This window comes from Mesorhizobium escarrei (assembly GCF_935825525.1).
GTDB lineage: Bacteria > Pseudomonadota > Alphaproteobacteria > Rhizobiales > Rhizobiaceae > Mesorhizobium > Mesorhizobium escarrei.
Window position 1 is genome coordinate 44,198 of record NZ_CAKXZT010000131.1, and the last position, 115,343, is coordinate 159,540.

The following is a 115,343-nucleotide window of genomic DNA, read 5'->3' on the forward strand; positions in this document are numbered from 1 at the left end:
AGCCGCTGCCTTCGCGGAAGCGGACTTGCCCTACAAACGAGCCTCGAACCAAGCCGCCGATGAAGAGCAGAACCGCAAAAGCCAGAATGTAATCCTCAAACTTGCCTTTCGCCGACAAGCAACCCACCGCGATCAGAAGCGGCGGTGTTATGAAGCTGGTCGCTGCCGCGGCATATGAACTGCCGTATGTAACCGCACCAGCTGAAATGCCGGCCAGAATAATCAGATGCAGCGGCGCTTGCGGTGTTGTGTAGCCAACAGTAAGGACGGCAAGAAAGGACCAGGCAAACCCTGCCAGAAGAGCAAGGATGCCAAACCAGCGAAGCCGCTGCGAAATCCCTGTTAAATCGTCCTGATGCCCGGTCTCCTTTAGCTGATAACGGGCGAGTCCGAGGCGGGCGGCATTTATCGCATTGACAACCAGGAACCAGATTGCGGCGGCGAAGCCTCCGCCAGAAAGGGCCTGCACCGTCAAAATCAGGGCTGACAGGATAGTGCTTATCGGCATTGACACGGAGAGACCGGCCTTCAGATCAGCAAGCTGATCTCCGAGGATTCTGGCCTCCAGCGCGTGTTGTTTCTTGGGGGCCATAGACCAGTCGGTTCGCTTCCATGCCGCTTCGCAACGTAAGCTTATGCAAGCCCACTGAAGGACGGGTTAACTACTCAGCTTGTATCAGCCTCTGCGAGGCCTTTGTATGGATCCTCCTCATTTGTGGGATGATCGAGAACATGGATCGGCAGCATGCTGGCCCTCAGGAGCTCGGCGCCGGCTTGTTTCATGCACGTCGCGCAAAAGCATACCCTCGGGCAGTTTTGCGATAACGACATGCATCAAACAAGAACGTAAAGCGTCGCATGAATCCGTTCGAACGCGACGCGCTTTAGTGCCGCGCTGCCTATGTGTCAGCCGCAATCATCGCCCGCAGCCACTGTGCGATGGCGTCGAAAGCGATCGGTTTGGTCGTGTCGACGTCAAACAGCGGTCCGCGCCGCAGCGGCTCGGCGCGCTTGGCCAGTTCGGTCAGTTCGGGAATGTAGGCCGCGCCGGGATGGCCGGCGGGACGCTGGTCGAGCCGTGCGCGATAGCGCTCGGCCAGAACCTCGCCGGGAGCATGGCACCAGATCTCGGCGGTCTGCTCGACGCCGGCCCTGCGCAGGTGATCCTCGAGCACCTGGCGCGGCTGGAAGCCGAACCAGGCGTCGACGACAAATATGGTGCCCGCCGGGGCCTCGCCGACGACTGACCAGATGGACTGGTAACTGGCGCGGCCGAGCATGCGGTTGAATTCGCGATCGCCGCCGCCGAGCACTTCGAGGAACGGGTTCTTGATCGTATCGAGCGCGAGCAATGGCCAACCCATGCGCTCGGCGATGCCGCGCGAGACGGTGCTTTTGCCGCTGGCGGGGATGCCGTTGACGAGCACGGCACGCCGGCCGGGCACGGCGCGCCTGGCGCGATCGAGCCGGACGGTCGGCAAGGACACTGGCGAGGCTTGTGCAACTGGCGCCTGTGCAACTGCAGGTTGCTCGGCGAGCGCTTGCAGACCGGCGCCGATAACGCCGGCGTCGTCGCCCAGTTGCGCCGGTTCCACCGGGCATTGGTACCACGGGGCCAGGGCAGGCGCCCTGGCAAGCGCCCGATGGGCCGCCAGGCCAAGTCCGCCGCCGAGCAGCACCAGGTCAGGGGCGAACATGGCCACGGTCGTATCGATTGCCGCACGCAGCGGCCCGGCCCAGGCTTCCAGCACGCCGCGCGCCAAGGGATCGCCACCTACATCTCGGGCAAAAAGCTGATCGACCGAAACGTCCGGACCGAGGCCTGCCCGCGCGATGTGCCGGCCGAGTGCAGTGCCTGAGCTGGTGGTTTCAACGCAGCCGCGCCGGCCGCAGACGCACGCTTCGCCTGACATGTCGACGGTGATGTGGCCGAGCTGCCCCGCCGTCCCCCTGCCGCGGACGATCCGCCGGTCCTCGACCACGGCACCGCCAATGCCGGTTCCGATCGTGAACATGACGATGCTTTCATGGCCTCTGGCGGCGCCGAGAGCCATTTCCGTGACCAGTGCCATGTTGCAATCATTGTCGATCACCACCGGCTTGCCCGCCAGGCTTTCCAGTCGTTGCGCCAGGGAGACCGAGGCGAGGTTGACATAGCCTCCGGACAAGACCGCGCCAGACGGCGCATCGACGCGTCCGGGGACGCCGATGCCGATGGCGGCGACTGCGGGAGAATCAAGCCGGCGCACCATTTCGGCGATCCGGGACAGCACGAGTTCGGGGTCCGGCGCGCTTTTCTCGGAAATTCGGTCGAGGATTTCGCCGGTGCCGGAAATACGGGCGGCGCGCAGATTGGTGCCGCCGATATCGATTCCTATGGCCATCGAACTAGAGCCTGTTCCATTTCGACTAATTCGAAATGGGGCTCTATCTTGCTGTTTGACCATGATCTTCTCCGAAAACCGGTCCCCACTTTTCGGGATCATGGTCAGAGGCATGACGTCCTGTCATGTGCTAAGCGGCTTTCTGCCGGTAATTTCCGATCACCGCCTGAAGCTCGCGCAATCTCGACACCGCGATGGTCTTAAGCCTTTCACGCTGAATGTCACGGTCAAGCGAGATGCAGTCCTTCCACAGCGACCGGCCGGCGATGACGCCTGACGCGCCGTTCCTCATCGCGATCTCGACCTGGCCCAGGAATGTTGCGTGGTTGACGCCGGCGGAGAGGACCGCCCATGGCACCTCGCCAGCCATGCTGCTGATCCTGGCGCAGGCTTCCGGCGTTCCGGGATAAGGAAGCTTGAGCACCTTTGCCCCGCATTCCAGCGAAATCCGGGTGCCCTCTTCGACGAGCCAGGGGATCTTGGCCGTATAGTCTTCAAGGCTTTCCCCTTCGAGCTGATAGGTCAGGAACTCGACGACGAGCAGGAGGTCCTCTTGCGCGAAATCGGCAATGCATTGGCGCAGAATGGCGACATTGTGCTCATTCGCCTCAGGCCTGTCGGCCCTGAGATAGACCATGATCTTGCCGCCGGTACCGCCGAGCTCGCGGACGCGGCGCGCGCCGATGCCGGGAACGAGGCGCGACAGGCGGTAACCGGCGGGCGAGACGTCGAAGCCCGAAGCGTCGAGGCCGATGAGCAGCGCCGTATCGCGGCTCAGCACCCCTTCATCGACGACCCGCGGCACCGCGCAGAGCGGATCGAGCAGCACGCAGGATGCCTGGCTGGCGAGGTATCGCGTGATGTCCGACTTGGTATCGCCCAGCATGTCGTTGGTGATCTTGGCCTGTTCTTCAGGGTCCGACGCAAGCAAGCTTCGCATGCCGCCGCGCTGGTCACAGGCGATGGCCATCATGGCCCCGTCCTTGCCGCATATCTGCTGGTAGCCGCGCAACTCTGCGGTCGTCATCTTTGTCATGGGTCTTCTGTCCGATGTTGGCGCCCATTCACCAGGCGCAGATCCGTGGAAACAAGAAAGGTTCAGTTTTTACCTGCCTCTCGGCAGGAGGTTTGCCGCTTGGCTGCGCTGTCGAACCGAGAAATTGGCCTTGGCCCGCAATCTGTCGTGGAACGAGCCCACGTTGCGAGTCAGCCGGATTTGCGCGATAACTCCCATCGGTCGATGGGTCTGTAACACATTGCTGAAAGGAATTGCAAGCTGCCTGCCCCTCCCGCACAAGATGCAGCAGCATCGCGGACGATGCTGCACACGGTCGCCAAACTGCACTATGAGGCTGATATGTCGCAGGTCGATATCGCGCGGCGGCTTGGCGTCTCCACCGCGACCATATCGCGCCTCCTGCAGCGGGCGAGAGCAGAGGGCATCGTGCGGATCGAAGTTCTCGATCTTGCAGCCCCCGAAGGCATCACCACGCAACTGGTCGAGGTACTCGGGCTTCGTGACGCCGCGGTCATCGAAACGCCGGCAGCCGGTGCGCTAACGGCACTCGCTGCGCCGCTCGGCGCCTTGCTCAAGCAAGCCGGACTGACGGCCGGCTCGGTCGTCGCCATTGGCTGGGGGCGAGCCATTCGCGAGGTGATCCAGGCAGGCCTGCCGCGCATTCCCGGCGTTCTTACCGTCGCCGCCACCGGCGGCATGCAGCAGCAGGCGGCCCATTTTCAGATCAACGAGTTTGTGCGGCTCGCCGCCGAACAGTTGGGCGGGACGCCGCATTTCATACATGCGCCCTATCTGCCGTCCTCCGAATTGCGTGAGGTCTTCCTCGGTGATGCGGCCATCCGCGACAGCGTCGCGCTTTGGGACCGGACCGACGTTGCAATCGTCGGCATCGGCCTGCCCCATGCCATCAATCCGCCCGAAGCGAGCGCGGCGACGCTGAGCGAACAGGCCCTGTTTCATGCGGCGGGAGACGTCATCCGCCATTACTTTGACGCCGAAGGCACGCTCATCCCGTGGGAGGGGGAGGGCCGGATGATCGCTATGTCGCCGGCCCAGCTTCGAGCCGTCCCCCTGGTGATCGGCGTTGCCGCCTCGCCGGAGAAGGTGATGGCAATCATCGGTGCCGTCCGCGCCAGGCTTATCAACGCTCTGGTGACGGACACGAAGACGGCCCAGGCCATCCTCGAGGCTCTCTTGCCGCGTTAATGGTTGGCCCCGATAATTGTGGGCACGCCGATGCGTGACATCGGGCACGGCTGATCGATCCAAGACCGATGGACACCAAACCCGGCTCGCGAGCCCGCCGCCGCACGAAATCATCAGTTGTGTCGGCAAAGTGTTGGGGCAATAGTCTGCGTGAGGGCTCTGCGGAGCAGGGAGATGTTGTCCGATTGAAGGCGTTTCGATCCCGGAAATACAAGGTTGCAATTTCTTTCAGCAAAGTGTTACAACCTTGCGGCTAGGAGTGCATACGCGCCGAGCGGCGCTGTTGCTTGAACCTTGCCGAGGCTAGTTACAGGACTGCGCATCAGGCTGGTCGGTTTCGACGGCCGATCTAACGAATGATCTAACGAATTGGGGGGAGCTCGGGAGGAGGCTGCCCATGACAGCAAGCAGGCGAAACCCGCTTCTCGCCGCCAGCACTTCACATAGCCGGGACGAATCGCAACGGCAAAATCTGCCAACATTATGAGGAGGATGTTATGAAGAAGATTGTTGCCGCCCTGGCGGCTCTCGCCATCTGCGCAGCGGCGCTGGTCACGCCCGCTCTGGCGCAGGACAAAAAATTCACCATTGCGCTTATTCCGGGTCTTACCACCGACGGCTTTTACATCACCATGCGCAAGGGAGCCCAGGCGGCAGCCGATGCCCTTGGCGTGACCCTGGTTTTCCAGGGCGCCCCGGATTTCAATCCGGTAACGCAAGTCCCGGTGCTTGACGCGGTCATCGCCAAGAAGCCGGACGCCATCCTGATCGCGCCGACCGACAAGGTTCAATTGGTCGAGCCCCTGCGCAAGGCCCATGACGCCGGCATTCCGGTGATCACCGTCGACACCTTCATAGGCAGCGGCGTCTACCAGACCGGCGCCGGCGAGGCGGATTTCCCACTGTCCTATATCGCCTCGGACAACGTTCTCGGCGGCGAGATCGCCGCGCGGGCATTGGCCAAGGCCATAGGCGACAAGGGCAAGGTTTACGTTTCGAACGTCAAGCCTGGCATTTCGACCACCGACCAGCGTGAAGAGGGTTTTAAGAAGGAGATGGCGGCCAACCATCCCGGCATCACCGTTCTCGAAACCCAGTTCAACGACAACGACGCCAACAAGGCCGCCTCGCAACTGCAGGCTGTGTTCGCGCGCAATCCCGATCTCGTTGGGGTGTTCGGCGCAAACCTGTTCTCGGCGCTTGGCGCGGCGAATGGCGTCCAGCAGGCCGGGCAGACCGGCACCGTCAAGGTCGTGGCGTTCGACGCGCCGACCAGCATTGTCGATAACATCAACACTGGCCTTGTCGACGTGGCGATTGCCCAGCATCCCGCGGAAATCGGCTATTTCGGCGTGGTGTCGGCCTATGCCCATCTGACCGGCCAGTCGATCCCGGTTGCGATCGGCACCGGCTTTACGATCATGGACAAGGCCAACATCGCCGACCCGAACATCTCGAAGTATCTCTATTCCGAATAAGTCCAGCCAGGCTCCTTCCGGCCTGCCGGAAGGAGCCCTGCGCCGGGTCTCTTCGACCCTGTTTGACGGAGGCCGCTCTGCGGATCGGAACCATTCATGACTTCAACATCGCCGACCGAAACGCATGTCGCTCCTCAGGCGGATCACGGTGATCCGGCCAGGAGCTGGCTCGCACGCGTCGCCGAAGGACGCGCCTGGCTGTTCCTCGCGGGCCTGATCATCTGTTTCGAGGTCTGGTCGAGGCTCTCCTTCGGCGCGACCTTCGTGCTCAACCCGTTCAACGTGCAGTCCATTGCGATATTTGCCGTGGCGCCGTTGCTGCTGGCGACCGGGCAGACCTTCGTCATCATTTCTGGAGGCATCGACCTCTCGCTGGGTTTCATCATGGGTCTCGCCGCCGTCGTCGCCGCCCACGCCACAAATATGGCTGGCGCCGCCATGCCGGTGCCTCTGGCCATGATGCTGGGCATTCTGGCGGCCGTGATCGTCGCCGGCGTGCCTGGCGTCATCAATGGCTTGCTGATCTCGCGCCTCAGAATTCCACCCTTCATCGGCACGCTTGGCATGTTTGGCGTGGCACGCGGCGCTGCCTTCCTGCTGGCCGGCGGCACGACAGTGCCGGTCCAGAATTCCTGGTTCGCGCTGCTTGGCAACGGCAGGTTCTACGGCGTGCCTTATCTCGTCATCATTGCCGCCGTCTTTGTCGTGGTGATGCACTACATCCTGAGCCAGACCCGGTTCGGCCAGCACAACTACGCCATCGGCGCCAATGTGCAGGCGGCGCGCCGCGCCGGCATCGACATCAGAGGCCACATCCTGCGGCTCTACGTGCTTTCGGCGATGTGCGCCGGCCTCGGTGGCGCGCTCTATGCAGCGCGCTTCACCGCCGGCGCCGCCCAGGCCGGCGAACCCTTGCTGCTCGACAGCGTCGCAGCCGTGGTGATCGGTGGCGCCAGCCTGTTCGGTGGCTCCGGCACCATCTTCGGGACGGTCGCCGGCGCCTTGGTCATCGCGGTCATTCAATACGGGCTGGTTTTCGTCAATGTCGAGCCGTTCTGGCAGTTCATCGCCGTCGGCCTCGTCATCATCATCTCCGTCCTTATCGACCAGGCGCAGCGCCGGTTCAGTGGAGCTCGCCAGGATGAATAGTTCCGAACAAACCGCCCCGCTTCTCGAAGTCCGGCACCTTTCGAAGCATTTCGGCGCGGTGCAGGCGCTGAACGATTTCTCCATGGCCGTGCGGCCGGGCGAAGTGGTGGCGCTGGCCGGCGACAACGGCGCCGGCAAGACGACGCTGATCAAGGCGATATCGGGCGTCTTCCAGCCGACCGGCGGTGAAATTCTGCTGAGAGGGCAGCCGGTGACGTTCGCGACGCCGCAGGAGGCGCGCGAAAAAGGCATCGAGACCATCTATCAGGATCTCGCTCTCGCCGACAATCTGTCCATCGGCGCCAATATCTTTCTCGGCCGTGAACCCATGCGCAAGGCCTTCGGATTCTTGCCGGTGCTCGACCGCAAGGCGATGGCCGTCGCCGCCAAGCAGACCATGGGGCGGCTGGATTTCCATGTCAGCCGGCTCGACGCCCCGGTCAGCAATTTCTCCGGCGGTCAACGGCAGGCCGTTGCCATCGGCCGGGCCGTCTATTGGGACGCGCAGATCCTGATCATGGACGAACCGACCGCGGCCCTCGGCGTGCCGGAGCAGCGCAAGGTCATCTCGCTCATCCACCAGCTCAAGGCACAAGGCCGGGGCGTGATCTTCATCTCGCACAATCTGCAGGACATTTTCGCCGTTTCCGACCGCATCGTCGTGCTGCGTCGCGGCATCCAGGCCGGCGAGCGCAAGATCTCAGAAACCAACCATGACGAAGTCGTCAAGCTCATGGTTGGCGGCTAATGCATTAGCCGCCCAGCATCTCAATGCGCCCGCCCGATCTCCGGCGAAATATGCTCGCCCCCGACGATGACAAAATGCCATCCAGATGCGCCGGCGCGGCGGAAAGAAGCAGGATGGCGAGCAGAGTCGACATTGCCTGAGGATGTCACTATATAGCGGCGGCTTTGGCCACGTAGCCTAGGGTCGCGCAGCGAATGGCGCCGCAGACGTGCCACGTATGTGACACTTTTTGTCATACAAATTGACTGGAATACCGGAAAATAACAAGTAGAAACAACGGCGCGATCCGGGACATGATCCCAGCCAACGGTGCCAGTCTCCTCAGGAAAATAGAATCTCCTCAAGAATTAGAATGTACTCCTTGAACCTTCGATGCCCGTCAGCCCTGTGGAGCTTGGGCAAGATCGGCTTGCCGGGTGACGACGACTCGGTTGGAATAGGAGCGTGCATCTTTTCGGGGATGCCGGCGTTTATGATTACCAACCGGCGCAGCCGCCAGGGAACAAAAGCATGAGCGAACACGCGATCGAGTTCTTGCAGGAGTGGATCGGCGAAAAGGTCCACTGCCAGTCCTCGCCGGACAGGATCGAGAAGCAGGCCGAAACCCTCGCCAGAGAATGCGCCGCCAAGGCGGCTGAGGCCGGCATACCGCTGGAGGATATCCAGGAAGAGGTCGGCGATATCAAGGAGCTTATCGCAACGAAGCTGGAAGAGGCGGCTGAGGAAGGAACGAATTCGTCTGCCGAGTGAAATGCCGAACACGGCCGGGAGGCAACTATTTGCAATCTCAGCCAATCCTAAGCCCTATGCGATGCGTGTGACGCGCCACGCAGCCTTATGGCTCCTGCCTCGCGCCGAATTTGTCGTTGAGCCATGCCTTCGGCATGGCCGGCACGAAATTGCCGTCGCGCCCGGTCATGTCGTCATTGGCGACCAGCGCATTGAGGATCGCTTCCTCCACACTCCCGATCACGGCGTCGAAGAACGGGTCGATGTCGGTATCCGGGATAAAATCGACGCTGGCGATGAGGCCTGGCGGCGCCAGCGCCGCCTCGCGGTTGGCGGTCGAAAAGGCCAGGAAAATGTCGCCCGAGCTATGATAGCCGAAGCCGCCGGTCATGGCGACGCCGAGCGGCGCCCGGCGAGCCAGGCGCTTCATCTGATGCGGCAGCAGCGGCGCATCGGTGGCGACGATCCCGATGATTGAGCCCTTTTCGGCGCGCGGCGTGCTTTCGCGGATCGCCGGTTCGATGAGATCGGGCCCGGCGCGCAACCCGCGAATGGTGAAATTGCTCCGCTTGCCGAAATTCGCCTGCACGAACGCGCCGACCGTGTAGCGCCGGCCGTGCCATTCGACGATGCGCGATGCCGTGCCGGAGCCTGCCTTGAAACCGAAGGCGATCATGCCGGTGCCGCCGCCGACGCTGCCTTCCTCGATCGATCCGCTGGTCGCGCCATCGAGGGCCGCGGCGACATGCTCAAACCTGAGATGGTGGCCGTTGATGTCGTTCAGGAACCCGTCATAGGTTTCCGCCGCCACCGGCAGCGCCCAGCCGCTGTCGAGCGCGGCCGGCAGCACGCGCTGCATCCAGCGCAGCGTCCCGTCGCGTGAAACGCCGCAGGAATGCGTGTTGGTGATGGTGATCGGCAAATTGAAGGCGCCGGTCTCCTCGATGATGTGCGAGCCGGTCAATTCGCCATTGCCGTTCTGGCCGAAAATGCCGGCAAACACCGGTGTGGCCAGTTCGGCGCGCGGTCTGGGCAGGATTGCGGTCACACCGGTGCGCACCGGGCCCTTGCCGACCACCAGCGCACCATCGCCCGAAATCAGCGTCGAATAACCGACCGCAACGCCAGCCACATCGGTGATGGCGTTGAACGGTCCGGGCGTGCCGTCAAAGCTAATGCCGAAGGCTCGCGCGCGCGGCCTGCCGGAAGGCGTCGTCTGGTGATGTGGATTGCCGGAAATCATGGCCCTCAAAACAGCGAGCCTTGACTGCCAGGCTCCTTGGCTTTGGCGGCCGGCTTTGCAATAGTTCTCGGTCTTGCCGCACCGCTGGTCGCAACCGCATCGGCGGTCCCGTCGGCGAACTCCAGCGAAAGTGCCAGCCCCGGCACCACTTCCGCCGCTTGCTTGATCACCGCGCCGTCGGCGTCTTTCACCAGGGCGAAGCCGCGCGCCAGCACCGCCTTGTGCGACAGCGTCGCCAGCAGCCGGTCGGCCTGGGTCAGTTTGCCGCGCAAGCGTTCGAGCCGCACCGAAATCACCCGGTCCTGCCGCCGCGACAGCGCAGCCAGGGCATCTGCCTTCAATTTCTGCCGCCTTGCGAGCGGAGCCGGCGACAGCCGCGCCGCGGTGCGCGAAAACCGCGTTCGCCGCTCGCGCACGATGGCGAAGAACGCCGCTTGCGCGCGGCCAAGGTCGCGGCCGGCCAGCGTGCGGGCCTCGTTCATGCGTCGCGACAGAGTGGCCGGCGTCAGCCGCTGCGCCTGAAGCCTGGCTCGCTTGCGCTGGACGCTGACGGACAGCGCCCGGCCAAGCCGGCTCGTCGCTTCGTCGAAACGCCGGCGTGGCAATGCCAGCAACTGGTCAGGCGAGGGCAGCGCCCGGGCGGCGGCACGCACCGCCTGGCGCTTGCGCTCGAAATTGCGCGACACCGCGGCCTTGAGCCGCGCGCCAAGACTGGCAAGCGTTACTTCGAGGTCGGCGCGCACGGGCACGGCGATTTCGGCGGCACCCGTCGGTGTCGGCGCCCGCACATCCGCCGCCAGGTCGATCAGCGTCCAGTCCGTTTCATGGCCGACGGCGGAGATCACCGGAATGCGCGAGGCGGCGACGGCGCGGGCCAGCGCCTCGTCATTGAACCCCCAAAGGTCCTCGAGGCTGCCGCCGCCGCGCGCCACAATCAGCAGGTCGGGGCGCGCGATGGCGCCATCCAGCGCCAGCGCGTTGAAGCCGTTGACGGCGGCAGTCACTTCGGCGCCTGCCGTTTCGCCCTGCACCCGCACCGGCCAGACCAGCACATGCAGCGGAAACCGGTCCTTGATCCGGTGGATGATGTCGCGGATGACAGAGCCTGTCGGCGAGGTGACGACGCCAATGACGCGCGGCATGAACGGCAGCAAGCGCTTGCGGCCGGCATCGAACAGGCCTTCGGCCTGCAGCCGGCGCTTGCGCTCCTCCAGCAGCGCCATCAGCGCCCCGGCGCCGGCCGGCTCCAGATTGTCGATGACGATCTGGTAGGTGGACTTTCCGGGATAGGTGGTGAGCCGGCCGGTGGCGATCACCTCCATGCCTTCTTCGGGGCGGAATTTCAACCGGTTCATCGTGGTCTTCCAGACCACGGCGTCGAGCCGTGCGCGGTCGTCCTTGAGGCAGAAATAGGCATGGCCGGAGGAATGCGGTCCGCGATAGCCTGATATTTCGCCGCGCACCCGCACATTGCCGAAAACGTCCTCGACCGTGCGCTTCAGCGCGCCGGAAATCTCGCTGACCGTGTATTCGGTGGCGTTGGTACGTGATTCGGATGCTGCGTCGCTCATTGGCCGATTGGGGGGCGGTTGTTGGCCGGCGTCAAGGCCGTCGCTCATAGCTGGCGTCATAACCCGATCTTAACCCGATCTGATGACTGTGCGGAAAAGAGAGTGGCAGGACGCATGAGCCGTCGCCTTCAACACAGCCCATTAACGTTCCAGGTCACGCTGACGGTGATGGCGCTTGCCATTTTCGCGCTGGCTATGGTCGTCGGCTTTGGCTTTTACGCCGCTGTGCAGGCGGATAGCGTCTCGCTTGAGCGGCAGAAAATCCTTTTCGCCAACGGCATGCGGGACCGGATCGCGGCGGTGGATCGCGAGCAGGAAAGCATCGCCATCTGGGACGATTCCGTCATCAATGCCAAGGCCGGCAACGAGCTCTGGATGGTCGATAACATCAGTGTCTGGATGTATTCCTACTATGGGCATGATCGGGTCTATGTACTGGATGCCGCCGATCGGCCGATCCATGCGATGCGTGAAGGAAACGTGCTGGCGCCGGCGAGTTACAGCGAGGATGAACCGGTTCTGTTGCCCACCGTCGAAAGGGTGCGCCGGTTGATCCGTGATCCGGCGAAAGAAAGCCTGGCCGGCGATCCGGTCAAATTGGCCGCAGGGGATCTGGTGGAGCTTGACGGAAAACCTGCCATCCTCAGCATCATGCCGCTGCTCCCAAGTTCCGACCGCGTCATCCAGGCGCCTGGCAGCGAATACCTGCATATCTCGGTGGATTTCATCACCGACGCGCTGCTGGCCAAGATCGCCGGGCAATATCTGTTGGCGGGCGCCCGCCTGCTGCCGTTGTCGCAGGCGGTCGGCGAGGCTGCCATTCCGCTGGTCGACTCACGCGGCGTCATCCTGGCTTATGCCGGCTGGGATCAGGAGCGGCCCGGCAGCGCGCTGGTGCGCAAGGCAGGCCCGGCCCTGATCGGTGGCGCGCTGCTCGCGGCAGGTGTCCTGGCATTCCTGCTGCGCCGCCTCCGCCGTCCATCGTCGGCGCTACAGACCAGTCAGGCCGAGGCGCAGTATCTCGCCTTCCACGACACGCTCACCGGCCTTCCCAACCGGGCGCTGTTCGAGGACCGGCTCCGGCGCGCTTTGCTCACGGCCAGTCACGAAACAGCCAAAGTGGCACTGCTTTATCTCGACCTCGACCGTTTCAAGCACGTCAACGACACGCTTGGCCATCCTGCCGGCGACGAGCTTGTCCGCCAGACCGCCGCAAGGCTCCAGCAGGCAATCCGCGAGGTCGACACGGTGGCACGGCTCGGCGGCGATGAGTTCGCCATGATCCTCATCGATGTTAACGACATCCGAGGCGCCGAAGATGTTTCGGAGGGTCTGCTTCAAAAGCTGCAGGAGCCGTTCAAGCTGGCCGACGACCAGGTTTTTGTCAGCGCCAGCATCGGCATAGCATTGTCGACCGGTCCTGATGCCGATGCGGACGACTTGCTGCGCAAGGCCGATATCGCGCTTTACGAAGCCAAGAAGAACGGCCGCGGCCGCTATCAGGTTTTCGCCGGCGACATGGACGACCTCCTGTTGCGCAAGCGCCAGGTTGAGAGCGAGCTCCGCCTTGCCCTGAATGGCGGAACCGGGATCAAGCTTGCGTATCAGCCGATCTTTGCGGCGGACGGCAGCACGATCCTCGGTGCCGAGGCGCTGATCCGCTGGGGACATGAGGTCCATGGTGGCTTGCCGCCAGCACAATTCATCGCCATCGCCGAAGAACGTGGCATGATCGGCCAGCTTGGCAAATGGGTGCTGCAAGAGGCTTGCCGCTTCGCTGTCGGCACCGAATTGCCTTGGGTGGCCGTCAACGTGTCGCCGCTGCAACTGCGCGACGCCGGTTTCGCCGAGCAACTTGCGGCGGTCCTCGCCGAGACCGGATTGGCGCCAGGGCGCCTTCAGCTCGAGATCACCGAGGGCGTGCTGTTGGACAACAACGATACGACCAGGGCGGCTCTGGCCGCCTTGCGCCAGTCGGGGATCGCCATAGTGCTCGACGATTTCGGCACCGGCTATTCGTCGCTGAACTATTTGCGCCGCCACGCCATCGACAAGCTCAAGATCGACCGCTCCTTCGTGAACCTCCTCGGCCGCGACGAGAGTTCGGAGGCGATCGTCAGGGCGCTGGTCGATCTTGCCGACGCTCTTAACGTCGGCGTCACTGCGGAAGGCCTGGAGACCGAGGAGCAAAAGGCGCTGCTCGTCGCCATGGGCTGCCGAGAGTTTCAAGGCCATCTGCTGTCGCTGCCGCTGGAGCCGGCGCAATTGCTGCGCCTGGCCGGCCTTTTGCCTGGCAAGGACAACACGCCGGCAGCAGTTTCCGCCTGATCCTTACCAGCCCGGCACGATCTGGTTCGGCTTGGTCCGCTTCATCTTCGAAAAGGCTGCGAAGTCGAAGCTTCCCGTCTCTTCGCCGAGCGGCACGGAAATATTGTCGAGGCTTTCCGAAATGTGACGGGCCAGCGCGTCGACGATTTCCGGCCGCGACGTCTGGCCGCGCATGATGCCGATCCGGCAATCGGGCAGGACGCCGAACCCGTCGGCATCGCCCAGCACCCGCATGCCGGGGCGCAGCGCGCATTCCGGCAGCACCGAGATTGCCAGGCCGGAAAGCACCGCGGCGGTGATGACGGTTGCCGAGAAGCTGGTGAACAGGATGCGGTAGTCGCGGTTCTGCCGGTCGAGCACGTCGACCGCGGCCCGCCGCCAGATGCAGTTCGGCCGGCCGAAGGCCATTGGCAGAACTTCCTGTTCATGCGTCGCATGGTTGGCTGAAGTCACCCACAGCAGCGGTTCGCGCCGCACCACTTCCGACTGGCCGTGCGCGTCACTATGCGTCACCAGCGCCAGATCGAGATTGCCGCGCTTGATATGCTCGACCAGCCCCGGCGTCGGCTCGCAGATGACGGTCAGTTCGACACGTGGGTTGGAGCGGGCGAAGCGGGCCATGATCTCGGGCAGGAAGCGATCGGCATAGTCGTCCGGGGTGCCGATGCGGATCGTGCCTTCGAGCCGCCGGTCATCGAAGGCGGCCAGCGTTTCCCGATTGAGGAACAGCAGCCGTCTTGCGTAGGAGAGCAGCCTGTCGCCTTCCTCGGTCAACCTGTTGGTGCGCCCGTCCTTTTCGAACAGCGGCTTGCCGATCCGTTCCTCCAGCCGGCGCATCTGCATGGACACCGCCGACTGTGTCCGATGCACCGCTTCCGCCGCGCGGGTGAAGCTGCCGGTGTCGACGATCGAGACGAAGGTCTGCAACTGATCGAGATCGAGTGGCGCTTTCATCGGTCTTATCCATCACTGATGTTGATGCTAAAGATTAAAAACATTCGTTGGATAAATCAATCGGGCGATGGCAAATTCTCCATTGTCCACATGAAGGCAATGCATGTCGCCTAAAAGCTTGCCCTCGGGATCGCCGAGGTGGTCATCGATTTTAGGGCAACGACATGCACCTTCTAAGTGGATCGGGACTGGAACGGCCGCTGTTGCCAGCGCCGATCACCCGTCTTCGCCCGTTTGAATGAAGGAGACTGACATGGCTACGTTTGATTTCGCCACCGAGACTTCGCGCATCACGTCGCGTCCGGCTATTGCGACGCGCGTGGTCAACACCATCTCTAACGTATATCGCGCCTGGAAAAACCGCCGCGCCTTCTATCGCCTTGGCGAGATGTCGGACGCCGAACTCGCCGACATCGGCTTGACGCGCGCCGATCTCCACGTCGCCATCGACGTGCCGTTTGGCCGCGATCCAACCGAGAGGCTTCGCGTTATTGCGGCCGATCGCACAGACACGATCGAGGATATTGCCCGCAAGGTGACCTGATCGGGCTGGTGGCGCGCCCTTGGGGCGCACGGCGCTATAGGATTTCGCAGGCTCCCACTCCCTGCCGGTTCCCCGCCGGCCCGCCTGCACGCTGCCCGGTCCTCCCAAGGATCGGGCATTTTTTTGGGTGGCGCTCAAGATCAGGTTGCGGCCGCCTGATCGGTTTAGCGCCGTTCCATGCCTCGCTTGAACTGATCGAAGATAGATTCCATGCCCTTCTGGTAATCGTCACGCTGCTGCGCGCCCGCCTCGAACATCTTGCCGAACAAATCGTCGAACGGATTGCGTGGCCTGCCGCTCGGATTGGTCTGCGGCTGCGGCGCCTGGCGCTGCGGCTGTTGCGCGCCGCCGCCGAACATATCCTGCAGCACCTTGCCGAGCGGATTGTCGCCATAGGGGCTTGATGTCTGCTGCGGCTGCTGCGTGCCGCCGAACATGTCCTGCAGCACCTTGCCGAACGGATTGTCCATCGGGCCGGGCTGCGGCGCCTGGCGCTGTTGCGGTGCCGGCGCCTGCGCGCCGCCGGCTTGCCGCATCATCTGCTCGATGATCTCGCCGAGCGGATTGCTGCCGCCGCCGAATCCGCCTGCTGCCTGCATCTGATTTGTGGTCTGCTTGAACAGGCCGCCCATCATCATCGAAGCCACGACCGGCAGCATCTGCTGCAAGATCTGCTGGCTGACGCCGCTCGCCTGCGCAGCCTGGCTGGCAACGGCGCGGGACAGGTCCTTCGAGCCGAACAGATGGCCAAGAATGCCGTTGCCTTCATCGACGCCCTGCGGCGAGAAGGCACGGCCTGCGTCTTCGAAATATTTCGCGTGCTGGCCGCTGGCCATCGCCGTCATGAAGGCGCCGAGCCCATAGGGGTCGGAGGTGCTGCGCTTCAGCCCCTGTGAAAAGGCCGGCAGCAGCGCCTCGACCGCCGATTGCGCTTGCTGCTGCGAAAGCCCGAACTGTTGGGCCAGGGCCTGCATGCCGCTGCCGTTCTGCGCCTGCGCCAGAATATCGAACAAGGAAGGCATTGGTTTTCTCCTCCGGGAAATCCTCGTAGGAGAGCCTACCGCATCGGCCCGAAAATCGGAATCGATTTTCGGAAAGCGCGTTTTTCCAGAGCTGTCGGCCAAGCCGATAGCAAACGGCTAATACGCATACTCCATGAACACCGGCTCGATCGAGCCACCCCAGCGCGTATGATAGGCGGAGAGCAGCTCCTCGGCGCTGGTGGTGCCGCGCGCGACGACTTCGTCCAGCGTGCTGAGGAACGAAGTTTCGTCGTAGCCGTCGCGGTTCTTCCGGCCGCGGTTCTTCAGCCCCATGCGCGAGATGACGAGCACGTCGCGGGCGATCTCACGCAGCGTCGTGTTGCGGAACGGCGCCGAAATGCCCTGTTCCGGCACGGCGTTGCGCATCGCCAGCACTTCTTCATAGCTCCAGCTCGAGGTCAGCGCTTCGGCCGCGTCGAGCGCCGCCGCGTCATAGAGCAGCCCGACCCAGAAGGCCGGCAGCGCGCAGATGCGCCGCCACGGCCCGCCATCGGCGCCGCGCATTTCAAGGAAACGCTTCAGTCGCACGTCGGGGAACAGCGTCGACAGATGGTTCGCCCAATCGCCCATCGTCGGCAGCCCGTCAGAAATCTCGTTGCGGGCCGCACCCGCCATGAACTGGCGGAAGGTAACGTGCGTCATGTCGTGGTAGTGGCCGTCGCGGATGACGAAGTACATCGGCACGTCGAGCGCCCATTCGACATAATCGGCGAAGCCGAAATCGGGCGAGAAACAGAAGTCGAGCAGGCCCGAGCGCTGGTTGTCGGTGTCGCGCCAGATGTCGCCGCGCCAGCTCTGAAATCCGTTGGGCCGGCCCTCGGTGAACGGCGAGTTGGCGAACAGCGCCGTCGACAGCGGCTGCAGCTTCAGCGACACCTGCATCTTGCGGCGCATGTCGGCCTCGCTCTCGAAGTCGAGATTCACCTGGATGGTGCAGGTGCGGTACATCATGTCGAGGCCCTTGGTGCCGACCTTGGGCATATAGCGCGTCATGATCTCGTAGCGCGACTTTGGCATTTTCGGCGTCTCGGCCAATGACCATTTCGGGCTGCCGCCGAGGCCGAGGAAACGGATGCCCATCGGCTCGGCGATCTCGCGTACCTGCGCCAGATGCGCATTGCCCTCGCGGCAAGTCTGGTGAATCGTCTCCAGCGGCGCGCCGGACAGTTCGAACTGGCCGCCTGGTTCCAGCGAAATCGCGCCCCGGCCGGTCGGCTCGACCAGGCCGATGATGCGGCCAGCATCCATGATCGGATCCCAGCCGAGTTTTTCCTGCATGCCTTCGAGAATGGCGCGGATGCCGTGCTCGCCGCCATAGGGGACCGGCGCATTGCCGTCGACATAGAACGGGAATTTCTCGTGTTCGGTGCCGATGCGCCATTTGTCGCGCGGCTTGTTGCCTTCGGCCAGGTGCTCGACAAGCTCGTCGACGCCTTCGATCGGCCGGAAATCGGTTGTGTCGCGCGCCATAACAAGTCCTCTGCAGCGGTCGGGCGACCGCCGGCGCTAGATGGACGAAATGTCAGTAGGCGATCAAGCGAAAAATCCTGAGCCACAGGGTAACTGGAATTGATTGACGCTGCATCTTCCTTCTCCCACAAGGGGAGAAGGAAAGAGCCTCACCAATCCCCGATTGTGGCCTGTATCACCGCCAGTGCCGCCACCGCAGCCGTGTCGGCGCGCAGGATGCGCGGACCGAGCGGAATGGCGGTGACGAAAGGCAGCGTCCTCAGCACCCTTCGTTCCTCGTCGGAAAACCCGCCCTCGGGCCCGACCAGCAGACCGAGCCTCTTCTCCCGCACCGCCTGCAGCGCCGGCAGCGGATTGTTCGTGGAAGCATCCTCGTCGCAGAAGATCAACCGCCGCTCCTTGTCCCAGCCGGCCAGCAGGCGGTCGAATTTTTCCGCTTCGCGCACCTCCGGCACCGCCAGGATGCCGCATTGTTCGGCGGCCTCGACGACATTGGCGCGCAGGCGTTCGATGCCGGGCTTTGCCACTTGCGTGTGCTGGGTAACGACCGGCTGTAGGACGCCGGCGCCCATCTCGACCGCCTTCTGCACCAGATAATCGAGCCGCCCCTGCTTTATCGGCGCAAAGCAGTAGACGAGATCGGGCAGCGGCGGCTGCGGCCGCTGCAAGGCCAGCACCTTCAGCCGCACCGCCTTTTTGGACTTGGCGGCGATTGCCGCCGACCATTCGCCGTCGCGACCGTTGAACAGCAGGATTTCGGCGCCTTCGCCGAGCCGCAGCACATGCAAGAGGTAATGGCCCTGCTGCGGGCTCGCCTCAACTTCGATATCCGGCCTGAGGTCGTCCGGCACGAATATCCGTTGTATCTTGTAATTGGCGCGCATCGCCGAGGAATGGGCGAGCCAAACCTTGGCGTCAAGTCTCGGCCGAGGGATGCCAAACCGGTTCGTAGCCTTGCCTCAGCACGGAAACGGTGGTTGTCGGCGTAAGCAGGCGGATTCGACGGCCGGCAAAACCGCCGAACCCGACCGGATCGACCCCCACACCACCGCCGTAACCTGCGAACGACCAGCGCAGTGCCTTGCCGCCACGCATCGCATAGGCGTTGCCGCCGTCCGCAACCATGGCGCCGTCCGGCAACCCGGCAAGCTCTTCTGCGACTACCACCGGTGCCTGCCCACCCGACGCCAGCCGCTCCCTATGCAGCCGCTTGTCGACCTGCGGAGCGCGCGGCTCGGCAATGCCGAAGGCAATGCCGAAGCGCCGGACGAAATCCTTGGCCCGCTCGCGCCGGCAGAAGAAGCAGGGCCGATGCCCGGCCGAGAGCGCGGTCACCTCGTCCAGGAAAAACAATTCGGTCCAGCCGGCTTTGCCACCGTTCCTGTTGCGGCCCATCGGCTCGCGCCGCACATCGCGGAATTCGCAGACGCAGATGATCCAGGCCTGCAGCGCCCAGCGCTTTTTCAGCAGCGTCTTCGTTTCGAGGTCATGGATGATGCCGCGATTGCCCATGAACAGGCCGCGCTCCGGCACGGCGTGGATGACGCCGAACGGGTCGACCCGATTCTGCAGTGGCATAGTTTTCTCCCCGAATACATGTCTTGGCCGGAATGACGGCGGCATGATATCGCTCGTCACATCTTTTTCATGTCAGCAGGTTTTTCGATGCGGGTGCTGGTGGTCCAGAATTTCGACAGTGAGGGCCTTGGCCAGATCGGCGCGGCGCTTGTCGAGGCAGGCGCCGATATCGATCTGCGCCGGCCCTATTGTGGCGAGATGCTGCCGCACGACAGCGATGCGCACGACGCCATGATCGTGCTCGGCGGCGCCCAGAATGCGCTGGACGACGAGATTTGTCCGTATTTTCCTGAGTTGCTCGACCTGACGCGCGATTTCGCCGGCAAGGATCGCGCCGTGCTCGGTATCTGCCTTGGCAGCCAGTTGGTCGCGCGCGCCTTCGGCGGCGAGAACCGGATCGGCGGCGCCTCGGAATTCGGCTGGCACAAGGTCTCGCTCACGCCGGCGGCGACGGCCGATCCGGTGCTCGCTGCGCTGCCCGAAAACTTTCCGATCTTCGAGTGGCACGACGACACTTTTGTCTTGCCCGAAAACGCCGTGCGGCTCGCCGGCAACGAGATCGCCGAGAACCAGGCGTTTCGCATCGGCCGCGCCGTCTATGGCTTTCAGTTCCATTTCGAGGCGGACCGGCCGATGGTCCGCGACTGGAGCACATCCTTCGCATCGCTCATCGCCGAACGGCACCCGGACTGGGGCGACCGGCTCGACGACGAAATGGCCCGCCACGGAGCGGATGCCGATGCCGCCGGGCTGGCCATCGCCCGCGCCTGGGTGGCGACGATCTGACGGCAGTCAGTACCGACGTTGCATATTTGGCACGCCGGTAAAAATCCGCTGTGGACAGCATGTTTCGTCCTTGGCTTGTGGCCGCCCGCCACTCTAGAAGGCACCCGCTCTGCATCGTCCGTGCAACGCGATGAACCTTTTGGGTCACTCGCGCGACACATCGCCGATACAGAAACCGCCTAGAAGCGCGAAATCGTCGAAACCTTGAGACGCATTTTCCGTTTCAACCCATTCGTAACCCGCCCCGTGCACAGATGCAGAAAGCTCAACAAGAGATGACGTCCGTGAAAGCAGCGCTTCTGTCCTTTGTCATGTTGTCGGCCATCGTCTTGTGCGGCCTCGGCACCTATGCCGGCGACGCAGCCAACAACCACAACGCTGTCGACGGCTACGGCGTCACCGCCGCGCTTCGCTAAGGCAATGACTTGAAGCGCGACGCCTTTAGGCCCTCTCGCCTGACACCACCAGGATACGCTTGTCGGCACCGTCGACGACGAGCGCGCTGAGGTTTCCCGTCTGGTAGGCGAGCGTGTCGATATTGACGCGGTTGACCATCACTTCCGCCTCCGGCACCGGCGTGTGGCCATGCACCACGATTTTTGGATGCAGGCCGGAATGGTTGTGGAAGACATCGCGGATCCAGATCAGGTCCTGGCTGCTCTGACTTTCCAGCGCAATGCCTGGCCGGATGCCGGCATGACAGAAGAAGAAGTCGCCGAACGTCAGTGAAAACGGCAGCGACTGCAGGAACTCGATATGGCTTTTCGGCACGGCCTCGACAAGTGCTGCATGGCCTTGCCGCAGTGCCGCCTCGGACCTGCCAAACCACGCGCCGCCGCCTTCATTGAGCGCCACGCCATAGGATTGCGCGGTCTGGATGCCGCCATAGCGCATGAAAAGCCCGTCCGCATCGGGCGTGTCGAGGAAGTCGAGGAAGCCGATGTCGTGGTTGCCGGCGAGCATCAGGTGGCGCGGGTCGCGTTTTCGCACTTCGATCAGGAAATCGATGACGCCCCTAGAGTCCGGGCCGCGATCGACATAGTCGCCGAGATGGATGACACGCCAGTCGGCCGGCCGCGCCTGGCGGATCTCGGCCGCGATCCGGCGGTACATGGCGGCGAGCAGGTCGAGCCGGCCATGCACGTCGCCGACCGCATAGATGCGCATGCCTTCCGGTCCGCGCGCGTCGAGGAAGTGGATGCCGGGGGCAGTCAATGCGTCCATCTCCGTGATCATGCCGTCACTAACGCCGAAGCTGATCCTTGCCCATCTCGGTTACCAGACGCTTTCCGCACAGTGCCAGCGTTATGTCCATCTCTTTGCGGATGATTTCCAAGGCTTTGGTAACCCCATCCTTGCCGAGCGCGCCGAGGCCGTAGAGGAAAGGCCGGCCGATATAGGTGCCCTTGGCGCCGAGACACAGCGCCTTCAGCACGTCCTGGCCAGAGCGGATGCCGCCATCCATATGCACTTCGATCGTGTCGCCGACCGCATCGGCGATCTCTTCCAGCACTGAGATTGACGACGGCGCGCCGTCGAGCTGGCGTCCGCCATGATTGGAGACGATGATCGCGTCGGCGCCGGTCTTGGCCGCCATCAGCGCGTCTTGCTTGTCGAGGATGCCTTTCAAGATCAGCTTGCCGCCCCAGCGTTCCTTGATCCAGGCAACGTCCTTCCACGACAGATGCGGATCGAACTGCTCCGTGGTCCACGATGAAAGCGAGGTGAGATCGCCGACGCCCTTGGCGTGGCCGACGATGTTGCGGAAGGTCCGGCGCTTGGTGCCGGCCATGCCAACGCACCAGCCCGGCCTGCTCGCCACCTGCCAGATGTGCTTCGGCGTGAAGCGCGGCGGCGCCGACAGCCCGTTGCGGATATCCTTGTGGCGCTGGCCGAGGATCTGCAGGTCGAGCGTCAGCACCAGCGCCGAGCATTTCGCCGCCTTCGCCCTGTCGATGAGACTGAGGACGAAATCCTTGTCGCGCAGCACATAGAGCTGGAACCAGAACGGCTTCTTGGTCACTGATGCGACATCCTCGATCGAGCAAATGCTCATCGTCGACAGCGTGAACGGCACGCCGAATTCCTCCGCCGCCTGCGCCGCCAGCATCTCGCCGTTGGGGTGCTGCATGCCGGTCATGCCGGTCGGCGCCAGCGCCACCGGCATCGCCACCTTCTCGCCGATCATTGTCGATTCTAGCGAGCGGTTGCTCATGTCGACCAGTACGCGCTGGCGGAACTTGATCTTTTGGAAATCCTCCTCGTTGGCCCGGTAGGTGCTTTCGGTCCATCCACCGGAATCGGCATAGTCGAAGAACATCTTCGGCACGCGGCGGCGCGCCAGGTCCTTGAGATCGGCGATGGTGAGGATCATGCTCATGGGCTTCCCGCTGGTTATCAGCTAATTCGTCGTCGTTGATTGTGTTGGCCGGCGCTCAAAAGCGTTTTCTTGCAGGCTCGCTGTCGCCGGCTTCGGAGCGCTGCATCAGCCGCAGCCGCGACACGCGTTGCCAGTCGCCGCTGCGCTCGGCCTCTGCCATGGTGCGTTCGACATGGGTGATGTGATCCATCGCCGCCTGCCGCGCGGCCGCCGGATCGCCGGCCTTGACTGCTGCGTAGATCGCCCGGTGCTGCGAAAGCAGCGCTTCGCGCGCGCCCGGCACGTTGAACACCAGGAGCCGGTTCTGGAAGACGCCCTCCGACAGCAGCCGGTAGCACGAGCGCAGCGTGTGCAACAGGATGATGTTGTGCGCGCATTCGCAGATCGCGTGGTGGAACTCGACGTCGATTTCCGCCTCGTCGTCGAAGTTGCCGGTCCGGTGCGCCTCGTTCATGCGCGCCATGATGCGGTCGAGCAACGCCAGGTCGTCGGATGTGGCGCGCCGCGCCGCGTACTCGGCCGCCACCGCTTCGATCTCGCGGCGGTATTCCAGATAGTCGGTCGCCGCCTTGCGGTGCATGGAGATCAGGTCCGTCACCGGCTTGGTGAACAGCTGGCCGATGACGTCGGCGACATGGGTGCCGCCGCCGGGCCGCGTCGTCAGCAGCCCGCGTCCTTCCAGCGCCTTCAGCGCGTCGCGCAGGATAGGCCGCGACACCTCGAACCGGCGTGCCAGCTCGCGCTCGCCCGGCAGCCTGTCGCCGGTGCGCAGAACGCCTTCGAGGATCAGGCTCTCGATCTGCTGCACCACCTCGTCGGCGGTGCGGGAATGCTCGATCCTGGAGAAAATGTCGCTCAACGGGGATGCCTGGGGATTGAACCGGTGTCGCGCAGGATAAAGCCAGTGTCGGCAACTGGTCAAATTATTTATCCAGTTCGCCCGCTTGGCCGGGTCCGACGTCGTCCCGGCATATCGCTTTCGGCTAATTTGTCGTTTGCGTGCCCCGGCAATTGGCTCTAGAGGGACGCGAGTGCACCAGGCCCGGGGGACCAGCCGTGGCAGATGACCCGTCCAACCTCGAATTCCAGCCGCGCGTCGAGGGCAGCGTCATGGGCTTTCCCGCGCATGAGGGACGGCCTGGCGCGCTCGGCGAGGTTCACGCCCGTCCGCATCCGCTGGTCGAGAAACCGCGCGTGCTGGTGCAGCTTTCGTTCATGACCGAAGCTGGGTCCGGCGTCGACCAGGCGGTGCTTTCCGAATTGTCGTGGCGCCTCGGCATCGCCGCGCCTGACCCTCATGCCCGCCACCACGCGATGAAGTGGGGCAATGGCTCGCTGCGCTGGGAACGGCATACGGAATTCTCCACCTATCTGTGGGAAGGACCGCTCTCTGAGAGCGGCCAGCGCCAGGAAGGTTCGCCTTTCGGCAACGGCTTTTCGCCGCCGGGAACGGTGATTTCCGGCATCAGGCTCGAAATCCGCAAATGGACGCAGGCGAGCGAAAGGCTGATCGCCGGCTTCGACCCGACCAGCCTGTGCTATTCGCTGGTCGAGCGCGGCAACGCCGCCATCGTCACCGATTTTCGCCAGGACGGTGACGGCATGACCCGCATGTTGGTGCTCGACCGCGGCCTGACGCCGGCACGCACCGGCGCGCTGGCGCAACGGCTGATCGATATCGAAACCTACCGCACGCTGGCCATGCTTGGCCTGCCGCTGGCGCTGATGCTGTCCGGTCGCGCCCGCCGCATCGAAGACCGGCTGGCGCAGACCACGCTGGAAATGAAGGTCGCCGAAACCCGCGACAACCAGACGCTGCTTGCCGATCTGACCGAGCTTGCCGCCGAGTTGGAGGCCGATGCAGCCTCCAGCCTCTATCGCTTCGGCGCCAGCCGCGCCTATGACGGCATCGTCCGCGAACGGCTGGAGGCGCTGGAGGAAGAGGCGGTGCCCGGCTACGACACCTGGGGCGGCTTCCTGCAGCGCCGCGTTGCCCCCGCCATGCGCACCTGCCGTTCGGTCGAGGAGCGTCAGGCCAATCTGTCGACCAAGCTCACCCGCGCCACCACGCTGCTGCGCACCTGGGTTGACGTCGAGGTCGAGAAGCAGAACCGCGATCTGCTGGCGTCGATGAACAACCGCGCCCGCCTGCAATTGCGGCTGCAGCAGACAGTGGAGGGTCTCTCGGTCGCGGCCGTCTCCTACTACGTCGTCGGCCTCGTCGGCTACGTCGCCAAGGGCGCCTCGATCTTCGGCCGTGCCTTCGCGCCCGAGGTCGTCACCGCCGCCTCGGTGCCGCTCGCCATCCTGCTGGTCTGGTGGGGCGTGCGCCGAGTGCGCCGCCTGCACTCCGAACCCGCCAAGCCGGCGGGCGAACAGGCAGGTAATCTCCCCCCTTGAGGGGGAGATGTCGCCGAAGGCGACAGAGGGGGCGTCTCGCATGGAGCGCCAACCTCGTTTCGTGGCCAAAGCAGGATTTGCAACAAGCGCCTGCCGCTGGTAAAAGATTTTTACCAGTCGATCAAAGGAGACTGTTTGATGTCCGGCCTGCTAATGCCGAAGCCAGACGACGCCACGATGCGGCGGCGCGACGAGATCGTCGCCGATATGCGCATCATCGTGCCGGGCGAGGGCGTCGTCGACGCTGCCAACGCAATGCGCGCCTTCGAGAGCGACGGCCTCACCGCCTATCGGCAGTTGCCGCTGGTCGTGGTGCTGCCAGAAACGGTGGCGCAGGTCTCGCGCGTGCTGAAATATTGCAACGACCGCAACATTCGCGTCGTGCCGCGCGGCTCCGGCACCTCGCTGTCCGGCGGCGCGCTGCCGCTCAAAGACGCCGTCCTGCTGGTGATGAGCAGGTTCAACCGCATTCTCGAGATCGATTTTCCCAACCGCATCGCCGTCGCCCAGCCGGGCGTCACCAATCTCGGCATCACCACCGCCGTCGAGCAGGAGGGCTTTTATTACGCCCCCGATCCATCCTCCCAGATCGCCTGCTCGATCGGCGGCAACGTCGCGGAGAATTCCGGCGGCGTGCATTGCCTGAAATACGGTCTTACCGCCAACAATGTGCTCGGTATCGAGATGGTGCTGATGAACGGCGAGGTGGTGCGGCTCGGCGGCAAGCATCTCGACGCCGAAGGCTACGACCTGCTCGGGGTGATGACCGGTTCCGAAGGGCTGCTCGGCGTCGTCACCGAGGTCACCGTGCGCATCCTGAAGAAGCCGGAGACGGCGCGCGCGCTGCTGATCGGGTTCCCGACCAGCGAGCAGGGCGGCCAATGCGTCGCCGACATCATCGGCGCCGGCATCATCCCGGGCGGCATGGAGATGATGGACCGCCCGGCGATCCATGCGGCCGAGGATTTCGTCCATGCCGGCTATCCCTTGGATGTCGAGGCGCTGCTGATCGTCGAGCTCGACGGGCCGGGCGTCGAGGTCGATCATTTGATCGGCCTGGTTGAGGCAATCGCCTATAGGAACGGCTCGACCACATGCCGCACCTCGCAGTCGGAACAGGAGCGGCTGAGCTTCTGGGCCGGCCGCAAAGCTGCCTTTCCGGCAGTCGGCCGCATCTCGCCCGACTATTACTGCATGGACGGCACCATCCCGCGCAAGGAACTGCCGCGCGTCCTGCATGGCATGCGCGAACTCTCCGAAAAATACGGGCTCGGCGTCGCCAATGTTTTCCATGCCGGCGACGGCAACCTGCATCCGCTGATCCTCTATGACGCCAACGTGCCGGGCGAGCTCGACAAGGCGGAAAGTTTCGGCGCTGACATCCTGCGGCTTTGCGTCAAGGTCGGCGGCGTGCTGACCGGCGAGCACGGCGTCGGCGTCGAGAAGCGCGACCTGATGCCGGAAATGTTCAACCAGATCGACCTCGACCAGCAGATGCGGGTCAAATGCGCTTTCGACCCCAACCATCTGCTCAACCCGGGCAAGGTGTTTCCGCAGCTGCGCCGCTGCGCCGAGCTCGGACGCATGCACGTGCATCGCGGGCAGACGGCGTTTCCGGAAATTCCGAGGTTTTGAGGTGATGGGGTCTCGCCTCACTAACGCCGCGATCCTTCGCGCCCCCCTCTGTCCTGCCGGACATCTCCCCCACAAGGAGGGAGATTGGCTGTCATTTTCGCTTGCGCCAATCGCCAACGTTGCTGAACGAGCGGCAGCGGCGAAGCTGCCAATCTCCCCCCATGTGGGGGAGATGTCCGGCAGGACAGAGGGGGGCGCGAAGGAACTCGACTTATCGTCCTTCGAGGTGGTTATGTCGCCATGACCACCTTCACCCCCGCCACCGCAGACGAAACCCTCGCCACCGTCGCCTGGGCGGCGGCGGAAGAATCGCCGCTCGAAATTCTTGGCCAGGGTTCCAAGCGCGGCATCGGCCGTCCGCTGCAGACCGAGCACACGCTCGACCTGACGAAACTGTCAGGCGTGACACTCTACGAACCGGCCGAACTGGTGCTGTCGGCAAAGGCCGGCACGCCGCTCGCCGAGATCGAAAAACTACTTGCCGAGAACGGTCAGCAGCTGGCCTTCGAGCCATTGGACTATGGCCCGCTGCTCGGCGGCGAAAAGGGAAAAGGCACGATCGGCGGCGTTTTGGCCGCGAACCTTTGCGGTCCGCGCCGGCTGAGGGCCGGGGCGGCGCGCGACCATATTCTTGGCATAGCGGCGGTTTCGGGTCGCGGCGAGGCCTTCAAGTCGGGCGGTCGCGTGGTCAAGAACGTCACCGGCTACGACCTGTCCAAGCTCATGGCCAACAGCTGGGGCACGCTTGCCGTCCTCACCGACGTCACCTTCAAGGTGCTGCCCGCTGCCGAAACCGAAGTCACGCTGGCCTTGCGCGGCCTGCTCGACGATCACGCCGCCGCCGCCATGGCGCTGGCGCTCGGCTCCAGCGCGGAAGTGTCGAGCGCTGCCCATTTGCCCGAACGCGTTGCCGCACGGGTTGCCGGCGGCAGTCTCGGCAGCACTGCCGCGACATTGCTCCGCGTCGAGGGGTTCGGCCCGTCGGTCGCCTACCGCATCGCCGCGCTGAAAGACCTGCTCGGAAATGCCGGCCCGCTCGAGGAAATTTCGGGCGAGATCTCGCGCTCCGTCTGGCGCGATATCAGAGATTGCGCGCCGTTTGCCGACGGCCTGGAAAAGCCGGTGTGGCGCGTGTCGATGGCGCCGGCGCAAGGCCACCAGATGGTGCTGGCGCTGCGCATGCAGGCGGCCGTCGATGCCTTCTATGACTGGCAGGGCGGACTGATCTGGCTGCGCATGGAGCAAGACGATCCCGAAGCCGATCTTCTGCGCGGACTGGTGCGACAGTATGGCGGCGGTCATGCGACGCTGGTGCGCGCCGCCCCTTCGCATCGCGCCGCTGTGCCGGTGTTCGAGCCGCAGGCGCCGCAACTGGCAACGTTGTCGGCCAGGCTCAAGGCCGAATTCGATCCAAAGGCGATCCTCAACCCCGGCCGCATGGCTTAGGAGGTACGAGATGCAGACCAATTTCTCAGCTGCCCAGCTTGCCGATCCGCATGTCGCGGAATCGGAAAAGATCCTGCGCAAATGCGTGCATTGCGGCTTCTGCACGGCCACCTGTCCGACCTATGTGACGCTTGGCAACGAGCTGGATTCGCCGCGCGGGCGGATCTACCTGATCAAGGACATGCTGGAGAACGGCCGCCCGGCCGATAAGGAGATCGTCACCCATATCGACCGTTGCCTGTCCTGCCTCGCCTGCATGACAACCTGCCCGTCGGGCGTCAATTACATGCATCTGGTCGATCATGCCCGCGCCCATATCGAGGAAACCTACAGGCGGCCGCTGCCCGATCGCCTGACGCGCGCAGTACTGGCCTTTCTCCTGCCTTATCCCTCGCGGTTTCGCGCCGCGCTCAAGCTGGCGAGGCTCGGCCAGCCATTCGCCGGTCTGTTGGAAAAGATCCCGGCGCTGAAGCCGCTGGGCGCGATGCTCAAGCTCGCCCCGGCGTCGGTTCCCGCGGCCTCGCCAATGGCTTCCCCGGGCATCCATGCCGGGCAGGGCACGAGGAAAAACGGCCGCGCCGCCATTCTCACCGGCTGCGCGCAGTCCGTCCTCGATCCCGCCATCAACGACACGACGATCGCGCTGCTGACGCGGCTGGGCGTCGAGGTCGTGGTTCCCGAGGGCGAGGGCTGCTGCGGCGCGCTGGTGCATCATATGGGCCGCGAGGCGGCAGCGCTTGCCTCGGCCAGGCGCAATGTCGACGCCTGGACGCGCGCCATCGAGCAAGGCGGCCTCGACGCCATCGTCATCACCGCGTCGGGCTGCGGCACCACCATCAAGGATTATGGTTTCATGCTGCGCCTCGATCCCGCCTATGCCGACAAGGCGGCGCGGGTGTCGGCGCTGGCCAGGGACATCACCGAATATCTGGTGGAACTCGAGCTGCCCGAGCCGGTGCGCCAGCCCGGCACCATCGTCGCCTATCACTCCGCCTGCTCGATGCAGCACGGCCAGAAGATCACCCGCCAACCGAAGGAGCTTCTGGCAAGGGCCGGCTTCGTCGTGCGCGAGCCGCGCGAGGGGCACCTGTGCTGCGGCTCGGCCGGCACCTACAACATCCTGCAATCCGAGATTTCGGCTCAACTGCGAGACCGCAAAGTCAGGAGTATCGAGGCAACCGGTGCTGAAATCGTCGCCACCGGCAACATCGGCTGCATCACCCAGATTGCGTCCGCCGCGAAGATGCCGGTGGTGCACACGATAAAGCTGCTCGACTGGGCCTATGGCGGGCCGAAGCCGGAGGGCGTTCCGGACAGCAGGGCAGCCGTTGCGGCGGGGTGATCCACCGGCGCTGCCGGCTTATTCCGCCGCGAGCTTGTCCACCCCGCCGTAGGTAGCCTGGTAACGCGCGCGCTGGCGGCTGAGCGCCACCATCGTGTTGCGCAAAAGAATCGCCACGGTGATCGGGCCGACGCCGCCCGGCACCGGCGTGATCCAGGACGCCACTTCCTTGACGCTCTCTGCGTCGACGTCGCCGACGATGCGGCTCTCCCCGTCCGGTCCGATCTCGGCATTGATGCCGATGTCGATGACGGCCGCACCGGGCTTGACCATGTCGGCCTTGATCAGCCGCGGCTTGCCGACGGCGACGAACAGCGCATCGGCACGCCGCGCATGCGCTGCCACCGAGCGCGTCATGTGATGGCACACCGTCACTGTCGCACCCTCGCTCATCAGCAGGAAGGCGATCGGCTTGCCGACGATCTCAGAATGGCCGACGATGACGACCTCGAGCCCCTTGAGATCGAGACCTGTCTCCTTGAGCAGTTCGACCGAGGCGGCCGCCGTGCAGGGTGCGAGGTCGAGCTGGTTGTAGACGATGTTGCCGATCGAGGCTGGATGCATGCCCTCGACGTCCTTGAGCGGATGCACCGCCGCCTGAAGCGTCTTGATCGGGATATGCACCGGCACCGGCCGCTGGATAATGATACCGGTGACGCGCGGATCGGCGTTCAGGCCGTGGATCGCTGCTTCGAGTTCGCCTGCGGTGATGTCGGCGGGAAATCGTCTTTCCTCGAAACCGATACCGGCCAGTGCCGCCTTGGCGCGCTGGTTGCGCACATAGACATCGACAGCATCTGTGTCGCCGACGGTGATCGATATCAGTTTGGGCGGAAAACCTTCGGCGGTGGCGATCGCTGCATCCTCGCGCACCGAGGCGATGATGCGTTGGGCGACCGGACCGCCCCGGAGATAGCGGCTGTCATCGGACAGGGACATTGAGATAGGCCTTTGTCTGGAAGCGTTGCAGCCGACATAGCAAAATACCGAGGAGAATGGCAGCGAGAATGCGAACCGCCATGCCTCGGGCGCGACGTACCACCCGACCCTGCCAAACTATCCTATCGCGTCGCGGAAACAGAAAGGGCAGCGCGGTTTGCCGCGCTGCCCTTTCGTGACTGACCGTATCCCCACACGGCCCGTCCCCCGTATTCCGATGTTCCAGAGTCTTCTGGACAGACTCGGCAACAAAATCAACCGCAGATTACATCACCACAACCGTCGTGCCAACATCGACCCGCTCATAGAGGTCGACGACGTCCTCGTTGCGCATGCGGATGCAGCCCGACGACACGGCGCCGCCGATCGTCCATGGCTGGTTGGTGCCGTGGATGCGGTAGAGTGTCGAGCCGAGATAAAGCGCGCGCGCGCCGAGCGGGTTCTCGACGCCGCCGGCGACATAGGTCGGCAGATAACGGCCTTTGGCGGCCTCACGCGAAATCATCACCGCCGGCGGCCGCCATTCGGGCCAGACCTTCTTCTGCGAGATCTTGTGCTTGCCGGCCCATTCGAAGCCCGGCTTGCCGGTGCCGACGCCATAGCGCCGCGCCTTGCCGTTGTTCTCGACCAGATAGAGGAAATTCTCCCTCGTATCGATGACGATCGTGCCCGGCTTCTCCGGACCGTCATAGGCGACTTCCTGCGGTAGGTAAATCGGGTTGATCTGCGGGCGCGCGACGATGCGCTTCTTGGCCGGCGCCTGCATCGCGGCCGTGTGCAGCTGAGCCGGTTGCGCCTGCCGTTGAGAACGGCGCTGCGGCTTTTGCATCTCTTGCCGGTTCTGGCGGACGATGCCCGGCGCGCGGCCAAGCTGCAGCACCCAGGGCGCCGAAAGGTCGGGGCTGACCATCACCGGCGGCCTGTCGGCATAGCGGTCATTGGCGCTGGAGGATGTAGCGGCAGTGGCCAGCACGGCTGCGGCGCCGAGCAGCGGGAACAAAAATGTCTTCATCGGAACGCACCTTGATCGTCGAACACGCCGGGGCAAAAGCGTTCCCCGATTGCGCAGACATTGGGCGCGGAGCGGCAACCGAAACGTGAATCGGAATGCGTAAAATGCTGCATTGTCAGTAAACCTTTCGGTGTGGTTACCGGCCGGTTCAGGAATCTGGTAAAGCCGCGGTAAAGGCAGCGCTGAGGCGCGTTAACCAATGGAATTCCTCCATGGATGAGAAGACAGGCCTGCTCGCCGGCCCCGATGGGTTCGCACGCTGCTTCTGGCACGGCAATCTGCCGGATTATCTGCATTACCACGATCACGAATGGGGCCGGCCGGTCACCGACGACCGCAGGCTGTTCGAAAAGATCTGTCTCGAAGGCTTTCAGTCGGGCCTGTCCTGGCTGACCATATTGCGCAAGCGCGAGAATTTCCGCGAGGCGTTCGCCGGCTTCGATATCGACAAGATCGCCGCCTTCACCGAACAGGATGTCGAGCGCCTGCTCGGCAATGCCGGCATCATTCGCCACCGCGGCAAGATCGTCTCGACCATCAACAACGCCAAGCGCGCGCGGGAATTGGCCAACGAGGCCGGCTCGCTGGCGGCCTGGTTCTGGAAGTTCGAACCCGGCCCGGACGAACGGCCCGAAATCGTCGATCTCGCCCATCTGCGCGCCAACCCGACCACGGCAGTCTCGGTGCGGATTTCGAAGGAGCTGAAGAAACGCGGCTGGAGCTTTGTCGGCCCGACCACCGTCTACGCCTTCATGCAGGCCATGGGGCTGGTCAACGACCATCTTGAGGGCTGTGTCTGCCGCGAGCAGGTCGAGGCGGAGCGGAAGGCGTTCAAAAGGCCGAAGTGAGATTTCTTTTCACACCGCCGAAGCAGGCGACATAAGTCAAGCGCCGCCGGCGCCGGCCAGGAGAAGCCCGACGACGATGGCCGCCACCGTGGCAAGGGCTGGGTAGATCACCAGCAGGCCGGTCAGCAGCGCATCGCGCATGGTCGGTCCTGTACGCTCGTCCGCGGCAACCTCGAACGGTCCCGCCATTTGGGTTGCCGGCCTCGGTGCATGATGATCGGCCGGCCGCAGCCGGGACCGGTCGCGGGCGGCGCTGTCGATGATGTCGAATTTCCGTGCCGTGGTCATGGCCCGAACCCTTTGTTTCGGCGCGCTTTATCAGCTGCGATTGTGTCGGCACGATGCCGCGCTTATGGCGGAATTGTTTCGTTTTGGCCCGGTTTGTTTCAGGAATAGTCCGGCTGGCAGCCAAACGATACGTACCAGTGTCTGATCGGTTTGCGCCGCCCCTCATCTGGCTGCCGCCATCTTCTCCCCGTAAACGGGGAGAAGGACGCCCTATAGAAGATTTCGCTAATCGCAAGCGTTGCAGAAAGATCGCCGAGGCTGCGGCCAGCGGCTTCTCCCCGTTTACGGGGAGAAGGTGCCGGCAGACGGATGAGGGGCAGCGCGGCATTACCGAACTGTTCCCAGCGGCGAGACAGGTGGCAAACCCTTGCCGCGCCAAGCCCCATCGGTTAGGACACGCCCACTCCAAATAAGTCAGCTTTTACCTAGCAAAAAGACCCATGCCATGGCCGACAAATCGGAAAAGATGAAAGCGCGGCTGCCGCGCGGGCTTGTCGACCGCGGCGCCGACGATATCCGTGCCGTCGAGAAGATGATGGCGACGATCCGCTCGGTCTATGAGCTGTACGGCTTCGAGCCGGTCGACCAGCCGCTGATCGAATACACCGACGCGCTGGGCAAATTCCTGCCCGACCAGGACCGGCCGAACGAAGGCGTGTTCTCCTTCCAGGACGATGACGACCAGTGGCTGTCGCTGCGCTACGACCTGACCGCGCCGATGGCGCGCTTCGTCGCCGAGAACTTTGAGCGCCTGCCGAAACCCTATCGCAGCTACCGCTCCGGCTGGGTGTTCCGCAACGAGAAGCCCGGCCCCGGCCGCTTTCGCCAGTTCATGCAGTTCGACGCCGACACGGTGGGAACGCCGGGCGTTGCCGCGGACGCCGAGATGGCGATGATGATGGCCGACGTGATGGAAGCGCTCGGCATCAAGCGCGGCGACTATGTCATTAGGATCAACAACCGCAAGGTGCTCGACGGCGTGCTCGAGGCGATCGGACTTGGCGGCGACGAGAATGCGGGACGCCGGCTGCAGGTGCTGAGGGCGATCGACAAGCTGGACAAGCTGGGCGTCGAGGGGGTTCGTCTGCTGTTGGGCGCGGGTCGCAAGGACGAAAGCGGTGATTTCACCAAGGGCGCCGGCCTCGGCGCCGGTGAGATTGACGTGGTTCTCGAATTTCTTGCTCCTGATTCTGCAGCAATCATCCCTTCAGCAATGGTTCAGCCGCGCGAAAATCCTGCTCTCGCGAACATGAAGGGCGGCATTTTGTGGCGTCAGCCTGCCACATTGGTACACAACGAAATTAACTTGTCTGAAAATGCGCGATTTCAAGAAGGTGTGTCGGAACTGGATCAGATCCGACTCTTGGTCGAAAGCGCTGGCTATGGTTCTGATCGCATCAAAATCGACCCATCCGTCGTCCGCGGTCTCGAATATTATACCGGTCCGGTCTACGAAGCCGAGCTTCTGGCCGAAATCCCTAATGAGGACGGCCAGATCGTGCGCTTCGGTTCGGTCGGCGGTGGTGGCCGTTATGATGGCCTTGTCTCGCGCTTTCGTGGCGAGCCGGTGCCGGCGACCGGGTTTTCGATCGGCGTCTCCAGGCTGATGACGGCGCTGAAGAACCTCGGCAAGCTCGACACGTCGGACGTCATCGCGCCGGTCGTCGTGCTCACCATGGACAAGGACACGGAAAGCCTCGGCCGCTACCAGAAGATGGTGGCCGCGCTGCGTGCCGCCGGCATCCGCTCCGAAATGTATCTCGGCGGCGCCGGCATGAAGGCGCAGCTCAAATATGCCGACCGCCGCGGCAGCCCGGTCGCCATCATCCAGGGCGGCGACGAGCGCGCCAAGGGCGAGGTGCAGATCAAGGATTTGATCGAAGGTGCCCGCATGTCGGCGGAGATCGCCGACAACGCTGAATGGCGCGCGGCGCGCCCGGCTCAGGTGACCGTGGCGGAAAGCGATCTGGTTGGCGAGGTCAAGAAGATACTCGCGGCGCAGGCCGAGGAGCGGGCGCGTGGCAAGTAGAGGTCGCGTTTCGTCGCGCCCCCCTCTGTCCTGCCGGACATCTCCCCCACAAGGGGGGAGATCGGCCGTCGTCACCGTTTTCGCCAATCACCGACGCTGGAAGGCTGGAGCTGCCATTGAAGCTGCCGATCTCCCCCCAAGTGGGGGAGATGTCCGGCAGGACAGACGGGGGCGCCGTGGAGCGCCGACCTCCGCGCTCCGTCCAGCACCCCTCATCCGGCTCGGCGCTGCGCGCCGATCCACCTTCTCCCACAAGGGGAGAACGGAAGGGCGCCTGCCATGACCTCCCGCTATCCCGCCATCGCATCAGACATCGCCAAGCTGTTCGCCGCGCGCAACACCCACGCGGTGGAAGTCGCGGTGCTGCAGCCGGCCGATCCGTTCCTCGACATGGCCGGCGAGGATCTCCGCCGCCGTATTTTCCTCACCGAAAGCGAGACCGGACAGACGCTTTGCCTGCGGCCCGAATTCACTATTCCTGTCTGCCTCGACCACATTGCCAGCCAGGCCGGCACACCGCGCCGCTATTCCTATCTCGGCGAGGTGTTTCGCCAGCGCCGCGAGGGCGGAAATGAATTCTTCCAGGCCGGCATCGAGGATCTCGGCGACCGCGACATCGCACAGGCCGATGCGCGTTCGCTGGCTGATGCGCATGCGCTGCTTTCGCTGGTGCTGCCGGGCCAGGAAGTAACGATCACGCTCGGCGACCAGACCGTTTTCGAGGCGGTGCTCGCCGCACTCGGCCTGCCGCGCGGCTGGCGCATGCGGCTGGCCCGCGCCTTCGGTTCGGCGGCGATGCTGGAGGCAGCGCTTGCCGACCTCGCCAATCCGCCGCGCAACGGCCAGCTCGCCGGCGCGGTCGCAGCCCTTGTACTCGACGGCGATCTGGAAGCGCTTTCCTCGCACATCGCCGGCGGCATGGAGCAGGCGGGGCTGTCGGCCTCGGCCGGACGGTCGCCGACCGAGATTGCGCGGCGCTTGATCGAAAAGGCCGAGCTGCGCAGTGTGAGGCTGTCGAACGAGGCGTTTTCGGCGCTGAAGGATTTTCTGGCAGTCGATGTGGTGCTCGACGGCGCCGTACCGGCGCTTGAAAGCTTTGCGGCCGGCGCCGGCGTTTCGCTGGGCGCGGCACTGGAGAATTTTTCAGCGCGCGCCAAGGCGATCGAAGCGCTTGGCCTGTCCACGGCAAAAATCCGCTACGACGCCGCTTTCGGCCGCCCGCTCGATTACTACACCGGCTTGGTCTTCGAGATCGGCGCGGAAAACGGCGACCGGCCGCTGGCCGGCGGCGGCCGCTACGACCGGCTGCTGACGCTGCTCGGCGCGAAAACGCCGATTCCCGGCGTCGGCTTTTCCGTCTGGCTCGACCGCATCGAAGCGTTGCGGGAGAAGGCGAAATGATCACGCTGGCGATCCCGTCGAAGGGCCGGCTCAAGCAGCAGGCGCTGGAGGTGCTGGCCAAGGCCGGGCTTGCCGTCAGCCTGTCCGGCGACGAGCGCAAATACCGCGCCCGCATCGAAGGCGTGGAAGCGGTCGAGGTGGCGTTCCTGTCGGCGTCAGAAATCGCAGGCGAAATCGGCCAGGGCTCGGTCGACCTCGGCATCACCGGCGAAGATCTGTTGCGCGAAAGCCTCGCGGACTGGGAGGCGCGCGCGGAGATTGTCGCCCGCCTCGGTTTCGGCAATGCCGATGTCGTGGTGGCGGTGCCCGACATCTGGCTCGACGTCGATACGATGGCCGACCTCGACGATGTCGCCGCCGATTTCCGCCAACGCCACGGCCGGCGGCTCAGGATCGCCACAAAATACTGGCGGCTGACGCAGCAGTTCTTTTCGCAAAAGCACGGCATCCAGGTCTATCGCATCGTCGAGAGCCTCGGCGCCACCGAAGGCGCGCCGGCGGCAGGATTGGCCGATGTCGTCGTCGACATCACCACGTCAGGCTCGACCCTGCGCGCCAATCATCTGAAGGTTTTGGCGGACGGCGTCATCCTGCGGTCGCAAGCCTGCCTCGTCGCATCGAAGAAGCCGCGTGCGGCGGCCGACGAGGCTGTTTTGCGCGACATCGCTGCGAAGATGGGTGCCTTTCCTCCCCCTTGAGGGGAGGGTGGACAGCCGCCGAAGGCGGATGGACTGGTGGGGTCGTTGCGGCAGTGCTCGACGTGAGACGACCCCATCCGCCTTGCTCCGCGAGGCACCCTCCCCTCAAGGGGGAGGGATCGGTGCGCTCCAGTACCATCGACGGGATTTCCACCATCTCGGCAGGCTGATAGACTCGGTTGTCTGCGGAGGAGACGGCGATGCCGATCAATCTCGACGAGTTGAAGAATGCCACCAACCTGCGCGGCCGCCGCCCGCGCAATGGGGCCACGTTTGTCGCGCCGGTCGACGGCAGGGCGCATGTGTCGGGCGAGCGCACCGTGCCGCTGCTGCAGCAAACGATTCCGGCGCTGCTTTTGGACACCGTCAGCAAACACGGCACGCTCGATGCCGCCGTCTTCGTCGACCAGGACAAGCGCTTCACCTGGAGCGAACTTTCAGACACGGCGGACGCGCTGGCGGCAGGCTTCCTGGCGCTTGGCCTGGCAAAGGGCGACCGCGTCGGCATCTGGTCGCCGAACCGCTGGGAATGGCTGGTGACGCAATTCGCCACCGCCCGCATCGGCCTGATCCTGGTCAACATCAACCCGGCTTACCGGCTGACCGAACTGGACTATGCGCTGAACAAAGTCGCTTGCCGAGCGCTGGTCACTGCCGTCAAATTCAAGAGCTCCGACTATCTCGGCATGATCGAGACGCTGGCGCCCGAGATCGCGACTGCGACACCGGGCGAACTCGACGCGAAAAAATTGCCGGCGCTAAAAATTGTCATCCGCATGGGCGAGGAGCATTCGCCCGGCATGCTCAATTTCACCGACGTGCTGGCGATGGCCGGGCGCGACGAGCATGACAGCCTCGACCGGATCTCCGAGGGGCTGAAGCCCGGCGATGCCATCAACATCCAGTTCACCTCAGGCACGACAGGCGCGCCCAAGGGCGCGACGCTGACCCACAACAACATCGTCAACAACGGCAATTTCGTCACCTCGGCGATCAGGCTCACCGTCAACGACCGGCTGTGCATCCCGGTGCCGCTCTATCACTGCTTCGGCATGTCGATGGGCACGATCGGCTGCGTCACCAAGGGCGCGACGATGGTTTTCCCCGGCGAGGGGTTTGATGCCGGCGCCACGCTGAAAGCGGTGGCAGCAGAGCGCTGCACCGCTCTCTACGGTGTGCCGACCATGTTCGTCGGCCTGCTCGATCATCCGGATTTTGACACCTTCGATCTCACCAGCCTGCGCACCGGCATCATGGCCGGCTCGCCGTGCCCGATCGAGGTGATGAAGAAGGTGGTGTCGCTGATGCACATGGCGGAGGTGACAATCGCCTATGGCATGACCGAGACCAGCCCGGTGTCGTTCCAGAGCAGCGTCGACGACCCGCTGGAAAAGCGCGTCTCGACCGTCGGCCGCGTCCACCCCCATGTCGAGGTCAAGGCGATCGATGCCGACGGCGCGACTGTTGCGGTCGGCGCGCCGGGCGAGCTCTGCACGCGCGGCTATTCGGTGATGAAGGGCTATTGGGACGACGAGGAAAAAACCCGCGAGGCGATCGACAGCGACGGCTGGATGCACACCGGCGACCTCGCCACCATCGACGCCGAGGGTTATTGCAACATCGTCGGCCGGGTCAAGGATATGGTCATCCGCGGCGGCGAGAACGTCTATCCACGCGAGGTCGAGGAATTTCTCTACCGCCACCCCAAGGTCAGGGAAGTGCAGGTGTTCGGCATCCCCGATCCGAAATTTGGCGAGGAGCTTTGTGCCTGGATCGTGCTCAAGCCGGGCCAGACCGCCACCGAGCCGGAGATCAAGGCCTTCTGCGCCGGCCAGATCGCCCACTACAAGATCCCGCGCCACATCCGCTTTCGCACAGAATTGCCGATGACGGTGACCGGCAAGCCGCAGAAGTTTCTCATGCGCGAGGCGATGGTTGACGAACTGGGGCTGGTGACGCCGAAGACGGCTTGAGCGGGCAACGGGCTCCCGTTCGTCCTTACGCATTTCAAGAACAGGGGCGTTGTCTCAATGTCGGGCGACAATAACCCGGTCGAACGCGGCGTCCCCGCTGAGATCTGCGACGACGGACCCTCGAGCCGCCACCAGTGACAGGCAGCGATAATGTCGTACTGCTACCCGGGAAGTGTAGGTGTGTACTCACGCCTCGTCTTTCGCGCGCCGCGCCACTCTTCAAATCGCTGCAGAATGACGAAGAAGGAAGGCACGAAGAGAATGGCGAGGCAGGTCGAGGCGATCATGCCGGAAAAGACCGTGATGCCGATCGACTTGCGCGCGCTGGCCCCGGCGCCTGTCGCCACCACCAGCGGCGCGACACCAAGGATAAACGCGAAGGAGGTCATCAGGATGGGGCGGAAGCGCGCTCTTGCTGCCTCGATCGCCGCTTCGACGATCGGTCTGCCGGCGGCGCGCAATTCGCGCGCGACCTCGACCATCAGGATGGCATTCTTGGCCGATAGCGCAATCAGCAGGATCAGGCCGATCTGCACGTAGAGATTATTGTCGATGCCGAGGGCGTTGAGAACCAGGACCGGACCCACCAGCGACAGCGGCGCGGCCAGCAAGATCGAGATCGGGGCCAGCCAGCTCTCATATTGGCCTGCCAGCACCAGATAGACCAAGAGCAGCGCCAGGCCGAACACCAGATAGATCTGGCTGCCGACGAGCTTTTCCTGGAAGGACAGCGCCGTCCAGTCGAAGCCGGTGCCGGGCGGCAATGTGTCGGCCGCGACCTCCTCCATCAGCTTGATCGCGTCGCCCGACGAGAAACCTTGCGCCTGCACACCGATGATCGATGCCGAGGGATAAAGGTTGTAGAGACTGATCAGCGACGGGCCGACGCTTGGTGTGACCGTCAGCAGCGTTCCGAGCGGAATCATGTCGCCGTTCTGGTTGCGCACGCTCAGGCGGGCGATATTCTCGGGCGTCAGGCGGAATTGCGCATCGCCCTGCACATAGATCTGGAACACCCGCCCGAACTTGTTGAACTGACTGACATAAGTCGAGCCTAGATAACCGGCGAGCGTCTGGAAGACCTGGTCCGTAGTCAGCCCCAGGGTTTGCACCTTCTCGCGGTCGATCTCGACCGTGTATTGCGGGACGTTGGCCCGGAACGGCGCCGATACGCGCTGGATACCTGACTGCGTCTGAGCAGCTCTGGTCACCGCCGCGACCGCGCCTTGCAGCTTGGCAAGGTCGAAGCTGCCGTCACGCAACTCGACCTGCATGGTGAAGCCGGCAGCGTTGCCGATGCCCTGGATCGGCGGTGGCGGCAGCACCAGTACAGTTCCGTCACCCATGTCGGACAGATTCTTGTTGAGCGTTGCGTAGAGCGAGGCAAGATCCTCGCCCTTGCCGCGCAAGCTCCAGTCCTTGAGGATGATGTAGGCAACGCCGGCGTTTGCCAGCGTCGAGTTATTGTCGAGTGCCGAGATGCCCGCGATGGTCACGACCTGATCGACGCCCGGCGTGGCCTTGGCGAGCTTCGAAACCTGTTGCAGCGTCTCCTGTGTACGGCCAAGTGCGGCGCCGTCGGGCAGTTGAACCGAAGCGAGCAGGTAGCCCTGGTCCTCGATCGGAATGAAGCCGGTGGCCACGCGCGATATGCCGTATCCCGCCGCAGCGATAATCAGCAGCGCAATGACGACCATCACCGCACTGTGACGCACCATGGAGCCGATCAGGCCGGCATAACGGTTCTCGATGCGCTGGTAGATCGTGTTGAAGCCGCGGAAGAAGACATTGCGCTGGTCTGGCGGCACCGGGCGCCTCAGCCAGGTCGCACACTGCGTTGGCTTGAGCGTTGCCGCGTTGATGGCGCTGATTATGGCAGTTGCCGCAATCACAAGTGCGAATTGCGCGTACATTTGCCCCGTGAGCCCGGGCAGGAACGCAGCCGGGAGGAACACCGCCATCAGCACCAAGGTGATGCCGACGATCGGTCCGAACAGCGCGTTCATGGCGGCAGTCGCCGCGTCGTGGCCCGACATGCCGCGCTCCATGTTGTGAGCGGCTCCCTCGACCACGACGATGGCGTCGTCGACGACGATGCCGATGGCAAGCACGATGGCGAACAGGGTCGACAGGTTGACCGAAAAGCCGAGCGCGGCCATCGCCGCAAACGCCCCGATGATCGTCACCGGAACGGTCGTTGCCGGCACCAGCATCGCCCGCCAGTCCTGCAGGAAAAGCAGGATGACGATGAGCACCAGGACGGCGGCTTCGATCAGCGTCTTGTAGACCTCGTGGATCGCCTGGCTGACGAAAATCGTGGTGTTGAAGGGGATCGAGTATGCCAGGTCTTGCGGAAACTCGCGTGACAGTTCCTTCATCCGGGCCTCGACCTTGCCGGCCACATCGAGCGCATTGGCGCCCGGCGACAGGAAAACGGCCATGCCCGCAGCCGGCTGGCCGTCGAGATTGAAGAACTGCCCATAGGTCTGGGCGCCGAGCTCGACCCGGCCGACGTCGCGCACGCGCGTCATGTCGCCATTGGCGCCGGTCTTGACGATCACGGCGCCGAACTGATCGGGATCGTCAAGGCGGCTGGACACCTCGACCGTGTATTGGAAGGACTGGCCGTCGGGCGCCGGCGGCGCGCCCATCTGGCCCGCGGTGACCTGCTCGCTCTGCTGCCCCAGCGCCTGGACGACGTCCTGCGTGGTAAGGCCGCGCGCCTGCATCTTCTCGGGATCGAGCCAGACGCGCATGGAATACTGGCCGGCGCCGAACACATTGACATTGCCGACCCCCGGTATCCGGGAGAGCTCATCCTTCAGCTGGATGGTCGCGTAATTGGCGAGATAAAGGCTGTCATACTGCCCTTCCGGCGAAGTCAGCGTGACGATTTCGAGGATCGAGGTCGACTTCTTCTGAACCGTGACGCCTTGCACTTGAACCGCTTGCGGTAGCCCCGCGAGCGCAGAGGACACACGGTTCTGCACACGCACTTGCGCCTGGTCAAGATCGGTGCCAATCGCGAACGTGACGGTCAGGTTATAGGTGCCATCCGATGCAGCATAGGACTGCATGTAGATCATGCCCTCGACGCCGTTAACCTGCTGCTCGATCGGCAACGCCACCGTGTCGATCACCGCACGCGCGCTCGCTCCCGGATAGCGCGTCGTCACCGAAACGGTAGGCGGCACCACGTCGGGATACTGCGCCACCGGCAGGGCAAACAGCGAGATGATGCCGATGACGACCATGAGGATGGCGATTGCGTTCGCCAGGACAGGCCGCTCGATGAAGAACTTGGAGATCATTGCGCCGCGCCGTCCGTGGCGGTCGCTTCCAGTTTCTTCTCTTGCGGTTCGATCTTCTGGCCGGGCACGGCCGTCAGCAGGCCGGAGACAAGGACATGGTCGTCCGCCGCGATACCCTTGGTGATCACTCGCAACGCGCCGACGAGTTGGCCGATCTCAACCGGACGCTGTTCGACGACATCATCCTTTCCGGCGACGAGCACGTAGCGACCCTTCTGGTCGCTACCGATCGCCCGGTCGGGAACGAGCAGCATGTCCGGCTCTACGCCCAACGGCACGCGCACACGCACGAAATAGCCCGGCAGCAGTTCCCGGCCTTCATTGGGGAGCACTGCGCGGACCGCTAGCGTGCCGGTGGCAGCGGTAACCTCTGGCGCGGCGTAGTCCAGCGTTCCCGCGTGGGGATAACCCGTCTCGCTCTGCAAGCCAACCTCAACCGGTATTTTCTTGAGATCCTGCGCGGTCATTCCACGCTTGGCCATGGCGGCGCGAATGCGCAGCACATCCTGTTCCGAGATGTTGAAATTGACGTAGATGGGGGCGAGCTGAACGATGGTCGCCAGCGTGGTGGCGCTGCCGGCGCCGACAAGCTGCCCCATCGATACCTGGCGGGAGGTGACGGTGCCCGCGAACGGCGCCTTGACCTCGGTGTAGCTCAGATTGAGTTGAGCCTGCTTGACGTCGACCGCGCTCTGCTTCTGCTTGGCGATGTCGACGTCTGCTGCCGCGGCGGCCTGGTCGGCGGTCGATTGCGAGATGATTTTCTGGGACAACAGCTCCTGCTGCCGCTTTAGGTCAGCACCGGACTGCTTGGCGGCGGCATCAGATGAACCCTGCCCGGCCTCGGCTTGCTCAAGCGCCAGCTGGTAGGAATCGGGCTCGATCAGGAACAGCCGGGCGCCGGCCTTGACCTCGTCGCCGTCCTTGTAATCGATTTCCTGGATGAAGCCCGAGACGCGCGCAACCAGGGGCGTCGTGTTCACCGCCGCGGCAATGCCGGTGGCCTCGAGATAAGGGGTCACGCTCTGCTTCATCGGGAGCGCCACGTCGACCTTGGGCGGAGGTGGCGGTACGTATGTGTTTTCCTCGCTACAAGCGGACAATAGTAGTGTAACGACGAGCAAGCCAGCCGCCTGCGCGATTCTACCCGATAGGAAAAGCATTTCCCCCTCTATATACTTCCCGGTGTATATCGCATTATATAAAAGTGATCTAATATACATGTTTGAGGGGAGTTTGTCATGCGGATTGCGTTGAGCGCGCTTTTCTTGGCAACTCAGATGGCAACCACCGTGGCGCTTGCGCAGACGGCGGCCGAGCGTGAGGCCTGCCAGGCAGATTACCAGAAGTTCTGCAAGGGCGTGTTGCCGGGCGGCGGCCACGTCATCAAATGCCTGGCCGATCACATGAGCGATCTGAAGCCCGAATGCCAAAAGGTCGTCAAGGCGAACACGCCTGGATAGCACCACTGTGCTTTCCGAACCGCAGGTGAACATGAGGTGCCGGACTGGAGCGCCGGTGGGCGAGGTCTGCGGGCGCCGGATCGTGGCCCTGTCGGCTGGTCAGGGGTCGCAATGTTGGTCCGCCCTGCGGACGCTCCGAACATTCCCGACGCATTTCAGGAGCGGACCTTCGCTTTCTTGTCCGGAACCCGGGCCAAAGCGGACAGCGACGTTAAGGTAAGCTGCCGCTCTGCGATCGCCCGGGCGAGACGGACGCTTCCGGGTGGAGAAAAGCGGTTGGCTACCTATTTCGGAAAGGGGGGATGGGGAAACAAGGCCGAAAGCCTGGCCTTAAAGCGAAAGGAACCCGCAAAATGGCAAAGAATACGATTTGCCTCTGGTACGATAAGGACGCCGAGGCTGCCGCCCGCTTCTACTCCGAGATCTTTCCTGACAGCGTGGTGGGTGCCGTGCACCGTGCACCCAGTGACTACCCGGCCGGCAAAGAAGGCGACGTGTTGACGGTCGAATTCACAGTTGCGGGCCTTCCTTGTATTGGCCTCAACGGGGGTCCCGAGTTCAAACACAACGAAGCCTTCTCGTTCCAGATCGCCACCGACGATCAGGAGGAGACCGACCGCTATTGGAATGCTATCGTCGGCAATGGCGGCCAGGAGAGCGTGTGCGGCTGGTGCAAAGACAAATGGGGGATTTCTTGGCAAATCATTCCGCGCGTGCTGACTGACGCGATGGCGGCTGGCGGCGACGAGGCAAAGCGCGCGTTTGATGCGATGATGACCATGGTGAAAATCGACGTAGCCGCGATCGAGGCGGCGCGGCGCGGTTGACGCTCCATCGCACCTTGCGGCCAAATTGCTGCCAGAGCGTGTCGCTCGCTACCCAAGTGCGGCCGTCCAGCCGCCAGCCTTGCGTTGCGGCGACCATCAGTCACTTACGACTAGAAACGGTCTGATTTCCCGGTTCGAGTCTCAAGCGGGACCACTATCCTGCTACTTTGCGTCGCGTATGCTGCATCTTCGGTATCCCTTCGATGATTTGGCGAGCGCGAACCGTGCCACTCAAAACCCGACTGACCGAACGTTTTGCGATCAGGCATCCCATCCTCCTCGCTCCTATGGGCGTGATGGCAGGCGGACGGCTTGCAGCAGCGGTGTCGAATGCCGGTGGGCTCGGTCTGATCGGCGGCGGCTATGGCGATGAAGCATGGTTGGACAGGGAGTTTGCCGCCGCGGGCAGCGCGCGCGTCGGATGCGGCTTTATCACATGGTCGCTGGCAACCAGGCCGCATCTGCTCGACCGCGTGCTGGAGCGGCAACCCGCGGCGCTCATGCTTTCATTCGGTTCGCCTGCACCCTTCGCCGCGCATATCAGAGAAGCGCGAGTGCCTATCATCTGCCAAGTCCAGTCGATGTGGCACGCCCGCGAGGCGCTCGACGTCGGCGCAGATGTAATTGTCGCGCAGGGCAAAGAAGCCGGCGGCCACAGCGGTCACCGCTCGACCTTCACGCTTGTTCCCGATATTGCCGATCTTCTGGCGAAACAGGCGCCGGAGACGCTTCTCGTGGCGGCGGGTGGCGTTGGCGACGGTCGAGCGCTTGCCGCGGCATTGCTGCTCGGCGCCGACGGCGTGCTTGTCGGCACGCGGTTCATTGTGACTGCAGAATCCGCTGCGCCGCGTGGATTCCAGGAGGCTATCATCGCCGCCGATGGCGATACGACGATCAAGACCACAACCGTCGACATTGCCCGCAACTATCGTTGGCCGACAGACGAATTCGTCGCGCGCGTGCTGAGGACTCGATTTGTCGCCGCCTGGCATGGCCGCGAAGGTCAGCTGGCTGAAGCGCCGACGCTGGCCATCCAGAGCAGCGACTATTGGGACGCCTTTTACGCTGGCGATGCTGAGAACACCGGCGTTTTGATGGGGGAAGTGGCCGGAGTGATCCGAAGCGTGGAGTCGGCTGGACGCGTGATCGACGACATGGTCGGACAAGCCGAGCGTCTGCTCGCGGACGGCCCGCGACGTATCGTCGATTGACTGCTCAGTTTCTCATTTACCCTACCTGATTAATTGCCCACCGCCTCAGCCATTGCGCGGATGATCTTTGTTTCGACGCATTCGTCGTGCCGCATTTCTTGCGCCGCCAGACCAGGCAGATAAGCGCGCGCCCGATGCCATCACCGCTGTCTTTCGCTTTCAGTCCGACGGCGCCAGGTCGGTGCTGGCAAGGCTAAACCGCCGGTCCTTCGAGCCCGTTTCTCTCGTGCGATTTCCACAGGAACCAGCCGAGGACAGTACCGAAGAAGAATGTGTGGGCAATGAACTGCACGACCGGGCTTGCTTGCAGGAACCAGGGGAATGTGATCGGCGCGCTCACATAGAAATCGACAAGCCACAAGGCCAGGCCAAAGACGCTTAGGCCGAGCGGACGCTACTTTCAGCTTCCAGGACTCTCCGGCGTTGTCACAGTGGATCGCTCGACGCTGCAGCCATGCAGCTTCCCCGCAACCGCCCCCAATCCGGCTGTTACCTCGCGCGAGACCTCAATTGGCTCCATAGATCGTAGCCCGCAAGGAGGACGCCGATGCCGACCGCAACACCTAGATCGAGATGCGGGACGAACCGGATTACGACGCCGAAAAACGCCAGAAAGACGACAAACGCCAAGACGGCCAGGAAGCGGCTCAAATTCATCTGTTGTCCTCTCGCCGCAGCATCCCGTCTCAGCCCCCGTAGATCAGGTTGGGCAGCCCGTACACGATCTGCGGGAAGATGTAGATGATGACCATGCACAGGATGACGATCAGCATATAGGGCATCATTCCGCGGAAAATATCCGAAAGCTGAACATGCGGCGGCGAAATGCCCTTGAGGTAATAAGCCGACATCGCCATGGGCGGCGACAGAAAGGCCGTTTGAAGGTTGACCGCGACGAGCACGCCGAAAAACAGCGGATCGATCTCGAAATGCGCCAACAGCGGCAGGAAGATCGGAACGAAGATCACGATGATCTCCGTCCATTCCAGCGGCCAGCCCAGGATGAAGATGATGATCTGGGCGACGATCAGAAACATCAGCGGCGACATGTCGAGGCCGGTGACGAAATCGCTGATCAGTTGCTGGCCTCCCAGATAGGCAAAGACCGAGGCGAACGTCGCGGAGCCGACGAACAGCCAGCACACCATCGCGGTCGTGCGCGCCGTCAAATAGACAGACTCCTTCAGGCGTTGCCACGTCAGGGCCTGGTAGGCGGCGGCCAGCACGACGCCGCCGAGCGCGCCGATGGCGGCAGCCTCGGAAGGCGTGGCGAGGCCGAAGAGAATAGCGCCGAGCACCGCGAGGATCAGGACCGCCAGAGGGACGAAGGAAGTCAGCAGCATCCAGCTGATTTGCAGGGCCGAATAGTGCCCTACCTCGTCTCGGGTCGGCTTCGGCGCCACCTGCGGCTGCAGCACCGCCTTCGCCACCACATAGATCAGATAAAGGCCGGCAAGCAGCAGTCCTGGAAGCAGGGCTGCCGCATACATACGGACCACCGAAACACCCGCCGTCGCGCCATAGACGATGAGCAGAATGGACGGCGGAATGAGGATGCCGAGGGTTCCGCCCGCGCAGATCACTCCCGAGGCATAGCTGATGTCGTAGCGCGCCTTCAGCATGGCGGGAAACGCCAGCAGGCCCATGAGTGTGACGACCGCGCCGACAATGCCTGTGGCCGTTGCGAAAAGGGTGCAGGTGATGAGGGCGGCGACGGCCATGGAGCCGGGAACGCGCCGGGTGGCGATATAGAGGGTGCCGAAAAGACGCTCGATGATATTGGACCGCTCGACGATGTAGCCCATGAACAGGAACAGCGGGATGGCGGTCAGCACGTCGTTCGAGATCACAGAATAGGTCTGATTCACAAACAGATCGAAGATGCGGTTGTTGAAGAAGCCGCCGATCCAATGCTCCGCAAGCGTCCAGCCGTCGGCGCCATCCTCAACCGCCCGTTCGTAGGCGCGCCACATCCGTCCCGGATTTAAATAAGCGTAGTAGCCAAAGGCGACCCCGAGCGCCATCAAAGTGAATGCAACCGGGAAGCCTAGGAAGATCGCCAGAACCAGAATGAGCAGCATCGCGACGGCGACCTGAGGATCGCTCATCTGTCTTCTCCGTCGCGGTCGGGTTGATTGTCGGGGTGGAGGAATGGGAGGTCGACTGCTTCCGAACCGTGATGCAGGACATCGAGCGTCTTGGCTTCCATCAGCACCTTCTCGGTCTCTTCCACGTCTTCAGCCGCGCGCGGCCATCTTCCGGTTCGCAGACAGACGACGCATCGGAACACCTGGGCAATCCCCTGCACGAAGAGCAGGATGCCTGCCGCCACGATGACGGCCTTGAACTGGAAGATCGGGATCCCGGCCGGGCTGTTCGAGCTTACTTCGAGATAGCGGAAGCTGCGTGCGGCATACTTCCAGCCGGCCAGAATCAGCGCCGTGACGCCCGGGAAGAAGAAAATGAAGTAGAGGACAAGTTCGACCGCCGCTTGCACGCGCGGCCTCCACAGACGGTAGATGAAATCGCCGCGCACATGCCCGTCTCGCGACAAGGTGTAAGCGCCGGCCATCATGAACATGGTGCCGTAGAGCATGTAGCTGAGGTCGAATGCCCACGCAGTCGGCGCGCTGAACAGGTATCGCACGACGACTTCATAGCTCACGCCGAGCGTCATGACGACGACGCTCCAGGCGAACACCTTGCCAAACCATGCCGAAAGTTCATCGGCGAACGCAATGTAACGGAGCATCTACTGGGTTCCGTCAGATACAATCCGGCGGTCCGCAAGACCGCTGGATTTGCCAAGCGGAGGCGCGAATTAGAGCTTCAGCTTGCCGGGGAAATAATGTTCGTATGCCAGTGTCAGGTCGGCTGAATTCATGAGCTCGTAGTAGACAACGCGTTCGACCCATTGGCGCTGGCTATCGAGCACCCGCTTCATGAACTCATCCGCCTCCAGCGTCGGGATGATCTTGTCCCAAGCCTGGAGTTGTGCGTCGAGAATCTCCTTGGAGGTGCGGTGCACGGTGACACCGTGCTCGGTCTGCAGTTTCTGCAGGTCGGCCGAATAGTTGTCGAGGGCGACTGCGGTGGTCGCGGTGCTGGCCGCCTCCACGCCATATTCGAGAATGGCTTTCAAATCGTCGTCGAGGTCGTCGAATACGTCCTTGTTGAACAGGAATTCGAACGACTCGCTCGCCTGATGATAGGACGACAGGATATAGTTCTTGGCGACGTCCTGCGAACCGAAGCGAAGGTCGGATGACGGATTATTGAATTCGAAGGCGTCGATAACCCCGCGCTCCATGGCGGGCACGATTTCACCGCCGGGCAGCTGCGCCACGCTGAGGCCGAGGTTCTGCATGAGATCGGCGGCAAGACCCACCGTCCGATACTTGAACCCCTGCAGTTCGGCGGGGGTCGTGACAGGATTCTTGAACCAGCCGAACGGCTGCGCCGGCATCGGGAAGCCATAGAAGCCGACCACGTTGAGGCCCATGATCTCCTGCGTCAGCTCACGGTAGAGATCCTTGCCGCCGCCCTGATGAAACCAGGCGAGCATGGTGGTGGCGCTGCCGCCAAACACAGGGCCAGTTCCGAAAAGCGACGCGGCCTTGTGCTTGCCGTACCAGTAGACGGGGACGGTATGCGCGGCGTCGATGACGCCGTCATTGACGCCATCCAGCACCTGGAACGCGCCGACGACCGCACCCGCGGGCAGGAGCTCGAACTTCAGCCGGCCGCCCGACATCTTTTCGACGCGCTCTATGTATAGCCGCGCGAAATCCATCCAGATGTCCGAAGCAGGCCAGGAGGTCTGCATCTTGATGGTCACCGGCGCCTGCGCCAGTACGGCCGGGGTCGCGAGCGTCGTCGCTGCAGCCGCACCGGCCGTGATGGCGGTGGACTTTTCCAGGAACCCGCGACGCGAGATTTTCTTGTCGGACATTTACTCCTCCCACTGTTGTAAACGCTTCTGCCACAACCAGAATATGCGAACTCGCCCCTTGCGCAACCAGTTTCGCTCCCGGTGGCATCGGGCGTTGCGCGTTAGGTCTGGCACAAGCGCCAATATGTTTCCGCATTCGACGATTTTAGTAGTCGGCGCGTATCCTTGTTCTGGCCTCATAACGAATGTAGGTCTGCTGCGCAGCGGGCCAAGGCGGTCGTAATGATCCCAAATGTTGGCTGTCCGCGGGAGGACCGTTTATGAAGGCATAGGGCCCATGCTCGCAGCTTGGAAATGAGATTGAGGTCAATCGGACTCTCTGACCAACATCCTCCACCTCAGGCCGCCAGCACCGCCTGATCCAGTCCGCGGATGATCTTGGCCAGTTCGACGCACTCGTCGTGCCGGACCTTGTTGCGTCGCCAGGCGAGGCAGATCGTGCGCTGCGGCATCGGTTCCTGGAAAGGCACGACCTTGAGATCGCGCATGGCGCTGGCCGGTCCTGCCGCCATTTCCGGAATGAGCGTGACGCCGAGCCCGTGCGCCACCATCTGCAGCAGCGTCGTCAGGCTGGTCGCGCCATAGCTCGCCATTGCCACCGGCCGCACGCTGCCGCACACGGCAAGCGCCTGTTCGCGCAGGCAGTGGCCTTCCTCCAGCAGCATCAGCCTTTCCAATGCCGGGCTTTCCGGCGGCACCGGCGGCGAGGCGAATGCGGGATCGCCGGCCGGCACGGCAAGGAAGAACCGGTCGGAGAAAAGCCCCTCGGTGATCAGCCCGGGCTGATCGAGGGGAAGGGCAGCGATGAAGGCATCGAGCTTTCCCAGGGCGGTGTCCTCGACCAGCGAGGCGGTCACCGCTTCACGCAATTGGAGCTGCAAGGCCGGGAAATGCCGCTTCAATTCCGGCAGCACATGCGGCAGCAGATAGGGGGCGACCGTCGGGATAATGCCGAGCCGGAAGCGACCCTCCATGGCGGGGCGGCCGCGCCGCGCCGTTGTCTCGATCTCGCGGATGTCGGCAAGAATGCGCTCGATACGCGGCAGCATGGCCAGTGCCTCGTCGGTCATCCGAACCGATTTGCCGCCGCGCTCGAACAGCCGGCAATTCAGCCGCAACTCCATCTCCGCGATCTGCGAGGACAGCGCCGGCTGGCTGACGCCGGCGAGCTTCGCCGCGCGGCCGAAATGCAGCGTCTGTGCCAGTGCCTCGAAATATTGCATCTGCCGGACGGTGAGACCAATCATAAGGAAAACCTATCGCAACAAACAGGAAAGGCAATTTGTTTTTATCGGCATTGGGGCCTAGTCTGGAACCATTCTAGAATGGCGTGGCTCAGGGCCCGTCCGGAAAATCAACAAATCCCCGGAAAATCAACAAATCCCGGAAACGACAAATCGGAGAGAACGATGGACGCAAAGACCGATGACACCAGCGCGGGAAAATGCCCGGTCGTGCACGCAACTATCGCCAGGGCCAACCGTGACTGGTGGCCGAACCAACTGAATGTCCAGGTACTCCACCAGCAATCCGCACTGTCCGATCCAATGGGCGAGGCGTTCGACTACGCCAAGGAATTCAAGAGTCTCGATCTGAACGCCGTGATCAAGGACCTGCATGCCCTGATGACGGACTCGCAGGAATGGTGGCCAGCCGACTTTGGCCATTACGGACCGCTGTTCATCCGCATGGCCTGGCACAGCGCCGGCACCTACCGAATCGGCGACGGCCGCGGCGGTGCCGGAGCCGGCCAGCAGCGCTTCGCGCCGCTCAACAGCTGGCCGGATAACGTCAATCTCGACAAGGCCCGCCGGCTGCTGTGGCCGATCAAGCAGAAATACGGCCGCAAGATCTCCTGGGCCGACCTGATGATTCTCACCGGCAACGTTGCCCTGGAAACGATGGGCTTCAAGACCTTCGGTTTTGCCGGCGGCCGCGCCGACGTCTGGGAACCCGAACAGGACATCTACTGGGGCCCCGAAGGCAAGTGGCTGGCCGACGAGCGCTACAGCGGCGAACGCGATCTCCAGAACCCTCTCGCCGCCGTGCAGATGGGTCTGATCTACGTCAACCCGGAAGGGCCGAACGGCAACCCGGATCCACTTGCCGCGGCGCGCGATATTCGCGAGACCTTCGCGCGCATGGCAATGAACGACGAGGAGACCGTCGCGCTCATCGCCGGCGGACACACTTTCGGCAAGACACACGGCGCCGGCGATGCGACGCTGGTTGGCCTCGAGCCGGAGGCCGCCGGCATCGAAGAGCAGGGGCTCGGCTGGGCGAGCACTTTTGGCACCGGCAAAGGCGGTGATGCGATCGGCAGCGGCCTGGAAGTGACGTGGACCACGACGCCAACGAAATGGGGCAACAACTTTTTCGACAATTTGTTCGGCTTCGAATGGGAGCTGACCAAGAGCCCGGCCGGCGCGCACCAGTGGACGCCGAAGGGCGGCGCCGGCGCCGGCACGGTGCCCGATGCGCACGACACGGCGAAGCGTCACGCGCCGTCGATGCTGACCACCGACCTCGCTCTGCGGTTCGATCCTGCCTACGAAAAGATCTCGCGGCGCTTCCATCAGAATCCGGACCAGTTCGCCGATGCCTTCGCCCGCGCGTGGTACAAACTGACCCACCGCGACATGGGCCCGATCGTGCGCTACCTCGGCCCGCTCGTTCCCAAGGAAGAGCTGCCGTGGCAGGATCCGATCCCCCCGGTCGACCATGTGCTGGTCGACGAGCTGGACGTGGCCGCCCTGAAGGCGAAGATTCTCGCCACCGGTCTTTCGGTGCCGCAGCTGGTCTCGACGGCCTGGGCGTCCGCCTCGACCTTCCGGGGCTCCGACAAGCGCGGCGGCGCCAACGGCGCGCGCATTCGCCTCGCGCCGCAGAAGGACTGGGACGTCAACCAGCCGGCTCAGCTGGCGAAGGTGCTGGAGAAGCTCGAAGCGATCCGCGAGGAGTTCAATGCTTCACAGTCCGGTGACAAGAAAGTCTCGCTTGCCGACCTGATCGTCATTGGCGGCGGCGCCGCGATCGAAAAGGCCGCGAAGAACGCCGGTAACGACGTGAAGGTCCCGTTCACGCCGGGGCGCATGGATGCCTCGCAGGAGCAGACCGACGTCGACTCCTTCGCCCCGCTCGAACCGACCGCCGACGGTTTCCGCAACTATCTGCGCGGCCCGCAGCGTTTGTCCCCCGAGGAGGCGCTGGTCGACCGGGCGCAATTGCTGACGCTGACCGCGCCGGAGATGACAGTCCTCGTCGGCGGCCTGCGCGTGCTCGGCGCAAACGCCGACCAGTCCAGCCACGGCGTCTTCACCAGTCGGCCTGAGACGCTGACCAACGACTTCTTCGTCAACCTGCTCGACATGGGCACGGTGTGGAAGTCGACATCGGACGCCAAGGAATTGTTCGAAGGACGCGACCGGGCGACAGGCGCGCTCAAGTGGAGCGGCACCCGCGTCGACCTCATCTTCGGTTCGCATTCCCAGCTGCGCGCTCTGGCGGAAGTCTATGCGACCGCGGACGCGGAGGAGAAATTTGCCAACGACTTCGTGGCGGCGTGGAACAAGGTGATGAACGCCGATCGCTTCGAACTCGCCTGATCCAGGAGCATGATCCCGAAAAGTGGAATCCGGTTTTTTCGGAAAGATCATGCTCAAACAAAAAAGCTAGAGCTCCATCCCGATTCCATCGGGATGGAGCTCTAGCGCCAAGGTCCGGAGCGAGACAACTTTCCGCCTGCGGTAAGTTTCTCAAGTCTCAGCAAGAAAGGCGCGGGCCGGGCCCGCGCCTTTCTTGATTCAGCCCTTCGGCCTTCAGTCCTTCTCGAAGATGCGCGTCTTGGCAACCACGCCGGCGATGGCGCCGCCGATCAGCGGTGCGACGATGAACAGCCAGAGCTGGCCGATCGCCGCACTTCCCGAAAACAGCGCTGGGCCAATCGAGCGGGCCGGATTGAGCGATGTGCCGGTCACCGGAATGATGGCGAAGTGCAGTCCCGCCAGCGTCAGGCCGATGACGAGGCCGGCAAAAGCCGTCGCGTGGCTGCCGCTGGTGACGCCGAGGATCACCGTGACGAAGGTGAAGGTTCCGATCAACTCCCACAGGAACGCCGAGCTGACACCCCACTTTGTCGCATCCCAGCCATTGGCGCCGAAGCCGCCGGTGTGGCCACCAACCTGTCCGGAGACGATGATCCACAGCGCCAGCGACGCGATGATGGCGCCGATGGTCTGTGCGATCCAGTACGGGATGACGTCCTTGGCCTGCATCCGGCCGGCAAGGAACACGCCGAGCGTCACCGCCGGGTTGAGATGCGCACCCGAGATCGGGCCGATCGCATAAGCCGCCGCGATCAGGCCGATGCCGAATGCCAGTCCGATGCCTTCCTGGCCGAGCGGCAGCGCGCCGCCGAAGCCGCCCGTCACCACCGAAGCCGTGCCGATGAACACCAGTAGAAATGTGCCTAGAACTTCCGCCAGATAAGTCTTCATTGCCCTCTCCTTGTAATTTCCCGTCGATCCGCTTGCAATTCTTGGCGAATCACGCTGCGGAAGACTATCGCAACTTCAAAAGTTTGAAAGCGCAAGCAGTGCGAGGGTCGCCAGCCAACGCCAACAGAGCTGTGTTCGATCTCGCATTCTCATAGGAGAGGTAAGGGTGAGGGACAGCGCAAACCTGAAACGAGTGCCCTCTGCCTCCAAGACTCTCACCGCTTGTGCGCGCCGGTCGCGCGCTTTAGAGCAGGACCCCGGAATTGATTTGCTGAGTAACGGATACCAAGATGCGACTGGGCGGACGGCTGGCAGCGGCCATCGAAGTGTTGGAGGATATCGGCCGGCGACACCGGCCGGTCGCCGATGCGCTGAAGGATTGGGGCCTGTCGCACCGCTTCGCCGGCGGCGGCGATCGCGCCGCGATCGGCAACATTGTCTACGACGCGCTGCGGCGAAAGCGCTCGGCCGGTTGGCTGTTGGGCGAAGATACGCCGCGCGCCATCGGTTTTGGCGCGCTGCTGCTTGAATGGAACCAGACGGCGCAGTCGTTGAACGAAGCGCTCGACGGTGACAAGTTTGCGCCGCCGCTGTTGAACGACGATGAACTGAAGGCCATCGCTGACCGCCAGGTCGACGATGCGCCGCCGGCGGTGCGCGCCGATATTCCGGATTGGTGCGAGCCGCTTTTCGAGCAGGCCTTCGGCGCAAGCTGGGTCGATGAAGGTGCGGCGCTGGCGACCCGCCCGCCGCTCGACCTCAGGGTCAACACGCTGAAGGCCGATTGCAACAAGGTGCTCGCCGAACTGGCCGAGACCGGCGCCAGGGCTGCACGAATTGCGCCGCACGGCATCCGTATCCCGCCGATCGCGGGCGACGGCAGGCACCCGAACGTGCAGGCCGAACCGGCTTTCCAGAAAGGCTGGTTCGAGGTTCAGGACGAAGGCTCGCAGATCGCCGCCACGCTGGCTGGCGCCGAGGCCGGGATGCAGGTTCTCGACTTTTGCGCCGGAGCCGGCGGCAAGACGCTGGCCCTGTCGGCGGCGATGGACAATCGCGGCCAGGTGTTTGCCCATGATGCCGAAAAGGCGCGGCTGGCGCCGATCTTCGACCGCATCCGCCGCTCCGAGAACCGCAACGTGCAAATCGTCACCAAGCCGGCGGAACTCAGCACCCTCTCGGCCCACATGGACATCGTCCTGGTCGATGCGCCGTGCACCGGCAGCGGCACCTGGCGGCGCCGGCCCGATTCCAAATGGCGGCTGACGCAGAAGCAGCTCGATGCGCGCAAGGGCGAGCAATCGGCGATCCTCGATGCCGCCAAGACCTTCGTCAAACCGGGTGGGCTGCTGGTCTACATCACCTGCTCGGTGTTCGACGAGGAGAATGGCGAGCAGGTCGCTGCCTTCCGGGATCGTGACAGCGACTTTGTTCCTGTCGATCACCGCCAGCTCTGGGACAGCCGCTTTCCCGGCCACGAGGCGGCCGCGCGAATTGGTGCCGCAGGCGGCATTTCGCTGTCGCCGGCGCTGAGCGGTACCGATGGGTTTTATGTCTGTGCGCTGCGCAAGGGTGGCTGAACCTTGCCGGCGGACGCTATTGCTGCAGTGCAGCAATAGCGATTGCCTGCCGCTCATGCCTCTGCAATAAGCTTTTCTGACAGGAGCGTGACAAGCCATGGCAGCAAAGATCGTACCCGCCCCAAACTATGAGGATCGCGTCAGGACGTCCTTTGCGCGCCAGAACGCCATGACCACCATCGGCGCCGAGCTGACCCTGGTGACGCCCGGCATCATCGAGATCGAGATGCCCTATTCGGCAGCGCTGACTCAGCAGCATGGCTTTCTTCATGCCGGCGTCATTTCGACGGCGCTGGACTCAGCCTGCGGCTATGCTGCGTTCTCGCTGATGCCGGAAAGCTCCAGCGTGCTAACCATCGAGTTCAAGGTCAATCTGCTGGCTCCGGGTCGGGGCGAGCGCTTCCTGTTCCGCGGCTCGGTGACGAAGCCCGGCCGCACCATCATCGTCGCCGACGGCCAGGCCTACGCCTTCGCCGTCGATGGCGAGGCCAAGCTGATCGCCACCATGACCGGAACCATGATGACGGTGGTCGGTCGCGATGGCATTGAAGGCTGATCCGATGCGCAAGGCCGTCAGAATTGCCGGTCGGGACGTCCTCTTCGTGATGGCCGCGCAGGCCGAATACGGCCCGCATCTGCAGCGGCTGTTTACGCCTGTCATGACCGGCGTCGGGCCGGTCGAGGCCGGCGTCAAGCTGGGCGCGGAACTGTCATGGCTCAAATCTGAAAAGGCGCTGCCGGATCTCGTCGTGTCGCTCGGCTCGGCGGGCAGCCGGACACTGGAACAGACGCAAATCTACCAGGCTGTTTCGGTCGCCTACCGCGACATCGACGCCTCGCCTCTGGGCTTCGAGAAGGGCGCGACGCCGTTTCTCGACCTGCCGGTAACCGTGCCGCTGCCGTTCAGGGTTCCCGGCATAAGGGAGGCGACGCTGTCGACCGGCGCGGCGATCATTTCCGGCAGCGCCTATGATGCGGTTGCCGAGGACATGGTCGACATGGAGACCTTCGCCTGCCTGCGTGCCTGCCAACTGTTCGGCGTGCCGCTCGTCGGCCTGCGCGGCATTTCCGACGGGGCTGCCGATCTCAGGCATGTCGACGACTGGAAGGAGTATCTCCATGTCATCGACGAGAAGCTGGCGGATGCGGTCACGCGGCTGGAACAGGCGATCGGGTCCGGCGCGCTGCAGTTTGGACCATCGCATGAAGGCGCGGAATCGGATTGAGGGAGACACCTTTCAACCCATTGCGCCGACTCGTTTCTTTCTCTAAACGCTCGCCATGAAGATAGCCAATCGTCCCGACACCGTCCTGCCCCACACCGTCCTGATTGTCGATTTCGGCAGCCAGTTCACGCAGCTCATCGCCAGGCGCATCCGCGAGGCCGGCGTGTTTTCCGAGATCGTGCCGTTCCAGTCGGCCGAAGCGGCGTTCAAGCGCATCAATCCGAAAGCGGTGATCCTCTCCGGCGGCCCGGCCTCGACCGGCGACATCGGCAGCCCGCGCGCGCCGCAGATCGTCTTCGATGCCGGTGTGCCGGTGCTCGGCATCTGCTATGGCCAGATGGCGATGTGCGTGCAGATGGGCGGCATCGCCGAAAGCTCCGACCATCGCGAATTCGGCCGCGCCTTCGTCGAGATCCAGAAGGACAGCCCGCTGTTCGAGGGCCTGTGGGCGCCCGGCCAGCGCCATCAGGTGTGGATGAGCCACGGCGACCGCGTCATCTCCCTGCCCAAGGGGTTCGAGGTGTTCGGCAAATCGGAAGGCTCGCCCTTCGCCATCTTCGGCAATGTCGAGCGCAAGATGTACGGCATCATGTTCCACCCCGAAGTGGTGCATACGCCGGACGGCGCCCGGCTGCTGCAAAACTTCGTCCACAAGACCGCCGGCATCGAGGGCGACTGGACGATGCGCGCCTACCGCGAGCACGCGGTCGAGACGATCCGCAAGCAGGTCGGCAAGGGCAAGGTCATCTGCGCGCTTTCGGGCGGCGTTGATTCCTCGGTCGCCGCACTGCTGATCCACGAGGCGGTCGGCGACCAGCTCACCTGCATCCTTGTCGACCACGGGCTGATGCGCAAGGACGAGGCATCAGGCGTAGTGGAGATGTTTCGCCAGCACTACAATCTGCCGCTCATCCTGGTCGACGCCTCGGACCGCTTTATCGGCGCGCTCGAGGGCGAGGCGGACCCGGAAAACAAGCGCAAGACCATCGGCCGGCTGTTCATCGAGGTGTTCGAGGAAGAGGCCGAGAAGCTCGGCGGCGCCGATTTCCTGGCGCAAGGCACGCTCTATCCCGACGTCATCGAAAGCGTCTCCTTCACCGGCGGCCCGTCGGTGACGATCAAGTCGCACCACAATGTCGGCGGCCTGCCCGAGCGCATGAACATGCAACTGGTCGAGCCGCTGCGCGAACTGTTCAAGGACGAGGTGAGGGCGCTCGGCAAGGAGCTCGGCCTGCCCGACAGCTTCATCGGCCGGCATCCGTTTCCCGGCCCCGGTCTTGCCATCCGCTGCCCGGGTGGCATCACTCGGGAAAAGCTGGAGATCCTGCGCGAAGCCGATGCCATCTATCTCGACGAGATCCGCAAGGCCGGCCTCTACGACGCCATCTGGCAGGCCTTTGCCGTGCTGCTGCCGGTGCAGACCGTCGGCGTGATGGGCGACGGCCGCACCTATGAATTCGTCTGCGCGCTGCGCGCCGTCACCTCGGTCGACGGCATGACAGCGGATTTCTACCACTACGACATGGCGTTCCTCGGCGCCGCCGCCACCCGCATCATCAACGAGGTGCGCGGCATCAATCGCGTCGTCTACGACGTGACGAGCAAGCCGCCGGGCACAATCGAGTGGGAATAAAGCTCGGTCGTTCGCGAGCACTTGGTGGCTATCGGCGGCATACCGATAACTCTTTGAACTGTAATTGTTTTCCTCTCTTTGCCTATCGCTGACTATCGCCCACAAGCGGAATCATTTGACGGTAGACGTGACGGCATTCCTTCCCTCGTCATCCTCCCGTGAAGCTAGTACCGTTAAGACCGCGCTTCCTAGTACGTTAGCTAGTCTCTGAGTAAGCCGTTGAATTTTCTACGATATGGTCGGGCCTTGACGGTATAATCGATGACGGTAAAATCTGGCGCTGGATATGTGGAAACGCGCTTAGATTGTCCTCGCCATGCTCACTGACATTGCACTTAAGAAACTGAAACCAAAAGACAAAATATACAAGGTCGCTGATCGTGACGGTATGTACGCCACGGTGTCCCCCGCAGGGCAGATCTCGTTCCGATACGACTACCGAATGAATGGTCGGCGAGAGACAGTCACGCTGGGCCGCTATGGTGAGGGTGGCATCTCGCTAGCAGAGGCGCGCGACCGCTGCATTGCCGCTCGAAAAATGGTGGCAGCCGGACAATCGCCGGCGCATGAAAAGCAGCGTGAAAAGCGGCGCCTGTCTGCAATGGCCACCTTCGGGGATGCCGGCGGGGGCTGGTTTAAGGAGGCCAAGATGGCGGATAGCACGCGCTCAATGCGCAAAGCCATCTTCGATCGAGACATCTTGCCGATTTGGGACAAGAGGCTCCTCACGGAAATAACAGCTGACGACTTGCGGGCGCTCTGCGCAAAGGTGCGCGACCGCGGCGCGCCGGCAACAGCCATTCATGTCCGGGATATTGTTAAGCAGATCTATGGTCATGCAATCCTGCACGGCGAGAAGATTCCCAATCCAGCGGACGAGGTAGGACCGGCCTCGATTGCCACGTTCGAGGCAAAAGACCGAGCATTGTCCCCCGCAGAAATCCGAATCATGCTGAACGAGTTGGGAAATGTGCCAACGTTGCCGACGATACGGCTCGGCCTAAAGCTGATCCTGCTCACGATGGTTCGGAAGGGTGAGCTGCTGGACGCTACGTGGGACGAGGTCGATTTTGAGAACGCTGTTTGGAGCATCCCCAAAGAGCGAATGAAACGGAAAAAGCCGCATAACGTCTACCTTTCGCGCCAATCCCTCGATATCCTGATTGCGCTCAAGACTTGCGCAGCGAACTCGCGATACGTGCTGCCATCTCGCTATGACGCCGACGAACCCATGTCGCGCGCCACCTTCAATCGGGTCACCATAGCCATTGTCGACCGCGCAAAAAAACAAGAATTGCCGCTTGCGCCCTTTACAGTGCACGACCTACGGCGGACCGGCTCGACACTCCTAAACGAGATCGGATTCAATCGCGACTGGATCGAAAAATGCCTTGCCCACGAAGACAGCCGTACCTCGCGCGGTGTTTATAACAAGGCTGAATATGAGCCGCAGCGTCGTCATATGCTGCAGGAATGGGCGGACATGGTTGAGGCATGGGCGGCGGGCAAAAAGCACACGCCCGTACTCCAGCCGGCTGCCGGGGCGGCGATCATCCTCGATCCGATTTGACAGGTCTCGTCTTCCGCGACCGCACGTCTGGACCTGGGACAATTTCGATCGCGCCAGCAGACGATGCGTTTCGCCTTGCCTGGACCCAGGCTTCGACCTCCGCCAGATCCCAAACAACACAGCGGGGGGTCAGATTGAAGCGTCGTGGGAACTCGCCACGCTGTTCCATCTCATAAATGGTCGTGTCCGATAAGGGGACGATTTCTCGCAATTGTGACCGGCGGACAGTTCGCACGACTTGTCGCGCCTGAATGTGCGGCAAAACGGGGAGGGACCCGTCTTCTGGTATGCTTTGGCAGCTTTCGGGTTGAATAGGCTTCTGCCATTTGACCATGTGTATGACCGGGAAGACTCCTTGGAAGCGAATGATCGCGTGTCTGCCCCAATTCCGATATAGCTCTCAATTACGACCACATCGTCGTCTTTGACCAGCAGGCGGACCTCATCAAAGGGGAGCATTCCCTAGCGGAACCTCAGGCCTGTTTCTCAAGCATTCTGATTTTGGGAACAGTGGGTTAGGGTACGGCGCGCAGACATTCGAGTCTCTTGCTCCTCCGGCAAATGCTGGAGTGTTCGACTTAGAGCCTCTTTCGATTTCACCCCTATAGGACTGAATTACATTTGGCTTTTCTCGCTGTTTGTTACACAGTTTGTCACACGGCTACAATGATCTAGTATCGCTCCAAGCTCGCTGCTTCTGACTTCGGCGCCCAATCCATCCACCTGGCGGACGCCAAGGCTCGTAGACACTCCCACCTGATTACGTCTCGGCTTGAGTCTTGAGTCAGAAGGTGACCCCAATGCAATACGCGAGGCAGCCCGCTTGAAACTTAGCTGCTTGACGAAGTTTTCGCTTTCGCCGCCGGCTAATCGGGCGATAGTTAGGGATATGGCTAAGCAAATGATCCTGATCTATCGCTGCTTTACCACGCTCTGGCCGATCCGACCCGCCGGTCGATCCTGACCCGGCTCGCCGAAATACCTGCGCGGGTGACGGATCTGGCTGGGCCCACGGGTGTACGACTGCCCACCGTGATGCGGGACCTGTCCGTGCTGGAGGAAGCAGGATCGATAAGCACGTCCAAAGAAGGGCGGATACGCACTGCGCCATCGTACCCGAGGCTCTGGACCCAGCGCGGACATGGCTCGATGAACAGCGGGCCATCTGGGAGGCTCGGCTCGACCGGTTGGACGCATTTGTGATGAACGTGATTTGATCAGACCAATTAAAAAACGCGGGATTTCAGGTAGGAATTAGCCCTCCAGAGACATAGCGACCAATCGTCTGGAGGCGCCCCTATTCGGACGGTGTTGCCGCACACCGTCTCGCCGCTAACTACTTGGCGAGCGAGAGCGCCATGGAGAAGCAAGTCTGGTGAAGGTCCCGATATCGCGGAGGAGCTTCTTGCTGGCCGCTGCGGCGGGACCGGCATTCGCGCCCATGCAAGCCAGTTTCGCCGAGGACACGGCTATGACGAACAAAATTGTGCTTCTTGGCGATTCGGTTTTTGACAACCGTGCCTATGTGACCGGCGGTGCGGATGTACTGGCCCATCTGGTGCGTCAGCTTCCGATCCGGGGTCGGCCGACCTGCTCGCCGCCGATGGCAGCGTCATGGCAGGGGTGCGCCAGCAGCTGGACCGTCTGCCAGCCGACGCCACTCATCTGGTGGTCAGCATGGGAGGTAACGACGCGCTCGGCGTTTCCTCTGTTTTGGACGCTCACTCGCGGTCCGTCGCCGACGCCTTGCTAAGACTCGCCGAAGTAAGAGAGCAGTTTTGCCTGGAGTATCGGTCGACGCTGGATGCCGTTCTGGCTGTCGAGCTGCCCACCGCCGTTTGTACGATCTACGACGTCCGGTATGCAAACCCTGAGGAGAGGCGCATTGCGGTAACGGCCCTCTCGGTCCTCAATGACTGCATTACACGAGCAGCCGCTGGGCGCGGCGTTCCAGTGATCGACCTTCGCATTATCTGCGACGAGGACGCCGACTTTTCCAACGCCATCGAGCCTTCGGAACAGGGCGGCGGCAAGATCGCTGCAGCTATCGTTTCATTTCTTACCAAGCACGAATTCCGAAGCGGGCGCGCCGAACTGATCGGTCGCTAGAGCGCCGGAATTGGCTGCGCCAATGCACCGATGTCGGTCATAGGCACGGGTGTCGCCATTTCCCGAAAGCGCAAACTGCTAATGCGGCGATGGCTGGTAGTAGCGTGGGCCAAGATCAGAAAATCTTCCTGTGGCGTTCCAGATTTCAATGCGCTCGACGATGTGTTCTGGCTTTGAGTAGCCGTCGAACTGGTTAAAATGACGATTGAGGGAGCAACCTTTGGCTGAAATCGACCGAGGGCAGGTTCTGGCGGTCGGCAGGGCGGGGATGTCGTGGCAATCACCGACAAGCTGAAGGAGCGGGTGTGTCCCGCCCCTCCGAGCTGGGGCAACTTGGCCGCATGTCGACCCGCTGAACGCTCGCCTGCGAAGATCACCATCACGGTCAGTGCTGAGCTGAATCGCGATGGCAAATCAGCTATCGTGACAAAAATGGCATACCGGTCGGACAAACTGACACAGGCGACTCTCATCGGGCCGGTTGCTCCGCCACCGAGGGTTTTTGGAACGGCGGCATCAACGCATACCCGTGTCGAATTCGTCATTCACTAGCGTGCTGCTTTGGCATCATCGAATCTACAGCTGAGGCTTTCGCATGAAATTTTGATCTACGACGAAAGCATGAGGTAAACTCCGCGAGGGATCCGTTGCGGTCGCTCAGGCAGCACCATGTGATGAACAGTCCGGGAAGAGCTCGAAATCCCGCAACATAGGTATCCTGACAGCCGAAGGGTATTCGATTGTACCAATCGTTCGCCAGTTTGCGTTCGTTTGGTGGCGTTGTTAAGGATTGCCGCCTGATTTGATTGCCCTCAACACTTCCGCGCGCCAGAATAGGGGATGTGGGGGGCGAATCATGGGCGAATCGGAAGCAGAGCCGGAAGAGGCGAACAATCGCGTCATCGAAGAGATCATCGCGGTACAGCGGGAGTTCTACTTCGAGAACAAGAATAAGGAGTCTGAGCGGCGTCGCAAGCTGCGGGAGATTATCGACCGAGCCACACCGTTGAAAGGCCAATAGCAATGTGGGTCGAACGTATCGAACTGAACGATTTCCGCTGTTTCTACGGAACCCGCGAGATCGAGTTTTCCACCGATCGGGAAAAGAACGTCACTCTCATTCACGCCGAGAACGGGGTGGGTAAAACCACCATCCTCAATGCCATGTTGTGGTGCTTCTACGGCATGACCACTCCGAAGTTCGAGCAGAAGGAGGATCTGCTCAACCACGATGCTGCACGGGCCGGCCGCACGACTGCCTATGTGGAAGTTTCCTTCGAGCATAACGGTAATTACTATCGGGCACGTCGATATGCGCCGCCAAACGCACGGTTCGCCCTGATGCGGCTGGATCGCGGCCACAGCGAGCCGCTGTCGAACCCAGACACATTCATCAACACCGTCATCCCCAAAAGCATGGCGAGCCATTTCCTGTTCGACGGGGAACATGCCGAGGTCTTTCTTGGTGAGGAGAAGCGCCACGAGATCCGCAGCGCGGTGCAGGACATTCTCGGCTGCAGTCTGGTCAAGACTGCCATCAAGGATTTGGAAGAGGTTGGCAGCCAGTACCGTCGACAGATGCCAAAGCGTGGTGGATCCAGTGCCGAAACGCTCAACGAGCAGATCGAACGGCTAGGAGAAAAGATTACTCGCAGTCACGACACGGCCGAGGTGCTGAAGGATGAGGTCGTCAGCATTCAGCAGCAGATCGCTGACATTGACGAACAGCTTAGAAATTCCTCTGCCGCTAAAGAACTTCAAGCAAGACGAGAGGACACTGAAAAAGCCCTCAAACGGGCGCGTGATCGCGAAACATCCGCCAGGGACGAAACGGTGAAATGGCTAGGCGACAATGCCCGCTTCCTGGTGTCGACAAAGCTGACGGCGCAGACCTTCGATCACCTGGAAAGCCAGGAGACCAAGGGCCGGATACCTTCTCCATACAACGAGGAATTCGTCAAAGACCTTCTCGAAATGGAGAAATGCATCTGCGGGGCGCCCCTGCATCCCGGATCCGAACCTCACCTGTTGGTGGCCGGCCTGCTAAAGAAGGCAGCAAACCATACACTGCGAAGCCGCCTGAACGCGATCCGCGCGATCATGAGCCAGCTCAAGGACAAGCGTGAACGTGCGCCTGGCGAGCTGGATGCCGCATATCGCCGTGAGGCGGAGGCCCGCGCGGAAGTCGCTAGGCTCGAACCCCTGTTGACGGAAATCTCGGAGAAACTCGTCGGCATCAATTTCGGCGAGATCGGCGAGCGTGAGCGCCGCCGGAACCAGCTGCGGAGTGAGGAACGCGACAAACAGCAGAAGGTCTGGAATGCGGAACGGGAAGCTCGAGATGCAGAGACCGACAAGCTTTCCAAGGAACGTGAGCTCGAGAAGCAGGTCCAGGGGGACGCCGAGGCCCAGATCTTCATCAAGCGATACCACCTCTGCGAAACGCTCAAAGGGCAGCTCGAGAAGGAGCTCACCGAAGACGAAACGAGCGCCCGCCGCGTTCTCGGTGCCAGCATCAACAAAATCCTGGCGCAGACGAGACGAAAGGACTTTCGGCTCAGGATGAGTCCCGAGTATGGCGTCAGTCTCGTCAACGACGCCGGCACGCAGCTCCCAAAGTCAGGTGGCGAAAACCAGCTTCTGGGTCTCGCTTTCACGGCGGCCTTGGTCGAGTTCGCCAAGCAACGCGAAAATGCCGAGGGATTTCGCCTCCTTAAAGGGACGGTTGCGCCTCTGATCCTCGACTCTCCCTTCGGCCAGCTCGATGAATCGTACCGCGCAACGGTTGCGCAGCACGTCCCCCAAATGGCTGCACAGGTGATCCTCATGGTTTCCGGATCGCAGGGATCCGGCGGTGTCGTCGAAGCGCTGCGCCCCCGTGTCGGAAAGGAGTTCGTTCTTGTGCGCCAAAACCGAGCGCCAAGGGGAGAACGCCCCGTGGAAATACGCCAGTTCCGAGGCCGTGACTTTGAGACTGCCCGGTTCGATGCAGAGTTCGACGGTACGCTGATAGAAGAGGTGGCATGACATGACCGGCCGCTCTCCGAACATCAATCGCAGTCGTGTCTACGAGGACATCGTGCAGCGTCTCGCTGCCCAACAGCTGCCGGGCACCGACCGTCGACTGTTCCCGACGATCCGCGAGCTGCTCTGCTTCGCGGCGGTATTGGGCTATTCCGAAGGCCGGAAGGTACCTCTCGACAAGAGCCAAGGGGTAGAGGACGTATCCTACCAGCAGTTTGAAGCGCGGCCGGACGCAGAGAGCCTTATCTATCTCATCGCTCTTGCCGACGCCCAGGACACCCAGGTCCTGCGCGAAGACAACGAGGAAGAGTGCGCACGCATCTTCGAGGAATATGCCAACGGCGGCTTGGGCGTCGTGAAGGACTACCTTTTGCGCGACGGTGGCGAGTACCCGGACCGCGCGCTAATGCGGCTGCTGCGTGAGCGAGGCTATTTGCAAGTGGTTCAAGCAGAGCCCGACACCGGTGCTATCTCGTTCTGATGCTTCGGGAACTCGTCCTTAAGGGTGTCTACAAATCTGACGAGGACAACATCCTCGAAGATTTCTACATGCCCGCCCTGACGGTTGCTCGGTCGTACGACCGAGCGGTCGGGTTCTTTTCGGCCGCTACGCTGAGTTATGCTGCCCAGGCGATATCCACCTTCGTGCGGCATGAGGGGCGCATGCGCCTCATCCTTGGTGCGTTTGCTGATACAGAGGACATCGAGGCTGTTTCGAAGGGCCTTGAGGCCCGCGAGCTGTCGGAGCGGATCGGGCAAGAGTTTCTCAAAGAGGTCGGTAGGGTCGACGATGCTTTGTTTCGCGATCGTTTCGAAGCGCTCGCGTGGCTCGTTGCCAAAGGCCGCCTCGACGTCAAGATCGCGCTGCGGCCGAAGGGTATGTATCACGACAAGATCGGCATCATCTCCGACGCGAACGGCGACTCGGTGGTTTTTTCGGGATCGGCCAATGAAAGCCTTCACGCGCTCCTTCCGACCCACAACTATGAATCGATCGATGTCTTCCCGAGCTGGCGACCTGAACTGGAGACCTATCATCGTCCGCATAGAGAAAGTTTCGAACGCCTATGGGCGAACAGGAGCCGCAACACTGCGGTGCTTGATATCCCGACTGCCATCCGTGAACGGCTCCTGGCAGTGGGTGAGCGGCTCAAGGCGCCGCCCGATCCCGACCGCGAATTGGCTATAGCGCGCCGCATCGCCGGCCAAGAGTCCTCAGAGGGGTTGGGGCAGGGACCGCGGGTACCCAGCACGGTCGGGGGCGTCCCCTTCAACATCAGGGATCATCAGCGCAAAGCGTTGCAGGCTTGGCAACTGACGGGCGACTACAAGGGTATCCTTGATCTTGCCACCGGTGCTGGAAAGACCATCACGGCTGCGTATGCCATCACCCACATGGCCAAGGCTATCACCGGACTGACTGTGATTATCGCGGTGCCCTATCAAAACCTGGCCGACCAATGGTGCGACAATCTCGCTCAGTTCAATATCCGCCCGTTGCGCTGCTATGTCTCCAAGGCAGCGTGGCTGGCAGAGCTTCAGAGCCTCATTCTAGACATCGAACTTGGTGTTGCACCATTCACCGCGATCGTTGTCGTCAACCGCACCGTGAAGACGCCTGAATTTCAGCAACTCATCGCCAGGATTCCTGGCCGGCAACTCCTCTGGATCGGCGACGAGTGCCATCATCACGGTTCGGCCGCCTTCAAGGATGTCCTGCCGTCACAGGCGAAATATCGGCTCGGTCTTTCCGCCACTCCACAGCACTATCTCGACAGCGATCGAAATGCTCGGCTGGAGGCGTACTACGGCAAGGTTGTGTTCACCTACTCGCTTGCCCAGGCCATCCACGACGACGTCCTCTCGCCGTACGAGTATTTCCCTCACCTTGTTGAGTTGACCGCGACGGAGGCCGACGAGTTCGTCGCCCTGTCGATAGAGATCGGGCGCACGATGGCGCGAGAGGGAGCCGGTGAGCCAAGCCTAGGACTGAAGGCGTTGATGATGAAAAGGTCTCGCGTCATCGCCTCTGCACGCAATAAGATTCCTGCTCTGCGCAATGTGCTTCGCGACCAGCCTGCGGAAGCGCACACCCTCTTCTATTGCGGTGACGGGCAGGTCGATGCTGATGACGACGACGGCGGTGACGATGCCGACCCAGAATTTTTGGGTCGGCAAATCGAGGTGGTCAGCCAGCACTTGGACGAGCTCGGGTGGACCCTCTCTCGATTCACTTCACGCGAGCCACGCAAGGAGCGTGATCACATTCTTGCCAATTTCCGGATCGGGCTCATCGACGCCATGGTCGCCATAAAGTGCCTAGACGAGGGCATCGACGTACCGGCATGCCGGACCGCGTACATCCTGGCCAGCTCGCGCGATCCGCGTCAGTTCATCCAGCGTAGAGGCCGCATTCTTCGCCGGTCCCCTGGCAAAGACGTCGCCACCATTCACGACTTTGTCGTGGTGCTACCGGAGGGTGCCGGAGATTCTGAAGGCTATGCCCGCAAGCTGATCGCGTCGGAGCTCCGTCGGGTCGCCGAGTTCGCAGGTTTGTCGCGAAACCGCGCGCACGCCTACCAGACCCTGCGGCCGGTTCTTGTTACCTATGGCCTAGAGCATCTTCTATAATTAACCCTGCTATGTGGTAGATTGGGTTACTGGCATGTTCAGCTCTGGCCGTGGGGTTCGCCGCGGATTCGGCCAATCCTTTAACGCGAGCTCCGGAGGAAGCTGCAAAGGCTCCATCGGCGGAGGCGCCTTTGAAGGGTTGGCAGCAAGCAATGCCCGCCGCCGTTCTAGTCGCTCCACCTCCAGCCGCAGCACGTCATCGATCTGTCGCGGGAACACATAGAGTTGGACGAACGGTTTGGGATCGTTTCCGAGTTTGTTCTCATAGGCCAGCTCAATCATTCGATAGTGAGCCGAGACGCGCGCGAGATAGGGCAGAACCTTTTCGTCAACCATGCCCAACTGAGAGCTGATGAGCTCTCGCAGCTCTTTCGCGTTGGTGGCAATTTCCCCCAACAGCGCTTGGTCACCAGCAGGTAGGTTCTTGCGCCAGTCTGGGTCGAAGAGCTTCTCAATCAGAAGAAAGCGATCATCACTCTGACGGCTGCGTAGATCACGGTTCATTAGCATGTTCACATGCGAGGCATGCCGGAAGGGGCCGTAGAAGCTATCGAGCCTCGTTTGGATATCCTTCTGCTCAAGTTCGTTGGCCTTCTGCCAAATGCCAGCGTCGGCGGTCTCCCTTGCCATCTTCAACGTGTAGCGGGTCGAGAAAAAGCCCACCCCTATGGCGATAATTGCGGCGATGGCGGAGAGAATGGCAGCGTAGTCGCCCGGTTCCCAGGCTGTCGACGCTGTAGCGGCCTCTTGTATCATTCAATTCTCCCAGTGGATGTTTTGAGCCGCGTACGAAAGTACGTATGTCCTGCGCCTGCCCCCGTTGCACAGGTCCGTGTATACGAATTTTGCTATTTGTGGCAGACGACGCAGCCTGCAGAAGCTTCGTCGATGCCATAGAAGTCGTCGTTCGTGAGAGTGCGTTCCCCCGCAAGGGGATTAACCCGCCGCCGCGCCAACAGACGCGCCCGCCGCTCCTCGAAATCCCGTTCGATTTGAGCCACCCGTTCCGGCTCTTCCATGTCCTCAAGGCTTTCGCCTTGGCTCCACGTAAAAGGAGAACCGTGTTCAAGGGCCGTCTTCTCGTAGCTCTTCGCGTCTTCGTAGGCTTCAGGATGTTCTCGCTTCAGCCGCACCCACTCGATTTTCTGCTGGAAGAAGCAGAAGGTGCAGCCCGACCGCGTACGCCACTGATAATATTCGGGTTCGCCCACGCCTGCGCTGTCGAGCAGGTCAATCACACCCGCGCGGTCGATGCCTGCCTCGCGGAGGGGGAAGTGCACCGACATATTTGCATGGGTCGACTGATAACCGTCTCGGCTCGGCTCGTCTGCACGGATCGCCACATAGGAGTGAACCTTGACACCGGCCGCGAGGTCCGGTTCCAGCCAATGCTCCAGCGGGCGGAGCTTGAGTTGGCGGGTGCACCACCGTGTCCGTGGCGAGGGGAGGAAATGATTGTACTCGCTCAACCAGAAATCGAAATCCCGATCGGGGTTGATGCGGGCGATCGGCCGCCCAAGGAACCCCTCCAGCCGGTCCAGGAACGAGTAGACCTCCGCCAGCTCCTTCCCCGTATCGGTGAAGAAGTATTCCAGAGGCACGTCCGGCCGCGTCTGCCGCATATGCACAGCGAGCGCCGCGCTATCGCGTCCTCCTGAAATACCTAGAATATGACGCTCTTGAGTGCCGGTCATGCAGCGTCCTCCGACAGTTTTTCCATCACCCGCGCCAGGGCAGCAAGCTCCACGCTTGACGCGACCTTTTCGTTCTTTATGCTGAGCACCAATGCATCGGCGATTAGGTGCGCCTTCGCCAGTTCCACGGCAGTAACCTCAAAGGTTCGGTGAAGCGGCCGCTCCTGAGACGCGAACCCAACCATCACCGAGATCGCCTGCGCCGTCGGCGTGCGCCCCTTCACGGTGGCGAATACTTCAGCCTCTTTGAACCGGCGCGCGAGCTTGGCCGATTCGAAGAGAGCCTGTTGGAAGTCGCGGTCCGACCAGTTTCTCGCTGGCTTGTGGACGAGTAAGCTGCCCAGCCCCTCAATATCGCCATCGCCGGACTCGAACGCCGCCGCGCGCATGGCGAACGCGTCGAGACGAAGATCCGCGCTGACACCGGCAGCGTTGTGCGCTCGCTCGATGATCCCTTCGAATGTTCCAGGATCTACTGACAGGTCCCGTGCCACGGCGTCGCGCAGGCGTTGCAGCATGTCCGGGTATGATGCCTCCGCGTGGACGAGAGCCTCATAGACGGAGGCTGCGCGATCGGATTCATAGGGTAGCGCCGCTTCAATCTCGGAGAACAGCAGGGCTTCCGGGTCATTGGCTTTCAGCACGACGTCGCGCACCACCCGCGACTTGTCGTCGAGCGAAGTCGTTCGCTGCGACCACATGGGCATCGCCTTGAACCGCTGAAACAGGGCCGACGCCACCGGCAACGCGTCAGGCTCTATTGCGATCTTCTCAGTGGAAAGTAACGACGCAAGCCGCCGCAGAAATTCTCCGTGCGCCTTCGTTCGGGCTACGCGCCGCAGCTCGACAACAGAAGGGTCCTGAAGCAGGCGGTCGACAAACAGATCGTCGATCAGCGCTTGATAGTCGCCATTGAGATAAACCGCCAAATTCGCGCGGTGCGCGAGGATATAGGCAAGCATTAGGACAGGCATTACGCCCCGCTTTAGGCCGAAGGGTCGCTCTGCCCACTTGTCGTAGATATCCGAAACCTTGAAAGCTTTTTGATCTTTGATGACCTCCCATGCTGGCCGCAGAGTGACGCCACCCCCGGTATCGGCGGGATCCGCAAACGTCCATGCACCGCCTTTAGCGATCCGATGCAGGCCGAAGGGCTCCAGCACCGTCAGGTAGAGCCCGCGTTCCGCGGGGTATCCCTCAATGCCAAGGTCCGGGTCGCTGCCCCGTTTGACCATAGCGTGCATGAGGATGCGCAGTGCCGCCATCGCGCTGGTCGAGGGTTTGTCTCGATAAAGCAGCTCCGATTGGAGGACTGGCGCATTCTCGAAGGCGAGGTCAGCCAGGTGCGACGCGACAACGCTCGCGGGCTTGCCGTGAAGGGCCTTGACCGGTTCGCCCAAGCACCACCAATCGGCGCTGCCTAGAGCGTCCTGGACCTCACGGCGGACAAGTTCAGTCCCCTGCGCGCGGCGAGCCGTCAATTCGCGGCGGGCAATACGGTCCCCTTCGAGCTGAGGGTGGGTTGCCTCGACCCGGTCGATGGCGAACAATTCACCGGCATGCTCCCGCAACAGGAAAGCAGACTTCGTCACGGCCACGGCGGCGGTGACGCCGCGCGCTTCCAAGGCATGCCCGAGCGCCTTTGCCGCAACCTGCGGCTTTGCCTCGAAAGAGTGGGCATCCGGGATCAACAGCACCAACATTCCCGATGCGCGACGTGTGTCGCGGCGCAGGCTGTCAGCTATGGCTTCGGCCCAGGGTCTGGGATTCTGCGGCACGTCTTCGCCAAGCTGCAGAACAATGTCGAACGTCCGCAACGCACCGGTCCCAAAGTAGTGGCGCTTCGCCGGGATCGCACGAAGCCCGAGGCGAGCCGGCAGGTCGCGGAACTGGTCAGGGCTGAGCCGCTCGCCTGCACGCTGCAGCGATTCGTCGAGGTCAAAGTCGCTTCCCGAGAACAGGGCAAACGTTCCAAGCCGCGGCTGCCGCAGCAGGATCGCCTTCGACACAAGGTCGTCCAGCGTCTCCGCAAGCACCGTCTCTTCTTCTTTCGTGACGCAGAGCCGCAGCGTCTCCGGCGAGGACACGACGCCGGACCCATTGCGGAAGAACTCGATTAAAGCGATCGTTTTGGTCAGACGTGCGGCGAGATCACTGCGCAAGCCCGCCCGTTCTATCGCCTCCATTGCCAGCGCCATCTGTGCGCCGTCACTTCCGGCCGCGATCGCCGACCCCATGTTGGTGATGAGATAGTCCCAGAGTAAGTCAGGACGGAACCAAGGGGTTGCACTATTCGACGGCGTCGACCGCAAATGAGCTTGAAACCCAAACGGCTCGGCCGACGAGATGAATCCGAAAACGCTGCGCTCGTTCTGCGCAAAGCGCTGCCGCGATACTGGTCCCAGCAACAGGGTGGTGACGGGATGAAGCGGCCAAGCGCCGGCGAGAATTTTCGCCAATGCCGGGACATCGGTTTGGCGGCGCTGCCCGACGATTTCGGAAACTTTCTGCGCGAGCTCGAACGCGGTCGGTGGGACCTTCGCCGCATTGATCGCATTGGATAGCAGGGCGGCCACTTCGTCCGGCAGCGACACAAAGGGGATGTTCTGGAAACGGCCCTGAACCTTCGCCCATTCATCTCGCGCTGAGCGGTTCAGCCTAGAGGCATATTGTTCGAAGGACTGATGAAGGATGCCGACAATAATCAGTTGGCCGCCCGACCGCGCTGCACGCTCGGCCAAATCCTGCAAGAAGTGAACGTCCCCACCGTCACCGATAGCGTGCTCGAGGAACTTGCCTAATTCGTCGAGCAAAAGGAGAATTCCGCCTTGCAGCGCGTCTTGCACGATACGATCGATCAGCGCCCTAGGGTCGCTGCCGGTCGCATCACGCACGCTTTTGTTCCAGCGGAGAGTGCCGGCACAAGCTTCGGCCAGGTCCGACCGCAAATCGGCCCGTCGCCCTGTCAGCGCCACAACCCGCCAGCCCTTCCCCTGCTCGGGGAACGCGGCACGGACTCTGGAGGCCATGTCTCGGCCGGCGATTTTTGACGCGATTTTGCGCTGCTCGTCGGTCCCACCGACCAGACTCGCCAAGAGCAGGGCAGCACTTGACTTGCCGCCACCGTATGGCCCGGTCCAAGTGAAAGCGCTCTGCCCGCCTTCAGCAATCCCCGCCACCATGGAAAGGAGTGACTTCTGTACGCTCCCCTGCAGCACGTAGCCGGTAAGGGGAGGCGTCCCACTTAGGTCGGCATCCAGTCGGGCCGAGCGCGCGAAACGTCGCTCAACAGTGACAATATCTGCAAGCGTCGTCATGCCGCCAACCTCGACCCGTAAGCGCGTTCCAGGAGCCTCAGTTCATCGATCCCCTCGAGCGGTTCGCGCCGCGCCACCTGCCGGAGCCCGGCCGTATCAGTCCAGACTATCGCTCCGCCGGTGACGTCGCCGATCGTCGCAAGCCGGAAGGCGACGCTCTCTTCGTCCAAGCGGAATATCCGGCCCGGAGCGCCCACGCCGTAGGCAACCGTCTCGACCGAGAGAGTCGGAGCGTCTGCATGCCAGCGCCGCCAATATCGGATGAGGGCATAGGCGAACACGGCTTGCGAAAGGCTTTGCTTTGGTCCGCGGACGAACTCGAACTGCCCCGTGCGCAGTTCGCGGATCAGACCGAGCTCGGCGAGCAGCGGCTCCGCCGCGTCTTCCCCAATCTCGGCAGTACGGGGCGCATAGCTCCTCAGCACAACCTCAACATCGCGCTTGATCGTCTCAGCCGTTGCGCGTGCGCTCCGTGACGCGGCAATCTCGGACAGATCCTTCACGAGGTCCTGACGCTCAAACGCCGGTTGGGCAAAGACATTGAAAGCATAAAAAAATGACGTCGCCACCTCGGGAGTCGCGCAAACAGCATTGTGCACGAGCCAAATTGTGGAAGGATCCTCCAGATACGGGTCCAATCCGGTGTGGTCATCAAACAGCAGGTGGCCGAGCTCCGTCGCCTCCAGTTTCCCGTCCATCTCGCGCACAACACCGCAGGCAACTGCCCAGTAGCGCATGGACATCGCCATGTTTTTTCCCACGCCAAACCTTGAAATCGCACCCTGTTCCTGGAATGTTCCCTTCTCGGCCATGCCCGACGCTACGGCGTCGTAGGCTTTCTTCAGCCACAACAGCCGAAGCGGGAAGGTCTCGTGGCCGGAGAAGCGCAGCGCCACGGACGAATCAAGCAAGAGGTCCCTCATGAGGGAACACTACACGCTACTGGAGACGGTCTCCAGTCCGCAGACGCAGCTTTGCAACCGCGGCCGCGATTGCCTCAGCGGCGAGCACAGCGTCGTCCTCGGAATTATAGCGTCCGAAGTAAATCCTCACTGTACTTCTCAAAAGACTGTCACTTAGGCCAATAGCCCGAAGTACATGCGAGGGGGTTATCTGTCCGCTTTGGCAAGCGGAGCCCTCGGAGATAGATATTTGGTCAGATACAGCCGCTATGAGTTCGCTCGCGTCGATGCCATCGAACGCCACACTGACACTTCCTGGGAGCCGGGCGGTTGCCGCGCCATGTCGCGTGAACCGCACCTGACGCTCACGGAGCGCCTCCTCGAAGCGCTCTGCGAGCGCTCGAGTCCGCCGCGTGTCGTTGTGAAGCTCTGTCGTGGCGAGCGCCGCTGCAGCGCCAAATCCCACAACCAAAGGCGTGGCCATCGTTCCGGGCCTCAGACCACCTTCTTGATCCCCTCCGTAGAGGATCGGCTGCGGCCGGTACGCCGCAGCGCCCGACACATAGAGGGCCCCAATACCCATCGGGCCATACATCTTGTGTGACGACAGACTGACATAGTCGAAGACGCTCGCATCGAACGGCAACTTACCCACGATCTGTGCCGCATCGACGTGAAGCAGCGAGCCGCTGGCACGGACAATCTCAGCGATCGCCGCGAGGGGCTGCAATGCGCCGATCTCATTGTTGGCCGCCATCACCGACACGAGGAGCGTAGCTTTGGAGATCATTTGTGAGAGGCGCTCAAGGTTGATCACGCCATCGGCAGTCACCGGAGCCGTAGCAACCGTGATTCCCTGGCGCTCGAGAGCATGTGCGGCGTTCAGCACGCTCTTGTGCTCGATCGCGGACACAACCAACTGGGTTCGAGTATCACCTTGCGCCCGGGCAGCCAATACCGATCCGATCAGGGCGAGGTTGTTTGCCTCGGTCGCTCCGGAGGTGAAGTAGACTTCCCCGGGCATGGCACCAATCAACTCGGCCACTTGGCGACGCGCTGTCTCGACCGCGGCGTCTGCGAACCGTCCATGCCGGTGGGGTGAGTTTGGATTTCCCGCCCGCTGGTGCCACCAAGGGTCCATCGCGGCCCGCGCCTCCGGGGCAAGTGGCGTTGTCGCGTGGCCGTCGAGATAGACGGGATGAACTAAATCGACGCGCGGTCCGCGGTCCGCTTCTTGGGCAGAGTCTGCGTCAATCCCCTGCAGACCGCATTCAGCAACATTCATCTCGAAACCTTCTCGAACGGCGGGCTGTCGATGCACCCTGAATGAAGCGACAGCAGCGCTTGCCTGTCAGGCGGCACTGCGCGGCCGAGCCGTGGATCACAGCGAACACTTGAGATTTTTGTATCACAACTCCGCTCCGTCTACATGGTCGCAAGCCGCACGATGTCCCGGCGGGATTTGCGAATCAACGTGGAACGCGTACAACCCTGCAACGCTGTGAACTTGTGGATGGAATGATGCTGCCGAGAAAGCTGATTGCGGTACTACGGTCGACAAGATGGTTCAGTCCTTTGAGTACATGGTCGATCAGCCGATCAACATTTTTCCTCGCCCCGTCATCGGGGCGCTGGTAAGCCGGTATATAGCAACCCTGGCCGGCGGCATATGGAAACGCCAAACGTTCCCTGCGCGTGCCGTGAATATCTGATCAATCTGAACCGTCAAGCACCGATCCCTCAGGCGCTCCCGCCAACACCGATTCGCTTGCGCGGCTCTTTAGCTTAATCCTTTGAAAGCGTTGCGGTGCGCCGCTTGTTGTCTCCGGAAGCGACCCTAGTGTAAGAAATCCCGATCTTGTAAGCATTAACTAAAACAGGGGGAACATTGTGGGTATCTGGAACTCAAGTCCGCACCCTGTTTCAGATATACGCGACTGGCAGAGGTCGGGTCGACTTGAGGTTCGCCCGTCGTTCCAGCGGAAAGAGGTTTGGAGCCCGGCCGCGCGGATCATGCTCATCGACACGATCCTGCGACAAGTGCCAATGCCGAAGATGTTTCTTTGGAACGAGGTCGTGAATGAAAGCACCCACCGGCGCGTAATTGATGGACAACAACGTATTTCAGCTATCCTTGGGTTCCTTGACGACAAGTTTGCCCTTGAGTCTCCATATTCAGGCCCTTACGTCGGAAAGAAGTTCAGCGAGCTGCCCATCGCTGAACGGCAGAGGATTCTTCAATATCGGATCGACTTCAATGAGGCGCTAGACTTTGACGAGGCAGAGGTCCGTGAGGTCTATTCACGAGTGAACAAATATTCACTTCCACTAAACAAGCAGGAACTGAGGAAGGCGGATTATCCTGGCATCTTCCTTGAAGTGTCGACCGAACTCTCCCTAGACGATTACCTTGAGAACGCAAAAGTTTTCAGCATCGCACAGCGGCGGCGAATGGGGGACGTCGAGTTCATGTCTGAGGTGCTCGCCGGTATGCTCGAGGGCCCGCAGGACAAGAAAGGTGACCTGGACTATTTCTATTCTCGATATGCCCATTGGGGAGCTGCCGATGCCACAAAAGCGAAACAAGAGTTCCAAGCGGCGCTGCAGGACATCAAGCTCGTGTTCGACGAGCAGGTGCTCCCGCTCCGGAGTACGCGCTTCCGCCAAAAGTCCGACTTCTACTCTCTGTTTCTTTCGTTCATCGAACTCCGCCGAGCCGGGTGTAAGCTCGAGGGAAAAGATCTCGTGCCGCTGCGTCAAGACCTCAAGCTGCTCGACCAATACATCGCGCCCGAGTCCCCGGTCGACATTCTCAGCGAGTATGCGATCAAGTGCGTTTCGCAGGCCAATTCGGTGTCAAGTCGTTCCTGGCGTAAGAATTTCCTTCTCAACATCCTAGCGGGAACATACCGTCAGCGTCGGCCGGACTCGCGAACGGTTGAGATGTTCACAACGATCCTTGTGCAGCTGCAGCGCGACGAGGGGTCGCTGCTAGACGTTTGCTCGGGCTGTGACAGACCCATGAGCGAACATGAGGCAACGAACCGCGTGCTGGAGTGGCCGAAAGACGCCGCTAGCTATCAGATCACAAATTCCTGTTGGCGGGCCGCTAGTTGCCCGGCGTCCGGGAGTACCTAAATCATGGCTGTCCTCTTCTCCGGGAATGGTGAGGTAGAGCCGCGCGAGTTCGTTGAAGTCAATGACCAACTCGTCTCGTTTGCCGGGCGGCACTTTGAAGTAGCCGAGCGGATTGCGGCGGGCGGCAATGGCGTCGTGCACCGTTGCGTTGATATCGCAGATGGTTCCGACTTCGCGATTAAGTTTCAACTAGATCTGCGGCAGCGGCGCCGGTTGCGGTTCGCACGCGAGCAGGTTTTACTGAGCGAGCTGAAGCACGATCATCTGATCGTCTATGAGGATCACGGCAACGTTGCCGGCCGACAGAAGCGACGCTCCGGGTCGACGAAAGACGTCGACGTGCCTTTCCTAATCATGGGTCTCGGCACCAAGACTCTATCTGCTCTAGTGAAGGCCGAGGAGATCCCACCGGAGATATTTGTCGCGCAATTTAGGGGCCTCGCGCATGCGTTGGGTCGGATACACACTCGGGCTGTCCATAGGGACATTAAGCCCGACAATATCCTGGTTGTCGGCGATCGCTGGGTCCTGAGCGACTATGGCCTTTGCGATCCCCATGATTGTGCAGACGAAGAACGGGTCACCCCTAATTGGGAGGTTGTCGGCCCTCGATTCTGGATGTCTCCGGAAGCGAACAACCGCAGCATTGGCCGTCAGGACGTAATCAATGCCTCATCCGATGTTTTCCAACTCGCCTCTGTATTCTGGTTCGTGGTGAACCGAAGTCATCCTACAGGTGTGTTGTCGCGATCAGATTGGCATGGGCCAGACGCACTGTTCGGGCCGATTTTCAAGGCGCTGCATCATGACTCATCGATACGTCCCACCGACGGGCTAGCGTTTGCTGCTCAAATTGAGATGGCCATTCTCAGTTAACGACTTTTCGACACGCGTCATCGAGTCTCGCGCATCCCGTTTCGAGGTCCCACCGGGCGATTGTAGCGGTTGACCCAGACGGTCCCGGCCTGGATGCGCTTCGTCACCCGGATGGCGCGGGAAAGATCGCGGGTGAAGACACCCGCAGCTAGTCTATGGGTCTCGTGGTCGGCAAACATCAGCGCTTCTTCTTCGTCGGCAATGTCGTAGGTGTGATCCCTTTGATCCTGCGCCGGACCCACGTGCGGCAGCAGCCGCAGGACCTCGACGGCCCTCACGCGATGATTTAGCCTTGGGCCGCTCACCTTATTGAGCTCATCCCGCCGAGCTGCTCGACTGTTGCGGATCGCGCAGCGAATCCGTTGCCTCTTCTCTCTGTACGGAACAGATAGGGCCCAGGCGCAAATTGTTGATCTCGCTCGCTATCGAAACAGTGCGTGATTGCGGGTGATCCAAGATCTCCGTCGGATATGGAGCAGGATTATTGTGCACAACCTGCTCGCTGTTCGTAGTCATTGAAATCAGGCCAATTCGCTGTCGTCCCAGTCTAGCTGGGATTGTAAATTGGGACGCTTCGTAGTGCTTAGTCATGATTATTCCGATTGGTCACGCAGTGTCACGCTAGACAAATTTGCAGCATGACAGATCACATGCTCGCACCTGCTCTGGCGCTATAAGCCGACATTGTCCGCTGCGAGCGGCATGTTTACTAAGCGGCTTCTCACAGCTCCTGCTTGGTTGGACCAACGCACGATCTCGTTATGTCGACGTCTTGGCTGACTGACCGAACGCAACGGTACGCGCGAAGGATGGCTTGTCCTTACCGCTAAAGCAGTGTACAAATATTAATCATTGTTTCACGAGCTATGTCCGCAATGAATTACAAATAGGGAAGGGTACAGGTCATGGTAGAGAAACCAAAGACGTCTATGGCTTTTGGCGAAGTACAAGATTACGTTAAGTCGCTTATTGATAGTGGCAAAGCAGAGGTTAGGGGCGTTGACAAACCGGATGCGGGAGCATTGTACCTTTCAGCTGATGAGCTACCTGCTCTTGCGCGTTTCACTGAGCCACAAGGAATTGCTGTAAAAATACTGGGCGAAAATTCAGGTAATATGATCCGTATCGGGTTTCGGTCCTTGGTCATGTTGGACGCTGTCTCACCGAATTTTACCTCGAGCGACGGTGACTTCCAGAATATGAGCCTGGAATGCGAGACCACCTAGCGCGGATGCGAGCTACCCTTACTCCGGGCGCAACTAATTATCAGCCGGCCTAGGCTCCATGCCTAGCTCCTCGTTTTACTGGCGTCGAAGAGGGCAGCCGAAGCGGCCGCCGATCGGCGATGCCGGTTCTGTGCGACCGCGAACCCTAATGGCAGTATGAATAATGTCCGTACTGTTATCGCCAGCCCAAAAGGCATGGCAACCATTACTGACCTTCCAATACAGCGACCAAGCCTGCTTTTCATCCTTGCCGTTCAATATTTGGGCCGGATCAACCTCCGAAAGGGGGCCTGGGCCGGCGATGTACCTGTTTGGTCCATTCCGGCAAATGCTATCATCTGCATTCTGCGACCCATCAATAGGAAAGCTTACAGACACGACTCGGGCATTGATTTGTCCGGTAATTCATGGTTCGGATCGCTCATCCAGATCAGCAGTCACCCTAGCTCAAACGATCTTTGAAATCCGGAATCTAATATATGCTGGATTCTATGAAGAGGCACGGGGTCTGGCTGAAAGGTATTCCCAACAGAGCACCGATCCAACACTCTGCTGGATGCAGTATTTAAACTTACTCAGCCGATTTCTAATAAATCCTAATGATAGCGCAGTTGACGAACTTGCAAGAATTGCGAACCACGCGAGCCACGTGGATAGTTTATTGGGCTTCTACGTCGACCAATTGAGGAGTATGGCTCACTCATTTCATCGGAAGAGTTCTTGCGGAATCTTGAAAAGGCTCGAAAAGTACCTTGAGCTATTTGAACTGCAAGGAATGCCCAAAACTGATTTGCAAATATTCCGAGGGCGTGTGCTGCAGGAGAAAATCAGGTGGGCGAACGGACTGGAGGACTCCAGAGAATTGTACCGGGAGTTCGATGATCTTCTCGAGTGTCTAGATACGCAAGTACAGTTCGATACTAACGATCGACTCAATTCGAATAAGCATCGCGATCTATTGCTTAAGGAAACCTGTCTTCGTCTTTTACGTGCACGCGCTATTCACGAATGGGCCAAGGAGCGTTTTTCGCAAGCCGCCGAATATGTTCGGCGTGCAGCCGAAATTGATCCGTTCTGTCCTCAGTTGGCGGTTATTGGCGGACAGTTGTCGGAGCGGCTCAACAATATTCACGAAGCCGAATGGCAGTACGGCCGAGCAGCAGAGTTCGGAATTATTGAACGCACATTTGCCTTAGGCAGGCTTGCGCGCATGCGAAAAGACACGTCAGCTCGGACGCTCCTCAATAGAGATGCCGACGCAAGCAATGTAACTGGCTACCCACTCCCGCATCACCGAGTTCGAAACATAAAAAATGGCCCGCGGCCAAAACCTCCTATTGAACTGCAGTATGTCCTCACGGCATGGTCAAAGTCGCCCCAGAAGGTAATCCAAGGAACAAAGGGCTACGTCAGGAGGAGCGAGACATATCGCCGTTTTCCGATGTACTGGACACTCCGCTTCGACCACACGAGCACGTCGCTTCCAACGTTTGCTTATGCACCTATATATTGTTTCCAGGCTGCTAGAGATGTTCTCTCTCCTGAACCAGAGGCCCTGTTTCCGCAGCATTGTTTTCATGAGGGATTTCGAGAGCAACTCCTCTTTGCGAGCATGCCAGGATTCAAGTATTTTCCTTCCAACGAGATATGGGGAAGCAAGATAGACGATCTGGTAGGGTCAAGTAGATTTATTCAACTTCGTGAATGGATACGATGGTACGACGAGATGGGTAGTCTTAGGCAAGCCTACATACTTAGACTGTTATCGTACTTAGGATTCTTTGAAGAAGCTGCGGGACTGATGCGAGGTCGACGCGTTCAAGCAAACGCTGCCATGGATATGTACCTGCAGTATACGATGTTGTTTGTTAGACATCTTTGCGAGCCGGATACAGATTTTGATGTTCTATGCGAGGTGCTCTGGAAACAAAGACGAACCGAAGGGAGTAATATACGAACCTTGCTCTCTATTTGTATCTTGGGTGGTGTACACGCAGCGAGACGAAAACGCGATTTCGTCCGAATTGCTGTATGGCGCAGGCGAGGAGGCAAAGTACTCCAAAATCTAGAACGGTCCGTTGAACATTATTCACGATTTGAGCGTGATCTAATGTCTAGCAGATTTTGGAGATTTGCCAGCTTTGAACCATTTTTTGCGGGCGAGGCCTCTCGACTTTTGAAGGAGAGCGAGGAAAGCCTATTCCTAGCTCGGTCCTTGTCGCCGGCGACACCCAAGCAATTGATACTCAAGAAGGATAATATGTACGCGGCTATGGAAACTTACGCGCGTAGCTTACTTCACGTTGGCGACACATGGGGGGCTAGATTCGTAATTGAGAAGGCGGTGGTTGAAGCAGATCCTAAAGACGCACGCCTGTGGACTCAGTTGGGTGAGTATCGCGAGAGGTGCGGCGATCTTGAAAGCGCTGTGGCGGCATATGACACGGCGGCGCTTTTGGGGCCGCCCTATCGGATGATTGCGCTATTTAAATCAGCCAGCGTTCTAGAACGTACTGGACAATGGAACGAGGCCTCGACGAGATATATGCGCTCAGTACGATACTATCCATATGCTGTCGAATCACTTGTTTCATTGGTGCGAGTTGGAAAACAAAGTGGACGGCATCACCTTGCGTCTTGGGCGCAAGACGCCTTGGAGTGCGTACGACGAGGTGGTGAAAGTCCGAACGGCGCGGACGCAGAAAACTAGGCCTATTCCAGGATCGCAATAATGACCGGACCGGACGAATGGTCAAACTGGTTTCAATATTCTCGTTTCGGTCGCACCACGGACCGTGATGATGCACTGCAAATCGTCTTTGATGTTAGGGACCGCCTTCTTGCAATTGCCCCGCTCAGAGAGATCGATAGCTTACTCGATTTCGGATGTGGAGATGGGCTCATTGGTCTCCAGGCGGCGCTGGAGACGCCGCCTCACAGCCGAATTTACTTTGCTGACCAGTCTGAATCTGCCCTTGATCTGTGTAGAGAAAACGCGAGGCGCATGAATATTGAGAGCCGTTGTAGATACCTCCATACAGATTGTAGAGATACCTACCCGTTTGGAAACATTTCTGTGGAGTGCATACTGTCGAGAGCGGCGATCATGTATGTTGAAGATAAGTCACGACTGTTGGCCAGCTTTTATTATATCCTAAAAAATGGCGGGCACTTATGCTTTTGTGAGCCTATTAATAAATTTCGGATGTCGCCGAGTACGAGCATTCTATCAGACTATGAGTTGCCGCGCTGGCAATCCGAAATCAAAAGAATATATGAAATACTCTGCTCATCACAACGCAAATCGGCGAATTTAATGTGCGAAATAGCCCCCGAGGACATTGTGCAGTGGCTGGAGGATGCAGGATTTCAAGATATCGTATGCTTTGCGGAGTACCGTTCTCTTGTTGGGCGCCCTGGGTGGAATGAACTTTTGTATGTACGTGCAAATCCGTTTACGCCGAGTCTTTTCGAGGCAGCGCAGGATGTCATGGATTTGAATGCCTGGAAAATGTTTGAGGCTGAATTGCACGCGGAATGGAACCGAAGGAATGTACGAAGGCGCGCCGCGCTGCTGTTTTGCAAGGCTCGTAAAGGGTAGCCAAGATCGAGTGATGAACGTTCTTCGACGAGATCGCAAGGCTCACTGGCGACTGCGGAGCGCGCAGTCGCATCGAAAGCCATGCGGAGAAGCTGGCGGAGACCGCGCCCTCCGATGCCGCGCTCGCGGATGCCGATACGCCAGAAGCACTGGCGTGCGGCGATGCTCCTTGTTGCGCCCCTTCGCTCAAGCACTTTCGAGACATTGACGGTATTTTTTGCACTGCCTCAAAGGGGATTAATGCCAAGCTGCGAAAGAATAGATCCACTCGTCCCATCGATAGTCCCCGAAGCAAGGATTCGCGAGCAGCGAAAATTTGCTAATGAAATCAAAAGCCCAAAGTTTTCACGGTGTGTTCGTGTGTTGAACGAAAATAATTGCCTCTCAAAATCAGTGGGTTATCAGGGGTTGAAATGATCGAGTGGGAGTATGGAGTAGGGGTAGGCGGCTGCAGCGTAAAAGCGACAGCCTCTCGCTTCACTATCTGTGTCCCGTTAGAACGGCACGGACCTTGACGTTCTCGTCACCGGTCCGTTGGAAGAGAACGTCACAACTCAATGTCGGCGACGCCCATTCTATGTTGCACCGGCAAAAACCGACGGTCTGGAGCAGCAGAGACAAACGCATCCCACTAGTGCGGGGATTAAGCCACGGTGATCTCGATAAGGGATCCGCACATAAACTATGCCTCATCCGACTGCGGGGAGGGGAGGGCCTCGCCTCCTGCCGAAGAAATTGCCGGTTGGGGTCTCGGCGCGCAGGTCCTCCTTAGCGATCCCCAAGGCGTCGCTGAAAATCGAGGAACACTGCGTTCGTCCATCCAAATCCGCTGACGGAGCCGTAGCGATCATCGACCGGTGGGGAGTCCATCCTGACGAGCCGCGCGACCTGTTCGGCATGCTGCTGCGGGCGGCGAATTCAGCGGAGATACATCTCGCGGAGAGCCGAGCACGGACGCACTTGGTCTAAGAAAGCGAATTCTCTAACACTCAGCGCACCAACCCGAGTGACCGTCGGAATGGAGAGTCACCACTAGCCGTATAAGACCCGCGGCTTCGGTCTTTCCAAGCAGGGTACGGCTCTTGGCATTGTCGTCAGTGACCACGATATCGATCAGGGAAAGTGGGCCAATCTTGTAGGCAGCTGCTGACGTGCCCCCCGGGTTTGTCGTACGCCTTCGGTGAGGGTCGCCTTGCGCGAGCATGGCACGGTAGCGAGGCTGCGCGCTTAAGGTCGTCCTAGGAGCGTAGTTATCAGCGCAGCATGAGCCATGTGACGTTATGGACGGGCATGAGCGGCGGCATCGTTGGAGTGAAGAGGATCAGTGCCGGATACTGGCCGCGCCATTCGCGCCCGGGGCCACAGTGGCGGTGGTAGCGCGTCAGTACGATGTCGCGAATAGCCTGATCTACAAGTGGCGCCGCACGGTGAGAGCCCGCGAGACGGGCTTTACCGACGTTGTCGTGGTTCCCGATGAGCCTGTGGCCGTTCGGTGCCGGCGGCGCCACCAGCGGGATCGAGCTGGAGGTCGCCGGCAAGGTGCGGCCCTCAGGCTGAACGCTATGGCCGCGAAGGCGTGCCGTTCAGCCTGTCGACGCTTGCCGACTAGGTCGGCGCCGGCGCCGCGGCGCTGATGCTGCTGTTCAAGCGACTTGAAGCCCATGTGCTGGCCGCTTCACGTCTGCACGGCGACGACACGACGGTGCCGGTCCTGGCGAAGGGCAAGACCGATACCGGTCGATTATGGACCTATGTGCGAGATGACCGACCGTTCGGCGGCGCCGATCCGCCGGCGGCAGTGTTCTACTATTCCCGCGATCGCCGAGGCGAACATCCCGCGCCGCATCTCGCCGGCTGGAGCGACATTCTGCAGGCCGATGCCTTTGGCGGTTATGGCGATCTCTATGCCGCGTTTCGGCGATCACAGGTTTTGCTACTATTTGCTCGGGCGGATCATTTTTCTGCCTGGCCCGCGTCCAGCATCCCACCTACCAGGCCGTAGGATTCAAGTATCTTGCTTCTTTCCGCTCTTGATGGTCTGTGTCGAGTAGCGCGGGAGGAAGACCAATGATTGAATTGACATTGCTCATCGGGCAGAAGGCACAGCTCGACGGTAAAACTGTCCTTCGAATCCGAGGCACCAACGAGTACGACGCGCCCGGCGCCAAAACTCTCATTGATTGGGTTGAGCCAATGGTTGTCATCGACGAGCCAGACTACGTCGCTGGCAAGGTCCAGGGTGAACTGCCAACGTTGAGGCAGCTACAATACAAAACAGGGAAGCCCGTTTGGTTCAATGGGGCAAAAGCCTCGGGACCGTACAGACTTCTGGCCACAGAGGCGGGGGACGGCGTAAAATCCGCGTTTGTCATCGGAGGGAAGAGGCAGTTGGTGGCAAACACTCACCAAGAGGTAGCTGCTGCCATCGGCTCGGCGAAGGGTGACGTTTTGCCAATTCCGTCAGACGGTCTGCTGAGCCTCCCGGTTTTGGTTCTTGAGAACGTCAAGGCTTTTGTTTCTCCGCCTAAGCGTTGGAACTGACCGGGGGGTGCGGTGATGAGCCAACATAGATGCAACAGGTATGCGATGGAGCGCATAGGCGGTTTGCTTGAACTCCATAACATTGAGCAGGCCTTGTATGTAGCCTGAGACGGTGTCCGCAGCGGCTGGCAATCCTAGCGACAGCCCGTCAGGAGGCTACGCTTCCCGGCCTTGTTTGCATAGAAGCCCTCCGCCTCGGCTTCGAAGGCTGCGAGGCGGTCCTTGAACGAACATTTTCGATAGTTTTCAATTGTGTCCGGAGTTGCAGAGAGCAAGTACCGGGCAACGACAGCCGCCTCTATCGCATGCCGCTCCAGATAAGCAATGACGTTGGCATCGTAACCATCCGGTGTGGGCCGCGGCAGAGGCGCTTTTGCGTGTTAGACTGCTTGCATGGAGATCGACACCGACAAGATCGACGATGCCGTTCTGGGCCTGCTTTGGCTGACGCTGCATGAAGAGAGGCGCGCTTGGAAGGGGTTGGATTGGGACGCTCTGGATCGCTTGCACCAGAAGGGGCTGATCGCGAATCCAGCAAACAAGGCGAAGTCAGTGGTTCTGACAGATGAAGGCCTGCGGCGTGCAGAGGAGCTGTTCCGAACCCTGTTCACGCGGCCGACGCCATGAGCGCTGGGCGGGCGTTCCAATTCCACGCCAAGAGTCGCGCAGTGCCCATAGGGCCAGGGCCGCGGTGGCTATGGTCTTAGGAGATTTCCTGCGGCAGGTTTGGGCGGAGCGTCACCCGTAGCCCTGCGCTCGTCGGCGATTTGCCGAAGGTTGTCGATGCCGTCTTCGGTGAAGACGACGATAGTTTCGCTTAATTCGGTTACGGGATAGCCGTTGTAGGCGCTCAGGCAACCGTCTTCCGAGAACATCTCGATCGAGCAATCGCGCAAAAAGTCTTCGTCCTCTTCGAGCATCTCGGCCACGTATTTGAGAGTGTAAAGAGCGGAGTTGCGATATCCCATCTGACGGCCTCAACGATCCGGTTTGCATGTGAGCCCAATAATGAAGGCCCAGATCAGGCAGCTTTAGCTGCTGCGATCGTCAAAGGGCTCCAATTCCAGGGAAGCAAGTCCTCGAGCCGTGTGATCGGCGTGTCGGCGATGCGGGCGAGGACATCGGCCAGCCAAGCCTGCGGATCGACGTCGTTGAGCTTGGCGGTGGTGATCAGCGTCGCCATGAAGGCTGCCCGATCGGCGCCTCGATCGGAGCCTGCAAACAGCCAAGCTTTCCTGCCGAGGGCAAAACCACGCAGCGCCCGTTCGGCGGCGTTGTTGGTCAGGCAGATCCGGCCGTCGCCGAGGAAGGACGTGAAGCCGTCCCAACGCTTCAGCACATAGTCGATTGGCTCAGCAACCGGAGAACTCCGGGACAATTTTGCCCGCTCGCTCCGCATCCATTCCTCAAGCGCCTCTGCGATCGGCCGGCTTTCCTGCTGGCGTCGTTGCAGGCGTTCGTCGGCGGCAAGACCGTTGATGTCGCGCTCGATATCGAACAGCGCGTCCATGCGTTTGACCGCCTCGAGCGCGATCGGCGAGATCGGCGCGGTATCCTTGCCGCGCCTGGCGTTGGTGGCGATGTCGGCGAGCACGAAGAACTTACGACGTGCATGCGCCCAGCACAGCGCCTGGGTCAGCGGACCGGGGCCACGATCTGCCTTGAAGAGCGGATTGTAGCCGCTATAGGCGTCCGCCTGCAGAATGCCGCTAAAGGTCTTAAGATGGCGCTCGGGATGTTCCTGCCGCCGATCGCGCGAAGCATAGTAGAGTGCCGCCGGCGGCGATTGCCCGCCGAACGGCCGGTCATCCCTGACATAGGTCCAGATGCGGCCCGTATCGGTCTTGCCCTTCGCCAGAATCGGCACGGTGGTGTCGTCGCCATGAAGTCGCTCGGCGGCAAGCACTTGCGTCTCGATCAGCGCATGCACCGGCTTCAGCGCCGCGGTACAGGCTCCGACCTGATCGGCCAGTGTGGATAGGCTGAGGTCGATGCCCTCGCGGGCATAGCGCTCGCTTTGCCGGTTCAGCGGCTGGTGCTGGGCGAACTTCTCGAACAGGATCATCGCCAAAAGGTTCGGCCCGGCAAAGCCGCGCGGGGTCACGTGGAAGGGCGCCGGCGGCTGCGTAATCTTCTCGCACTCGCGGCAGGTGAACTTCTCACGCACCGTCTGGATCACCTTCCACTGGCGCGGGATCACCTCCAGCGTCTCGGTAACGTCCTCGCCAAGCTTGGCCAGCTTGGCTGAACCGCAGCACGGGCAGTTCCGGGGCGCGGCGATGACGACACGCTCACGCGGCAGATGTTCGGGGAAAGGCTTGCGCGACGGACGCTTGCGCTCGAAAGCTCGGACTGTCGATGACCGCGCGGCCAGTTCCGCTGCCAGTTCGTCCTGGCTGGCGTCGGCCTCCAACTCCTCAAGCTGCAACTCCATCTGTTCGAGAAGCCGCGCCTTGCGCTCCGAGCGGCTGCCATGGATCTCGCGCTTCAGCTTCTCGATCTCCAGTCGGAGCCGCGCGATCAGCGCATCCGAGTGCGAGTTCACCGCTTGCGCGCGGGCGGCGAGTGCTTGTGCCTCCCGGCGGGCTGCACGCTCCGCGAGGATCATCGCGTGCGCACTGGCAAGATCATCAGGAAGCTGATCGGCCGCATCGGTCATGGCGCGATGGAATCATATTCGCTCCTCCATGCCAACGATTTTGCTCATCCCGCCGAGCTCGGACGCCAGGTTTTTTGCGGCATCCGCCAGTCGATGCCTTCGAGCAGATAGCCGAGCTGAGCGGGCGTGATCACCAACGTTCCGTCGGCCGCCGATGGCCAGATGAACCGGCCGCGCTCGAGTTTCTTCGTAAACAGGCAGGCACCCTGGCCGTCATGCCAGATCACCTTGATCAGCCCTCCCTGACGCCCGCGGAAACAGAACAAGTGGCCGCTGTGCGGATCGCGCTTCAAGGTCTCCTGCACCATCAATGCGAGGCCGGGGAAGCCCTTGCGCATGTCCGTATAACCGGTGGCGAGCCACACCTTCACACCGCTCGGGATCGAGATCATCGCCGCTCCAGTACATCCAGGATCCGGCCGAGCGCCTCGCTATCGATATCACTCTCGACCCGCAGGCGACGGGCGCCGCCAAGCTCGATGGTCACCGTGCTGCTCTTCTTGCGCGATCGCGATATCGGTGGTTGCTGCGCAGGCGGTTGCGGCGCCGGCCGCGCCTCGACGACTTCCACCGCAACGAGCTGTGGCACGGTCGGCGCGGAGATCTGGCAGAGCTCCTTGCGCCACCGGAAAAGCTGGCTCACATGAATGCCAGCCGATCGCGCGATCTCGGAAACACTGGCCCCAGGCTCAAACGTCGCGGCGACCAGCCGCTCCTTCTCCTCCCGAGACCAGCGCCGGCGCCGCTCGACCGACGTGATCACTTCGATCTGATGCTTCGTCACAGGGCTACTCCTAGTGCTTGCACTAGGACTTGCAGCCTTCAGCCTACCTCAGCAAGGCGGCCGTCACCGTGGGGATACTTGGCATCCCCGCTGTCGTAGTACTTAACAATTTCCCGCATGAGTTTACTGATCTTGACCAGCAAGCCTAGGATGGGAGCGTCGACCAGCGAGAACCCTGAGGGGTTCCGCCCGGAATCCTTTACACGGGTAACAATGTCGTAGATTTCCGCACAGTCGGCGAAGAACCGCTTTGCAAATTTTTCCAGATCGGGGAGCGTGTCGCCAACAACCGGTAGAGGCGACCTTTGATATTTCGCTAGAATATCGTTGAGTTCTTTCAAGCCAGGCATGCGCTCAAACACGCCCAAGACATATTTTCTCACTATTGCAGTAGCTCTGGAAGGCTCTGAAATAGGCGACGCGCTTCAGGCCAACCGGCCTCAACAAATACCGCGATACAATCGATCAGCTTGTTGCGCCGGGCTTGATCGTCAAAGATGGCTCGGTAATCGGCAAGAAAGCGACCAACCAGTTGCACGAACAGATCCGCGCCCATGCTTTCGTGTTCATATCGCGCCACGCCCGTGGTTCGCAGCATGGCTTCTGCCATAAGATCGAAACATTGATCGGGTGCCACGGGCATAAGCTTGCTCAAGACATCAAGCAGGTGATGCACCGCGCGCGGTGTGCCCAGCGTCGTAAGCTTGGAAATCAGTGGTGCATACTCGGCCAGAAACATAACCTGGGCGGATCGCTCCTCCAACACGGGTGAGAGGACGTCATGGCCAACCGCATAGTAGATCTGATCGGCAATCTCGTTAAAAAGCTTAAGCGCTGATAGCTCCAGCGGCGTGGGCTCCTTTCCCGATAGAGGCCATGACCGCACCGCCGGTTCGAGCGTGGTGATGAGGCGTTCAATGAACTCGTTGGCTCGACGCCGGATGGCGTCGAAACGCGGATCGATCGTGTTGAGACCTAAAAGCAGATCGTCCCGAATATCAAAAAGCACACGCTGCAGCCGGGCCTCATTGGCGATGACATCGCTGAGCCAAGTGTTCAGTTCTGTGACCGAAGCTGGGCGCGCGTGATTAATAGCAAAGAACGTGATCAGGCCAACTATGGGATCCTCGCCGTGCTCCTTGATGGTTAAGCGGTGCGACAGATCAAGAGCCAGCGGTTCGAGTTGGTTGGCGTCATCGGGTGTGTTCCCAGGAAGCCGAGCGGTGAGCAAACGGAGGATCGCCGGGTTCAGTTCCTGCGCCGTTACTTCTTTTGCCAATCGCCACATCTCATCGCGATCCACGCGAGATAAACAGGGAAGAGCATAAACAAGCTGGAATCGCACGGCTGGATGACTATCTTGGAGCAGCATGGCCTCGAAACGATCCTTGATCTCGGGCCAAAACTCAGCCTTTCCAATCAATAGCGCCAGAGCTTGCGCAGCCTCAACACGCGGTGAAGGTGAGCCCCAGGACTGAAAGCGTGCAAATTTCTCTTCCGTGTCGGCAGTGACCTTCGGGTGGGCGTGCTCGGAGATTATGAGCAATCGAGCGAGCGCAGCGCTACGATGCTCGCCGGGAATCAGGTCAGCGGCAAGGCACCTTCCAAAACCTTCGGCCAGCGCGTCAAGGACGTCTTGCTCAACAGGCGGCGCAAGCGATTGTTGCGCCGATATAGCCTCGTCAAGCGCCTGGGCGGCTGAACACAGCGCCGCACCTTTTGCATCGCTTTCCTCTTGCTTGTAGGCATCGCGCGCAGCGCGCAAGACCGAGGCCAAAACAAGAAGATTCGCGGTTTCTGGTGCTTTGGTATTCACACCCTGACGAGCAAGCCAACTGTCGTCGTCATCCGAGCCCCACCGTGTGGTTATGGCAAAAGGTTTGCGGTTCTCGTAGGCGCTACCGTCCTTCCTGACATCGCGGAGGTACGATCGAGCGGCTTCCGTTGCGAGCCTGTTCTCACCAATTGTCGCAAACAGCGTGCCCAAGATTTCCTTCCGCCGTTCGTCGGGGCGCGACAATTTTGGGAAATCGAGTGCAAGCCATTCGGCCTCTGCTCGCTCACGGTCGCCACCGGAAAGATATGGGTAGGTTGCAGCGATTGCGGCAATGGCGCTGCGACGCGTATCAAGCGAGTAAAGCAGGCGCTTGTCGCCCTGAGTTGGCCATATTGAGGCGCCAAGAGTTACGGGCTGACGACTTGCGAGGTCGAATACTGTACGCCAAGCGAGCGCAATGCTAGTTTCACGCAAAATCATGCTAGGGACTGCGCGCAGGAGCTCATTATCAGTCACGCCGTCAACCCACGCCATTGCGGTGCGATAGAGCTTGGCGAAATCATCGTGGTCCTTCTCGTCGATGTCCCAAGCCCAGGCCTGACTATGGTCTTCTTCGAAAGATCGTTCCTCCCCAGCAATCCGGATCGTCTCGACCACCGGTTTATCGGACCCCGCATGTTCTTTTTCGCGCTGTGCGTGAAAGGCAGTCGCTAGCGCGCGCAATGCAACGCGTGGGAATTCTTGGAGAAGTTGGGGGAAAGCCGTGGCGAGGCTGTAGCTTGCCATGGCAAAGTCCTGAGCCGCGTTTGACGTCAGCGACAGGATCCAGCTACCCGACATGGACGTGGTCTGATCGCGGCTAAATTCACCGCCACGAAACACGCATCTGAACAAGCCGAGCACTAACTCGTCATCATCTGGCGCGAGATCGATGACCTTGTCGGCCAGTGCAGGCACTTCAATGTGACCGAACTTGGCAAAACGGTCGGGGTCAAAAATCTGGTTGAGGCGTTGGGCCGAGGCTAATGGATCGGTCGCGAAGGTCTTGGCGACAAAGGGTATGGCGTGACGTGTAAGCCAAGGGATCCGACTCTCGTCGGCTGACATGATGTCAAACAGTTTGCGGGACGCCGTGCCCAGCTGCCTAAACGACTCGGGATCGGGATCGTTTTCCAAAAGCGTGCCTATGAGGCCCCGCATGCTGCCAATCTGCGCCATGTTTGGCGCGGTCATTTGCGCCACGAGCGCGGCCCAAGGACGGACCATGATTGGATGCTTCTGGTATCCCTTCGCTAGCACATAGCCTACCAAGTATTGAAATGCACGCTCCTTGCGCGGATCGGTGGTTGTAAGAGCGCCAACAAGAGGGGCGACGTCTTCAGTCTCTTGAACCGACTCGACGGCAATGCGCGCCACTTCGACCCGCACGATCGGATCGATGTCCTCATTGCTGACGAGGGCGACAATGAAGCACCAATAGTCCGATGCCGGAACGTCCTTCTTTAGATCTTCAAGCCAATATCCCAGGGATGGAGAAATCAGGAGGCCTGCGCCGGTCGCCCTGGAGAGGTGAGGTAGCGCTTCGTTGCGGTCCGGGAGCAAGGTCAGTCGCGCGACAGCGTAATCAAACAACACATGGTGGCGGAACCCGATGCGGCGCGTCGATTCCGTCACAAGCACTCCCGCGCGTTGCAACTCATCAACCGTCGAAGCAGTCGCGGCGGGTACGCTCGTTTCGGGGATATCCACCGAGCGTCCGGAGATCATCAACATAAGAACGCTGCGCAGGCTTACCGTGGCGGGAGTCCCCAGGTGGCTTATACGCTCATCCCAATAGCGAGAGAGCAATTCGCCGCGCGTCGCGACATGCGCGAGCGATGACGCGGAAACGCCGCTGCGCAGCAGGTCGCCAACCAGCGCCAAATTGAAAGGGTTGGTGGCGAGGGCCTCCATCTTGCTGCCCCCGGCTACGATCGCGGCAGACAGCATCGGTGACTTCGCTGCAATATCCGCCTTTTCTTCTGCGCCGAGCGTTGGAACATGGATATGGCGGACGGCCGGGAAGTTTTGGTCCGCATGCGCCGCCTCGGGAGGGGTGCCCGCAAAAAGGCGTTTCCAGTCGCGCCCAAGCCGAAGGTCAAATGTCCGGACGGAAGCGACAACATGCCATCCATCCAGATTTCCGACTAGTTCAACGAGCTTCTTGTAAGTGGCTTCCGCAGCACCGCCGCGCACCGCATCAAGAGCATCGAGCAGAAGATAGGCGCCCTTTTCGGTTGGCATCTGTGACAGAACGTCAATGAGCTGATGCTTCAATCCGATATCAAGGCGCAGTGCGTCCAAGGAAATGGCACTTGCGTCGACGGCAAGGACGACAACAGTGGCGTTACTCGAGAGCCGCAGAGCTGCTTCGCGCAGGATGGCAGATTTGCCAGAACCTGGTTCTCCCGTAAGCGCCAGCGAACCTTCCACCGCACCGCGTGCAACAAGATCGACGATTGGCCGGGTGATTACCATCGGCCCCTCCGGTGCTTCGATTGCCGCGAACCGCTTGAGCCGTTTAAGGGTCTCAGCGCTGTAAGTCCGGAGGCGGGCAACATCATCACGGTAATTGGGAGGTTCGATAAGCCGGACTCGACCGGCCAAGGCGAGCCGAATGGCGGCTGTATCACCGCCTATTCCCCGCTGCGCCGCATCCGCTGCCCAGGAGACTAAGAGATCAAAAAGCCCGGTCTCGTCACCCGCAGATGCCACGATGTCGCGCAACGCCTCTTCTGCGACTTGGCGTTGGCTATCTCCGATCACAATGACGCAGCAGAGTGACAGCACACTCTGTTTCTCAGCATCGGTGATCGCTTCGCCGAAGACTTCGAGCCATGCTCTCCGTATGTGTTCGCTGAAGATCGCATGCGCACTTTGGAGATGATTGGGAAGACCGGTCGCCGCCCCGGTTCGGCAACGGTCGAGAACCTCACGAAGACTGCTCTTAATGGTCCCGACAGCCTGATCGCTTACCGCAAGAACCAATCGATCTTCCGCGGTATTGAGTGCTCGGCGGGAAGAAATTCCGTCGGCGCCTTGCTGATATTGACGGACAAATTGAACCGCAACGGAAGCGAGTTCGCTATCTTCTGCCGGCGAGAGGGCTATCGTGCGCTTTGCCTGGACGTAAAGCCTGCCGATGTCGGTTTCAATGGTAAGATCGTCGACTGCGGATGGCGTTTCGAAGCGCACCTTCCGCGGTAAGCCCGGCAGGCCGATAGCAATGCGTGAGGCTGGACGGTTGGCGAGCAGAGCCGACGCGGCGCAGGCTCCAACCCCTGACTGGAACACGACCCCGCCGGCTGTCGCACGCCCACCGCCAGTGCCGCGGCGCACTTTCGTTTTCACGACGGTTCCTGTTGGCTGTGCACCGCGCATTTTAGTGGTTTTGGATTTCCTCATAGTCCGACGATAGCAGCCGCAATATCAGTGTTAAATAACTAAACGCGAACATTGCTCTGGTAATAAGAGCCTCGCAAAGCAACGATCCACTTCACAAACTACTTTCTCAGGCCGAGGAATTTCAGCAAGGCAGCCCAAATCCATGCGACAAAGCCGAGCTGTGGTTCAAGAGCCTTATAATACGCTTCACGCCGTCTTTCTTCGGATTGGCGACCGTCTGCAATCTGCTCGTCAGTCCAGCGCGGTGCCCAGTCAATCCGACCGTCTATTATCAGATAGTGGGATCGACAGGGTAGCTGCCAGTTTCCGATTGATGGGCGTAGTGTCGCGCGGCCGTCCCGCTCAAACAGGGTCCACTCGGCCGGGCCGAGAGGCACCGATACCTTGTTGCCGCAGCCGCATGCGCAGAGATGGGCGGCTACCGCAAATTCTCTGGATACATAGAGAATGCCCGGCTCGAGCTGTTTTGGCACAAATTGGACGTGCTGGAGCGCAAGATGCTTCACGCGTCGCGCTCCGACATGACGCGGAGAGTGGTTGTGTCCATTAGTAAATGGTACGCCGAATTGTCGTCGACGTAAAAGCCGCGGAGCTGCTTGTACCTCATTACGGCCAGACTGGCGTTGAGGGCATTCAGCTCGGCGATCTGGATGTTTTCCCGGTAGACGTTGTCCGGATCATCCACGGTTTCGGCCAGATTCATGGCGCGAACTTCGCCAGCCTTTTCGGCGCCGAAATAGGTGGCTCGGAGGGTGCCCGCCAGCGGGCCTTGTTTGCGGTTCAGGCCCATTCCCACATCGATGAAGGGAATGGCCAGCGCTATCAACAGGTCAAAGATGGCTGCCCGAGCGGAGCCTTTGTCGACGCAAACAAATGCGAAAGTCACCCCTTCGAGCTCAGACGACGAGGATGCATCGATATAGGTCGGCTTCATGGACAATCCGTACCGGAAGTTGGCATAGCGCTTTTCAGCGGTCGCCGCCTTGGATTTGCCCCAGTCGCCGAGATCCAGGACGCCAGGGGACCGGAACGCGTTGTGGGGGTAAAATTTATCCCCATCGAAACCGCGGATTTCCTTAACCCGGGTCTTGGCCATGAAATCCAGGACGTAGGAGCCGGTACCGCCGAGTCCGATGATAGCAATGACGTCGTCCTTGAACACGCTGGCAAGATCCGCGATCTCGGCGCGGCTGGTCAGGGAGTCGTGCACCTTGAAGACGGAATCCGGCAGGATGTCCGGATCAACACGAAAGGTGAGAGGCGTTGCCTGCGGGTACCGCTCGAAGGCCGGCCCGGAAATCATCGCAACGTAGTGCTCGATCTTGTCGAAGAAATCCGGAAAGCCGTTCGGCGGTTTGTTGGAAAATGACCTCTGGACGGTGACGTCGTCGTGCGACAACGGAATAGTCATCTCGCCACCGGATAAATTTGCCACCGGACATCCGTCGAGCCCGTATGGCGCCGATCCGGCGAAAAAGACCTGATGGTCGTGCTGCACGTAGCGGTTCTGGTCAACAGGCACGAGCTTGCTGACGATGGAACCGGTTTGAAGCGCGCCCTCGTGGTCGAGGTACGGAATGTCCCGGACCACGAGGTGCAACGTATCAATCCGCAGGGCATAGCCCTTTTCAAGCAAACGACGGATATCGTCGTTATGACTGGCCAGTTCGATTAACACTGAAGACCATTCCTTCCTTGACTTTGACGCTGCCGCCAGGGGCTAGAATACCTTCGGGCTTGTGCCCGTCGCCACGGGTGTAAGTCACCGAGTAAGTGATCTCGGGGTGCTGCGGGTAGTCGGGGTAAGCCAGCGTCACCACTTCCGCGTAGGTGATGTCATCCTTTTTCGGGACTTCGTAGGGGCTGCCGTCAACGATGATCGTGACGGTCTTATCCTTGACCTTTGCCTTCTCCTGGGTTTCCATTTCGGGTCTCCTTGTTTGTGCCGCTAGCCGCGCGGCGGGTTGGGATCGTTGCCGTGGCTGTCGCTCTGGGCAATCCGGCCGTCCTGATTGTGGATTTTGAGTTCGGTCTGCTGGTTGCGGCTTACGCCGCGCCCGTGGTCCACCGCCTCGCGCTTGGTGTCGAAGTGCCCAGACGCCCGTTCGCCGCCGCCGAGTTTGACGTCCCAGCCTCCGGCCTTGTTAGGCACCACATGATGTGTGCCGCCGTCTCTTTTGCCTGCCATATGTTGATCTCTTTCGTCTCTGTTGAACTTAAAGTACGCCTACTCAGAACATGTTTGGCGCAGTTCGTTTCGGTTGTCAAGCACCTCGTGTGCTGCTACTCTGAACTTATCAACCGGAAAGGAGCTACCCGTGACCACGCCAATTGGCGAAAAAATTCGTACCCTGCGTAAACAAAAGGGCTTCACCCTCGACCGCTTGGCTGAACTGGCCGAGTCCAGCAAAAGCTACATCTGGGAACTTGAAAACAAGGACCCGCCGCGACCGTCCGCCGACAAGATCAGCAAAATCGCCATGGCGCTGGACGTCACGCCCGATTACCTGCTCACAGATGCAGTAGCTGTCGAAGACGCCACCGATACCGCGTTTTTCCGAAAATACCGGACAATGGATCCCAGCACGAAAGAAAAAATCCGTAAGATGCTCGATCTCATGGGCGGTGATGAATGACTCAAGTCTTCACCCCGGAGCGCTGGGCTTTCGAGATCACGCATCTCCTGAACCTGGTGCTCGGCGCCGACCGGTTTCCAATCGATGTGGCGCAAGTGGCGCTGGAGTTCTCGCGGAATCGCTTTGCGTCTGATCCCATCGTGATGGTCAAGGGAGACAACCTGCCAACCTTTGACGGAGCGCTGTATCCGGCTCCTAAGGGTCGGCCCGGGTGGGGGATCATCTACAACAACGCGATCTCTTCCAAAGGCAGGATCAATTTCACACTCGCCCACGAGTTCGGCCATTATCTCCTGCACCGCCTAGCTTATCCAAACGGTTTTGAGTGCGGGCCTCAGCAAATTGTCCGATGGGACTCGGAATATGGCCAAGTTGAGCACCAAGCGAATGTGTTCGCCGCCACGCTGCTGATGCCGCTCGATGATTTCCGACGACAGGTTCCGGCGAAAGCCAAAGTCGACCTGGCGATGCTGAAGGGCTGCGCCGAACGGTACGGGGTTTCCTTGATCGCTGCGGCCCTGCGCTGGCTTAGCTACACCGAACGCCGCGCCATCTTAGTGGTCTCTCGTGATGGATATATTCTTTGGGCGCGTTCGAGCGGACCGGCGTGGAAATCTGGCGCGTATTTCAAAACGTCGAGCGGCGGGCCGATAGAAATTCCGGCCGCAGCGTTGCCTCTCGACTCCCAGGTCCTCGTCGACGGCCGCGGCGAGCGCGACCATGCAGCCGGCGTATGGCTGAGGGAACCTGTCCATGAGATGACATTTTTAGCCGAGCAGTACGATTTCTCGCTTTCTCTGCTGGCATTAGACGATGCACCGCCTCGTCAGCTTGAGGAAGCAGACGTGGAGGAGGACACCTTCGACCGCTTCGCGGCTCAATAGGCTCGCCCAGAACCTCCAAGCCCCTCGAAGAGCTCGTGGCTGACGTTCAGGCCGGCCGGGAACCTGTCGCCGTTTCATTCGCTGTGCGCCTCGTTTCGGGGCGTCGATCAATTGAGTAAACCAGTTCTCAAGCCCTTCAAGATAGTCTGCCAGTTTCTCCATTCCGGTTGCGAACGTCCGAATATTGATCAGCTTGAGGGCCGGGCCCAGCGTGCGCTTGGCATCTCGGGTTCTTGCGTATCGAAAACTTTCACCTCGGGGATCATGCGCGTCTATCTGGCTCATATAGGAATCTACGCCATGCAGATCCTCGGACGGCAGCGGGTCTTACCCCACGATCTCACAGACGGGTTCCAGCATTGGCCTCGCCATAGTCCAGAGAGAAAGTAGATCGTGACCGCCGAGCTTTCTTTCCTGGGCGGGCGTCGTTGATTTCGCTTGGAGATCCAGAGCCATTCGGACTACGCCCTTTAAGACCAGTTCGATGTGGTGCCGGTACAGGTACACAATCGGATAGACAATAAGGTCCTGATCGACGGGCTGCTCGCACACCTTTGACGTCAGTTCGAACGCCGCCTTCCGAAAACCCGCCTTATAAGCGTGTCCGGTCTCATGCCAAGGAGGCATGCAGGCATTCAGTTGCCGAAGCCAACATTCTCGTGGAAACCACGGGGAGGAAGCGCGACCGTAGCTTCGCCTATCGCGCCTATCTGGAGTGCCTGCGAACCGGAACGGAATTGGACAGCGGCGGCTGATCGCTAACAGCCGCGAAATCATACCACGCAAAGCCCACATCCTAGGACCTGCATGAAGCCCATCTTGTGCAGCGTCCCTTGCTTAGGCGCGGAACCATACGGAGCGATACGGGAAGATTTCTGATTTTGGCCCGCGAAAAAGCCAATGAAATCAAAGTTCTTGATACATCCTCCGGGCCCACCATTCAGTCCGCCAGTTTTGGCGCCTTTTCGATCGTTTCAGAATAGCGTCGATATTTCCGTAGGTTAGCGGCAGCGTCGCGACAACGCTTGGCCGAGACAGCCGCTGAGCGGCCCAAAACGCCCTCGTTTTGGGTCTTCGTCTCTGTGGGCCCATTTCCGTAGCCAACTGTTTGGAAAAGCGGTGCTCGGCTGATGGTCGGAATCAGAGCCCGAGGAGGGCAGCCTGATCTGCCCAGGCGAGCGGAAGGCCAGACAGGCGCGACAGCTTGTGCGCTGTGAGTTCGATCGGCTGATTGCCGGCGATGATCCTGGACACGATCCTCGGCGAGAGAAAGGCCAGCGGGAGCAGCCTGCTAACTTCAGATACCGTGGTCGCGTTCAAGCTGGCGACCTCGGTCAGGCTTCGGCCAGACCCATCGGTGAGTTGATGGAGATAAAGCTGAGAGCGATGGACCACGTCGATCAAAGCAGCGTCTGGCTCAGGGCTGTTGGGCGAGGTGTCGCTAAGAACGATGCGCATCTCGACGCCGCGCCGCTTGATGTCGAATGGACGCGTGATCGACACCGTTTCAGCTTCACCGTCGGATGGGAGAACCCTGTCGAGCAGATGCTCGGACAGTGACCGGCAATCAATGTCGATGGTCAGCGCCTTCTGACCAAGGACGATGCGGCGGACAAGTTTCTGCAGCAGCGATCGCTTAACGTCAGCAGTCTCTGCAGTCCAGGCGCCGCGGACCTCAGTTGCGCGACCCACCGCATACTGGATTTCGCTGGGATCTCCCCATCGCTGAATCAAATCAGAGATTTGGCTGTAATCGCTGAGAATGCGATTCAGTTGATGTTCGACCACTGATTCAACTGCGCGGGCGGGAAGGCGCCAACCGTCGGAGTTGCTTCGTCGCTGATCAACGAACAGTTTTGAGACGTAGTAGCGGTAGCGAATGCCGCGCTTGTTGGAATGAACCGATCGTAGCTTGTTACCGTGTTCGTCAAAGAGCAGTCCGGTGAGAAGATGCTGCTGAGCGACGTTTGATGTGCCCCTGCGGCGTGGCGCCTGGGATGCCAAAAGCGCTTGCGCCGCATCGAACGCCAGACCTTCAATGATCGGCTCGTGCTCGCCGTTGTGGAGCTGATCCTTGTGCTTGATCTTGCCGACGTAGATCGGGTTCGAGAGCAGGTGATAGAGGTTGCCGCGGCCGAATGGCATCGTGACCGCAAATTTTCCATCCTGGCGTTCGCGGGTTCGAGTCGTGAGGCCGTCGCGCGCAGCTTCGTCAGCAAGATCCCGCACCGACTTCAGTACAAGATAGCGGTCGAAGAGATGTCGGACGATCTTCGCCTCGGCGTCGTCTATGACTAGCTTGCGGTGCTCCGCGCGGTACCCGAGCGGCACCACTCCGCCCATCCACATGCCCTTCTTCTTGGATGCCGCGATCTTGTCGCGGATCCGCTCAGCTGTGACCTCGCGCTCGAACTGGGCAAAGGACAGGAGCACATTGAGTGTCAGTCTGCCCATCGATGTGGTGGTGTTGAACTGCTGCGTGACGGAGACGAATGACACAGAACTGGCATCGAAGATCTCCACGATCTTCGAGAAGTCCATCAGGGAGCGGGTGAGGCGGTCGATTTTGTAGACGACCACGACATCCACCTTTTTGTCGCGTATGTCCTGAAGAAGCCGCTTCAGGGCAGGGCGCTCCATCGTCCCACCCGAGATACCGCCGTCCTCGTAGCGATCTGGGGTGAGCTTCCAACCCAATCCAATTTGCGAAGCGATGAACGCCACGCATGCCTCGCGTTGGGCATCGAGCGAGTTGAATTCCTGGTCGAGGCCTTCCTCGCTCGACTTACGGGTATAGACGGCGCAGCGCAGTCGAGGCGTCGATTTGCTGTTCATAGGCCGAAGAACCTAGGGCCGGACCAATGCGCGCCGGTGATCTTACGAGCGATCGATGACAGCGAGGGATAGACCTTGGCCTCGAAGACGAAGCCATTCTCGACCACGTCGACGATGTGGGTCTTGCCGTTCCAGTCGCGAACCAACCTCGCCCCCGGCAAAACTTGTCTGCGCTTTGAAGCGCTCGCGACCTTGATGTCGCCGATGGCAGCGTTAGGTTGCCTGTCGCGGTCGGCGAACTTCTTCTCGACCCTGTCTATGGCGGACCTGAGCATGCGACGCGTCTCGGTGGAAAATCCACCGAGACGCTTTGCCTGAAGTTGCCAGGCCGCTGCCCTGATCAGAAGTTCACGCCTGACACCCTTTGGTGGCGCGCACCTGTAGATCTTTTCCCATTGCGCTGTGAGTTCCTCACGGGAGAGGTCGCCAAAGGCGGCAACCTCTGTTTCGATGTCGAGCTTCGCACGCATGAGGATCAAGCGTCCTTCGCATCATCATCGATTCGATAGCGACGAACCCCGTCCTTCCCGACATCACTCACCAGGTTCAGGCCAAACTTCTTCTTGACTATGGCCGACATAAATCCGCGCACCGAGTGCGCCTGCCAGCCGGTGACCTCCATCATGACCTCGATCGTGGCGCCTTTCGCGAGGCGAAGTTTCTTCAGCACCAGATCCGACTTGCTCTGCTTGGTCTCATTACGAGGCGCAGGCTTCGGTGACTTTGCTGGCGTCGGTTCGGCGGTACCCTCGGCGTCACCAACTTTCTTTTTGGACGTTTTCGTCTTCCTTGCCCGGTTCATCGTGGTCGGCGGGGCGTCCCAGATGTGCTCATGCGGGGTCGATGACATTTGAAGGCATTGTCAGATTAACGCGAACCGATTTCAGTCTCCTGGAGAGGACGGATTTTTCAGGCCGCGCCGAGTTGGCGCCACTCGGCGAGAGCGGTGGCGCGGTTATGCTTGAAATTGCAGCGGGTGTAGAGATGGCGTTCCTTGTTGAAGTGGTTATGGACGGACGAGTGGATGGCTACGAATTTCTGCAGGCTTTTCATCTGCCGGAAACGAAGCATGGCTCTTTCTCGTCGCCGGAACGGCTGGTGTGAGTTCTCTGCCCGATTGTTCAGCCAGCGGCTGTTCTCATGGGATTCCGCGTTTCCGAGCTCGTTCATCGCAGCGCCATACGACCGAAGTTTGTCCGTAACAATCACCTTCGGTCGGCCAAACCTTTTCATCGTTTTCCGCAGGAATTTCAGCGCAGCCTTGCGGTCCCGCCTTTTTGAGACAAAGGCTTCGAGGACCTCGCCTTCATGGTCAACAGCGCGCCAGAGGTAAAAGGTCTCACCGTTGATCTTCACGAAAACCTCGTCCAGATGCCACTGCCATTGCGGCAAGAAACGCATCCGCTTCGCCCGCCTGCGTCGGAGCTCGGCCGCGAACATCGGGCCAAACCGGTTCCACCAGAACCGGATCGTCTCGTGGCTGACGTCGATGCCGCGCTCGTGCAGCAGGTCCTCGACGTTTCGCAACGAAAGTGGAAACCGGACATATAGCATGACCGCCAGGCGGATGATCTCGGGAGACGTCTTGAAATAGCGGAACGGGCGGAGTTTGGTCATCCTCCTAAGATGAGCCGACGCACTCCCTTCCTCAAGCGAGTTTCTTCTGACAGAGCCCCTGCTACTGGTGAGCGACATGGTGTGTCGAGCTTCCTACTCGTAGACCTCGGCATCGCTCGCGGAGCGCAAGCGTGCGATGAATTTCTGGATGCGCGGTTCTATGCCCGGATCTTCCGGGCCGGACTGGTACTCATAGCTCTCAACGTTGCCGAGATCGGACGGAATCGTCACCGCGCCCTTGCGCAACAGCAACAACTTCGAGCGGCCGCGATGGCCCCAGAACCACCCGACTTCGACCCAGACGTTCTCGCGCGCACGAGGCGCGGTGGCTGCGGGCCCGGTGGCCAGCCCGCCCATGTCGTCTGGCGTCAGGAGTGCAATGGCGCCATCCACCGATGAGGCGAAGCGTTCGAACTTGAGAGGAATCGGCTCCGTCGGCGCGAACTCGTCCTTCAGCACGATGACACGGCCGACATGCTGGAGCAGGTACTCCTTGAAGACGTCACGATCCGGACTGCGGCCGTGAATGATCATGAGCTTGGGTGCGCCCTCGATCCATGCGATCTCCAGCGCCTTTTTCAGGACGATGTCGCTGAACGGCTCCTGGAGCTGGGGGAGTTTTGCCGTTTGCCAGGGTTCGTATCCCCAGGTGGTCGGCGAGAGCACGAAGCGCTTGTTCAGCTCGGCCGCGGCGCCTCCAAAGGATCCGATGCAGGCGAGGGGTTTGCGGCTGACGGCGGCAGTCAGCCCGGCTTGCTCCGTTTTCTCGGCCCCGCCAATCAGGATGAGGGCGTCCGCCAGCTGCGTTTGGACCAGCTTCGCCACGGCCCAGGACGCCGAATCGACCTGATGCTCGACGAATACGCCCGGATTCGCTTGCCGTAGCGCAAGGAAGGGACGCTCCCAGTCGGATGACGACTCGGGACGAATCAACATGATCCGGGGGGATTCGACGGGCGTCCCCGCCAGCTTCAGTGCCTCGATCGCACCCAGAGCGGCATTGCTGTCGGCGGTGTGCTCGGAGTCACTTCCCACGATGAGGCTGTGTCCCCGTTTGATCAGCTCCGAGCCGACCCGCCGACACGCGGTACGAAATGCCTCGGGCGTTTCGCGAAGGCCTTTGTCCTCGTGTCTCCAGCTGCCAAGAACCGCGACGCGCATGGGTTCTTCTCCCCGGATGTCCTAAGGGTTCTTAGATGAGTACACTGACTGCAGCACAATACTAATAATCCGCGTGCCGCAGAGGGAAAACGTGAGCGTAAACAGTCCTCCAAATTCTGGCAATGCACCCAGGTGTTGAGCGCTCTAGGTCATGAACCCGTAAATAGGATTCCCAAATCACTGGATCGGTGATTCAACCTTCTCGAACAGGAGGTTGCCATGGCTCGCTTCGATCTGACGGACTTCGAGTGGTCGGTCATCCAACCGTTGCTTCCAAACAAGCCGCGCGGGGTTCCTCGCGTCGACGATCGGCGGGTGCTGAACGGGATATTCTGGCGGCTCCGCACGGGTGCGCCGTGGGCTGATATTCCCGAGGGCATTGTCAGATTAACGCGAACCGATTTCAGTCTCCTGGAGAGGACGGATTTTCAGGCCGCGCCGAGTTGGCGCCACTCGGCGAGAGCGGTGGCGCGGTTATGTTTGAAATTGCAGCGGGTGTAGAGATGGCGTTCCTTGTTGAAGTATGGACGGACGAGTGGATGGCTGCGAATTTCTGCAGACTTTTCATCTGCCGGAAACGAAGCATGGCTCTTTCTCGTCGCCGGAACGGCTGGTGTGAGTTCTCAGCCCGATTGTTCAGCCAGCGGCTGTTCTCATGGGATTCCACGTTTCCGAGCTGTTTCAGCGCGGCGCCATAGGACCGAAGTTTGTCCGTAACAATCACCCTCGGCCGGCCAAACCTTTTCATCGTCTTCCGCAGGAATTTCAGCGCAGCCTTGCGGTCCCGCCTTTTTGAGACAAAGGCTTCGAGGACCTCGCCTTCATGGTCAACAGCGCGCCAGAGGTAATGGGTCTCACCGTTGATCTTCACGAAAATTTCGTCCAGATGCCACTGCCATTGCGAAAACAGTCGCATCCGCGTCGCCCGCTTGCGTCGGAGCTCGGCCGCGAACATCGGGCCAAACCGGTTCCACCAGAACCGGATCGTCTCGTGGCTGACGTCGACGCCGCGCTCGTGAAGCAGGTCCTCGACGTTTCGCAACGAAAGTGGAAACCGGACGTATAGCATAACTGCCAGGCGGATGATCTCGGGAGACGTCTTGAAATAGCGGAACGGGCGGGGTTTGGTCATCCTCCTACGATGCGCTGAGGCCCTTCCCGCCTCAAGCGAGTTTCTTCTGACAGAGCCGATAATACTGTTTCCGACCCATGACAGACCATCAAGAACTGAACCGGATTTAACAGACCGCCTCTCCGGGAAGGCGACTTACGACACCTGATTGTCGTATCCTTGGCTGGGACGGGGCTCACACTCAAGAACACCGGCTCCTAACTCCAAGAAAGTCGGAGGCTCGCATGGCCAATGAAGAAGTACTTAACCTGCTTCAGAGTGGGGTGGACCTGAGCGGAGTGGACCTGCGCGGGGCGGACTTGACCGAGGCGAATCTGATCGGGGTAGACCTCCACGAGGCTAACCTGACCAAGGCGGACCTGCGCGGGGCGGACCTGCGCAACGCTAACCTGACCGAGGCGAAGCTGTCCCTGGCGTTGCTGTTCGAGGCGAACCTGACCGAGGCGAACCTGACCACGGCGGACCTGCTCGGGGCGAACCTGACCAAGGCGGACCTGACCGAGGCGAATCTGAGCCAGGCGAACCTGACCAATGCGAACCTGATCAGGGCGGACCTAACCAAGGCGAACCTGAGCGAGGCGAAACTTAGACAGGCGCTGCTAATCGAGGCGGATCTGGGCCAGGCGAACCTGACCAAGGCGGACCTGTTCGAGGCGAACCTGACCACGGCGGACCTGAGCCACGCGGACCTGACTAAGGCGAACCTGACCCTGGCGTTGCTGATCCAGTCGGATCTGACCCTGGCGTTGCTGATCCAGGCGGACCTGCGCGAGGCGAACCTAAGCAACGCGGATTTGCGCGAGGCAAACCTGAGCCTCGCGGACCTGAGCAAGGCGTTGCTGATCGAGGCGGACCTGCGCCAGGCGAACCTGAGCAAGGCGTTCCTCTACAAGGCGGACCTGCGCCGGGCGAACCTGAGCCACACGGACCTGCGCCAGGCGAACCTGACCGAGGCGAACCTGTACGAGGCGGACCTGACCGAGGCGAATCTGATCAGGGCGGACCTGACCGAGGCGAACCTGAGCTACGCGGATTTGCGCGGGGCGAACCTGCACGAGGCGCTTCTCATCCTTACCTACTTAGTCGGAACGAACCTTACAAACGCAACTCTCACCGACTGCCATATCTATGGCGTATCCGCGTGGGATCTAAAGCTGGAGGGAGCCACACAGCAGAATTTGGTTATCGCTTCTGGCTTTCCTGATGACCCCGGCATCACGGTCGATGATATTGAGGTCGGGCAGTTCATCTATCTCCTGCTCAATAACCGAAAACTCCGCAACGTCATCGACACCATCACCTCGAAAGCGGTGCTGATTCTTGGCCGCTTCACGCCCCAGCGAAAAGCCGTCCTCGATGCGATCCGCGACGAGTTGCGTGAGCACAATTACCTGCCAATCCTGTTCGACTTCGATGTCCCCGAGGGCCGGGACATAACCGAAACTGTTTCCCTACTGGCTCGCATGGCTCGCTTTATTATCGCGGACCTGACTGATCCGAGCAGCATCCCCAAGGAGTTGGAAGCAATCGTCCCTCACCTCGCGGTGCCCGTTCAACCCCTCATCGAGGGAGCAGATCGTCCGTACGCCATGTTCAAGGACTATTGGAAATACGAGTGGGTCCTCCCAGTATACCGGTATGAGGCACTTGAGCCGCTACGTATAGCCCTTGAGGAGAGGGTCATCGCCCCTGCAGAGACGAAAGTGAAAGCTTTGGAAGAACGGCGGCGTATGATTGAGGCGGAACTGACCAAGCCGTCCTAAGAAAGCCGGCCAATGACGGCCTACCGGTGCCGTCGCGTTTCACGCCCGATCGAAAATCGATCCTTGATAGGCTGCGGGAAGAGCTAGGACGGCGCAATTATTTGCCGATCTTGTTCGACTTCGAGAAGCCGGAAGGCCGCGACATCACCGAGACGGTTTCGCTCCTAGCGCGGATGGCGCGTTTCGTCGTCGCCGATCTGACCGATGCGAAGAGTCTTCCTCAGGAACTGGGGGTAATAATTCCTGACCTGCCATCTGTTCCTGTTCAGCCCCTGCTCCAGGAGGATCACAACGAGTACTCGATGTTCGAGCACTGGAAGCGCTTTCCTTGGGTACTGCCCATAGTCCAGTACAAGAAGGCGGATGACTTGCTCGCGACCATCGTGGAGCGGGTCATCGCTCCGGCGGAACGAAAGGCACTCGAGTCCCGTCGAGACGCTGGATCGCCCGGTGGATGAACATCGGTCAAGTTCCTTCCGGTGCCTCAAGACAGTGCCGCGAGTTGCCGTGCGGCCCGGATGAGATCGCGGACATCCTTCCGCGCTTTCTTGGCTTCACGGGTATGCCGCCCGTGACTTACCGGCCCTCCTCAGGACGCAAGGCGCACCCGCCTTGGCCATCGGCAAATCTCGACGCGAGGAACGCGACGAACTTTTCAAAAAAATGTAATATGCCTCTCGTTTGGGAACATTGTAACCGACGGAATGGAACACCAGAAGTGCGAGTCTCTGGTTGAATGATATCGCGGTACGGAGCAGAATGATACAGCTGCCGCGAGCAATATGGGGGCCACTATGCAGCCCAGTGCAGACAGCCCCCAGCAAGAGACGGAATTCAAGTATTGGGCCTTCATCAGCTATAGCCACGCGGATGAAGCATGGGGCACTTGGCTGCACAAGGCCCTCGAGCGCTACCGCGTGCCACGGACGCTGATTGGCCGCAGCACTCCCATCGGGAAGGTACCGAAGCGCATACTACCGGTCTTTCGCGATCGCGACGAGTTGCCGGGGGCGGCGAATCTCTCGGAGAAGATCGCACAAGCGCTCACCCGCTCCCGCTGGCTGATTGTCATCTGCTCACCGAGAGCCGCCGTCTCGCACTATGTCAATGAAGAGATCACCGCCTTCAAGCGCCTGGGTCGGACGGACCGCATCCTTTGTTTCGTCGTCGACGGTGAGCCAGGGGCGACCACACGGCCTCAGAGTGGAATGTTGGAAGCGTTCCCCGAGGCCGTCCGGTACGAGCTTGGACCGGATGGCAAGATCACCGATCGCCCCGCCGAACCGTTGGCGGCCGATGCGCGCAAAGACAAGGACGGCAAGGTAAATGCCAAGCTGAAGCTCCTGGCGGGCATTCTCGGCGTCGCCTATGACGAGCTGAAGCAGCGGGAGACGCGCCGTCGTCGCTGGCAGTTTGTCCAGCTCGCAGGTCTCGTTGTGCTGCTCAGCGCCATCATTGGCGGCGTGTGGTGGAACCGCCAGCAACTCGCTCAAGAGGAGAGCTTGAAAGGAGAGGCGCAGCGCTTGGCAAACGCCTCTTTCGCCATTCCGGAGCGGAACGCGGACGATCGACTCACGACTGCGCTCCGGGCGGTGAACCTGACCCGAGAACGGTACGGCTATGTGGTGCCCGAGGCGGAGATCGCGCTCTATCGCGCGCTGACCGACGTCAGCCCGCGTGGCAATTTCGTCGAAACCTACGAAAGCGAGCAGTTTGGCGGCTGGACCTGGCCCTTGGCACTTAACTCTGACGGCAGCCGTATGCTGGTTGCCTCGGCAATGGGCCCCACTGTCGTGCTGAACGGGAGCGCCGAGAAGATCGCTGTTCTGCAGGACGCCGAAGCTCCGTACGAGAGTGACGATGTGGCGACATTCAGCGCCGATGGAACCGAAGCGATTACGGGCGGCGCCGACGGGGCCGTTCGGTTCTGGACGCCCGATGGTGAGCTGAAAGGCCGCTTCCAGGCGCACCGTGCGACCATCCTGACGGTGGACCGAAGCGCCGACGGCTCGCTGCTTCTCACCGTGGGCTGCGACCAAGGCGAACACCAATCGTGCGAGAAGCGCTCGGCGCGGCTCTGGCGCAAACAGCAGGGCTGGGAAATGGTCGCGTCCTTCGCGCGCGGAAGATCCCGGGTGCTCGCTGGGGCGTTGTCACCGGACGGAACATGGATTGCCACTGCCGATGAAGCGGGCGCCCTGCGGTTCTGGCAACCGTCAGGGAAGTTGCTGGCCGAGCGGCTCGATGCCGGCTCTTACTGGCTCGCGCGCAGCAACTTCAGCGCCAAAGGGGATTTCCTCGTCACGGGGGGGTGCCATCCGTATCTCGAAGCGGGAATGTTCAGCCCGTTGTCCGAGGGCTTTGGGTTATGTCCTCGGCATCCGGATGGGGAGATCGACCCGAAGGTACGGCTGTACGACCGCCGAGGAAAGCTGATGCAGACTTTTCCGGGATGGCTCGCCGCCGTTGCCCCCGACGACCGCGTCCTGACAGCGAAGGACATGTGCGACGAGCAGGGGGCGTGCACTGGCGGCCGCGTGTATGTATGGCAGAAAGACGGAACGCCCCTGTCGGAAATGGCGGTGGAATCCTCGATTATTGACGTTGGGTTAAGTCCCGATGGCCAGTTCATCAAGGTTGACGAGGAGGGGCAAGACGGCGGGAGGATCACCATTCTCGGCAAGGACGGCAGAGTCCTGAACCGTCTAGGCGGCTCCCTCATGGAGCTGACGTCGTCCCGCTTCAACGGCGACGGAAGCCGCGTGGCTGCGGTCAGCTGCCCGAATCCGGCTCAGGGTGCCTGCCTCGCCAGGAGCGTACACGTATGGGACCCGAATGGTCCGCTGCTCGAGACGGAGCAGCTCAAGAGGACCATGGATCCGGAGTTTCGACTCTCGCAGACAGACGAGTTGTCTCCTGCCCTCCGCTTCAGCCCATCCGGAGCACTTCTGTTCGCGGCTAGCAATGACGGAGCTCAACCTGTAATCTGGAACATCGAGACAGGCGAGATGGTGGCACTCTCGAGTCACGCCGACATCGTGGATCATGCTGAGTTCAATCAAACGGAGACGCATGTCCTGACGAGCGGACGGAAGAACGAAACAAATGATCAGCGCTTGTCGCTTTGGGATGTCCGTGGCCAGCAATTGCGGATCTTGCATGAGGCCTACCGGGAAGACATCTATGCCCCGCCGTTCGGCGTGTCCAAGACGCTGATCGCCGCCGGCGACGAGCGGGGTATGGTTCGCGTATGGGACTGGACTGGCAAGCTGATGGCCGAGACGCAGGAGCACCGCACAGCCATTTGCTCTATGGATGTCAGCGCGACTGATGATGCCATCGCGTCGGTCGATCTTGACGGCCTGGTCCACATTTGGAATTCCGAGCTGAGCGCAACCGCGGAGATTGATGCCGGGGCCTTGAACGGCGGGAGCTACAATCGGGAAGAGACGACTTACAAGGTGCGTTTCGCCGATAACGGCAGGAAGATCCTGGTCGTCGGCCCCGGAAACATGAGCCTGTGGGATCGGCAGGGCCTGAAGTTGTGGGACACCGATATCGATAGTCTTGACTTCGCGGAGCCACAGGTCGGCGAAGATCGATTCCTCGTCCTGCAATGCACGAGACGGGGCGGCGGCGTGACCGTTGGAAGCATGCGGCGATGCCACGATTCGGTGGCAAAGCTGTGGAGCCTCCAGGGCAACGAACTTGCCTCGTTGGACGCAGGAACGGAAGGCGAGACTATGGTGACGGCCGCAACATTCAACGCAAAGGGCAATCGTATCGTCACGATCGATGATGACCGGGCAGTGCGGCTGTGGGGTGGCAACGGAAAACTGATCTTGCGGCTCCTCGCTCCGGCCCGCGCAGCAGACTTCGACCCCAACGGTGGACGCCTTGCCACAGTGGATGAAAACGGTTCCGTCCAGCTTTGGGAGGTTTGGGACGATCTCGACAAGATGGTTGTTGCGGCCGAGCAGCGGTTGGAGTTGTACCCGCGAGAGGACACACAGCCAGCCGTCGAGTGAGCACCCAGGGGGAATCCAGGGAATGGGGAATTTGGGTCAGAGTCACTGCTGTCCCACAGGAGATTTGTGAGTCTGATCAAAGGGCTAAAGCCCATTGACCGGGTGGAGATTGGTGGGCGCTTCCATATGGTCGAAAATACCCAACGAAGCGTTCATGATCGGAATAGGATCGCAGACGGAAGGGTTGATCGTTGTCATTCTGGCAAGCCGCCCGCATCCCGAACAGGGCTTCAGAACATGCCTGGGCGTTCTGCGGCTTTATCGCGATCTCGGCCGTGACCGCGCCGAGGCAATCTCGGCCCGCGCCGTCGAAATCGGCGGGCTCACCTGCAAGAGCATCGCAGCCCTCATCGCCAACCAGAAAGCTGCCCGACCCGCCACCGGACCCGGCGCCATCATGGATCACGCCAATCTGCGCGGTCCCGGATACTTCCATTAGAAGGACAAGATCATGCTGACCCATCCAACTCTCGACCTAATTGGCGCGCCCGACAGGATGAAACTGGGCACTCTTATGTGATTGTTATCTCAACTGTTTTGTGAAGGCAGATTTGCAAAGAAAGCTCTTGTCGATCACATCAGTGGTCTGCGGGCTCTTGCCGCACTCGATGGTCTCCGCAAGACCTAGGCCGACACGGCGCGGCTTGCCGGACATGATCGGCCCGCCGACATCAACGTCGCCGTCAACGTCAATTCGGGCCCGAACATCACCATCATCATCGACAAGTTGCTCGCCGTGGTCGACGACGCGGCGACGAAGGAGAAGCTGGCGGCTGCGCTGCTCGACCTTGATGGCATGTCGGTATCTGCGAGGACCACGCCTCCAATCCACACCGAGCCCCTACGGCTCCCGACAACGTAACCACCGATGGCGGAGAGGCGTTTGTTCTTATACCAGCGCTGGTGAAGATTTCATGCGGAAATTTTCCGTTCCTTTCCTAGTTCCGCAAATTTCGGCGCTTTCATCGAGGCTATGATGCGCGTTCTTCGTCGAGTTTACTCAACAAAAAGAGCGAGCTTCACCGACACGCTGGACCTGGCGCTTGTCGCATCAGGCTGCGATCGGGCGACCGTGCGACAACGGCCGCGCCTGCTTTCCGACAATGGGCCGTGTTACATCGCCGGCGAGCTGGCCGACTGGCTGCAGGATCGCGACATCGATCACACCCGCGGCGCGCCTTGCCACCCTCAGACCCAGGGCAAGATCGAGCGCTGGCACCAGACGCTCAAGAACCGCATCCTGTTGGAGAACTACTTCCTGCCGGGCGATCTCGAAGCCCAGATCGCAACCTTCGTCGACGGTTATAATCATCGGCGATACCACGAGAGCCTCGACAATCTCACACCCGCCGACGTCTACTTCGGCCGAGGCCAGACCATCCTGTTGCAACGAGAAAGGATCAAGCGAAGGACCATCGAAATGCGGCGCTTGCAGCATCGCAAAGCCGCCGCCTAAAATGCCAACCCAGATGAGCCAGAGCCTCCACTAAGTCAGGCCGCCAAACGTCTCAAAAACCTTGACGACGGACAATCTGACAATGCCTCGATTCCTCCTCCGCAAAAGGATGTTCAATTTCCGGCATTGTCAGATTAACGCGAACCGATTTCAGTCTCCTGGAGAGGACGGATTTTCAGGCCGCGCCGAGTTGGCGCCATTCGGCGAGAGCGGTGGCGCGGTTGAGCTTGAAATTGCAGCGGGTGTAGAGAGATGGCGTTCCTTGTTGAAGTGGTTATGGACGGACGAGTGGACGGCTACGAATTTCTGCAGACTTTTCATCTGCCGGAAACGAAGCATGGCTCTTTCTCGTCGCCGGAACGGCTGGTGTGAGTTCTCAGCCCGATTGTTCAGCCAGCGGCTGTTCTCATGGGATTTCGCGTTTCCGAGCTCCTTCATCGCGGCGCCATACGACCGGTGTTTGTCCGTAACAATCACCTTCGGTCGGCCAAACCTTTTCATCGTCTTCCGCAGGAATTTCAGCGCAGCCTTACGGTCCCGCCTTTTTGAGACAAAGGTTTCGAGGACCTCGCCTTCATGGTCAACAGCGCGCCAGAGGTAAAAGGTCTCACCGTTGATCCTCACGAAAACCTCGTCCAGATGCCACTGCCATTGCGGCAAGAGACGCATCCGCTTCGCCCGCTTGCGTCGGAGATCGGCCGCGAACATCGGGCCAAACCGGTTCCACCAGAACCGGATCGTCTCGTGGCTGACGTCGATGCCGCGCTCGTGCAGCAGGTCCTCGACGTTTCGCAACGAAAGTGGAAACCGGACATATAGCATGACCGCCAGGCGGATGATCTCGGGAGACGTCTTGAAATAGCGGAACGGGCGGAGTTTGGTCATCCTCCTATATGAGCCGACGCACTCCCTTCCTCAAGCGAGTTTCTTCTGACAGAGCCCAGCGGAGGGCAACGAAACCGCCATCCTCACCGGGCATCAAAGCATCGTCAATCACATTGCCTGGAGCCCGGACGGCACACGGCTGGCAACCGCCTCAGGCGACCACACCGGCCGCATTTGGGACGCCGCGACGGGCAGGGAGCTTACCGTCCTCTCCGGGCATCAAAGCATCGTCAACAACATTACCTGGAGCCCGGACGGCACGCGGCTGGCCGCTGCCTCCGATGACTTCACCGGCCGCATCTGGGACGCGGCGACGGGTAAGGAAACCGCCGTCCTCAGGGGGCACAAATTCGCGGTCAATCGCATCGCCTGGAGCCCGGACGGTGCGCGTTTGGCCACCGTCGCTGTTGACAACCTCCGCATCTGGGACGCTGCGACGGGCAAGCAGATTGACGACATCACCACCGGGCATACAAACGCCGTCAGTCACTTCGCCTGGAGCCCGGATGGTACGCGGTTAGCCACCGCTTCCTTTGACAATACCGGTCGGATTTTTTGGGTCTATCGCAACGATTTGAAGCGTCTCGCAAATTGCGCACTGGGGCAAGTCCCGCGTCTCAGCGAGACCGAACTAAGAACAACCAGATGGTCGCTTGAAGCTGCTCCGCAACCGGGGAGCATGGCCGAGGAAATCGACACGCCCTACCTTGAGCGTTGGCGCAAGGCCGAAGCCGCCTGCCGGGAATTGTCGCGAGGCGAACCGTCCGGCGACCGAGCGAAAGCGTATAGATTACAAAATCAATAGGCAGATAAGCTGTCGAGCTTTCGTGCAGGAGCCCGTCAAAAGCGCAGTCTGCCAATGCAGGACCCGCCGATGTTCGAACATGAGTACGGAATGTCTCCAAAGGAGCACTGACCGGGGATGAACATCCAGATCGTCAAACCGCAACCGGGGCCGCAGGCAGCTTTCATCCAGTGCACCGCCGATGTCGTCTGCAGGTTCGGCGCAGATACTCCGCACCGAGTTGGCCACGCGCATCACGGGATACCCGTCCTCGCAGGGTTCGAGTCCATCTCAGCTGGTTGCCTGGCTTCGCGACCAGCACCTGAAAGAGGCGGAGCGCCTTCGTCAGTCGCGTGACCGGGAGCACAAGTTCGCGCTCAGGACGAGCCAGAGGCGCGGGGCCGCTTGGTTTGTAATCGCGTTGATGGCCCTTTTGGCGATGCTCGGCCTAGGTCTGCTGGGCGTCGACACCCGCGTTGGTTCGTGGTGACCATGGGCGGGGCGCTTTTCTCGGCGGGCGCCGTGGGCGCGCTCGTAAGAGGCTTGACCACCACCACGATCACGCTAGAACCCAGGCTCGCTTCCCTGCTTGGCGTGGTGGCCGGCTTGGTGGTGGGGCTCGCTTACCTCATCCCCCAGCTTATCTTAAGAGTTCTTGTATGGTATTGTCGTTCATACTGACCCCTCATATATAATCCTGACTAAATACTTGGGCCTAACGTTTCACATCACCGGCAGCAAAAAGTAGAGCGAGGAACGAGCGGCGCTTTTTGATGTCCGGGTGCATGCGATTGTTAGGCGGCCATCCCGGCTACCTCAGGTTCTCCTCTGCCCTAAGACGGAGTGTCTCGCGTGAACCGATCGTTTCCCAGTGTCTTTGCGTAGCTGAATGCGCTCGGATGATCGGATACCAGTCTCCTGAAACACGTCCGAGGATGTTCTTCGATAACTGTGGGTCGAAGATCGTAGCTACAACACATCAAGCAAATCCCGACCGCCGACTGTACTATAGAACTCCCGTGCCTGGGTTCGCTCTGCCTCAGAGAGCTTTGAATATCTGCTCGCTATCCGCTCTCGTGCCCGACACATCTGGTCGGAAATAGTCTGCGCGGCAGTGGGATTATGTCTTAGCAGGAACTCACCCGCAGCGTGAATGTGAACGTCTAGCAGGCACTTGTGCGCCGGCGACAAATTCGGCTTGGGCAACAGCCAGGACGGCAACGATGAGCACGCTTTATCGCCTTCCAGGAAACGCAAATCCTGGTGATTGTCAAAATAGCCGCGTAACGTATAGTATATCTGATCGTCAGACGCTTCCGATGTCGCGGCATTCTCCCCAAAAAAACATACAAAGACCGCCTCGGGATCGAGCGCCGGTGCTTTGCGCCATCCTGCAAGCTGCCTGCTCAGCGATTCGAGATCCTCCAGCAGCCCTGAATCACCGGTCGACGCCTCGTCGACGATTCGTGCTAACTCCCGCGCCGCATCGAAGAAGACCCAGAAAATGTCCGGATGGATCGCCGCGGCATTCTTGATGAACAGATAGGCGTCCGCACATAGCCCTGCCGAGACGGCCGCTATTATCAGAACATGAAGAGTTCGCGCCGTTTCCGAAACGCCTTGATAAATCAGCGATGAATACGGCATCAGCAGGAATGGTTGCGAAGTACCACCCGACACCGCTCGATGAATTTCCTCGAAGGATTCGAACAAGAGGAGAGGCGGACAATGCTGAACTCCGGTGAGGACTTCGTTGACCAGCTCCGCAAAGACCTCGGCCGGGAAGGCGCGAGGCGGTTCGAGCGTTACGGCGGTCCAGGAGTCGGTATGAAAACTCGACGCGCTACCCGTCACTTTCAGACCACACTTGCAGCGGTTGCGTGGCAGCCCGTCGAGAAAATCCGACCATACCGAGCCAGGCTCCTCAGAATAGAAGTACCGCGGCCGCATGAAACATCTCAACGGTTCTCCGCAACCGGGGCAGTTCATGCTCATCACCGCCAGATTGACCAGGGACTGCTCGGTCGGTCCGTCTCCCTTGGGCGTTTCCGCGGACTCGCCGCCGCGCAGCTCCGCGTCAGGGTCGACGATCTGACGAGAATCGATGCTCCCGTCGAGATCAGCGGGCGAAACCACTTGCAATAGCGCGAGTGTCGCAGCGTCGAGGCGGCCCTCTCGTTTCCCGATGTCGAATGCAGTGTCGCCGTACTTGTCGACCACGGTACGGTCTGCGCCCGCGTTGACAAGGGCCTGAACTATCGCGGCCGACCCGTTGTGCGCAGCGTGATGAAGGGCGGTGTCACCACTGCGATCGGTGCAGTCCAGATCAACGCCCGCCGCGATCAACTGGACGACTACCTCGAGATGGCCATTCGCAGTCGCGATCAGTAGCGGCGTCGCCCGCTTCTCCGTCTTCGCATCGACAGCAGCCCCAAGGTCGAGCAGCAAGCGGACGGTGGACAGGTGACCCTCATCGGACGCTTGGAACAAGGCTGTCCCAGGGCCACCTGTGTCGCCCTCGATGTCCGCGCCCCGCTCGATGAGCAACCG

The 115,343-nt window shown here is 61.0% G+C and carries 93 protein-coding genes and 9 pseudogenes (1 of these 102 cut by a window edge); 51 read left to right on the forward strand and 51 right to left on the reverse strand.

Features of this window, described 5'->3' with window-relative positions; genetic code table 11:
- The 3 genes and pseudogenes from NMG80_RS37895 to NMG80_RS18035 all read right to left on the reverse strand — a co-directional run.
- Window positions 1-592 (reverse strand): annotated as a pseudogene (locus NMG80_RS37895) (GGDEF-domain containing protein); the annotation flags it as partial.
- Between the two features lie 307 nt (window positions 593-899).
- Window positions 900-2,384, reverse strand: a complete 1,485-nt coding sequence (locus NMG80_RS18030; protein ID WP_254019341.1) for an ROK family protein — start codon at window positions 2,382-2,384, stop codon at window positions 900-902.
- 130 nt (window positions 2,385-2,514) lie between these two features.
- A complete protein-coding gene (locus tag NMG80_RS18035) occupies window positions 2,515-3,420 on the reverse strand; it encodes a tagatose-bisphosphate aldolase (protein WP_254019342.1) in 906 nt (301 codons plus the stop codon).
- 282 nt (window positions 3,421-3,702) lie between these two features.
- Here NMG80_RS18035 and NMG80_RS18040 point away from each other — a divergent pair, with 282 nt between their 5' ends.
- The 5 genes from NMG80_RS18040 to NMG80_RS18060 all read left to right on the forward strand — a co-directional run bounded on the left by NMG80_RS18040 (window position 3,703) and on the right by NMG80_RS18060 (window position 8,733).
- A complete protein-coding gene (locus NMG80_RS18040; protein ID WP_254019343.1) occupies window positions 3,703-4,608 on the forward strand; it encodes a sugar-binding transcriptional regulator in 906 nt (301 codons plus the stop codon).
- A gap of 497 nt (window positions 4,609-5,105) precedes the next feature.
- Window positions 5,106-6,086, forward strand: a complete 981-nt coding sequence (locus NMG80_RS18045; protein WP_254019344.1) for an ABC transporter substrate-binding protein — start codon at window positions 5,106-5,108, stop codon at window positions 6,084-6,086.
- 96 nt (window positions 6,087-6,182) lie between these two features.
- Window positions 6,183-7,235 carry an ABC transporter permease subunit gene (locus tag NMG80_RS18050; protein ID WP_254019345.1) on the forward strand — a complete coding sequence of 351 codons (1,053 nt, stop codon included), beginning with the start codon at window positions 6,183-6,185 and terminating at the stop codon, window positions 7,233-7,235.
- The gene (locus tag NMG80_RS18055; RefSeq protein ID WP_128175238.1) at window positions 7,228-7,983 is read left to right on the forward strand and encodes an ATP-binding cassette domain-containing protein; all 756 of its coding nucleotides are present in this window, start codon (window positions 7,228-7,230) and stop codon (window positions 7,981-7,983) included. The genes NMG80_RS18050 and NMG80_RS18055 overlap by 8 nt, the downstream gene beginning before the upstream one ends.
- A gap of 510 nt (window positions 7,984-8,493) precedes the next feature.
- Window positions 8,494-8,733 carry a DUF768 domain-containing protein gene (locus tag NMG80_RS18060; RefSeq protein ID WP_254019346.1) on the forward strand — a complete coding sequence of 80 codons (240 nt, stop codon included), beginning with the start codon at window positions 8,494-8,496 and terminating at the stop codon, window positions 8,731-8,733.
- A gap of 85 nt (window positions 8,734-8,818) precedes the next feature.
- Here the strand turns inward: NMG80_RS18060 and NMG80_RS18065 are convergent, their stop codons facing one another.
- Both NMG80_RS18065 and xseA read right to left on the reverse strand, forming a co-directional pair.
- A complete protein-coding gene (locus NMG80_RS18065; protein ID WP_254019435.1) occupies window positions 8,819-9,952 on the reverse strand; it encodes a DmpA family aminopeptidase in 1,134 nt (377 codons plus the stop codon).
- Between the two features lie 8 nt (window positions 9,953-9,960).
- Window positions 9,961-11,526, reverse strand: coding sequence for an exodeoxyribonuclease VII large subunit (gene xseA / locus NMG80_RS18070; RefSeq protein ID WP_254019347.1), 1,566 nt, complete (start codon window positions 11,524-11,526; stop codon window positions 9,961-9,963).
- A 114-nt stretch (window positions 11,527-11,640) separates the two neighbouring features.
- Between xseA and NMG80_RS18075 the strand changes: the two genes are divergently transcribed.
- A complete protein-coding gene (locus NMG80_RS18075) occupies window positions 11,641-13,854 on the forward strand; it encodes a putative bifunctional diguanylate cyclase/phosphodiesterase (protein WP_254019348.1) in 2,214 nt (737 codons plus the stop codon).
- Between the two features lie 3 nt (window positions 13,855-13,857).
- Here NMG80_RS18075 and NMG80_RS18080 read toward each other — a convergent pair whose 3' ends face one another.
- Window positions 13,858-14,808 carry a LysR substrate-binding domain-containing protein gene (locus tag NMG80_RS18080; RefSeq protein WP_254019349.1) on the reverse strand — a complete coding sequence of 317 codons (951 nt, stop codon included), beginning with the start codon at window positions 14,806-14,808 and terminating at the stop codon, window positions 13,858-13,860.
- Between the two features lie 253 nt (window positions 14,809-15,061).
- Here NMG80_RS18080 and NMG80_RS18085 point away from each other — a divergent pair, with 253 nt between their 5' ends.
- Window positions 15,062-15,352, forward strand: a complete 291-nt coding sequence (locus NMG80_RS18085) for a DUF1127 domain-containing protein (protein WP_254019350.1) — start codon at window positions 15,062-15,064, stop codon at window positions 15,350-15,352.
- Between the two features lie 164 nt (window positions 15,353-15,516).
- Here NMG80_RS18085 and NMG80_RS18090 read toward each other — a convergent pair whose 3' ends face one another.
- From NMG80_RS18090 to NMG80_RS18105, 4 genes are all read right to left on the reverse strand, one after another.
- On the reverse strand, window positions 15,517-16,374 hold the full coding sequence (locus NMG80_RS18090; protein ID WP_254019351.1) for a DUF937 domain-containing protein: 858 nt from the start codon (window positions 16,372-16,374) through the stop codon (window positions 15,517-15,519).
- A 117-nt stretch (window positions 16,375-16,491) separates the two neighbouring features.
- On the reverse strand, window positions 16,492-17,865 hold the full coding sequence (locus NMG80_RS18095; RefSeq protein ID WP_254019352.1) for a glutamate--cysteine ligase: 1,374 nt from the start codon (window positions 17,863-17,865) through the stop codon (window positions 16,492-16,494).
- A 149-nt stretch (window positions 17,866-18,014) separates the two neighbouring features.
- Window positions 18,015-18,749: a 16S rRNA (uracil(1498)-N(3))-methyltransferase gene (locus tag NMG80_RS18100; RefSeq protein ID WP_254019353.1), complete on the reverse strand. Its 735-nt coding sequence runs from the start codon at window positions 18,747-18,749 to the stop codon at window positions 18,015-18,017.
- Window positions 18,750-18,780: 31 nt separating this feature from the next.
- Complete coding sequence (locus tag NMG80_RS18105; RefSeq protein WP_254019354.1) at window positions 18,781-19,443, reverse strand: hypothetical protein; 663 nt, start codon at window positions 19,441-19,443, stop codon at window positions 18,781-18,783.
- Between the two features lie 87 nt (window positions 19,444-19,530).
- Here NMG80_RS18105 and NMG80_RS18110 point away from each other — a divergent pair, with 87 nt between their 5' ends.
- Window positions 19,531-20,229 carry a type 1 glutamine amidotransferase gene (locus NMG80_RS18110; RefSeq protein WP_254019436.1) on the forward strand — a complete coding sequence of 233 codons (699 nt, stop codon included), beginning with the start codon at window positions 19,531-19,533 and terminating at the stop codon, window positions 20,227-20,229.
- 284 nt (window positions 20,230-20,513) lie between these two features.
- Window positions 20,514-20,645, forward strand: a complete 132-nt coding sequence (locus NMG80_RS37055; RefSeq protein ID WP_280951093.1) for a hypothetical protein — start codon at window positions 20,514-20,516, stop codon at window positions 20,643-20,645.
- Between the two features lie 25 nt (window positions 20,646-20,670).
- Here NMG80_RS37055 and NMG80_RS18115 read toward each other — a convergent pair whose 3' ends face one another.
- The 3 genes from NMG80_RS18115 to NMG80_RS18125 are packed head-to-tail and all read right to left on the reverse strand — an operon-like array spanning window position 20,671 to window position 23,468.
- On the reverse strand, window positions 20,671-21,444 hold the full coding sequence (locus NMG80_RS18115; protein WP_254019437.1) for a metallophosphoesterase: 774 nt from the start codon (window positions 21,442-21,444) through the stop codon (window positions 20,671-20,673).
- Window positions 21,445-21,472: 28 nt separating this feature from the next.
- On the reverse strand, window positions 21,473-22,609 hold the full coding sequence (locus NMG80_RS18120; RefSeq protein ID WP_254019355.1) for an alpha-hydroxy acid oxidase: 1,137 nt from the start codon (window positions 22,607-22,609) through the stop codon (window positions 21,473-21,475).
- A 55-nt stretch (window positions 22,610-22,664) separates the two neighbouring features.
- On the reverse strand, window positions 22,665-23,468 hold the full coding sequence (locus tag NMG80_RS18125; protein ID WP_254019356.1) for a FadR/GntR family transcriptional regulator: 804 nt from the start codon (window positions 23,466-23,468) through the stop codon (window positions 22,665-22,667).
- Window positions 23,469-23,665: 197 nt separating this feature from the next.
- Between NMG80_RS18125 and NMG80_RS18130 the strand changes: the two genes are divergently transcribed.
- From NMG80_RS18130 to glcF, 4 genes are all read left to right on the forward strand, one after another.
- Window positions 23,666-25,009, forward strand: a complete 1,344-nt coding sequence (locus tag NMG80_RS18130; RefSeq protein ID WP_254019357.1) for a DUF3422 family protein — start codon at window positions 23,666-23,668, stop codon at window positions 25,007-25,009.
- A gap of 138 nt (window positions 25,010-25,147) precedes the next feature.
- Entirely contained in the window at window positions 25,148-26,644 is a 1,497-nt protein-coding gene (locus tag NMG80_RS18135) for an FAD-linked oxidase C-terminal domain-containing protein (protein WP_254019358.1), read from the forward strand.
- A 240-nt stretch (window positions 26,645-26,884) separates the two neighbouring features.
- Window positions 26,885-28,090 carry an FAD-binding protein gene (locus NMG80_RS18140; protein ID WP_254019359.1) on the forward strand — a complete coding sequence of 402 codons (1,206 nt, stop codon included), beginning with the start codon at window positions 26,885-26,887 and terminating at the stop codon, window positions 28,088-28,090.
- A 10-nt stretch (window positions 28,091-28,100) separates the two neighbouring features.
- Entirely contained in the window at window positions 28,101-29,432 is a 1,332-nt protein-coding gene (glcF, locus tag NMG80_RS18145) for a glycolate oxidase subunit GlcF (RefSeq protein WP_254019360.1), read from the forward strand.
- A gap of 18 nt (window positions 29,433-29,450) precedes the next feature.
- On the opposite strand, the gene NMG80_RS18150 is transcribed toward glcF, so the two are convergent.
- Window positions 29,451-30,371 carry a bifunctional 5,10-methylenetetrahydrofolate dehydrogenase/5,10-methenyltetrahydrofolate cyclohydrolase gene (locus NMG80_RS18150; protein WP_254019361.1) on the reverse strand — a complete coding sequence of 307 codons (921 nt, stop codon included), beginning with the start codon at window positions 30,369-30,371 and terminating at the stop codon, window positions 29,451-29,453.
- A gap of 265 nt (window positions 30,372-30,636) precedes the next feature.
- The gene (locus NMG80_RS18155; protein WP_254019362.1) at window positions 30,637-31,383 is read right to left on the reverse strand and encodes a L,D-transpeptidase; all 747 of its coding nucleotides are present in this window, start codon (window positions 31,381-31,383) and stop codon (window positions 30,637-30,639) included.
- Window positions 31,384-31,595: 212 nt separating this feature from the next.
- Here NMG80_RS18155 and NMG80_RS18160 point away from each other — a divergent pair, with 212 nt between their 5' ends.
- Window positions 31,596-32,231, forward strand: coding sequence for a DNA-3-methyladenine glycosylase I (locus tag NMG80_RS18160; RefSeq protein ID WP_254019363.1), 636 nt, complete (start codon window positions 31,596-31,598; stop codon window positions 32,229-32,231).
- A gap of 36 nt (window positions 32,232-32,267) precedes the next feature.
- Here NMG80_RS18160 and NMG80_RS18165 read toward each other — a convergent pair whose 3' ends face one another.
- The gene (locus tag NMG80_RS18165; RefSeq protein ID WP_254019364.1) at window positions 32,268-32,519 is read right to left on the reverse strand and encodes a hypothetical protein; all 252 of its coding nucleotides are present in this window, start codon (window positions 32,517-32,519) and stop codon (window positions 32,268-32,270) included.
- Between the two features lie 445 nt (window positions 32,520-32,964).
- Between NMG80_RS18165 and hisS the strand changes: the two genes are divergently transcribed.
- The 4 genes from hisS (at window position 32,965) to NMG80_RS18190 (ending at window position 38,620) form a co-directional block, all read left to right on the forward strand.
- Window positions 32,965-34,548, forward strand: coding sequence for a histidine--tRNA ligase (gene hisS / locus NMG80_RS18170; RefSeq protein ID WP_254019365.1), 1,584 nt, complete (start codon window positions 32,965-32,967; stop codon window positions 34,546-34,548).
- Window positions 34,549-34,827: 279 nt separating this feature from the next.
- The gene (locus tag NMG80_RS18180; RefSeq protein WP_254019366.1) at window positions 34,828-35,949 is read left to right on the forward strand and encodes an ATP phosphoribosyltransferase regulatory subunit; all 1,122 of its coding nucleotides are present in this window, start codon (window positions 34,828-34,830) and stop codon (window positions 35,947-35,949) included.
- Window positions 35,946-36,647, forward strand: coding sequence for an ATP phosphoribosyltransferase (gene hisG, locus NMG80_RS18185; protein WP_254019367.1), 702 nt, complete (start codon window positions 35,946-35,948; stop codon window positions 36,645-36,647). Before NMG80_RS18180 ends, hisG begins: the two co-directional genes overlap by 4 nt.
- Window positions 36,648-36,847: 200 nt before the next feature.
- Complete coding sequence (locus tag NMG80_RS18190) at window positions 36,848-38,620, forward strand: AMP-binding protein (protein ID WP_254019368.1); 1,773 nt, start codon at window positions 36,848-36,850, stop codon at window positions 38,618-38,620.
- A gap of 161 nt (window positions 38,621-38,781) precedes the next feature.
- Here NMG80_RS18190 and NMG80_RS18195 read toward each other — a convergent pair whose 3' ends face one another.
- Together NMG80_RS18195 and NMG80_RS18200 are read right to left on the reverse strand one after the other, a co-directional pair.
- Complete coding sequence (locus NMG80_RS18195; RefSeq protein ID WP_254019369.1) at window positions 38,782-41,931, reverse strand: efflux RND transporter permease subunit; 3,150 nt, start codon at window positions 41,929-41,931, stop codon at window positions 38,782-38,784.
- Window positions 41,928-43,094, reverse strand: coding sequence for an efflux RND transporter periplasmic adaptor subunit (locus NMG80_RS18200; protein ID WP_254019370.1), 1,167 nt, complete (start codon window positions 43,092-43,094; stop codon window positions 41,928-41,930). The genes NMG80_RS18195 and NMG80_RS18200 overlap by 4 nt, the downstream gene beginning before the upstream one ends.
- 117 nt (window positions 43,095-43,211) lie before the next feature.
- Here NMG80_RS18200 and NMG80_RS18205 point away from each other — a divergent pair, with 117 nt between their 5' ends.
- The 3 genes from NMG80_RS18205 (at window position 43,212) to NMG80_RS18215 (ending at window position 45,432) form a co-directional block, all read left to right on the forward strand.
- A complete protein-coding gene (locus NMG80_RS18205; protein ID WP_254019371.1) occupies window positions 43,212-43,394 on the forward strand; it encodes a cysteine rich repeat-containing protein in 183 nt (60 codons plus the stop codon).
- A gap of 353 nt (window positions 43,395-43,747) precedes the next feature.
- On the forward strand, window positions 43,748-44,221 hold the full coding sequence (locus tag NMG80_RS18210) for a VOC family protein (protein WP_202364291.1): 474 nt from the start codon (window positions 43,748-43,750) through the stop codon (window positions 44,219-44,221).
- Between the two features lie 224 nt (window positions 44,222-44,445).
- Complete coding sequence (locus NMG80_RS18215) at window positions 44,446-45,432, forward strand: NAD(P)H-dependent flavin oxidoreductase (RefSeq protein ID WP_254019372.1); 987 nt, start codon at window positions 44,446-44,448, stop codon at window positions 45,430-45,432.
- Window positions 45,433-45,625: 193 nt separating this feature from the next.
- Here the strand turns inward: NMG80_RS18215 and NMG80_RS18220 are convergent, their stop codons facing one another.
- The 5 genes from NMG80_RS18220 to NMG80_RS18240 form a co-directional block, all read right to left on the reverse strand.
- Window positions 45,626-45,772, reverse strand: a complete 147-nt coding sequence (locus NMG80_RS18220; RefSeq protein ID WP_254019373.1) for a hypothetical protein — start codon at window positions 45,770-45,772, stop codon at window positions 45,626-45,628.
- Between the two features lie 346 nt (window positions 45,773-46,118).
- On the reverse strand, window positions 46,119-47,540 hold the full coding sequence (locus tag NMG80_RS18225; protein ID WP_254019374.1) for a TRAP transporter large permease: 1,422 nt from the start codon (window positions 47,538-47,540) through the stop codon (window positions 46,119-46,121).
- Window positions 47,537-48,184, reverse strand: a complete 648-nt coding sequence (locus NMG80_RS18230) for a TRAP transporter small permease subunit (protein ID WP_254019375.1) — start codon at window positions 48,182-48,184, stop codon at window positions 47,537-47,539. Before NMG80_RS18230 ends, NMG80_RS18225 begins: the two co-directional genes overlap by 4 nt.
- Window positions 48,185-48,253: 69 nt before the next feature.
- Window positions 48,254-49,384 carry a TRAP transporter substrate-binding protein gene (locus NMG80_RS18235; RefSeq protein WP_254019376.1) on the reverse strand — a complete coding sequence of 377 codons (1,131 nt, stop codon included), beginning with the start codon at window positions 49,382-49,384 and terminating at the stop codon, window positions 48,254-48,256.
- A gap of 338 nt (window positions 49,385-49,722) precedes the next feature.
- Window positions 49,723-50,631 (reverse strand): hydrogen peroxide-inducible genes activator, encoded by a 909-nt coding sequence (locus tag NMG80_RS18240; RefSeq protein WP_254019377.1) that lies wholly within the window; start codon window positions 50,629-50,631, stop codon window positions 49,723-49,725.
- Between the two features lie 162 nt (window positions 50,632-50,793).
- On the opposite strand from NMG80_RS18240, the gene katG reads away from it, so the two are divergent.
- On the forward strand, window positions 50,794-52,989 hold the full coding sequence (katG, locus tag NMG80_RS18245) for a catalase/peroxidase HPI (protein ID WP_254019378.1): 2,196 nt from the start codon (window positions 50,794-50,796) through the stop codon (window positions 52,987-52,989).
- Window positions 52,990-53,202: 213 nt separating this feature from the next.
- On the opposite strand, the gene NMG80_RS18250 is transcribed toward katG, so the two are convergent.
- Window positions 53,203-53,880, reverse strand: coding sequence for an MIP/aquaporin family protein (locus NMG80_RS18250; RefSeq protein WP_254019379.1), 678 nt, complete (start codon window positions 53,878-53,880; stop codon window positions 53,203-53,205).
- A gap of 290 nt (window positions 53,881-54,170) precedes the next feature.
- Here NMG80_RS18250 and NMG80_RS18255 point away from each other — a divergent pair, with 290 nt between their 5' ends.
- The 5 genes from NMG80_RS18255 (at window position 54,171) to NMG80_RS18275 (ending at window position 59,889) form a co-directional block, all read left to right on the forward strand.
- A complete protein-coding gene (locus tag NMG80_RS18255; RefSeq protein WP_254019380.1) occupies window positions 54,171-55,460 on the forward strand; it encodes an RsmB/NOP family class I SAM-dependent RNA methyltransferase in 1,290 nt (429 codons plus the stop codon).
- A 97-nt stretch (window positions 55,461-55,557) separates the two neighbouring features.
- On the forward strand, window positions 55,558-56,016 hold the full coding sequence (locus NMG80_RS18260; RefSeq protein ID WP_254019381.1) for a PaaI family thioesterase: 459 nt from the start codon (window positions 55,558-55,560) through the stop codon (window positions 56,014-56,016).
- 4 nt (window positions 56,017-56,020) lie between these two features.
- Complete coding sequence (locus NMG80_RS18265; protein ID WP_254019438.1) at window positions 56,021-56,686, forward strand: 5'-methylthioadenosine/S-adenosylhomocysteine nucleosidase; 666 nt, start codon at window positions 56,021-56,023, stop codon at window positions 56,684-56,686.
- Between the two features lie 55 nt (window positions 56,687-56,741).
- Window positions 56,742-58,319 (forward strand): glutamine-hydrolyzing GMP synthase, encoded by a 1,578-nt coding sequence (gene guaA / locus NMG80_RS18270; RefSeq protein WP_254019382.1) that lies wholly within the window; start codon window positions 56,742-56,744, stop codon window positions 58,317-58,319.
- 316 nt (window positions 58,320-58,635) lie between these two features.
- The gene (locus NMG80_RS18275) at window positions 58,636-59,889 is read left to right on the forward strand and encodes a tyrosine-type recombinase/integrase (RefSeq protein WP_254019383.1); all 1,254 of its coding nucleotides are present in this window, start codon (window positions 58,636-58,638) and stop codon (window positions 59,887-59,889) included.
- On the opposite strand, the gene NMG80_RS18280 is transcribed toward NMG80_RS18275, so the two are convergent.
- Window positions 59,870-60,223 carry a helix-turn-helix transcriptional regulator gene (locus tag NMG80_RS18280; protein WP_254019384.1) on the reverse strand — a complete coding sequence of 118 codons (354 nt, stop codon included), beginning with the start codon at window positions 60,221-60,223 and terminating at the stop codon, window positions 59,870-59,872. The genes NMG80_RS18275 and NMG80_RS18280 overlap by 20 nt on opposite strands.
- Window positions 60,224-60,807: 584 nt before the next feature.
- Between NMG80_RS18280 and NMG80_RS18285 the strand changes: the two are divergent.
- Together NMG80_RS18285 and NMG80_RS18290 are read left to right on the forward strand one after the other, a co-directional pair.
- Window positions 60,808-61,106 (forward strand): annotated as a pseudogene (locus tag NMG80_RS18285) (ArsR/SmtB family transcription factor).
- 397 nt (window positions 61,107-61,503) lie between these two features.
- Window positions 61,504-61,998 (forward strand): SGNH/GDSL hydrolase family protein, encoded by a 495-nt coding sequence (locus NMG80_RS18290; RefSeq protein ID WP_254019385.1) that lies wholly within the window; start codon window positions 61,504-61,506, stop codon window positions 61,996-61,998.
- Here NMG80_RS18290 and NMG80_RS18295 read toward each other — a convergent pair.
- Window positions 61,995-62,543, reverse strand: coding sequence for a hypothetical protein (locus NMG80_RS18295; protein ID WP_254019386.1), 549 nt, complete (start codon window positions 62,541-62,543; stop codon window positions 61,995-61,997). The genes NMG80_RS18290 and NMG80_RS18295 overlap by 4 nt on opposite strands.
- A gap of 311 nt (window positions 62,544-62,854) precedes the next feature.
- Between NMG80_RS18295 and NMG80_RS18300 the strand changes: the two genes are divergently transcribed.
- Genes NMG80_RS18300 through NMG80_RS18315 form a run of 4 tightly spaced genes read left to right on the forward strand, consistent with a single transcriptional unit; the run spans window position 62,855 to window position 67,653 of the window.
- A complete protein-coding gene (locus NMG80_RS18300; RefSeq protein ID WP_192355960.1) occupies window positions 62,855-63,019 on the forward strand; it encodes a hypothetical protein in 165 nt (54 codons plus the stop codon).
- A gap of 2 nt (window positions 63,020-63,021) precedes the next feature.
- Window positions 63,022-65,025: an AAA family ATPase gene (locus NMG80_RS18305; RefSeq protein ID WP_254019387.1), complete on the forward strand. Its 2,004-nt coding sequence runs from the start codon at window positions 63,022-63,024 to the stop codon at window positions 65,023-65,025.
- Between the two features lies 1 nt (window position 65,026).
- The gene (locus NMG80_RS18310) at window positions 65,027-65,503 is read left to right on the forward strand and encodes a DNA phosphorothioation-associated protein 4 (protein WP_254019388.1); all 477 of its coding nucleotides are present in this window, start codon (window positions 65,027-65,029) and stop codon (window positions 65,501-65,503) included.
- Window positions 65,503-67,653 carry a DEAD/DEAH box helicase family protein gene (locus NMG80_RS18315; protein ID WP_254019389.1) on the forward strand — a complete coding sequence of 717 codons (2,151 nt, stop codon included), beginning with the start codon at window positions 65,503-65,505 and terminating at the stop codon, window positions 67,651-67,653. The genes NMG80_RS18310 and NMG80_RS18315 overlap by 1 nt, the downstream gene beginning before the upstream one ends.
- A gap of 9 nt (window positions 67,654-67,662) precedes the next feature.
- Here the strand turns inward: NMG80_RS18315 and NMG80_RS18320 are convergent, their stop codons facing one another.
- The 5 genes from NMG80_RS18320 to NMG80_RS18340 form a co-directional block, all read right to left on the reverse strand.
- Window positions 67,663-68,409, reverse strand: a complete 747-nt coding sequence (locus NMG80_RS18320; protein WP_254019390.1) for a hypothetical protein — start codon at window positions 68,407-68,409, stop codon at window positions 67,663-67,665.
- A 92-nt stretch (window positions 68,410-68,501) separates the two neighbouring features.
- Window positions 68,502-69,347 (reverse strand): phosphoadenosine phosphosulfate reductase family protein, encoded by an 846-nt coding sequence (locus NMG80_RS18325; RefSeq protein ID WP_254019391.1) that lies wholly within the window; start codon window positions 69,345-69,347, stop codon window positions 68,502-68,504.
- The gene (locus tag NMG80_RS18330; RefSeq protein WP_254019392.1) at window positions 69,344-72,664 is read right to left on the reverse strand and encodes a hypothetical protein; all 3,321 of its coding nucleotides are present in this window, start codon (window positions 72,662-72,664) and stop codon (window positions 69,344-69,346) included. The genes NMG80_RS18325 and NMG80_RS18330 overlap by 4 nt, the downstream gene beginning before the upstream one ends.
- Entirely contained in the window at window positions 72,661-73,560 is a 900-nt protein-coding gene (locus tag NMG80_RS18335; protein WP_254019393.1) for a DUF4007 family protein, read from the reverse strand. The genes NMG80_RS18330 and NMG80_RS18335 overlap by 4 nt, the downstream gene beginning before the upstream one ends.
- Before the next feature lie 43 nt (window positions 73,561-73,603).
- Window positions 73,604-74,851 carry a cysteine desulfurase family protein gene (locus NMG80_RS18340; RefSeq protein ID WP_254019394.1) on the reverse strand — a complete coding sequence of 416 codons (1,248 nt, stop codon included), beginning with the start codon at window positions 74,849-74,851 and terminating at the stop codon, window positions 73,604-73,606.
- Window positions 74,852-75,456: 605 nt separating this feature from the next.
- Between NMG80_RS18340 and NMG80_RS18345 the strand changes: the two genes are divergently transcribed.
- Window positions 75,457-76,704, forward strand: coding sequence for a DUF262 domain-containing protein (locus NMG80_RS18345; RefSeq protein ID WP_301943370.1), 1,248 nt, complete (start codon window positions 75,457-75,459; stop codon window positions 76,702-76,704).
- Between the two features lie 3 nt (window positions 76,705-76,707).
- Complete coding sequence (locus NMG80_RS18350; RefSeq protein ID WP_254019396.1) at window positions 76,708-77,580, forward strand: protein kinase domain-containing protein; 873 nt, start codon at window positions 76,708-76,710, stop codon at window positions 77,578-77,580.
- 56 nt (window positions 77,581-77,636) lie between these two features.
- Here NMG80_RS18350 and NMG80_RS18355 read toward each other — a convergent pair.
- A pseudogene (locus NMG80_RS18355) lies at window positions 77,637-77,777 on the reverse strand (aldehyde dehydrogenase family protein); the annotation flags it as partial.
- Between the two features lie 708 nt (window positions 77,778-78,485).
- On the opposite strand from NMG80_RS18355, the gene NMG80_RS18360 reads away from it, so the two are divergent.
- From NMG80_RS18360 to NMG80_RS18385, 7 genes and pseudogenes are all read left to right on the forward strand, one after another.
- Window positions 78,486-78,806, forward strand: a complete 321-nt coding sequence (locus tag NMG80_RS18360; RefSeq protein ID WP_254019397.1) for a hypothetical protein — start codon at window positions 78,486-78,488, stop codon at window positions 78,804-78,806.
- Window positions 78,807-79,536: 730 nt separating this feature from the next.
- Window positions 79,537-81,516: a tetratricopeptide repeat protein gene (locus NMG80_RS18365; protein ID WP_254019398.1), complete on the forward strand. Its 1,980-nt coding sequence runs from the start codon at window positions 79,537-79,539 to the stop codon at window positions 81,514-81,516.
- Between the two features lie 21 nt (window positions 81,517-81,537).
- On the forward strand, window positions 81,538-82,407 hold the full coding sequence (locus NMG80_RS18370; RefSeq protein WP_254019399.1) for a class I SAM-dependent methyltransferase: 870 nt from the start codon (window positions 81,538-81,540) through the stop codon (window positions 82,405-82,407).
- 1,280 nt (window positions 82,408-83,687) lie between these two features.
- Window positions 83,688-83,804 (forward strand): annotated as a pseudogene (locus tag NMG80_RS37355) (IS66-like element accessory protein TnpA); the annotation flags it as partial.
- Window positions 83,805-83,956: 152 nt separating this feature from the next.
- Window positions 83,957-84,334, forward strand: a pseudogene (locus NMG80_RS18375) (IS66 family transposase); the annotation flags it as partial.
- A gap of 140 nt (window positions 84,335-84,474) precedes the next feature.
- A complete protein-coding gene (locus tag NMG80_RS18380) occupies window positions 84,475-84,948 on the forward strand; it encodes a hypothetical protein (RefSeq protein WP_254019443.1) in 474 nt (157 codons plus the stop codon).
- Window positions 84,949-85,341: 393 nt separating this feature from the next.
- A complete protein-coding gene (locus tag NMG80_RS18385) occupies window positions 85,342-85,575 on the forward strand; it encodes a DUF6429 family protein (protein WP_254019400.1) in 234 nt (77 codons plus the stop codon).
- 68 nt (window positions 85,576-85,643) lie between these two features.
- Here the strand turns inward: NMG80_RS18385 and NMG80_RS18390 are convergent, their stop codons facing one another.
- The 10 genes from NMG80_RS18390 to NMG80_RS18435 all read right to left on the reverse strand — a co-directional run bounded on the left by NMG80_RS18390 (window position 85,644) and on the right by NMG80_RS18435 (window position 95,800).
- The gene (locus NMG80_RS18390) at window positions 85,644-85,916 is read right to left on the reverse strand and encodes a hypothetical protein (protein ID WP_254019401.1); all 273 of its coding nucleotides are present in this window, start codon (window positions 85,914-85,916) and stop codon (window positions 85,644-85,646) included.
- Window positions 85,917-85,969: 53 nt separating this feature from the next.
- Window positions 85,970-87,607, reverse strand: a complete 1,638-nt coding sequence (gene tnpC, locus NMG80_RS18395; RefSeq protein ID WP_254019402.1) for an IS66 family transposase — start codon at window positions 87,605-87,607, stop codon at window positions 85,970-85,972.
- A gap of 44 nt (window positions 87,608-87,651) precedes the next feature.
- Window positions 87,652-87,999 (reverse strand): IS66 family insertion sequence element accessory protein TnpB, encoded by a 348-nt coding sequence (gene tnpB / locus NMG80_RS18400; RefSeq protein ID WP_254019403.1) that lies wholly within the window; start codon window positions 87,997-87,999, stop codon window positions 87,652-87,654.
- Window positions 87,996-88,391, reverse strand: coding sequence for an IS66-like element accessory protein TnpA (tnpA, locus tag NMG80_RS18405; RefSeq protein WP_254019404.1), 396 nt, complete (start codon window positions 88,389-88,391; stop codon window positions 87,996-87,998). Before tnpA ends, tnpB begins: the two co-directional genes overlap by 4 nt.
- Before the next feature lie 38 nt (window positions 88,392-88,429).
- Entirely contained in the window at window positions 88,430-88,759 is a 330-nt protein-coding gene (locus tag NMG80_RS18410; protein WP_254019405.1) for a hypothetical protein, read from the reverse strand.
- 14 nt (window positions 88,760-88,773) lie between these two features.
- A complete protein-coding gene (locus tag NMG80_RS18415) occupies window positions 88,774-93,558 on the reverse strand; it encodes an NACHT domain-containing protein (protein WP_254019406.1) in 4,785 nt (1,594 codons plus the stop codon).
- A gap of 152 nt (window positions 93,559-93,710) precedes the next feature.
- Window positions 93,711-94,118 carry a ubiquitination-like system serine protease family protein gene (locus NMG80_RS18420; protein WP_254019407.1) on the reverse strand — a complete coding sequence of 136 codons (408 nt, stop codon included), beginning with the start codon at window positions 94,116-94,118 and terminating at the stop codon, window positions 93,711-93,713.
- Entirely contained in the window at window positions 94,115-95,290 is a 1,176-nt protein-coding gene (locus NMG80_RS18425) for a ThiF family adenylyltransferase (RefSeq protein WP_254019408.1), read from the reverse strand. The genes NMG80_RS18420 and NMG80_RS18425 overlap by 4 nt, the downstream gene beginning before the upstream one ends.
- Entirely contained in the window at window positions 95,265-95,537 is a 273-nt protein-coding gene (locus NMG80_RS18430; protein ID WP_254019409.1) for a multiubiquitin domain-containing protein, read from the reverse strand. The genes NMG80_RS18425 and NMG80_RS18430 overlap by 26 nt, the downstream gene beginning before the upstream one ends.
- A 23-nt stretch (window positions 95,538-95,560) precedes the next feature.
- Complete coding sequence (locus NMG80_RS18435; RefSeq protein ID WP_254019410.1) at window positions 95,561-95,800, reverse strand: DUF2188 domain-containing protein; 240 nt, start codon at window positions 95,798-95,800, stop codon at window positions 95,561-95,563.
- 130 nt (window positions 95,801-95,930) lie between these two features.
- Between NMG80_RS18435 and NMG80_RS18440 the strand changes: the two genes are divergently transcribed.
- Window positions 95,931-96,248: a helix-turn-helix domain-containing protein gene (locus NMG80_RS18440; RefSeq protein ID WP_254019411.1), complete on the forward strand. Its 318-nt coding sequence runs from the start codon at window positions 95,931-95,933 to the stop codon at window positions 96,246-96,248.
- A complete protein-coding gene (locus NMG80_RS18445) occupies window positions 96,245-97,132 on the forward strand; it encodes an ImmA/IrrE family metallo-endopeptidase (protein WP_254019412.1) in 888 nt (295 codons plus the stop codon). Before NMG80_RS18440 ends, NMG80_RS18445 begins: the two co-directional genes overlap by 4 nt.
- A gap of 1,140 nt (window positions 97,133-98,272) precedes the next feature.
- On the opposite strand, the gene NMG80_RS18450 is transcribed toward NMG80_RS18445, so the two are convergent.
- The 5 genes from NMG80_RS18450 to NMG80_RS18470 form a co-directional block, all read right to left on the reverse strand.
- On the reverse strand, window positions 98,273-99,967 hold the full coding sequence (locus NMG80_RS18450; RefSeq protein ID WP_254019413.1) for a recombinase family protein: 1,695 nt from the start codon (window positions 99,965-99,967) through the stop codon (window positions 98,273-98,275).
- A complete protein-coding gene (locus NMG80_RS18455) occupies window positions 99,964-100,437 on the reverse strand; it encodes a DUF2924 domain-containing protein (protein ID WP_254019414.1) in 474 nt (157 codons plus the stop codon). Before NMG80_RS18455 ends, NMG80_RS18450 begins: the two co-directional genes overlap by 4 nt.
- A gap of 5 nt (window positions 100,438-100,442) precedes the next feature.
- The gene (locus tag NMG80_RS18460) at window positions 100,443-100,817 is read right to left on the reverse strand and encodes a DUF3489 domain-containing protein (RefSeq protein WP_254019415.1); all 375 of its coding nucleotides are present in this window, start codon (window positions 100,815-100,817) and stop codon (window positions 100,443-100,445) included.
- Window positions 100,818-100,876: 59 nt separating this feature from the next.
- The gene (locus NMG80_RS18465; protein WP_301943371.1) at window positions 100,877-101,584 is read right to left on the reverse strand and encodes an IS6 family transposase; all 708 of its coding nucleotides are present in this window, start codon (window positions 101,582-101,584) and stop codon (window positions 100,877-100,879) included.
- Window positions 101,585-101,677: 93 nt separating this feature from the next.
- Window positions 101,678-102,745 carry a TIR domain-containing protein gene (locus tag NMG80_RS18470; RefSeq protein WP_254019416.1) on the reverse strand — a complete coding sequence of 356 codons (1,068 nt, stop codon included), beginning with the start codon at window positions 102,743-102,745 and terminating at the stop codon, window positions 101,678-101,680.
- Window positions 102,746-102,964: 219 nt separating this feature from the next.
- Between NMG80_RS18470 and NMG80_RS18475 the strand changes: the two are divergent.
- A pseudogene (locus NMG80_RS18475) lies at window positions 102,965-103,120 on the forward strand (transposase); the annotation flags it as partial.
- A 53-nt stretch (window positions 103,121-103,173) separates the two neighbouring features.
- On the opposite strand, the pseudogene NMG80_RS18480 reads toward NMG80_RS18475, so the two are convergent.
- Window positions 103,174-103,877, reverse strand: a pseudogene (locus NMG80_RS18480) (IS6 family transposase).
- 224 nt (window positions 103,878-104,101) lie between these two features.
- On the opposite strand from NMG80_RS18480, the gene NMG80_RS18485 reads away from it, so the two are divergent.
- From NMG80_RS18485 to NMG80_RS18500, 4 genes are all read left to right on the forward strand, one after another.
- Window positions 104,102-105,640: a pentapeptide repeat-containing protein gene (locus tag NMG80_RS18485; protein WP_254019417.1), complete on the forward strand. Its 1,539-nt coding sequence runs from the start codon at window positions 104,102-104,104 to the stop codon at window positions 105,638-105,640.
- Between the two features lie 26 nt (window positions 105,641-105,666).
- Window positions 105,667-106,098 carry a hypothetical protein gene (locus NMG80_RS18490; protein ID WP_254019418.1) on the forward strand — a complete coding sequence of 144 codons (432 nt, stop codon included), beginning with the start codon at window positions 105,667-105,669 and terminating at the stop codon, window positions 106,096-106,098.
- A gap of 336 nt (window positions 106,099-106,434) precedes the next feature.
- On the forward strand, window positions 106,435-109,668 hold the full coding sequence (locus NMG80_RS18495; protein WP_254019419.1) for a toll/interleukin-1 receptor domain-containing protein: 3,234 nt from the start codon (window positions 106,435-106,437) through the stop codon (window positions 109,666-109,668).
- A 154-nt stretch (window positions 109,669-109,822) separates the two neighbouring features.
- Window positions 109,823-110,107, forward strand: coding sequence for a hypothetical protein (locus tag NMG80_RS18500; protein WP_254019420.1), 285 nt, complete (start codon window positions 109,823-109,825; stop codon window positions 110,105-110,107).
- Between the two features lie 185 nt (window positions 110,108-110,292).
- Here the strand turns inward: NMG80_RS18500 and NMG80_RS18505 are convergent, their stop codons facing one another.
- Window positions 110,293-110,487: a hypothetical protein gene (locus tag NMG80_RS18505; RefSeq protein ID WP_254019421.1), complete on the reverse strand. Its 195-nt coding sequence runs from the start codon at window positions 110,485-110,487 to the stop codon at window positions 110,293-110,295.
- A 202-nt stretch (window positions 110,488-110,689) separates the two neighbouring features.
- Here NMG80_RS18505 and NMG80_RS18510 point away from each other — a divergent pair.
- Window positions 110,690-111,124 (forward strand): annotated as a pseudogene (locus tag NMG80_RS18510) (integrase core domain-containing protein); the annotation flags it as partial.
- A 175-nt stretch (window positions 111,125-111,299) separates the two neighbouring features.
- Here NMG80_RS18510 and NMG80_RS18515 read toward each other — a convergent pair.
- Window positions 111,300-112,009 (reverse strand): annotated as a pseudogene (locus NMG80_RS18515) (IS6 family transposase).
- Between the two features lie 79 nt (window positions 112,010-112,088).
- On the opposite strand from NMG80_RS18515, the gene NMG80_RS18520 reads away from it, so the two are divergent.
- A complete protein-coding gene (locus NMG80_RS18520) occupies window positions 112,089-112,814 on the forward strand; it encodes a WD40 repeat domain-containing protein (RefSeq protein ID WP_301943372.1) in 726 nt (241 codons plus the stop codon).
- Window positions 112,815-113,762: 948 nt separating this feature from the next.
- Here NMG80_RS18520 and NMG80_RS18525 read toward each other — a convergent pair.
- Window positions 113,763-115,343 carry the 3' portion of an ankyrin repeat domain-containing protein gene (locus tag NMG80_RS18525; RefSeq protein WP_254019422.1) on the reverse strand. Its footprint extends 1,218 nt past the window's final position, so the window shows 1,581 of its 2,799 coding nt (coding positions 1,219-2,799); its start codon lies off the right edge, out of view — the gene reads right to left on this strand; it ends in the stop codon at window positions 113,763-113,765.

Coding starts and splice junctions, on each gene's coding strand:
- NMG80_RS18030 (WP_254019341.1), bottom strand. CDS start 2,384: ATGGCCATAGGAATCGATATCGGCGGCACCAATCTGCGCGCCGCCCGT.
- NMG80_RS18035 (WP_254019342.1), bottom strand. CDS start 3,420: ATGACAAAGATGACGACCGCAGAGTTGCGCGGCTACCAGCAGATATGC.
- NMG80_RS18040 (WP_254019343.1), top strand. CDS start 3,703: ATGCTGCACACGGTCGCCAAACTGCACTATGAGGCTGATATGTCGCAG.
- NMG80_RS18045 (WP_254019344.1), top strand. CDS start 5,106: ATGAAGAAGATTGTTGCCGCCCTGGCGGCTCTCGCCATCTGCGCAGCG.
- NMG80_RS18050 (WP_254019345.1), top strand. CDS start 6,183: ATGACTTCAACATCGCCGACCGAAACGCATGTCGCTCCTCAGGCGGAT.
- NMG80_RS18055 (WP_128175238.1), top strand. CDS start 7,228: ATGAATAGTTCCGAACAAACCGCCCCGCTTCTCGAAGTCCGGCACCTT.
- NMG80_RS18060 (WP_254019346.1), top strand. CDS start 8,494: ATGAGCGAACACGCGATCGAGTTCTTGCAGGAGTGGATCGGCGAAAAG.
- xseA (WP_254019347.1), bottom strand. CDS start 11,526: ATGAGCGACGCAGCATCCGAATCACGTACCAACGCCACCGAATACACG.
- NMG80_RS18075 (WP_254019348.1), top strand. CDS start 11,641: ATGAGCCGTCGCCTTCAACACAGCCCATTAACGTTCCAGGTCACGCTG.
- NMG80_RS18080 (WP_254019349.1), bottom strand. CDS start 14,808: ATGAAAGCGCCACTCGATCTCGATCAGTTGCAGACCTTCGTCTCGATC.
- NMG80_RS18085 (WP_254019350.1), top strand. CDS start 15,062: ATGGCTACGTTTGATTTCGCCACCGAGACTTCGCGCATCACGTCGCGT.
- NMG80_RS18090 (WP_254019351.1), bottom strand. CDS start 16,374: ATGCCTTCCTTGTTCGATATTCTGGCGCAGGCGCAGAACGGCAGCGGC.
- NMG80_RS18095 (WP_254019352.1), bottom strand. CDS start 17,865: ATGGCGCGCGACACAACCGATTTCCGGCCGATCGAAGGCGTCGACGAG.
- NMG80_RS18100 (WP_254019353.1), bottom strand. CDS start 18,749: ATGCGCGCCAATTACAAGATACAACGGATATTCGTGCCGGACGACCTC.
- NMG80_RS18105 (WP_254019354.1), bottom strand. CDS start 19,443: ATGCCACTGCAGAATCGGGTCGACCCGTTCGGCGTCATCCACGCCGTG.
- NMG80_RS18110 (WP_254019436.1), top strand. CDS start 19,531: ATGCGGGTGCTGGTGGTCCAGAATTTCGACAGTGAGGGCCTTGGCCAG.
- NMG80_RS18120 (WP_254019355.1), bottom strand. CDS start 22,609: ATGAGCATGATCCTCACCATCGCCGATCTCAAGGACCTGGCGCGCCGC.
- NMG80_RS18135 (WP_254019358.1), top strand. CDS start 25,148: ATGTCCGGCCTGCTAATGCCGAAGCCAGACGACGCCACGATGCGGCGG.
- NMG80_RS18140 (WP_254019359.1), top strand. CDS start 26,885: ATGACCACCTTCACCCCCGCCACCGCAGACGAAACCCTCGCCACCGTC.
- glcF (WP_254019360.1), top strand. CDS start 28,101: ATGCAGACCAATTTCTCAGCTGCCCAGCTTGCCGATCCGCATGTCGCG.
- NMG80_RS18150 (WP_254019361.1), bottom strand. CDS start 30,371: ATGTCCCTGTCCGATGACAGCCGCTATCTCCGGGGCGGTCCGGTCGCC.
- NMG80_RS18155 (WP_254019362.1), bottom strand. CDS start 31,383: ATGAAGACATTTTTGTTCCCGCTGCTCGGCGCCGCAGCCGTGCTGGCC.
- NMG80_RS18160 (WP_254019363.1), top strand. CDS start 31,596: ATGGATGAGAAGACAGGCCTGCTCGCCGGCCCCGATGGGTTCGCACGC.
- NMG80_RS18165 (WP_254019364.1), bottom strand. CDS start 32,519: ATGACCACGGCACGGAAATTCGACATCATCGACAGCGCCGCCCGCGAC.
- hisS (WP_254019365.1), top strand. CDS start 32,965: ATGGCCGACAAATCGGAAAAGATGAAAGCGCGGCTGCCGCGCGGGCTT.
- NMG80_RS18180 (WP_254019366.1), top strand. CDS start 34,828: ATGACCTCCCGCTATCCCGCCATCGCATCAGACATCGCCAAGCTGTTC.
- hisG (WP_254019367.1), top strand. CDS start 35,946: ATGATCACGCTGGCGATCCCGTCGAAGGGCCGGCTCAAGCAGCAGGCG.
- NMG80_RS18190 (WP_254019368.1), top strand. CDS start 36,848: ATGCCGATCAATCTCGACGAGTTGAAGAATGCCACCAACCTGCGCGGC.
- NMG80_RS18195 (WP_254019369.1), bottom strand. CDS start 41,931: ATGATCTCCAAGTTCTTCATCGAGCGGCCTGTCCTGGCGAACGCAATC.
- NMG80_RS18200 (WP_254019370.1), bottom strand. CDS start 43,094: ATGCTTTTCCTATCGGGTAGAATCGCGCAGGCGGCTGGCTTGCTCGTC.
- NMG80_RS18205 (WP_254019371.1), top strand. CDS start 43,212: ATGGCAACCACCGTGGCGCTTGCGCAGACGGCGGCCGAGCGTGAGGCC.
- NMG80_RS18210 (WP_202364291.1), top strand. CDS start 43,748: ATGGCAAAGAATACGATTTGCCTCTGGTACGATAAGGACGCCGAGGCT.
- NMG80_RS18225 (WP_254019374.1), bottom strand. CDS start 47,540: ATGAGCGATCCTCAGGTCGCCGTCGCGATGCTGCTCATTCTGGTTCTG.
- NMG80_RS18230 (WP_254019375.1), bottom strand. CDS start 48,184: ATGCTCCGTTACATTGCGTTCGCCGATGAACTTTCGGCATGGTTTGGC.
- NMG80_RS18235 (WP_254019376.1), bottom strand. CDS start 49,384: ATGTCCGACAAGAAAATCTCGCGTCGCGGGTTCCTGGAAAAGTCCACC.
- NMG80_RS18240 (WP_254019377.1), bottom strand. CDS start 50,631: ATGATTGGTCTCACCGTCCGGCAGATGCAATATTTCGAGGCACTGGCA.
- katG (WP_254019378.1), top strand. CDS start 50,794: ATGGACGCAAAGACCGATGACACCAGCGCGGGAAAATGCCCGGTCGTG.
- NMG80_RS18250 (WP_254019379.1), bottom strand. CDS start 53,880: ATGAAGACTTATCTGGCGGAAGTTCTAGGCACATTTCTACTGGTGTTC.
- NMG80_RS18255 (WP_254019380.1), top strand. CDS start 54,171: ATGCGACTGGGCGGACGGCTGGCAGCGGCCATCGAAGTGTTGGAGGAT.
- NMG80_RS18260 (WP_254019381.1), top strand. CDS start 55,558: ATGGCAGCAAAGATCGTACCCGCCCCAAACTATGAGGATCGCGTCAGG.
- NMG80_RS18265 (WP_254019438.1), top strand. CDS start 56,021: ATGCGCAAGGCCGTCAGAATTGCCGGTCGGGACGTCCTCTTCGTGATG.
- guaA (WP_254019382.1), top strand. CDS start 56,742: ATGAAGATAGCCAATCGTCCCGACACCGTCCTGCCCCACACCGTCCTG.
- NMG80_RS18275 (WP_254019383.1), top strand. CDS start 58,636: ATGCTCACTGACATTGCACTTAAGAAACTGAAACCAAAAGACAAAATA.
- NMG80_RS18280 (WP_254019384.1), bottom strand. CDS start 60,223: ATGGTCAAATGGCAGAAGCCTATTCAACCCGAAAGCTGCCAAAGCATA.
- NMG80_RS18290 (WP_254019385.1), top strand. CDS start 61,504: ATGGCAGGGGTGCGCCAGCAGCTGGACCGTCTGCCAGCCGACGCCACT.
- NMG80_RS18295 (WP_254019386.1), bottom strand. CDS start 62,543: ATGACGAATTCGACACGGGTATGCGTTGATGCCGCCGTTCCAAAAACC.
- NMG80_RS18300 (WP_192355960.1), top strand. CDS start 62,855: ATGGGCGAATCGGAAGCAGAGCCGGAAGAGGCGAACAATCGCGTCATC.
- NMG80_RS18305 (WP_254019387.1), top strand. CDS start 63,022: ATGTGGGTCGAACGTATCGAACTGAACGATTTCCGCTGTTTCTACGGA.
- NMG80_RS18310 (WP_254019388.1), top strand. CDS start 65,027: ATGACCGGCCGCTCTCCGAACATCAATCGCAGTCGTGTCTACGAGGAC.
- NMG80_RS18315 (WP_254019389.1), top strand. CDS start 65,503: ATGCTTCGGGAACTCGTCCTTAAGGGTGTCTACAAATCTGACGAGGAC.
- NMG80_RS18320 (WP_254019390.1), bottom strand. CDS start 68,409: ATGATACAAGAGGCCGCTACAGCGTCGACAGCCTGGGAACCGGGCGAC.
- NMG80_RS18325 (WP_254019391.1), bottom strand. CDS start 69,347: ATGACCGGCACTCAAGAGCGTCATATTCTAGGTATTTCAGGAGGACGC.
- NMG80_RS18330 (WP_254019392.1), bottom strand. CDS start 72,664: ATGACGACGCTTGCAGATATTGTCACTGTTGAGCGACGTTTCGCGCGC.
- NMG80_RS18340 (WP_254019394.1), bottom strand. CDS start 74,851: ATGAATGTTGCTGAATGCGGTCTGCAGGGGATTGACGCAGACTCTGCC.
- NMG80_RS18350 (WP_254019396.1), top strand. CDS start 76,708: ATGGCTGTCCTCTTCTCCGGGAATGGTGAGGTAGAGCCGCGCGAGTTC.
- NMG80_RS18360 (WP_254019397.1), top strand. CDS start 78,486: ATGGTAGAGAAACCAAAGACGTCTATGGCTTTTGGCGAAGTACAAGAT.
- NMG80_RS18370 (WP_254019399.1), top strand. CDS start 81,538: ATGACCGGACCGGACGAATGGTCAAACTGGTTTCAATATTCTCGTTTC.
- NMG80_RS18380 (WP_254019443.1), top strand. CDS start 84,475: ATGATTGAATTGACATTGCTCATCGGGCAGAAGGCACAGCTCGACGGT.
- NMG80_RS18385 (WP_254019400.1), top strand. CDS start 85,342: ATGGAGATCGACACCGACAAGATCGACGATGCCGTTCTGGGCCTGCTT.
- NMG80_RS18390 (WP_254019401.1), bottom strand. CDS start 85,916: ATGGGATATCGCAACTCCGCTCTTTACACTCTCAAATACGTGGCCGAG.
- tnpC (WP_254019402.1), bottom strand. CDS start 87,607: ATGACCGATGCGGCCGATCAGCTTCCTGATGATCTTGCCAGTGCGCAC.
- tnpB (WP_254019403.1), bottom strand. CDS start 87,999: ATGATCTCGATCCCGAGCGGTGTGAAGGTGTGGCTCGCCACCGGTTAT.
- NMG80_RS18430 (WP_254019409.1), bottom strand. CDS start 95,537: ATGGAAACCCAGGAGAAGGCAAAGGTCAAGGATAAGACCGTCACGATC.
- NMG80_RS18435 (WP_254019410.1), bottom strand. CDS start 95,800: ATGGCAGGCAAAAGAGACGGCGGCACACATCATGTGGTGCCTAACAAG.
- NMG80_RS18445 (WP_254019412.1), top strand. CDS start 96,245: ATGACTCAAGTCTTCACCCCGGAGCGCTGGGCTTTCGAGATCACGCAT.
- NMG80_RS18450 (WP_254019413.1), bottom strand. CDS start 99,967: ATGAACAGCAAATCGACGCCTCGACTGCGCTGCGCCGTCTATACCCGT.
- NMG80_RS18455 (WP_254019414.1), bottom strand. CDS start 100,437: ATGCGTGCGAAGCTCGACATCGAAACAGAGGTTGCCGCCTTTGGCGAC.
- NMG80_RS18460 (WP_254019415.1), bottom strand. CDS start 100,817: ATGTCATCGACCCCGCATGAGCACATCTGGGACGCCCCGCCGACCACG.
- NMG80_RS18465 (WP_301943371.1), bottom strand. CDS start 101,584: ATGACCAAACTCCGCCCGTTCCGCTATTTCAAGACGTCTCCCGAGATC.
- NMG80_RS18470 (WP_254019416.1), bottom strand. CDS start 102,745: ATGCGCGTCGCGGTTCTTGGCAGCTGGAGACACGAGGACAAAGGCCTT.
- NMG80_RS18485 (WP_254019417.1), top strand. CDS start 104,102: ATGGCCAATGAAGAAGTACTTAACCTGCTTCAGAGTGGGGTGGACCTG.
- NMG80_RS18495 (WP_254019419.1), top strand. CDS start 106,435: ATGCAGCCCAGTGCAGACAGCCCCCAGCAAGAGACGGAATTCAAGTAT.
- NMG80_RS18500 (WP_254019420.1), top strand. CDS start 109,823: ATGATCGGAATAGGATCGCAGACGGAAGGGTTGATCGTTGTCATTCTG.